Annotated in this window: 91 protein-coding genes, 1 pseudogene, 2 riboswitches and 1 other annotated feature; of the genes and pseudogenes, 8 read left to right on the top strand and 84 right to left on the bottom strand. The window is 30.1% G+C overall.

From position 1 onward, the window contains the following. On the bottom strand, positions 1-409 hold a 409-nt coding region (locus tag CLOBL_RS05165), incomplete at its 3' end, for a class I SAM-dependent methyltransferase (RefSeq protein ID WP_179117682.1). A gap of 335 nt (positions 410-744) precedes the next feature. On the opposite strand from CLOBL_RS05165, the pseudogene CLOBL_RS28460 reads away from it, so the two are divergent. Then, a pseudogene (locus CLOBL_RS28460) lies at positions 745-855 on the top strand (IS630 family transposase); the annotation flags it as partial. 145 nt (positions 856-1,000) lie between these two features. Next, on the top strand, positions 1,001-1,897 hold the full coding sequence (locus CLOBL_RS05155) for a LysR family transcriptional regulator (RefSeq protein ID WP_077858037.1): 897 nt from the start codon (positions 1,001-1,003) through the stop codon (positions 1,895-1,897). A gap of 205 nt (positions 1,898-2,102) precedes the next feature. On the opposite strand, the gene ade is transcribed toward CLOBL_RS05155, so the two are convergent. The 39 genes from ade to CLOBL_RS04960 all read right to left on the bottom strand — a co-directional run bounded on the left by ade (position 2,103) and on the right by CLOBL_RS04960 (position 44,082). Beyond that, positions 2,103-3,848 (bottom strand): adenine deaminase, encoded by a 1,746-nt coding sequence (gene ade / locus CLOBL_RS05150; RefSeq protein WP_077858036.1) that lies wholly within the window; start codon positions 3,846-3,848, stop codon positions 2,103-2,105. 67 nt (positions 3,849-3,915) lie between these two features. After that, positions 3,916-4,015, bottom strand: a riboswitch (purine riboswitch). A gap of 287 nt (positions 4,016-4,302) precedes the next feature. Continuing rightward, entirely contained in the window at positions 4,303-4,458 is a 156-nt protein-coding gene (locus CLOBL_RS05145; protein WP_009169078.1) for a zinc-ribbon domain-containing protein, read from the bottom strand. Positions 4,459-4,993: 535 nt separating this feature from the next. Continuing rightward, positions 4,994-5,656: a phosphate signaling complex protein PhoU gene (gene phoU, locus CLOBL_RS05140; RefSeq protein WP_077858035.1), complete on the bottom strand. Its 663-nt coding sequence runs from the start codon at positions 5,654-5,656 to the stop codon at positions 4,994-4,996. A gap of 255 nt (positions 5,657-5,911) precedes the next feature. Next, positions 5,912-6,574: a phosphate signaling complex protein PhoU gene (gene phoU / locus CLOBL_RS05135; RefSeq protein WP_009169070.1), complete on the bottom strand. Its 663-nt coding sequence runs from the start codon at positions 6,572-6,574 to the stop codon at positions 5,912-5,914. Positions 6,575-6,597: 23 nt separating this feature from the next. Continuing rightward, positions 6,598-7,347 (bottom strand): phosphate ABC transporter ATP-binding protein PstB, encoded by a 750-nt coding sequence (gene pstB / locus CLOBL_RS05130; protein ID WP_077858034.1) that lies wholly within the window; start codon positions 7,345-7,347, stop codon positions 6,598-6,600. A 9-nt stretch (positions 7,348-7,356) separates the two neighbouring features. After that, positions 7,357-8,241 (bottom strand): phosphate ABC transporter permease PstA, encoded by an 885-nt coding sequence (gene pstA, locus CLOBL_RS05125; RefSeq protein ID WP_077858033.1) that lies wholly within the window; start codon positions 8,239-8,241, stop codon positions 7,357-7,359. Next, positions 8,241-9,134, bottom strand: a complete 894-nt coding sequence (gene pstC, locus CLOBL_RS05120; protein WP_077858032.1) for a phosphate ABC transporter permease subunit PstC — start codon at positions 9,132-9,134, stop codon at positions 8,241-8,243. Before pstC ends, pstA begins: the two co-directional genes overlap by 1 nt. 24 nt (positions 9,135-9,158) lie before the next feature. Next, positions 9,159-10,076, bottom strand: a complete 918-nt coding sequence (locus CLOBL_RS05115; RefSeq protein ID WP_077858031.1) for a phosphate ABC transporter substrate-binding protein — start codon at positions 10,074-10,076, stop codon at positions 9,159-9,161. A 243-nt stretch (positions 10,077-10,319) separates the two neighbouring features. Beyond that, positions 10,320-12,029 carry an ATP-binding protein gene (locus CLOBL_RS05110; RefSeq protein ID WP_077858030.1) on the bottom strand — a complete coding sequence of 570 codons (1,710 nt, stop codon included), beginning with the start codon at positions 12,027-12,029 and terminating at the stop codon, positions 10,320-10,322. Between the two features lie 2 nt (positions 12,030-12,031). Then, positions 12,032-12,736, bottom strand: a complete 705-nt coding sequence (locus tag CLOBL_RS05105) for a response regulator transcription factor (RefSeq protein ID WP_077858029.1) — start codon at positions 12,734-12,736, stop codon at positions 12,032-12,034. Between the two features lie 4 nt (positions 12,737-12,740). Continuing rightward, complete coding sequence (gene pgeF, locus CLOBL_RS05100) at positions 12,741-13,487, bottom strand: peptidoglycan editing factor PgeF (protein WP_077858028.1); 747 nt, start codon at positions 13,485-13,487, stop codon at positions 12,741-12,743. A 262-nt stretch (positions 13,488-13,749) separates the two neighbouring features. Continuing rightward, on the bottom strand, positions 13,750-14,199 hold the full coding sequence (gene nrdR / locus CLOBL_RS05095) for a transcriptional regulator NrdR (protein WP_035301706.1): 450 nt from the start codon (positions 14,197-14,199) through the stop codon (positions 13,750-13,752). Positions 14,200-14,430: 231 nt separating this feature from the next. Then, positions 14,431-14,697, bottom strand: coding sequence for a YlmC/YmxH family sporulation protein (locus tag CLOBL_RS05090; RefSeq protein ID WP_009169061.1), 267 nt, complete (start codon positions 14,695-14,697; stop codon positions 14,431-14,433). A 41-nt stretch (positions 14,698-14,738) separates the two neighbouring features. Further along, on the bottom strand, positions 14,739-15,512 hold the full coding sequence (gene sigG / locus CLOBL_RS05085; RefSeq protein ID WP_009169060.1) for an RNA polymerase sporulation sigma factor SigG: 774 nt from the start codon (positions 15,510-15,512) through the stop codon (positions 14,739-14,741). An 82-nt stretch (positions 15,513-15,594) separates the two neighbouring features. Next, the gene (gene sigE, locus CLOBL_RS05080; RefSeq protein WP_077858027.1) at positions 15,595-16,302 is read right to left on the bottom strand and encodes an RNA polymerase sporulation sigma factor SigE; all 708 of its coding nucleotides are present in this window, start codon (positions 16,300-16,302) and stop codon (positions 15,595-15,597) included. Further along, a complete protein-coding gene (locus tag CLOBL_RS05075; RefSeq protein ID WP_077858026.1) occupies positions 16,274-17,116 on the bottom strand; it encodes a sigma-E processing peptidase SpoIIGA in 843 nt (280 codons plus the stop codon). Before CLOBL_RS05075 ends, sigE begins: the two co-directional genes overlap by 29 nt. 415 nt (positions 17,117-17,531) lie before the next feature. Beyond that, positions 17,532-18,665: a cell division protein FtsZ gene (ftsZ, locus tag CLOBL_RS05070; protein WP_009169057.1), complete on the bottom strand. Its 1,134-nt coding sequence runs from the start codon at positions 18,663-18,665 to the stop codon at positions 17,532-17,534. A gap of 14 nt (positions 18,666-18,679) precedes the next feature. Beyond that, on the bottom strand, positions 18,680-19,936 hold the full coding sequence (locus tag CLOBL_RS05065) for a cell division FtsA domain-containing protein (RefSeq protein ID WP_077858025.1): 1,257 nt from the start codon (positions 19,934-19,936) through the stop codon (positions 18,680-18,682). Positions 19,937-20,375: 439 nt separating this feature from the next. Continuing rightward, entirely contained in the window at positions 20,376-21,074 is a 699-nt protein-coding gene (sigK, locus tag CLOBL_RS05060; protein ID WP_077858024.1) for an RNA polymerase sporulation sigma factor SigK, read from the bottom strand. Between the two features lie 176 nt (positions 21,075-21,250). Continuing rightward, entirely contained in the window at positions 21,251-22,825 is a 1,575-nt protein-coding gene (locus CLOBL_RS05055; protein ID WP_077858023.1) for a penicillin-binding transpeptidase domain-containing protein, read from the bottom strand. 419 nt (positions 22,826-23,244) lie between these two features. Beyond that, positions 23,245-24,465 carry a U32 family peptidase gene (locus CLOBL_RS05050; protein ID WP_077858022.1) on the bottom strand — a complete coding sequence of 407 codons (1,221 nt, stop codon included), beginning with the start codon at positions 24,463-24,465 and terminating at the stop codon, positions 23,245-23,247. Between the two features lie 6 nt (positions 24,466-24,471). Continuing rightward, a complete protein-coding gene (locus CLOBL_RS05045; protein ID WP_077858021.1) occupies positions 24,472-25,116 on the bottom strand; it encodes an O-methyltransferase in 645 nt (214 codons plus the stop codon). A 181-nt stretch (positions 25,117-25,297) separates the two neighbouring features. Beyond that, a complete protein-coding gene (mltG, locus tag CLOBL_RS05040) occupies positions 25,298-26,323 on the bottom strand; it encodes an endolytic transglycosylase MltG (RefSeq protein ID WP_077858041.1) in 1,026 nt (341 codons plus the stop codon). A gap of 124 nt (positions 26,324-26,447) precedes the next feature. Continuing rightward, positions 26,448-28,274: a translational GTPase TypA gene (gene typA, locus CLOBL_RS05035; RefSeq protein WP_077858020.1), complete on the bottom strand. Its 1,827-nt coding sequence runs from the start codon at positions 28,272-28,274 to the stop codon at positions 26,448-26,450. A gap of 316 nt (positions 28,275-28,590) precedes the next feature. Next, positions 28,591-30,258, bottom strand: coding sequence for a ribonuclease J (locus tag CLOBL_RS05030; RefSeq protein ID WP_077858019.1), 1,668 nt, complete (start codon positions 30,256-30,258; stop codon positions 28,591-28,593). A gap of 312 nt (positions 30,259-30,570) precedes the next feature. Beyond that, the gene (locus CLOBL_RS05025) at positions 30,571-31,026 is read right to left on the bottom strand and encodes a Fur family transcriptional regulator (protein ID WP_009169048.1); all 456 of its coding nucleotides are present in this window, start codon (positions 31,024-31,026) and stop codon (positions 30,571-30,573) included. Between the two features lie 93 nt (positions 31,027-31,119). Continuing rightward, positions 31,120-31,398, bottom strand: a complete 279-nt coding sequence (locus CLOBL_RS05020; protein WP_077858018.1) for a DUF1292 domain-containing protein — start codon at positions 31,396-31,398, stop codon at positions 31,120-31,122. 188 nt (positions 31,399-31,586) lie between these two features. Further along, the gene (gene ruvX, locus CLOBL_RS05015; RefSeq protein WP_077858017.1) at positions 31,587-32,000 is read right to left on the bottom strand and encodes a Holliday junction resolvase RuvX; all 414 of its coding nucleotides are present in this window, start codon (positions 31,998-32,000) and stop codon (positions 31,587-31,589) included. Between the two features lie 108 nt (positions 32,001-32,108). Then, the gene (locus CLOBL_RS05010) at positions 32,109-32,366 is read right to left on the bottom strand and encodes an IreB family regulatory phosphoprotein (RefSeq protein ID WP_009169045.1); all 258 of its coding nucleotides are present in this window, start codon (positions 32,364-32,366) and stop codon (positions 32,109-32,111) included. A gap of 141 nt (positions 32,367-32,507) precedes the next feature. Then, positions 32,508-35,147 (bottom strand): alanine--tRNA ligase, encoded by a 2,640-nt coding sequence (alaS, locus tag CLOBL_RS05005; RefSeq protein ID WP_077858016.1) that lies wholly within the window; start codon positions 35,145-35,147, stop codon positions 32,508-32,510. Between the two features lie 178 nt (positions 35,148-35,325). After that, positions 35,326-35,502: a binding site (T-box leader), on the bottom strand. A gap of 207 nt (positions 35,503-35,709) precedes the next feature. Continuing rightward, a complete protein-coding gene (locus CLOBL_RS05000; RefSeq protein ID WP_077858015.1) occupies positions 35,710-36,738 on the bottom strand; it encodes an AI-2E family transporter in 1,029 nt (342 codons plus the stop codon). Further along, a complete protein-coding gene (locus CLOBL_RS04995) occupies positions 36,719-37,219 on the bottom strand; it encodes a PRC-barrel domain-containing protein (protein WP_077858014.1) in 501 nt (166 codons plus the stop codon). Before CLOBL_RS04995 ends, CLOBL_RS05000 begins: the two co-directional genes overlap by 20 nt. 344 nt (positions 37,220-37,563) lie before the next feature. Then, positions 37,564-38,640 (bottom strand): tRNA 2-thiouridine(34) synthase MnmA, encoded by a 1,077-nt coding sequence (gene mnmA / locus CLOBL_RS04990; RefSeq protein ID WP_077858013.1) that lies wholly within the window; start codon positions 38,638-38,640, stop codon positions 37,564-37,566. A gap of 10 nt (positions 38,641-38,650) precedes the next feature. After that, positions 38,651-39,088 carry a Fe-S cluster assembly scaffold protein NifU gene (gene nifU, locus CLOBL_RS04985; protein WP_009169040.1) on the bottom strand — a complete coding sequence of 146 codons (438 nt, stop codon included), beginning with the start codon at positions 39,086-39,088 and terminating at the stop codon, positions 38,651-38,653. A 1-nt stretch (position 39,089) separates the two neighbouring features. Further along, positions 39,090-40,271, bottom strand: a complete 1,182-nt coding sequence (gene nifS, locus CLOBL_RS04980; protein ID WP_077858012.1) for a cysteine desulfurase NifS — start codon at positions 40,269-40,271, stop codon at positions 39,090-39,092. After that, a complete protein-coding gene (locus CLOBL_RS04975) occupies positions 40,271-40,732 on the bottom strand; it encodes an Rrf2 family transcriptional regulator (RefSeq protein WP_077858011.1) in 462 nt (153 codons plus the stop codon). The genes nifS and CLOBL_RS04975 overlap by 1 nt, the downstream gene beginning before the upstream one ends. Positions 40,733-40,785: 53 nt before the next feature. Continuing rightward, a complete protein-coding gene (locus tag CLOBL_RS04970; RefSeq protein ID WP_077858010.1) occupies positions 40,786-42,051 on the bottom strand; it encodes a replication-associated recombination protein A in 1,266 nt (421 codons plus the stop codon). A gap of 270 nt (positions 42,052-42,321) precedes the next feature. Next, entirely contained in the window at positions 42,322-43,398 is a 1,077-nt protein-coding gene (locus tag CLOBL_RS04965) for an N-acetylmuramoyl-L-alanine amidase family protein (RefSeq protein ID WP_077858009.1), read from the bottom strand. A gap of 48 nt (positions 43,399-43,446) precedes the next feature. Continuing rightward, complete coding sequence (locus CLOBL_RS04960; protein WP_077858008.1) at positions 43,447-44,082, bottom strand: hypothetical protein; 636 nt, start codon at positions 44,080-44,082, stop codon at positions 43,447-43,449. A 309-nt stretch (positions 44,083-44,391) separates the two neighbouring features. Here CLOBL_RS04960 and CLOBL_RS04955 point away from each other — a divergent pair, with 309 nt between their 5' ends. Then, complete coding sequence (locus CLOBL_RS04955; protein WP_077858007.1) at positions 44,392-45,459, top strand: N-acetylmuramoyl-L-alanine amidase family protein; 1,068 nt, start codon at positions 44,392-44,394, stop codon at positions 45,457-45,459. Positions 45,460-45,733: 274 nt separating this feature from the next. Here the strand turns inward: CLOBL_RS04955 and CLOBL_RS04950 are convergent, their stop codons facing one another. The 7 genes from CLOBL_RS04950 to CLOBL_RS04920 all read right to left on the bottom strand — a co-directional run bounded on the left by CLOBL_RS04950 (position 45,734) and on the right by CLOBL_RS04920 (position 53,327). Beyond that, positions 45,734-46,309 (bottom strand): Uma2 family endonuclease, encoded by a 576-nt coding sequence (locus CLOBL_RS04950; protein ID WP_077858006.1) that lies wholly within the window; start codon positions 46,307-46,309, stop codon positions 45,734-45,736. Positions 46,310-46,419: 110 nt separating this feature from the next. Further along, entirely contained in the window at positions 46,420-46,992 is a 573-nt protein-coding gene (locus tag CLOBL_RS04945) for a VanZ family protein (protein ID WP_077858005.1), read from the bottom strand. 466 nt (positions 46,993-47,458) lie between these two features. Beyond that, a complete protein-coding gene (locus CLOBL_RS04940; protein WP_077858004.1) occupies positions 47,459-48,253 on the bottom strand; it encodes an ATP-binding cassette domain-containing protein in 795 nt (264 codons plus the stop codon). Then, positions 48,219-49,121, bottom strand: a complete 903-nt coding sequence (locus tag CLOBL_RS04935) for an ABC transporter permease (protein WP_077858003.1) — start codon at positions 49,119-49,121, stop codon at positions 48,219-48,221. Before CLOBL_RS04935 ends, CLOBL_RS04940 begins: the two co-directional genes overlap by 35 nt. Further along, positions 49,121-50,137 (bottom strand): ABC transporter substrate-binding protein, encoded by a 1,017-nt coding sequence (locus CLOBL_RS04930; RefSeq protein WP_077858002.1) that lies wholly within the window; start codon positions 50,135-50,137, stop codon positions 49,121-49,123. Before CLOBL_RS04930 ends, CLOBL_RS04935 begins: the two co-directional genes overlap by 1 nt. Positions 50,138-50,498: 361 nt before the next feature. After that, entirely contained in the window at positions 50,499-51,902 is a 1,404-nt protein-coding gene (locus CLOBL_RS04925) for an N-acetylmuramoyl-L-alanine amidase family protein (protein WP_077858001.1), read from the bottom strand. A gap of 72 nt (positions 51,903-51,974) precedes the next feature. Next, positions 51,975-53,327, bottom strand: coding sequence for a hypothetical protein (locus CLOBL_RS04920; RefSeq protein ID WP_077858000.1), 1,353 nt, complete (start codon positions 53,325-53,327; stop codon positions 51,975-51,977). Between the two features lie 515 nt (positions 53,328-53,842). On the opposite strand from CLOBL_RS04920, the gene CLOBL_RS04915 reads away from it, so the two are divergent. After that, on the top strand, positions 53,843-54,898 hold the full coding sequence (locus CLOBL_RS04915; RefSeq protein WP_077857999.1) for an N-acetylmuramoyl-L-alanine amidase family protein: 1,056 nt from the start codon (positions 53,843-53,845) through the stop codon (positions 54,896-54,898). Between the two features lie 155 nt (positions 54,899-55,053). Here CLOBL_RS04915 and CLOBL_RS04910 read toward each other — a convergent pair whose 3' ends face one another. Continuing rightward, positions 55,054-57,036 carry an ABC transporter ATP-binding protein/permease gene (locus tag CLOBL_RS04910; protein WP_077857998.1) on the bottom strand — a complete coding sequence of 661 codons (1,983 nt, stop codon included), beginning with the start codon at positions 57,034-57,036 and terminating at the stop codon, positions 55,054-55,056. Positions 57,037-57,135: 99 nt separating this feature from the next. Further along, a complete protein-coding gene (locus CLOBL_RS04905; RefSeq protein WP_077857997.1) occupies positions 57,136-57,720 on the bottom strand; it encodes a VanZ family protein in 585 nt (194 codons plus the stop codon). Between the two features lie 308 nt (positions 57,721-58,028). On the opposite strand from CLOBL_RS04905, the gene CLOBL_RS04900 reads away from it, so the two are divergent. Then, entirely contained in the window at positions 58,029-58,337 is a 309-nt protein-coding gene (locus CLOBL_RS04900; RefSeq protein WP_077857996.1) for a hypothetical protein, read from the top strand. A gap of 171 nt (positions 58,338-58,508) precedes the next feature. Here the strand turns inward: CLOBL_RS04900 and CLOBL_RS04895 are convergent, their stop codons facing one another. The 3 genes from CLOBL_RS04895 to CLOBL_RS04885 all read right to left on the bottom strand — a co-directional run bounded on the left by CLOBL_RS04895 (position 58,509) and on the right by CLOBL_RS04885 (position 60,779). Beyond that, positions 58,509-59,174, bottom strand: a complete 666-nt coding sequence (locus tag CLOBL_RS04895; protein ID WP_077857995.1) for a sugar transferase — start codon at positions 59,172-59,174, stop codon at positions 58,509-58,511. 98 nt (positions 59,175-59,272) lie between these two features. Next, a riboswitch (cyclic di-GMP riboswitch) is annotated at positions 59,273-59,357 on the bottom strand. 243 nt (positions 59,358-59,600) lie between these two features. After that, entirely contained in the window at positions 59,601-60,461 is an 861-nt protein-coding gene (locus tag CLOBL_RS04890; RefSeq protein ID WP_077857994.1) for an Rpn family recombination-promoting nuclease/putative transposase, read from the bottom strand. A 54-nt stretch (positions 60,462-60,515) separates the two neighbouring features. Continuing rightward, positions 60,516-60,779, bottom strand: a complete 264-nt coding sequence (locus tag CLOBL_RS04885; protein WP_077857993.1) for an ATP-binding cassette domain-containing protein — start codon at positions 60,777-60,779, stop codon at positions 60,516-60,518. A gap of 534 nt (positions 60,780-61,313) precedes the next feature. Here CLOBL_RS04885 and CLOBL_RS28455 point away from each other — a divergent pair. After that, positions 61,314-62,693, top strand: a complete 1,380-nt coding sequence (locus tag CLOBL_RS28455) for a polysaccharide biosynthesis tyrosine autokinase (protein WP_077857992.1) — start codon at positions 61,314-61,316, stop codon at positions 62,691-62,693. Between the two features lie 234 nt (positions 62,694-62,927). Next, positions 62,928-63,380, top strand: a complete 453-nt coding sequence (locus CLOBL_RS04875) for a hypothetical protein (RefSeq protein WP_077857991.1) — start codon at positions 62,928-62,930, stop codon at positions 63,378-63,380. Between the two features lie 232 nt (positions 63,381-63,612). Here the strand turns inward: CLOBL_RS04875 and rfbB are convergent, their stop codons facing one another. The 31 genes from rfbB to CLOBL_RS04720 all read right to left on the bottom strand — a co-directional run bounded on the left by rfbB (position 63,613) and on the right by CLOBL_RS04720 (position 95,282). Then, positions 63,613-64,662 (bottom strand): dTDP-glucose 4,6-dehydratase, encoded by a 1,050-nt coding sequence (gene rfbB / locus CLOBL_RS04870; RefSeq protein ID WP_077857990.1) that lies wholly within the window; start codon positions 64,660-64,662, stop codon positions 63,613-63,615. A gap of 18 nt (positions 64,663-64,680) precedes the next feature. Beyond that, positions 64,681-65,562 (bottom strand): dTDP-4-dehydrorhamnose reductase, encoded by an 882-nt coding sequence (gene rfbD, locus CLOBL_RS04865; protein WP_077857989.1) that lies wholly within the window; start codon positions 65,560-65,562, stop codon positions 64,681-64,683. Between the two features lie 21 nt (positions 65,563-65,583). Beyond that, entirely contained in the window at positions 65,584-66,159 is a 576-nt protein-coding gene (rfbC, locus tag CLOBL_RS04860) for a dTDP-4-dehydrorhamnose 3,5-epimerase (RefSeq protein WP_077857988.1), read from the bottom strand. A 52-nt stretch (positions 66,160-66,211) separates the two neighbouring features. After that, on the bottom strand, positions 66,212-67,087 hold the full coding sequence (gene rfbA, locus CLOBL_RS04855) for a glucose-1-phosphate thymidylyltransferase RfbA (protein ID WP_077857987.1): 876 nt from the start codon (positions 67,085-67,087) through the stop codon (positions 66,212-66,214). A gap of 876 nt (positions 67,088-67,963) precedes the next feature. Further along, entirely contained in the window at positions 67,964-68,824 is an 861-nt protein-coding gene (locus tag CLOBL_RS04850; protein ID WP_077857986.1) for a hypothetical protein, read from the bottom strand. Positions 68,825-69,925: 1,101 nt separating this feature from the next. After that, entirely contained in the window at positions 69,926-71,374 is a 1,449-nt protein-coding gene (locus tag CLOBL_RS04845; protein WP_077857985.1) for a flippase, read from the bottom strand. A 2-nt stretch (positions 71,375-71,376) separates the two neighbouring features. Then, on the bottom strand, positions 71,377-72,474 hold the full coding sequence (gene glf / locus CLOBL_RS04840) for a UDP-galactopyranose mutase (protein WP_077857984.1): 1,098 nt from the start codon (positions 72,472-72,474) through the stop codon (positions 71,377-71,379). Continuing rightward, positions 72,471-73,442, bottom strand: coding sequence for a hypothetical protein (locus CLOBL_RS04835; RefSeq protein ID WP_077857983.1), 972 nt, complete (start codon positions 73,440-73,442; stop codon positions 72,471-72,473). The genes glf and CLOBL_RS04835 overlap by 4 nt, the downstream gene beginning before the upstream one ends. A 21-nt stretch (positions 73,443-73,463) precedes the next feature. Next, positions 73,464-74,567, bottom strand: coding sequence for an EpsG family protein (locus CLOBL_RS04830; protein ID WP_077857982.1), 1,104 nt, complete (start codon positions 74,565-74,567; stop codon positions 73,464-73,466). Positions 74,568-74,692: 125 nt separating this feature from the next. Further along, positions 74,693-75,679 carry a hypothetical protein gene (locus CLOBL_RS04825; protein WP_077857981.1) on the bottom strand — a complete coding sequence of 329 codons (987 nt, stop codon included), beginning with the start codon at positions 75,677-75,679 and terminating at the stop codon, positions 74,693-74,695. A 122-nt stretch (positions 75,680-75,801) separates the two neighbouring features. After that, entirely contained in the window at positions 75,802-76,860 is a 1,059-nt protein-coding gene (locus tag CLOBL_RS04820; RefSeq protein ID WP_077857980.1) for an NAD-dependent epimerase/dehydratase family protein, read from the bottom strand. A 64-nt stretch (positions 76,861-76,924) separates the two neighbouring features. After that, entirely contained in the window at positions 76,925-77,641 is a 717-nt protein-coding gene (locus tag CLOBL_RS04815) for an IspD/TarI family cytidylyltransferase (protein WP_077857979.1), read from the bottom strand. A 24-nt stretch (positions 77,642-77,665) separates the two neighbouring features. Next, complete coding sequence (locus tag CLOBL_RS04810) at positions 77,666-78,697, bottom strand: sulfotransferase (RefSeq protein ID WP_179117681.1); 1,032 nt, start codon at positions 78,695-78,697, stop codon at positions 77,666-77,668. Between the two features lie 41 nt (positions 78,698-78,738). Continuing rightward, positions 78,739-79,971: a glycosyltransferase family 4 protein gene (locus CLOBL_RS04805; RefSeq protein WP_077857977.1), complete on the bottom strand. Its 1,233-nt coding sequence runs from the start codon at positions 79,969-79,971 to the stop codon at positions 78,739-78,741. Then, entirely contained in the window at positions 79,919-81,103 is a 1,185-nt protein-coding gene (locus tag CLOBL_RS04800; RefSeq protein ID WP_242953787.1) for a glycosyltransferase, read from the bottom strand. Before CLOBL_RS04800 ends, CLOBL_RS04805 begins: the two co-directional genes overlap by 53 nt. Then, positions 81,093-81,758 carry a sugar transferase gene (locus CLOBL_RS04795; protein ID WP_077857976.1) on the bottom strand — a complete coding sequence of 222 codons (666 nt, stop codon included), beginning with the start codon at positions 81,756-81,758 and terminating at the stop codon, positions 81,093-81,095. Before CLOBL_RS04795 ends, CLOBL_RS04800 begins: the two co-directional genes overlap by 11 nt. 222 nt (positions 81,759-81,980) lie before the next feature. Further along, a complete protein-coding gene (locus CLOBL_RS04790) occupies positions 81,981-82,739 on the bottom strand; it encodes a CpsB/CapC family capsule biosynthesis tyrosine phosphatase (protein ID WP_077858039.1) in 759 nt (252 codons plus the stop codon). Positions 82,740-82,830: 91 nt separating this feature from the next. Next, positions 82,831-83,556, bottom strand: a complete 726-nt coding sequence (locus CLOBL_RS04785) for a CpsD/CapB family tyrosine-protein kinase (RefSeq protein WP_077857975.1) — start codon at positions 83,554-83,556, stop codon at positions 82,831-82,833. Positions 83,557-83,566: 10 nt separating this feature from the next. Beyond that, positions 83,567-84,268 carry a Wzz/FepE/Etk N-terminal domain-containing protein gene (locus tag CLOBL_RS04780; RefSeq protein ID WP_077857974.1) on the bottom strand — a complete coding sequence of 234 codons (702 nt, stop codon included), beginning with the start codon at positions 84,266-84,268 and terminating at the stop codon, positions 83,567-83,569. A 471-nt stretch (positions 84,269-84,739) separates the two neighbouring features. Beyond that, positions 84,740-85,153, bottom strand: coding sequence for a HutP family protein (locus CLOBL_RS04775; protein ID WP_009168993.1), 414 nt, complete (start codon positions 85,151-85,153; stop codon positions 84,740-84,742). Positions 85,154-85,327: 174 nt separating this feature from the next. Beyond that, entirely contained in the window at positions 85,328-86,146 is an 819-nt protein-coding gene (locus CLOBL_RS04770; RefSeq protein ID WP_077857973.1) for an acetyl-CoA carboxylase carboxyltransferase subunit alpha, read from the bottom strand. Further along, positions 86,139-87,014 (bottom strand): acetyl-CoA carboxylase, carboxyltransferase subunit beta, encoded by an 876-nt coding sequence (gene accD, locus CLOBL_RS04765; protein WP_077857972.1) that lies wholly within the window; start codon positions 87,012-87,014, stop codon positions 86,139-86,141. The genes CLOBL_RS04770 and accD overlap by 8 nt, the downstream gene beginning before the upstream one ends. Then, positions 87,004-88,359: an acetyl-CoA carboxylase biotin carboxylase subunit gene (locus CLOBL_RS04760; protein WP_077857971.1), complete on the bottom strand. Its 1,356-nt coding sequence runs from the start codon at positions 88,357-88,359 to the stop codon at positions 87,004-87,006. Before CLOBL_RS04760 ends, accD begins: the two co-directional genes overlap by 11 nt. Before the next feature lie 9 nt (positions 88,360-88,368). Then, positions 88,369-88,797 carry a 3-hydroxyacyl-ACP dehydratase FabZ gene (fabZ, locus tag CLOBL_RS04755; protein ID WP_077857970.1) on the bottom strand — a complete coding sequence of 143 codons (429 nt, stop codon included), beginning with the start codon at positions 88,795-88,797 and terminating at the stop codon, positions 88,369-88,371. A 3-nt stretch (positions 88,798-88,800) separates the two neighbouring features. Then, positions 88,801-89,292 (bottom strand): acetyl-CoA carboxylase biotin carboxyl carrier protein, encoded by a 492-nt coding sequence (gene accB, locus CLOBL_RS04750; protein ID WP_077857969.1) that lies wholly within the window; start codon positions 89,290-89,292, stop codon positions 88,801-88,803. Positions 89,293-89,557: 265 nt separating this feature from the next. Continuing rightward, a complete protein-coding gene (gene fabF, locus CLOBL_RS04745) occupies positions 89,558-90,793 on the bottom strand; it encodes a beta-ketoacyl-ACP synthase II (protein WP_077857968.1) in 1,236 nt (411 codons plus the stop codon). An 18-nt stretch (positions 90,794-90,811) separates the two neighbouring features. Continuing rightward, on the bottom strand, positions 90,812-91,552 hold the full coding sequence (gene fabG / locus CLOBL_RS04740) for a 3-oxoacyl-[acyl-carrier-protein] reductase (RefSeq protein WP_077857967.1): 741 nt from the start codon (positions 91,550-91,552) through the stop codon (positions 90,812-90,814). 126 nt (positions 91,553-91,678) lie between these two features. After that, a complete protein-coding gene (fabD, locus tag CLOBL_RS04735; RefSeq protein ID WP_077857966.1) occupies positions 91,679-92,617 on the bottom strand; it encodes an ACP S-malonyltransferase in 939 nt (312 codons plus the stop codon). Continuing rightward, positions 92,610-93,548, bottom strand: coding sequence for an enoyl-[acyl-carrier-protein] reductase FabK (fabK, locus tag CLOBL_RS04730; RefSeq protein ID WP_077857965.1), 939 nt, complete (start codon positions 93,546-93,548; stop codon positions 92,610-92,612). The genes fabD and fabK overlap by 8 nt, the downstream gene beginning before the upstream one ends. A 292-nt stretch (positions 93,549-93,840) precedes the next feature. Then, positions 93,841-94,818 carry a beta-ketoacyl-ACP synthase III gene (locus tag CLOBL_RS04725; protein ID WP_077857964.1) on the bottom strand — a complete coding sequence of 326 codons (978 nt, stop codon included), beginning with the start codon at positions 94,816-94,818 and terminating at the stop codon, positions 93,841-93,843. 14 nt (positions 94,819-94,832) lie between these two features. After that, entirely contained in the window at positions 94,833-95,282 is a 450-nt protein-coding gene (locus CLOBL_RS04720; RefSeq protein WP_009168982.1) for a MarR family transcriptional regulator, read from the bottom strand. A gap of 394 nt (positions 95,283-95,676) precedes the next feature. On the opposite strand from CLOBL_RS04720, the gene CLOBL_RS04715 reads away from it, so the two are divergent. Further along, positions 95,677-96,279, top strand: a complete 603-nt coding sequence (locus tag CLOBL_RS04715; RefSeq protein WP_077857963.1) for a hypothetical protein — start codon at positions 95,677-95,679, stop codon at positions 96,277-96,279. 119 nt (positions 96,280-96,398) lie between these two features. Here CLOBL_RS04715 and CLOBL_RS04710 read toward each other — a convergent pair whose 3' ends face one another. Beyond that, positions 96,399-97,328, bottom strand: coding sequence for a tetratricopeptide repeat protein (locus CLOBL_RS04710; RefSeq protein WP_077857962.1), 930 nt, complete (start codon positions 97,326-97,328; stop codon positions 96,399-96,401). Between the last annotated feature and the right edge of the window lie 519 nt (positions 97,329-97,847).

Below are 97,847 nucleotides of genomic sequence, written 5' to 3'. Positions count from 1 at the left end.
AAGAATAAGTCATAGTATCATCTAACCATAGCTTGTAAAAATCATTTCCTATATCATAATGAAATTCTATGTTCTTCTTACTGTTTTTAATGTTATTTGTAGCTATCTTTAACAAACTTGAATATTTATCACTATTACTTAAAAAGCTTTCTTTATTGTTATATAAAGACTCAATAACCTTTTGAACACTTCCTTCAATATCTATCTTATTGGTCATATAAGCTTCACCAAAAGTCAAAGAAGGGTCCTTAATAATATCTGCTTTAGGTATAGGTTCATTAAAAATTATTTTAAATTGAACTTCTCCTTTTCCATAAATTTCTGAGCTACCATCCCAAAGTTTCAGTTCAAATGTATCTGAAAATAAATTTTTGAACAATGTTTTGTAAAATACTTTGTCAATTATCATGACATTCATCTCCTTTTTCCGTGTTTAAATATTATTATCAAATCTATATAAATTTTACTAATAATCTTATGTAAAAAATTAATATATATTGCAATTAAAAATTCTTATTTGGATTATATTCACCTATTCAAAAATAGCAATATTATTGAATATACTCCAAATAACATTCATAATTGAAGATATGAACTTTGTTTGTCTAATTCAGTATATATGATTACATTATGTGTTGCTTGGACTATGTTCACAGAGTTGCACAATATTCATAATATCAAAAGAATAATATGAATGGCGATTTACTGAAATCTCTAGATGGTAAGCTATTCCCTATTTCTGTTATCAAATACCATTATGAAAAGAATGAACCGTTATTGTTTTTACCGCCATATAGTCCAGAAATGAATTTAATAGAGGAGTTATGGGGATCTAAAATAATTTATGATGTTTTTAAACCTTCTAATAGTTAAACTTAAGTATAAAATTATTGTGACAACCCTATATTTAAGTTTAACTATTAGTTTTATAAATGTAAAACAGTTATTACTTATGTTAATATAAGTATAGATTATATTAAACTATACAAGGAGATTTATTATGAACTTTGAACAAATGGAATATATTAAAGAAATTGTTAATACAAAATCAATCTCTCTCGCAGCGCAAAATCTTCATATTTCTCAATCAGCTATAAGCCAATCGCTATTCCAATTAGAAAAAGAATTAGAAGTAAAATTATTTAAAAGATCTCGAATGGGAACTATACCTACCGAGGACGGTAGAAATATTATTAGAAAAGCTCTAGAAATTGTAAGAAAAGTGGAAGAAATAAAAACAGAATCTCAGATTATAAATTCTTCATTAAAAGGAGAATTAAAAATTGCCTTTTCTCCAAGTGCATTAGCAGGATTTCTGCCATATGCTCTATCATCATTTAAACGAGACTTTCCTCAAATTAAGATAAATCTTATTGAAACTTATCGTAATACAATTATTGAGAAAATTAATAATAATATTATTGATTTAGGATTTATACCTGTTAATAAACATGCAAAAAAAGAAGCGTTAGCTAATGTTAATTTTAAATACTTAGACTATGGAGGCGAAATGAAAATCATACTTTCTAAAAATTCTCCATTAGCTTATGGTGACGCAGTAAGCATTGAAGATTTATTAAATTATCCAATTGTCATATACTCTAGTGAATTTTGTGAAAAGCTGCTTAAGCCTTTAAAAAAGAAGAATATGTCTATAAATGTTTTGTTCACAACCACAAACTCTGAGCTTATAAAAAAAACTGTAGCTGAAGGATTAGCATTTAGCATACTTCCTAGTTCAATGCTAAGAGATGATCCTTATGTAGAAAGTCAAAGAATTATCCCTATTTCATTAATTGATCGCGAATTTGATTCTGACTTTAAATTTGCTTGTATATATTCTAAAAAAAGCGGTAATAAAAGAATAGTAGATAACTTTTTAAATTATCTATTATAAATTACATAAAGACATATATAAATTTGCCACCATTCTGACACAATTGCTCACTATAATAAACTTATAAGATTGATAAAACTTTTTTTCATAAATATTTACCCTATAAATATAAAAAAGCAACATTCATATTCCCCTATGAATGTTGCTTTTTCTTTAATTTTTCAAATTTAGTATTGTAGCTAATCTGAGGAAAATCACTAATATTTTATGCCTGAATTTTTATATGAGAAAATGTCTTAAATTCAAACAAACCTTTATCAGTTAATTTAATTTCCGGAATAACCGGAAGAGTTAAAAAAGATAGAGTTAAAAATGGATTAAACTCCTTTTCAAATCCTATTTTATTTAAAGCTTTATTCAAATCATAAAGCTCCTCTTGAACTTTTAAATAACCATTTTCAGACATTAATCCTCCTATTGCAAGGGGTAATGATGCTACAACTTCTTTACCTGAAACAATTGCAATTCCTCCATTCATCTTTTTTATATGATCTACTGCTAATAGCATTTCTTCATCAGAGTTTCCAATAACAACAATGTTATGAGAGTCGTGAGCTACTGTTGTTGCAATGGCTCCACTTTTTATACCGAACCCTTTAACAATACCTAGCCCAATATTTCCTGTTGAATGATGTCTTTCTACTACAGCTATTTTTAACTGATCCTTTGAAATAGACGTACTAAAATATCCATTATTTATATCCGCTTTTTCGATTTTATGATATGTCATCAGACTATTAGGAACAATTTCTATTACATTACATAATTCTGAAGATATTGGTATTTCCAAATCGCTTTTTCTAAGTTCTTTCATATTTATCATAGGTAATTTTGAAGCTAATTCTATATTATTTTCACTTCCTTTAATTATTTCATTATTTACTTCTCCATTCTCTACAATACATTTCCCTCTCTTTATAACTTTATTAACTAGAATACTATGCAAATCATCTAATATTAATAAGTCAGCCTGATATCCAGGTGCAATTGCTCCTAAACTACGAAGTCCGAAAAACTCCGCTGCATTAATAGTTGCCATTTGAATTGCTGTAATAGGATCAAGTCCTTCTTTTATAGCAAGTCTTACATTATGATCCACACTTCCTTCATTAATCAAATCATCAAGTAATTTATCATCTGTAACCAACATACATCGCCTTGAATTTATGGGAGTAATAACTGGCAGAAGTGACTTTAAATCCTTAGCAGCTGTACCTTCTCTAATCATTAAATACATACCTAATTCCAAACGATCTTTTGCATCTTGTACATTAGCACATTCATGATCTGCATAAATTCCTGCCGATGCGTATATATTTAATTCTTCTTTACTAAGTCCAGCAGCATGTCCATCTACAATGCCTCCATTTATATTAGCATTAATAAGCTTTTTAAGCATTTCTTCATTTAGGTTAGCTACAGATGGAAAATCCATAACTTCTGCAAGACCTAATACCCTTGAATGTGAGTAAAAAGGCTCTAAATCCTCTGCATCTAATCTTGCTCCACTACTTTCAAATGAAGTTACCGGAACACAAGAAGGAAGCATAATAAACACATCGATAGGTAACTTTTCTGATGAGTTTAACATAAAATTAATCCCTTCTGTCCCCGCAACATTAGCAATTTCATGTGGATCTGCCATTACTGTAGTAACTCCATGCTTAATTAATACCTTTGACAATTCATTTGGTGTAAGCATTGTACTTTCAATATGCATATGACCGTCAATAAATCCAGGAACTATAAACTTACCATGTGCTTCTATAACTTCTTCGCCCTCATACTCTCCAATACCTGCTATATACCCATCTACAATAGCCACATCACCTTCTGTAATGCTGCCAGTAAAAACATTCACTATCTTTCCATTTTTTATAACAACCTCTGCTTTTATTTCCTTCTTTGCTACCTTAATTCTTTTCTTTAAAAAAGACATATTATTTTTCATAAACTACACTCCTTGCTACAAATACAAATTTATTTTTTAATAAAAAAATCCTGATTACGAAGAAAAATGAATAACCAATTTTCTTCGTAATCAGGATTTTGTGGTTCCTGGTAGAGACCTTCAAACCATATTATTGAAGTTATACGAACAACTTTTCTATTAATTTTATATCATTATAGCTTAGTATAAACGTCCTGTCAATTTAAATTAACAAATTTAAATCTAATTAATTATTTAAAAAAACAAATCTTTGGAAAGTAGCTTTTAGGGATTAACCACTCAAGAACCCTCACATTATTAATATCCTTATAGAAAAATTTATTTACTATAGAATTCAAAATGCAGTAACTATTTTATCATTTTTATCACCTATTTTTTATATGTTTCAATATTTTCAGATTAATATCAAAAAAGAGTTATAAGAAAATCTTATAACTCTCAAAATAATCACAAACTATCTTCTATTATTTTGTTGTTTTCTAGCTCTTCTACAATCAGGACATCTTACTGGTTCGTTGTCAAATCCTTTTTCTTTGTAGAATTCTTGTTCTCCAGTTGTGAAAACAAATTCATTTCCGCAATCTTTACATACTAAAGTCTTATCTTCCATATTAACTTCCTCCTTCTAAATTAAAGATTAATATATCGATTCATATAATTCTCTAAAAGGAGAAATGCATAATATCTATAAAAAACCTTTTTTATTACAAAACTTATTATAACAGCTTTTCTTTTAAATATCAATCTTTTATTTTAATTTTTATTAATATTTATATTTCTGCTAATTAGCTTTTTAATATTTATAATTTATGAATGGTTAAATCATAAAAAAAGGCTGTAAGATAACTCTTAATATAATACATAATAAATAGTATTTTAAACATTCATAAATTTATTGTAGTATACACTATATTGAGCCTAAAGTATAGTGTTTTTATATGGAAATGCTACAAACTAGCGTTATAAATAAATTTCAAAGATATTATAGCAAAACATAATACTTAAAATTCATTCAGTATTCCTTGCTCATTCTCAATTAATTTTTTTGTGTATATTTACATAACAAAAGGGTGCTCCTTTATGCATTATTACATTAGAGCACCCTTTTAGTAGATCACTACATATTTTAAACATAGCACCAAAACTTATTCATTTAAATCAGTATAAACTCCACTTTTAGAGTAAATAGTCCATTCGCAGATATTTGTCACATGGTCTCCTATTCTCTCCAGATACTTTATTACGAATAGAAGGTTTATTCCTTTTTCAGTTAAGCTTTCATCTAGTTTTATATCGTTAACAAAGCCTGTGAATAAAGATTTATAGCAAGCATCTATCTCATCATCTTTTTCGCAGATTTTATAGGCCATTTCATCATCATTCTCAATATATGCATTTATGGCTAACTCTATCATCATTCTCACTTTTTTCTCCATTTCCCATAGAGTTTCTAAGTTCTTTGAAAAATTATTAACCTTGCCGCCCATCCTTTTGGTTATTTTGCATATATCAACTGCATGATCAGCCATTCTTTCTAAATCCGTAACTATCTTTGATGCAGTCATAACTTTTCTTAAATCCGTTGCAAGCGGCTGCTCTGCTGCAATAAATTTGATGCATAGCTCTTCTATTGTCTTTTGCAATTCATCAACCTTATCATCACTTTTAATTATATTATTAGCTATTTTTATATCATAGTTCTTTAAACTTAACATGCTTTCATATATTTGTTTCTCTACCAGGTTAGCCATAATTACCAATTGCCTATTGATATTCTTTACCCTAATATCCTGTGATCCTCTCGTCATTGTTTTTCTCTCCTCTTTTTACCACTTATTATGTACTGTATTTATTTTTTAGAAATTCAACCTATATTTCCACTTTCACTTTATATTCTTGTATTTAAACCGCTTTTATATTCCTATTTCATGTATATATATTGTAATTTGCACTATATATTTTTCTTATCTTACATTATTGTCATCGCGCAGTCAAGAACTATATAAAAACAAAAGATGCCCTTTATAAAAGGACATCTTCGTTTATTACAAGAAATTTATGTTTTACTCGTTTAAATCCACATAAACTCCAGTCTTTGAAAAAATAGTCCATTCGCATATATTAGTTACATGATCTCCTATTCTTTCTAGATATTTTATTACAAATAACAATTGTGTTCCTTTTTGAATTAAATTTTCATCTACTTTAATTGCATTTATTAAACTTGTAAATAATGATTTATAGAATGCATCTATCTCATCATCACTCTCACAAATCTTATAGGCCAGTTCATTATCTTCATTAATGTATGCCTCTATAGCAGATTTAGTCATCATTCGTACTTTCTTATCCATTTCCCATAATTCTGATGAACTTCCTTCTAATGACTCTATCTCTCCACCTATTCTCTTTGTTATCTTACAAATATCAACTGCATGATCTGCCATTCTTTCTAGATCTGTAACTATCTTTGAAGCAGTGAATACTCTTCGTAAATCTGTTGCAAGCGGCTGCTCTGTTGCAATAAACTTAATGCATTCTTCTTCTATTCTTTTTTGCATTTCATCAACTTTATCATCATCTTTGATGATTTGATCAGCTTTTTCTAAGTCATAATTCTTTAAAGTAAGCAGACTTTCACATATTTGCTTTTCTACTAAACTGGCCATTTCTATTAATTCTTTGTTTATATTTCTTACTCTAATATCTTGTGATCCTCTTGTCATAATTCCAATGCCCCTTTCTCATCTTAGCCAAATCTACCTGTAATATAATCTTCTGTTCTTTTATCTCTTGGATTATAAAAGATATCTTCTGTTTTTCCATATTCTATTACTTCACCGCTTAAAAAGAAGGCAGTTTTATCAGCTATTCTTCCTGCTTGCTGCATATTATGCGTTACAATTATAACAGTATAATTCTTTTTAAGTTCATCCATAAGTTCTTCCATCTTACCTGTAGATATAGGATCCAATGCTGAGGTTGGTTCATCCATTAAAATTACTTCTGGTGAAACTGCAAGAGTTCTAGCTATGCATAACCTTTGCTGCTGACCACCTGATAATCCAAGAGCACTTGATTTAAGCCTGTCTTTAGTTTCATCCCAAAGTGCTGCTCCTCTTAAGCTCTTCTCCACGATTTCATCTAATATCTTTTTGTTCTTTGTCCCATGTATTCTAGGTCCATATGCAATATTATCGTAAATGGACATTGGGAATGGATTAGGTCTTTGGAACACCATCCCAACTCTTTTCCTTAAATATATATCATCGCAATCTTTATATATGTCTTTACCTTCAAATAAAACTTCACCTGTTATCTTTACAATTTCAATTAAATCATTCATTCTATTTAAAGTTCTTAAAAATGTCGACTTCCCACATCCTGATGGCCCAATAAGTGCTGTAACTTCATTTTTATTTATTGACATATTTATACTCTTTAAAGCCTGATTTTCTCCATAATACAAGCATAAGTCTTTAGTTTCTATAATATTCATAACTATCTCCTACTTCCCACTATAAGCTTTCATTAATCTATTTCCTAATAGTCTCGCTCCAACATTAAACAAAAGAACTACAAGTATAAGCACTGCTGCTGTCCCATTTGCAATTTGTGATGCATCTGGTACAGTTCCTTCTGAATTTAACTTCCATATGTGAACTGCTAAAGTTTCTGCAGGTCTAAAAAGTGAAAACGCAGAACGGCTTCCTGACAAATCTATTGTGCTGAAGTCTAAATTTCTCGAACTTAATCCGGAAGTATATAAAAATGCTGCTGCTTCTCCAAATATCCTTCCTGCCGCTAAGATAATACCTGTTAATATTTCTCCCATAGCTGTTGGTACTGTAATTTTAGCTAGGGTCTGCCATTTAGTTGCGCCAAGTCCAAGAGATGCTTCCTTTACTCTTTTGCTTGCAGATGTTATAGCATTTTCTGAAATTCTAGTCATTGCTGGTATATTTAATATACTTACAGATAAAGCCCCTGCAAGAAGTGAATATCCAAATCCACCCATATTAACAAAAACTAACAATCCAAACATACCTATAACTATAGATGGAAGTGATGACATAGTTTCAAGAGACATTCTTATGAATCTAAGAATCGGCCCTTCTTTTGCATATTCAGCCAAATAAATCCCTGCTCCAATTCCAATTGGAATTGTAATTATTAGAGATACAATTAACATATAAAACGAATTAAAAAGCTGAGGGAAAATTCCGCCTCCAGGTCCTGTTAATTTAGGATTCCCAAACAAAAATGAAGGCTTTAACATACTTCCGCCTTTATATAAGATATATACGATAAATGCACCAAGTAAACACACAATAAACATACTTATCATGTAGAATATAATTGTTGCAATCTTGTCAACTTTTTTTGCATCCATTATACTGCACTCCTTTTTTCAATCATTCTAACTATAACAATAAATATAAAAGAGATCACAAGTAAAATTAATGCCAATGTCCATAATGCATCATTTTCAGGAGTTCCGCCAACACTATTAGCCATCTCCATTGTTATAATACTAGTTAATGTTGCCATTGATCCAAAAAGGCTATCTGGTATTTTTACAGTATTACCAATTACCATTTGAACTGCTAATGCTTCTCCAAAAGCTCTTGCTATTCCAAGTACTACTCCTGTAAGTATCCCTGTTCTTGCACCTGGAACTATTACTTTATAAATAGTCTGCCATCTTGTAGCTCCAAGCCCATATGAAGCTTCAATATGATCCTGAGGTATGGTTGTTATAGCATCTATAGATAACGTTGCTATAGTAGGTAATATCATTAATGATAGAACTATAATTCCTGCAAGCAAAGAAAATCCCATCCCACCAAAATGATTTTTAATAATTGGAACTAACACTGAAATACCAACCCATCCATAAACAACTGAAGGTATTCCAACTAATATTTCTAATGAAGGTTTAATTATCTTCTTTCCAAACTTACTTGATATAACATTCACAAAAATTGCCAAAGCAATAGCAATAGGTGCACTTAAAATAACTGCACCTATTGATACTGCGGTTGAACCTAAGATGAATGCGAGAGCTCCAAAGGAAGGCTCTCCTCCTTTATTTGGCTTCCAATCACTTTTGAATAAAAAATCTGTGACACTATATCCATCAGCTGTAAATATTCTTATTCCTTTTGATGCTATGAATATTATTATTGATATTGTTATAAGTATTATTAATATTCCGCATACTCCTGCAAAGCCTTGGCCTAAATATTCATTGATAAGCCTTTCCTTAAAACTTCTTTTCTCCATCTTTACTCATCCTTTAATTTGAAATTATTTTACTTTCATGTCACTTCCTGCAACAAATCCTAAATCATCTAGTACTGATTTGTCGATTTTATTTGTACAATAATCTATAAAGTCTTTAGCTACACCTGTTGCTTCTCCTTTAGTGTACATATGACCCCAAGACCAGAATTTATATTTACCAGTACTTATGTTGTCTTTGTTAGCTTCAACGCCATCAAGTTTTACTAATTTTAAAGTATTCTTAGCATCTTGATCGTTCATGTATGCAAGTCCTATATAACTTATTGCTCCATCATTTTCCTTCATTGCACTTAATACTGATCCATTTGCATCTTGAGTTACGCCTAAAGAATCATTTTCTAGAGATTTATCTCCACCAAGTACTACTGTTGTAAATGTTGCTCTTGTTCCTGAATTAGAAGGTCTATGAACTACTAGTATTGCTTTATCAGGGCCTCCAACATCTTTCCAGTTTGTAACTTTTCCTGAGAATATATCCTTAAGTTGATCTGAAGTTAAGTTGTCTATTCCTAGGTCTTTTCCTACTACAATACCAAAACCTTCAGCACAAACCTTATGATCAACTAATTCTTTTGCTTTATCTGCGCTTAATTTTTCTTCTGCAAATATGTCTGAATTTCCTACATCTACTGATCCATCCGATACTTGTGTAAGTCCTGTACCTGATCCTCCACCTTGAGCATTAATTTGTGCATCTGGATTTGCCTTAGTATATGGATCTATTGCTTTTTCCATTAATGGTAATAATGCTGTTGATCCACTTAAAGTTATAGATCCTGATACTTTATCAGTTGATTCAGTCTTTGCTCCATTATCTGATTTTGCTCCACCATTTGATGAGCTTCCACATCCCACCATAGCGCCACCTAAAACTGTTACTAGTAAAGCGCCTATAACAAATTTCAATGTTCTCTTTTTCATGATAATTTCCCTCCATAAATAAATTCAACTTCATTTATTTTCATATTTTTTCTATCTACATATACTATAATATAACCAGTTAGTTAATCTATTATTATAGGTATGTTAAGTTATATTAGAGGAATGTTAAAAAAATTTAACATTGAAACATGTAAATTGTCATAAATTAAACTATATTAGTGTTGTAATGCAGGTTCAGCGTTCTCAAATTGACATAAAAAAAGACTGCATGTTACATGCAGCCTACTGTACATATGGAATTTTAACCTCAAAAACCGTTCCTTCTCCAAGCTCACTTTTAACATTAATTTCTCCATTAAATAGTTTAGCAATATGTTTTACAATTGCTAGACCTAGGCCAGTACCGCCCTTCTTTCTTGACTTATCGACTCTATAAAAGCGTTCAAATACTCTTGATATATCTTCTTTAGGTATTCCTATTCCATTATCTTTTACTATTAGACAATAGAATCTATCTTTATTATAGCTTGATATTTCTACTTTTCCCGATCCGTCTTTTGAATACTTTATAGCATTTTCCACTAAATTTAAGACTAACTGATAGAACTTATCTTTATCTCCTATGATATTTCCTGCATAATCATCTTTAAATTCTAATTTTATATTTTTGTTAACTGCAATTTTTCTCATAATGTTAAGTACTTCTTCAATCACTGAATTTGGTTTAAATTCATTCATGTCAAAAGTTAAATTACTTTCAATACTTGATAGTACTAATATATCGTTTATTAATCTTGACAATCTATCTGCTTCTTTATCTATAATATCCAAAAACTTTTCTCTTGTTTCATCATCTTTAACCAGCTTTAATGTTTCAGCAAAGCCCTTTATAGAAGTTAATGGAGTCTTTAGTTCATGTGATACATTAGCAACAAACTGACTTCTCATAAGCTCTACTCTATTTATATCTGTAATATCTTGAAAAGTTATAACCTTCCCTATGTTTTCCTCACCATCAAACATATCTGATTTCTTGATCTTAAAATCTCTCTCCACTGGATGCAGCATTTTTATTTCCTTATCACTGTCTTCTTCCTGCTGCAAAAAATCACTTATATCATAATCATTTACGTAATCCAATAAATACTCGCCGACAATGTTTTTCTTAATTCCTAATAACAGTTCTGCACACGGATTAATTGAAATAACTTTATCTTGATTATCAACTGCCACAACACCGCTATTCATGCTTTTTAATATTGATTCTATTCTATTTTGTTTATCTATTACTTCATGAATTTTAATCTGCAATTGTTCAGCCATATTGTTAAAACTATTTCCCAAAGTTCCAAGCTCGTCATTAGTCTTAATATTAGCCCTTATTTTATAATCTCCGTGAGTCATTTTAAGAGTTACACTTTCCAATTCTTTTACTGGATCAACAATTTTTTTCACTAACCTTAGTGATAAAATTATTGAAAATGGCATAACCAGAGCTAATATTCCTAAACAATATACAATATTTTCTTTTTGAAGCATAGTTATTGTATAAACACTAACAGAGCTTCTTATTACATAATTATTGCTTAATTTAGTTGCATAATAAATTAAGTTAGCTTTAATTGTAGCACTATATCTCTTAGAATGACCTTCCCCAGTTTCAAATGCAGCCTTAACTTCTTCTCTCTCTTTATGGTTTTCCGGACTTAACTGTTCATTATCATACAAGACAACACCATTATTATCTATAAGTGTAAAACGCACATTTATACCATTTATTTTGGTATCATTTAATGCTCTAAGAGCCTCATAATCATTTTTGCTAATATCTGTAGCATTATTAAGTTCAGAAATTAAATAATTTATGTTTTTAAGTTCTTCATCTGTATTTTTAATTTGTTCCATATTTATTATTAAAATAAAAGATGAAGCCACAATTATTATTGCAAATAACACCGTTATAATAACTGAAGTCAATATTTTATTTTTCATTTTTATTCTGCCGGGTTAAATCGATAACCCACTCCCCTTATAGTCTCAATAAATCTTGGATTCTTATCATCCTCTTCTATCTTCTTTCTTAGGTATCTTATATGAACATCTACAGTTCTTGTTTCACCAATATATTCATATCCCCAGATTTTATCCAATAAAGTTTCTCTTTTGAGTATCTTACCTCTGTTTTTTATTAATATTTGAAGAAGTTCAAATTCTTTTAAGGTTAAATCCACCTTTTTTTCATTAACATATACTTCATGTCTCTCAAAATCCACCCTAAGATTTTGTGAATCATAAACATCGCTTTCTTCTATTTCATTAAATGTATTTGTCCTTCTTAATACAGCTTTTACTCTTGCAAGCAGCTCTCTTACAGAAAAAGGCTTTGTTATATAATCGTCAGCTCCAAGCTCAAGTCCGAGTATCTTATCTAATTCCTCCCCTTTTGCTGTAAGCATTATTATTGATGTCTTTTTCATTTCATTATCTCGTTTTATTTCCTTGCAGACATCAAAGCCATCGATTCCTGGCAACATTAAATCAAGCAGCAATAAATTTGGTTTTTCTGCCTTAGCTATTTTTACTGCTTCTATACCATCGTTTGCTGTAAAAACCTCATATCCTGCATTGAGTAAGTTAAATCTTATTAACTCAACTATATGTTCTTCGTCATCCACTATTAGTATTTTTTCCTTAGCCATATTTTTATTTCCCCCTTAACATAATAAAAGCAAACATTCTCCCATAAGAACCTTGTGATTTTCTATATGAATGTAATTTTATAGTATCAGTGCAATAAGTACATAAATTTATGCTGTTGATATTACATTCTTTTACACCAGCACATCTTAAATCATCGATTATACACGCTTCAAGATTAAGTTTTCTTCCAGCAAATAACTCAGCTTCGCTTATATTTTTCTTTTTCTCTATGAAATTTGATTTTAGCTCTTCTGAAACTTCATAGCAGCACTTTCGAATATGAGGCCCAATATATGCTCTTATATTTGCTTCATCTATATTAAATTCATCCTTCATTTTTTTTATTGTTTTCAGAGTTATGGATTCAAAGGTTCCTCTCCATCCACTATGAATTGCTGCTATTACTCCATTTTTTTCATCTACTAATATTATCGGAACACAATCAGCTGTAAAGACACCAATAATAACATTTTTCTCGTTAGTTATTATTGCATCACCTTCCTCATCTTTAATGCTTTTTTTATCTTTTTCATATCTTAAAATTTTATCACTATGAATTTGCTTAAGATATATAATATCATCTGCATTAAGATCTCTCTTTAATGAGTTTAATTCCATTACTCCTTCTTCTGTATTTCTATTAAAACTTCTTCCTTTTTCAGCATTTGTAAAAACAATCCTTGATCTTTCATTATCTATAATTAAGAAATCTTCTTCTTTTCTTAATGAATTAAGCTCTATATTATTCACTTCAATCCTCCAAATTTTCACAATATAACTTGCTATAGATATTCATTAAATGTTTATTTGCTATTTACTTAATATTAACATTCTCTTGCTTACTTATCATCTTTATTAACTAAACTTTAACTTATATATAACATTTTTTATAATGCTTATGCCAGCTCTATTAAGCAAAAAGCTATATTCTTCTCATTTATGAATTTCAATCTTATATTTTTACATCATAAAAAGGACATTGAAATTATATTCAACATCCTTAACATGAAAATTATGTTACAAGATTCTTTATTTCTTCTAAGAAAGTATTTATATCCTTAAATTGTCTATATACTGATGCAAATCTTACATATGATATTTCGTCTAATTCTTTTAGTCTAGCCATAACCATTTCACCTATATGCTCTGATTGAACTTCCGTAACCATACTATTAGATATTGCTTTTTCAATATCATATGCTATCTCTTCAATCTGCTTTCTTGATACAGGTCTTTTTTGGCATGCAATAATTAATCCATTAATTATCTTCTCTTTATTAAAATTTTCCCGGGTTAAATCTTTTTTAATAACTAAAATTGGAAAGTCCTCTATCTTTTCATAAGTAGTATAACGCTTAGTACATTTTAGGCATTCTCTTCTTCTTCTAATTGTTGAATTATCCTCAGTTGATCTTGAATCAACAACCTTACTTTCCTCAAAACCGCAAAATGGACATTTCATACTTTCATTCACCTCTTTGCTTTTGTTTATTAGGTATATAAAAAATAACAAGCAAACCCAATAGTCTATTTTGCATCATCTTTCATATGTATCTTTACCTAATAGTCCACTATGAGACAAATCATAGCTCTTTTTTTGAATGAAAAATGTACGCACGACCTCTTAAACCAGTTACTTTATTCCATATACCTTAAACCTTATACTTATTATACATACTTTTTCTCAATATGGCTATATATTGTTTGTGCTAACTTTTTCTTCTTTTGCATTTACCAATATAACATCTTTACCTATCCTAACTATGTCTTTCCACAAAATTTCTTTTTCATCCTCTTTTGTGAACCACGACTTTAATTCCCCAGGTAATATTAACGAAACTATTTTATTAGTATCACAATCTATTTTAAAATCTCTTATGAATCCTATTTTAGTTCCAGTTAATATGTCGATTACTTCCATATTTCTCATAGCATTCAGTGAATGTAGTTCTAGTTCCATATTTTTCACCCCATAATTAATATATTACTAGTATTTTATTTCTATACATGCTTTCTCATATGCTTTAAAGCTGTCTTTTCTAATCTTGAAACCTGCGCTTGCGAAATTCCAATTTCATCTGCAACTTCCATTTGAGTTCTTCCATTAAAAAATCTTAAGTTTAATATCAACTTTTCTCTATCGGTAAGTTTTTTCATAGCTTCTTTTATTGAAATATTTTCAAGCCAATGTTCATCAGTATTTTTACAATCACTTATTTGATCCATCACATAGATAGCATCTCCTCCATCATGATAAATAGGTTCAAATAATGATACCGGATCCTGTATTGCGTCTAATGCAAATACTACTTCTTCTCTTGGTAATTCTAGTTCCTTTGCGATTTGCGATATAGTAGGTTCTTTATTATTATCTTTTATAAATTTTTCTCTCATAATTAATGCTTTATAAGCAATATCCCTTAATGACCTGCTTACCCTAATAGAATTATTATCTCTTAGGTACCGTCTAATTTCGCCAATTATCATTGGCACTGCATAAGTTGAAAATTTAACATTTTGAGATAAGTCAAAATTATCTATAGATTTCATAAGGCCTATGCAGCCTACTTGAAATAAATCATCAATATTTTCACCTCTATTATTAAACCTTTGGATTACACTAAGCACTAATCTTAAGTTTCCTTTTATAAAAGTCTCTCTAGCAGTCTTATCTCCCTCTTTCATCTGCAAAAAAAGCTGTTTCTTCTCTTTCTCTTTAAGTACAGGGAGTTTTGAAGTATTAACGCCACATATTTCTACTTTGTTAATTATCACAAGTATTCACCCCTTCGAAAGTAATAATCCATTGCATTAAACATTATTTCCGCTAGGCAATACTTTTATACTCGAAGACAAGCTAAATCATTCTACTTATTTCTTTTTTTAATCTTTTAATTATTTTCTTTTCCAATCTTGATATATATGATTGAGAGATTCCAAGCATGTCAGCAACCTCTTTTTGTGTCTTTTCTCTAGTTCCATTTAATCCAAATCTTAGTCTAACTATTTCCTTTTCCCTATCATTTAAACTTTTCAATGCCATAATCAGTAACTGCTTATCAACTTCATCTTCTATCAAATTGTAAACAGTATCATTTTCGGTTCCTAGTATATCTGAAAGCAAAAGTTCATTTCCATCCCAATCAATATTTAAAGGTTCATAAAATGAAATTTCAGCTTTTATTTTACTATTTCTTCTTAAATACATTAATATTTCATTTTCTATACATCTTGATGCATAAGTAGCAAGCTTTATTTTTTTTTCAGGATTAAATGTATTAACTGCTTTTATTAATCCTATAGTTCCAACTGATATTAAATCTTCAACATATACACCTGTGTTTTCAAATTTTCTTGCTATATAAACTACTAGTCTTAAATTTCTTTCTATTAGTATACTTCTAGTATTCTCATCTCCATTATTTAATTTATTCACTAAATCTTCTTCTTCATCCTTCGAAAGCGGCGGAGGCAGTGCATCATTACCTCCAACATAATATAATTTTCTCCTAAACAGCTTAAATTGACTTATTAATTTATTGAATAGCAGAATTAACCTTTCCATTAATACCCTCCTTATATACTACTCCCCTTGATAGTAATGCATTGAATTCAGATTCCTTGTTTAACTTTTCTTTACATGGACATATTACTGCATCAATCTCTTCATACGGAAGATTTTTATTTCTTATTTTTATATTATTAACCCTTATTCCTTTAAGATCTCCACCATATCCAATAGAACTATAGAGTATATGGTACGTATCTTTATTAAAATTAATATCACTTATCAGATTTTCTTCAACCAATATACAGGGAAGATTTGTAATAGGCTCTCTAAGTTCATTTCCAGTATCTAAAAAACTTTTAAACTTATATTTCTTATCTTTCACTTTAAATTCAATTTCAAAAATAAAATTATTTGTAAATAATTTATCTCTTATATATTCTATAAATCTATCACAAGCAATATATATAAGCATTATCGCTAAAATAATATACTTAACTGAATATTTTTCAATTTTGAATGAACTTCCAATAATATATACATTTTGCTTTAGTGATAACAAAAAGCATACTCCGCTTAAAGTAAATGATATCATCAAAAATATAGCTAATAACTTCATTATATTAAAAATACTTGTCCTTCCATATGCTAATCTAAGCATTATACAAGCTACAATTAATTCAAAAGGCAGATAAGATAGAATTTTCAGTCCTGGAATTACAAGCACTAAGGTATATACGCCACCTATAAAACTCGAGCTTATTAATGCAATTACTTTACACTTATGTTTTATACACCTCATGGTCAAAGTTAATAAAAAGAAATTTACTATACAATTTTCTAAAACCAAGACATCTGCATAAACCTCCATGTTAACTCCCCCCGCCTGTATGAAGTTTATTATATACTTATTTATTTTAAAAATTTGTCACAATCACATTAGATAATTCTGTTTTTTTAATTGAACTTTTTACATATATTTACACTATGTTTTTTTGTTTACTTTTTTATATTTAAAACTAACTTATTGTGTAAAAATAAATTCTTCTATCTTATATAAATTTGCTAGAAATAAGCATAACAAAACATTATGCAACACATATATACATATAAAAATAGAACAGAAATTTATTGCAAGCTATGAAACTTATATATGAATCTTAAACTATAAATCTGGCTAATATCTCTAATTAGCGCAACTTATTTAAATCATATATATTTCTTAGTCTAAAATAAATTTCTGTTCTATTTCATCAAATTAATAACAATACAATTTTATGTGTATATTAGTGTCTCTTTTGTCTTCTCAAGAAAACAGGTATATCTAAATCATCAGGTTCGTAACTATTATGACCAATTTCTGGTCCTTTTGCATCAATAGCAGCTTCAGGTTCTTCTTTTACTGCCTCTTGAACCTTAGGTCTTTTTGATTCTTCTATTATCGAATTTAATTCAACTTTGCTATTTTCATTTTCAAAACCTGTTGCTATAACAGTTATTCTTATTTCTTCAGTAAGCGTTTCATCAATAACTGCTCCAACGATTATGTTTGCATCTGGATCTACAGCTTCACGTACAACGTCTGCTGCATCATAAACCTCTAATGCTCCAAGGTCTGCACCACCAGTGAAGTTTATGATTACATCTGTAGCTCCATCTATTGATGTTTCTAAAAGAGGAGAAGATATAGCCTGCTTAACAGCATCTTGAGTTCTGGTCTCGCCTTTTCCAAATCCAACACCCATATGAGCTAAGCCTTTATTTAACATTACTGCCTTTATGTCTGCAAAATCGGCGTTAATTACACCCGTTATTGTGATCAAATCTGAAATCGCTTGTACACCTTGTCTTAAAACTTCATCTGCTAGTTTAAATGAATCTAATAATGTTGTTTTCTTATCTGCCATACTAAGTAATCTCTCATTAGGAATTATAACTAATGTATCAACTTTTTCCTTTAAAGTTGCTATTCCCATTTCAGCATGTCTCATTCTTCTTTTGCCCTCAAAAGGGAATGGTTTTGTAACTACCCCTACAGTTAGTATATCCATAGACTTAGCTATCTCAGCAACAATAGGAGCGGCTCCAGTTCCTGTTCCACCACCCATACCGGCAGTAATAAACACCATATTAGCTCCCTTTATTGACGCTGTGATTTCTTCTCTGCTTTCCTCAGCTGCTTTCTTTCCTATTTCAGGATTTGCACCAGCACCTAAGCCTTTAGTTAATTTTTCCCCTATTTGAATCTTTACATTTGCATTAGAAAGCATCAATGCTTGCTTATCTGTATTTATCGCAATAAACTCAACATTCTTTAACCCTTCAACAATCATTCTATTTACGGCATTACTTCCACCGCCACCACAACCAATTACTTTTATATTGGTTAATTCTTGTATATCTGTCTCAAAATCTAACAAAATAATTCCTCCCCTTAAAAAATCTTACTAAAAAAAACTTTAACTTTTTTAAAGATATGATTTTCATCTTCATTATTGTGTAAATGTTCTTTCTCATTAATTGCCTTAACTTCATTATTGTTATTAATCAGAACCACATTTCTATCTTCTAATAAATTTAATCTATCATATACTTCCTTAGCTATTGCCATTGAAGTTATATTTTCCGAATTCTTTATTCCTAAATCATTTCTTCTTATGATTTTAGTTTTTATTTTTAAATTCTTACGAACGATTTCACTAATATCTTCAAAATAGTTAATACCATCCCCATATAGAATTATACTACAAATTCTATCATAATGACCAGTATTTTTTATTTTTATATCAATATGACTTAATGTTTCTTCAATTCTAGCTTCCACGACTTCATAAAATAACTTTTTAGGTACTTTTATAGTTCCTACTTCAATTTCCTCTGAAATCGAATCATCTACATATAAAGACTTATAATTGCTAGAATAAATCTTTTTCATATTATCAGCTTCTAAAAACGAAAACTTTCCACAAATAGATAAGTCATTTGTTATATTGTTTCCTCCAACTAGAATATTATCTATATTCTTAGGAATGCCATTATTAAACAATGCTATATCTGTAATACCAGCTCCAATATCTACTAAAGCACTATATCCCATAGAATTATTTTCAGTTAGAAATATTTCTTTCCCTGATAATATATTTAATTTAAAAAATTGAATATTATACTTCGTTCCTTTAAACAAATCATGGTATTTCTCTATTTCACTTGTTTTTGCTATTACTAAAGTAAGGTTTACTTCAAGGTCATTTCCCTTCCAATGTAATATATCTTTATATATTACATTACCATCTAATATATAAAAGTTTATGATTATATCTATTACTGATTCATCATCATTTACAGAAATGCTATTTTTGCCTTTTTTTAATGCTTTCATCAAATCTTTACTAGTAACCTTATTCTCGTCTATTCTAACACTTACTGTTTTCTCAGTAATCCTAACTTTGTTTGAAGAAATTCCAATCGCTAAATTTTTTATTTCTTTTTTTACATCTCTCTCTACTTCACTTAGTAATGTTATTACATTATCCCTACATTTTTCAAGATCTATTAGTAGCCCCTTCTCTATACCTACTGATTTACAAGATTTAACCCCTAATATTTCTAATTCATTGTCTTCTTCAGCCGCTACTGTTACAGACATCTTCTTGGTGCCAAAATCTATAGCTGTAATTATCTCTTGTTGCATAACTAATTCTTTCCCTTCTTTGCAGAAAAAAATCTACTAATTGCATTATATTCAACATGTTTTTTTAAAATCCTCTTTTATTTGATTGAATCTGCACCTCCTACTTCAAATATTTTTAAAGATTTTCTCATTTTTGATTTTAATTCCTATCATGCTTCAAAAATTATATCACAAGGATAATCTTTATACGAGTTACTAAGCCTAGTGATTTCTTTCTATTATTGCTTATTAAAAGTTATCGAAATATTAAATTTTCTATATAAATATATTATCGAAATATTTATCCTTATCATAAGCCTTTCCTTAATAGTATATTATGGTATTTTAAAGTTAATTTTTAGCATACTTATAAAAATAAGGTACTATATTAAAAATAGCACCCTCTTTCTAAGTATGTCAATATTTCTTTCTATAATTAATTCTTATTCTTTTAATTAATTTAAGTTTTTGTAAATAACTCCTTTTTTAATTTTTTCAAGGCCTTTTTTTCTATTCTTGATACATACGAACGAGAAATCCCTAAACTTATTGCTATTTCCCTTTGAGTTTTACATTTTCCATCTATTAGACCATATCTCATAATCAGAATAGCACTTTCTCTTTTAGTTAAGGATTCCACTAACTTTTTATATAAAGCTCTAACCTGTAAATTATTTTCAACTTTTTCTAAAACACAATCTTTTTCACTGCTTAATATGTCCATTAAACAAAATTCATTTCCTTCTTTATCAACTCCAATTGGATCTTGAAGATAAATTTCACTTTTTTGCTTTTTATTATTTCTAAACAACATTAAAATTTCATTTTCAATACACCTTGAAGCATAAGTAGCAAGTCTAGTCCCTTTACTAGAATCAAAAGAATCAATCGCTTTTATTAATCCAACAGTACCAATAGAAATTAATTCATCTACATCTTTATTAGGAAATGAGTATTTTTTCACTATATGCGCTACTAATCTCAGATTTCTTTCAATCAAAATACCTTTTGCACTTTTATCTCCCTCTCTAAATTTTTTCAAATACATTTGCTCTTCTGTTTCATCTAATGGCAACGGAAACGTATTATTATTTGTTACATATCCTGTCAAAAAAAACGAATTGCATATTAACTCTATAACGCTATTTAATATAAACACCTTTTTCCTCCACAGCAGTGCTTGATATTATAATATGTTTAAGTTTTAAAAAAGTTGCTTAGGCACACGAAAAAAATAATATACCAAATATACAAGCATACTGGTATATTATTTTTTAATTGTTCCATGATGACTCTCTATTTCTTCTCTATGCAATTATCATGATTTCTAAATTCTTATTCCATTCCATTTAACTTCTTAACTATATCCTTAAATACTGGTGCTGCAGTATCCCCTCCACCTAATTCTTCGTTATCTGCTGCCTTTGAAGAATTAATATCAGGTGTAAAGACTACCATGGTATATTTCTTATCTCCTATGCTAAAGAAACCTGCAAACCATCCATGAGTTTTGCCTTCACTTCCAGTTGAAGAACCCGTCTTTCCTCCGATGTCCAAATTTCCTATATATGCTTTTATTCCAGTACCATTTTTAACAACCTGTCTCATTGCATTTTGAATGATTTTAGAGGTAGTATCACTAAATACTCTCTTTGAATCTGTTTTGAACGTTTTTATAGCATTATCATCCTTATCTAAAATACTATCAACTATATATGGCTTTTCATATACTCCATTATTTACTACTGAATTTATAGCTCCCAGCATTTGTATTGGTGTTACATTCATACACTGACCTATTGATATATTATTTATTCCTGAGTCTTTGTCTGGCTTAACACCTTTAGCTTCATTTCTGTTATCACCTTCTAAGTTCAGTACTCTATTATATAACCCTAATTCCTCTGAATAGCTCATTAATTTTTCATATCCTACCTTGCTTCCTATTTCTGCAAATATATCATTACACGATTTTTCAAAGGCTTCTTCAACTGTTAATCTTCCAAATGCCTTCCTATCTATTTTTCCTGTCCCAACAAATGTGTCATTAATATTTATAAGCCCCATATCTAAAGCTGCTCCAAGAGTTATAACCTTATAGATTGACCCCGGTTCATATCCTATCTGCTCAATTCCTAAGTTTATATTGGCTGCACTTTCATCCTTCTGAACCATAGCTCTTATCTTTCCAGTATCAGCTTCCATTATGGTTACTCCTATGTTACTTAGTGATGAAAATTTCTCATCACTTAATACTTCTCGCACCTTATCTTCAATCTCTTTATCTATAGTGAGCTTTAAATTTTTATTATTATCACTTATACTCACAGACTTCTTTGAATAAACTGCTCTATTGTCTAAATAAAATTCACTTTGTGGTTTCTCATTATCCTTTAGATAATCATACATTTGCCCTTCAAGTGAATCTTCTTCTTGATTGTCATCTAATATTTTTGATAACATATTTGCAGTGCTCCACGCCTTTTTGTTATCTACTTCGTCATATGTATAAGTGTATATTCCTTTAATATTTTTAAGACTATTTACTTTATTATAAGTATCTTCTGATATATTGAAATACATTTTTCCACTTTGTTTCATTATATCTGTATAGTTGAATTCCGGATTTTCTGACTTCATTATAAAGTTCAAAGCCATTAAATCTTTTAGTGTTTCTTCATAATTATTCAAACTAAATGGTCTAGTATCAATTACAAGTACATATTTCTTATTATATTGCATTAAGTCTTTTCCATTAGTGTCTAAAATCATATAATTCATATTACTGATATTTTCTTGCTGGTGATTTTGATATGAACCAACAACCTTATCAGATGGATATACTTGCAATATTGATAAACGTGTCGTCAATATTAATATAACTGTCATAAAAATAGCTAGAATTTGCATCAGCCTTTTATTTCTTTCAAATCTCTCAGTAAAAATAAAAAAACACCTCCCTCTAGCTTAAATTCTAGCCTTAAAGAAAGTGTTTTATTCAGTATAGTAAAAGTTATGTGGTTACTTACCGAAATCACATACATTTTTGTTCCACAGGACTTATGAAATTTTCGCTGGAAGATTCTAAGTGCAAGGTTGTGCCAATTTCCGCATGCTCCTAAAGCAAGTTTAGGACAAGCAGTAAATTTAACAACCTTGCACTAATAATCTTCAACAACTCAATTTCAAATGCCTGCTACACAAAAATGTATGTGCTTTCTGGTTTAGTACTACACAAAAGTTTAACAAATTATATATATCTTATATATAAAACAAATTTTCATTATAAATAAAAGACTTCTTGTTGCGAATTATAGGTTTTCTCTTTATTATTCTTTATCTTTAACAATTAAATCTTTTTCTTTTAGAGGTACGTCTACTCTTACTTTATATATCATTTTAGCTCTATTTGCCGATTCTATTGGAGTTCCGTTTTCTTCTGTCATATCATGAAGAACAACTTCGAAATTATCTCCTTCTGGTCTTAAAACTTCTACTGTATCACCATTTAATACTTTATTTTTTTGTTCGATAGTTGCTATTTTTGTTTCTTCATCATATGCTCTTACTATTCCTATTATATCTGCATGTCTTATATACGCTGAATCTTCGTATACCTGCTCTCCAGTCTGACCATAGTAAAAACCTGTATGATAAACTCTATGACTTACTTTATTTAGATTTTCCATCCATTTTGGATCGAACTTATAATTATCTGGATCCTTCATATATGCATCCACAGCCTGCCTATATGATTTAACTACTGCTGCAACGTAATATAAACTCTTCATTCGTCCTTCAATTTTAAGAGAGTATACTCCAGCCTTTATAACATCATCTATATGTTCAATCATACATAAATCTTTTGAATTCATTATATATGTTCCATTTTCATCTTCAACTACTGGATAAAATTCATTTGGTCTTTTTTCTTCAACTAGATGATATTTAAATCTGCATGCTTGAGCACATGCTCCTCTATTTGCATCTCTTCCAACCATATAGTTAGAAATTAAGCATCTTCCTGAATAGCTTATACACATTGAGCCATGAACAAATGCTTCTATTTCGCATTCTTCTGGAAGATTATCTCTCATTTCTTTTATCTCAGTTAAGCTAAGCTCTCTAGCCATTACTATCCTTTTTACGCCTTGCGCATACCAGAATTTAGCTGCTCTCCAGTTGACATTATTGGCTTGAGTACTTAAGTGAATTTCTAAATTTGGTGCGACTTCTCTAGCTGCTGAAATTATTGCAGGATCTGATGCTATTATTGCATCAACACCTGTTTCATATAGCTCTTTTATATAATCTTCAACGCCGCTTAAATCTGCATTATGAGGGAAAACGTTCATTGTTACATAAACTTTTCTATTTCTATCATGTGCATACTGTACGCCTTCTTTTAACTGTTCATTTGTAAAATTATCAGCAAATGCTCTTAAATTTAATTTGCTTCCGCCAAGATAAACAGCATCAGCTCCAAAATCTATTGCTATTTTAAGTTTATCTAAATTTCCTGCTGGTGCCAAAATTTCTGGTCTTATCATTTTAATTTACCTCCTCTTTGTAACTGCAATCCCATCACCCATTGGTATGACTGATGTTATTAAGTTTTCATCATGAGTAACCAATTCCAAATAAGTTCTCATTCTCTTTACTATTGTAATTTTTCTTCTTTTAACTAATTCCTGAGATGCCACCATGCCTCTAAATAAAACATTATCAGCAACTATTACCCCATCCTTATTAAGCAACCTTAAACAATGTGGCAAAAAGTGATTATAGTGGCCTTTACCTGCATCCATAAAAATTAAATCAAAAGGTTCATTTAGTTTTTCTAAAATCTCTAAGCAATCGCCCTCTTCAATTTTGATCTTATGATCCAAATTAAATTTCTTTAAGTTAATGTTTGCAAGTTCAATCATTCTTTCATCACGTTCTATTGTAACAATTTCCGGTTCTGTTCCCGCAGCTTGATACATCAGTATTGATGAAAAACCTATTGCTGTTCCAAGTTCTAATATTCTTTTTGGTTTCTTCATACTAGTCATGAATTCTAGAAATACACCTGTTTCTTTTTGAACAATAGGTACTCCATTTTCTCTTGCAAAAGCTTCTATCTCTTTTAATGTACCCTCTCTCTCAGGAATTAAACTTCTAATATATTCTTCCATATAGTCATATGTGATCTCGCTCATGAATTTCCTCCAAATTTCAACTCTAAATATAAGGCACATGAAAATAGGCTGGCAAATGGACTTATTATTTATTTGATTGTGCCTAAATCCATTGTAAACTATTTAATAAATTTAATCTTACTATTCTTTAAACTCTAAAAGAGTTTGTTCCAAAACTTCTAAATCATAACTCTTAACTGAATTAGTATCCTAATTCCTTTTTCTTATTCAGAAAATCATTATAGTCATTAGTAAAATAGTGCGATCCATCTTTTTGTAATATGTAATATAAGTAATCCGTTTTCTCTGGCGTCAATGCAGCTTTAATACAGTCTATTCCTGGATTTGCTATAGGCCCTATTGGCAGGCCGCTATATTTATATACATTATAAGGTGAATCTATCTCCAAATCCTTATTTGATACTACATCTACATGATGTCCTAATGCATAAATTACTGCTGCATCTATTTGAAGCTTCATATTTTTTTCTAATCTATTGTAAATAACTGATGAAATTAATGGTCGATCCTTTGGAACTCTAGCTTCTTTCTCAATCATAGACGCTATGGTAATTGTTTTTTCTACATCTTCATCTTTTATATCAACTTTAGTTTCTGCCTTAACCTGTTTCATTATTTCATTAAATCTATCTAACATAAGTTTTATTATATCTTTTGCATTAGCGCCTTTTTCAATTAAATATGTATCAGGATACAAAAATCCTTCTAAATTATATCTTTTGCTACTATCAGCTTTTATATAATCTGGCAATTCGCAATTTTTAACTGCATTTAAAAACTCATCCTTTGAGCAAATCCCTTTTTCATCTACCGTTTTTGCAATATCATCTATTGAGTATCCTTCTGGAATCGTCAGCTTAACTAAATCTTTATCTCCATCTTTATTTTCTAAAGATTTTATTAAATTCTCTAATGTCGTATCTGTATTTACTTCATATATTCCTTCTGTTATATTAACTTTTACTTTATCTATAGACAAATTTAACTTAATGAACAGCTTACTAGATAATTTATTCTCTTTATCTAAATCATTTAATACATCATAAAAGCCTTCACCCGGCTTTACTTCTATAATAATTTTATCTTCATTAGATTTCAATGGTTTTGTTACAGCTTTATTATATAAAATTGTAAAAATTAACATTATCATCACAACAAAAAATATAATTAATTGTATCGTTCTCTTTAAAGTTATATATTTTTTTATAAAAGATATATACTTATCCATAAACTTTCTCCTAGATATAATTAAAAGTAAATAGCCGTATAGTTAAGACCATTTACTTTAATTATATTTGTTTTAATAACTATTTAAAGTATTTTTAGCTAAATTATTTTTTATTTCTGCTAATCATTCTTCTTCTTTCAGCACTATCTAAAATTCTTTTTCTCATTCTTATATTTTGTGGTGTAACTTCCACTAATTCATCAGCATTTATAAATTCCAAACATTGCTCTAAAGACATTTCAACTGGTGGAGTTAATTTTAATGCATCATCAGCACCTGATGATCTTGTATTAGTAAGTTTCTTCATTTTACATACATTAATTTCAAGATCCTCTGCTCTTGCAGAAACCCCAACAATCATACCACCATATACAGGAACACCAGCACCTATGAATAATTGGCCTCTTTCTTGAGCACTATATAATCCATATGCTATTGAATCTCCTGCTTCAAATGAAACTATTGATCCTCTGCTTCTTCCTGGAATATCACCTTTGTATTTTTCATACGAATGGAATACGTGATTCATAATTCCATTACCTTTTGTATCAGTCATTAATTCACTTCTAAATCCAATAAGGCCTCTAGCTGGAACTGTGAATTCTAATCTTGTATATCCATTTACTGCAGATGTCATATTAACCATTTCTGCTTTTCTTGGTCCAAGCTTTTCCATAACAGGTCCCATAAATTCTTCTGGAACATCAATTGTTAAGTACTCAATTGGTTCTTCCTTGTGGCCATCTACTTCTCTAAATATAACATTTGCCTTTGAAACTTGGAATTCATATCCTTCTCTTCTCATTGTTTCAATAAGAACTGAGAGGTGAAGTTCTCCTCTTCCTGAAACTTCAAAGCAATCTGGAGTAAGTTCTTTAACTCTTAAACTTACATTTGTTTCAAGTTCTTTCATTAATCTATCTCTTAAATGTCTTGATGTTACAAACTCACCTTCTTGACCTGCAAATGGTGAATCATTAACCATAAAGTTCATATTTAATGTTGGTTCATCTATTTCAAGAAATGGTAATGCTTCTGGCATTGCTGAATCTGCTATAGTATCACCTATATTAGCATCAATAACACCACTTACCGCAACTATATCTCCCATTGAAGCTTCTTCTGCTTCTTCTCTCTTTAATCCTTTGTACGTAAATATACTAGTTATTTTGTAATTAGAACATGATCCATCATTCTTTAACAAAGCGACTGTTTGATTTCTCTTTACTGTACCTCGATGTATCTTACCAATTGCAATTTTCCCAACAAATGCATTTGTATCTAGTGTACTAACAAGCATTTGAAGTGGTTCATCAATATATCCTTCTGGTGGTGCAACATATTTTAATATTGTTTCAAATATAGGAGTCATATCATTATTGTCATCTTCTACGTTATATTTTGCAAAACCTTCTCTCGCTGATGCATAAATAATTTGGAAATCTAATTGTTCATCATTAGCTCCAAGTTCTACGAATAGATCAAATACTTCATCAATAACCTCTGTTGGTCTAGCATTTGGTTTATCTATTTTGTTGATTATAACTATTGGCTTTAATCCTAATTCTAATGATTTCTTTAAAACGAATTTAGTTTGTGGCATTGGTCCTTCATAAGAGTCAACAACAAGTAAAACTGAATCAACCATCTTAAGTACACGTTCAACTTCCCCTCCGAAGTCAGCATGCCCTGGTGTATCTACTATATTTATTTTTATATCATTATAAATTACTGCAGTATTCTTTGAAAGAATTGTAATTCCTCTTTCTTTTTCTAAGTCATTAGAATCCATTACTCTTTCTTCTACTTTTTCATTAGCTCTAAATGTATGGCTTTGTTTTAATAAAGCATCTACTAAAGTTGTCTTACCATGGTCAACGTGGGCTATGATAGCAATATTTCTTATGTCTTCTCTTTTAATTAATTCCATTATTATTCCTCCAAACAGTTTTTAAACTGCGAATTTTTTTATTAGTTTTTCTATAAATAAAATATAAATTAGTTAAAATTTAAGTATATGTTGTAAATTTTTTCTTATATCATTGTAATATAATGACTAACTTAAATTCATTATTACTTCATGTAAACCTATAACTATTTTTCTCCAAAAGAAAATTGGACACTTAAAGCATCCAATTTCCTACACAACTATTTTAAATTCTACTCTTTTCATCAAGAAAAGTCAAGTCCATTACAAACTAATTACGGAATTTACAACTAGTGACCAAATATTAATTTAATAATCCTTAAAATTCCATAATTATCGGTAATATCATAGGCTTTCTCTTAGTTTTTTCGTATAAGAATTCTCTAAGTTCATCTCTCATTTTAGACTTTAATGTTGCCCAATCAGTGATTTGTCTTTCTTCACAATTCTTAAGCACTGATTTCACAATATCTCTCGCTTCATCCATAAGTCCTTCGGATTCCCTTACATATACAAATCCTCTTGAAATTATATCTGGTCCAGATACAACTTTACCAGTTTGCTTTTCTATTGTAATTACTATTGTTAAAATACCATCCTGTGAAAGATGCTTTCTATCTCTTAAGACAATATTTCCCACATCTCCAACACCAAGTCCATCAACAAATACTTGACCAGAAACAACAGTACCAGTTTTCTTTATATAATTTCGTGCAACTTCTATTACGTCACCATTTTCAGGTATAAGTAAATTTTTCTCTGAAAGGCCGACTTCCATTGCTACTTCACCATGTTTCTTTAAATGTCTATACTCTCCATGAACTGGTATGAAAAACTTTGGTTTTACTAGTGCTTGCATTAGCTTAAGCTCTTCTTGACAGGCATGACCCGAAACATGAATCTTTTGCTCGGAACCGTATATAACTTGAGCACCCTTCTTAAAAAGTTGATTTACAACCTTTGAAACAAGCTTCTCATTTCCAGGTATTGGTGTTGCAGAAAGTATAACTGTATCTCCTGGCACAATATTGATCTTTCTATGTTCTGACGCTGCCATTCTTGCAAGCGCAGACATTGGTTCCCCTTGGCTTCCAGTTGTTATTACTACAACCTTCTCATTTGGGTATTTCGAAATTTGATCCACAGGAATAAGAACATCTTCACTTACATTTAGGTATCCAAGTTCTATTGCCACCTGAACAATATTCTCCATACTTCTTCCAGAGACAGCCACCCTTTTTCCATAAACTTCTGCTGCTGTAATAATTTGTTGGATTCTATGAACATTAGATGCAAATGTAGCAACTATTATTCTTCCATTTGCTTTGCTAAAAAGCTGTAAGAAAGTTTCTCCAACAACTTTTTCAGTCATTGTATATCCTGGCCTTTCAACATTTGTTGAATCTGCCATCATAACTAAGACACCTTTTTTACCTAACTCCGCTAATCTTCCAAAATCCATCATTTCCCCGTCTATTGGGGTATAATCAATTTTGAAATCTCCTGTGTGAAGTACCACTCCAAGTGGCGTATGAACCGCGATTGCAACTGAATCTGCAATTGAGTGATTCGTTTTTATAAATTCCACTGAAACGCTGTCTAATTTTATTATATCTTTTGGCTTAACTCTTATTAGTTCTGTTGATGATAACAAACCGTGTTCTTTTAATTTTGTCTCAACTATTCCAAGAGTAAGCTTAGTACCATAAACCGGAACATTTAATTGTCTTAATACATAAGGCAATGCTCCTATATGGTCTTCATGACCGTGAGTTAAAAATATTCCCTTGATCTTTTCTGAATTTTTAATGAGATATGAAACATCAGGTATTACAATATCAATTCCAAACATATCATCATCTGGGAACTTTAATCCACAATCTATTATAATAATATCTTCCTTATATTCAATAGCTGTTATATTCTTCCCAATTTCGTTGATACCACCAAGAGGAATTATTTTTATCTTCGCTCTTTCATTTTTCATACTTCCCCTCCTTTTTCCTATATTATTTATAAACAAAGGTTCTTTCTCTAAGTACCTTTAAAGAATAATAAGTTAACGCTGTTTTAATTTTAGTATTAAGTTCCCACTAAGATCCTCTATGTTAAGCTAAATTCTTCTTAAATATAAATCACGCATGAAAAGTTTTCCTTTATTTTATCAGACATCAACACAATAACCCAATGTAGTTTCAATTAGGCTTATTCATCGTAATCTGATACATCATATTTAAAAACAGGTTTCGACTTTTTATTTTCTTTCAGATACCTTATTAAAATTCCTTTTATTCATCATTTAGTTTTCTTTCTGACATTCATCACATATTCCATAAAATTTTACACTATGATCTAAAATCTTAAATTTATATCGGTTTTGAATATCCACCTCAAGATCTTCTAATAAATCATCTTGTACTTCTAATACTTTATGGCAAATATTGCAAATCAAATGATGATGTCTATGTGTTTCATTAGAATGTAATATTTCATATCTACTACATCCATCATTTAGTTCTAATCTAGATATAACTCCCAATTCTTCTAACAAAAGAATAGTTCTATATACCGTTGCAAGCCCTATTTCCGGGCAGCTTTTCTTTACTTTATCATATATTTCTTCCGCCGTTAAGTGTTGACCTTCATTGTCAATAATTGTATCAACAATTGATCTCCTTTGCGGCGTTAATTTATAACCCTTCTTTTTTAAATCTTCCTTTAAGGCATCCATATCAATTAAATTTGATACATCCATATCTAACACCTCACTTAATTATATTAACTTAAGTCATGACAAACATATTTTAATCACGTTACTTCTAAAATTAATGAGTACTTATTTTCACGCCTATTCTTCAAATAAACCTTCTTCATTCATAAGCGTTTCATAAGTATCTAATACCATTTCAAATTCTTCATCATCATCTTCTAAAGCTATAAATATTTCACTACCATCTTCATCTTTAAAAATCTTAAAAGCGTAAGCTTCATCAGTTTCTTCAAATGTAGGTGTTGCAATGATATATTGCCCTTTTAATTTTTCTATTTCAAAGTATATAATAACCTCAAATTTCACATCATTTCCATCTGCATCAGGTATATATACATATTTTGCATCTTTATCCATAAAACATATCCCTTCTGTTTTAATTTTTCTGTTCTATAATTCTATAAAAACTTTTAAACTTTTTTAATACTCTGATAATTTATTATGCTTAAACTCATTTAACATTTATTATGCTACTAGTCATATTTACTCAATTTAAATCCATCCATAAAAATACAGTATACCATTTCACTTTAAATAGACATTAATTATTTTGAAATCCTATCTAAATATCCTTGTAATATATAAGTAGATGCTACTTTATCTACTATTTTCTTTCTTTTATTTCTTGACAAATCCGCTTCAAGCATGGCTTTATGGGCTGCAACAGTAGTTAGACGTTCATCCCAGAACTCAACTCGAACTCCAAGTTCTTCTTCCACTGTCTTACCAAACGCCATAGTTATTTCTCCTGACGGTCCTATAGTTCCGTTCATATTTTTAGGCAATCCAACAACAATCACTTCTGCCTTATATTCATCACAAAACTTCTTTATTTCCTTTATATCTTGCTCTCTATTAGTTCTTCTTATAGTAGTAAGACCTTGAGCTGTGAACCCTAACGGATCACTTACCGCCACTCCTATTGTCTTCGAACCTACATCTAATCCAATTATTCTCAAACTATAACACCTTTCTGGCATATTTGTAAAATAATAATTCAACTTTTGCTAGTCTATTTTATTTTATATGCCTAAAAAAATAAAAGTGCCCGTATAAACGGGCACTCTCTACTTTATCTCTAAATAAGATTTTATAACTTCTTCTAGTATATCATCTCTTTCGAGTTTTCTTACTAAAGCTCTTGCTCCGTTGTAATTAGTGATGTAAGTAGGGTCTCCTGAAAGCAAATATCCAACTAACTGATTTATAGGATTATATCCCTTCTCTTTTAATGAATTATAAACCTCAGTTAATATTGTTTTTGTAAGAGTTTCTTTATTCTTACTTAAATCAAATTGCATTGTATGTTCAATATTGTTACTCATAAAATTGTTGCAGTAAGCAACCCACCCCCTTAATCATGGTATAAGGAAACGACATCCATATATATTTATTATTAACTTTATATTTAATATTTATTCACTAATCTATACTTTGATTATACTCTATATTTCATAAAAAGTATACTACTTTACTAAAGTTCCCACTTTTTTATAAGATTCATCAATAGCTTCCTTTATTTTTTCTGGCATTTTTCCACCTGCTTGAGCCATGTCCGGTCTTCCACCACCGCCACCGCCAAGTATAGATGCTATATCTTTAATTAATTTTCCACAATGAGCACCTTTAGCTACTGCTTCTTTGCTTGCCATAGCGCAGATTGCAACTTTTCCTGAGCCGGCACTCATAAGTAAAACTATACTATTTTGAACCTTATCTCTTACCTTTTCGCAAACATCTCTTAACGCATCACTATCAACATCTTTTAATTCATATGCTATTACATTAACGCCATTTACATTTTTTGCTGCTGCAATTATATCATCTAGACCCATTGTTGCAAATTTTGATTTTAATGCTGCTATTTCTTTTTCTTTTTCTTTTAATTCTTTAGCTTGCTGATCAAGTTTAGTTAACACTTCTCTTTCTGAACATTTAAGTCTACTAGAAATTTCTTTTAATAGATCCTTCTTCTCATTAACTAGTTTATAAGCTTCATTTCCAATTACAGCTTCTATTCTTCTAGTTCCAGCAGCAATACCACTTTCGGATACAATCTTAAATAATCCAATCTTTCCTGTATTATCTATATGTGTTCCACCACATAATTCTTTAGAATATTCTCCAGCCATTACAACTCTGACTTTATCAGAATATTTATCATCAAATATACCTATAGCTCCAGTATTTTTTGCATCCTCAAGATCCATAACTTCTGTAACAACTGGTGTAACACTGGTTATTGCTTCATTTACTAATTCTTCAACCTTAGCTATTTCTTCTTCTTTCATAGCTTCAAAGTGAGAGAAGTCAAATCTAAGTCTATCATCGCTTACATATGATCCTGCTTGATGAACATGTGATCCAAGCACTGTAACTAACGCTTTATCCAAAAGATGCGTTGCTGTATGGTTCTTTTTAATACTTTCGCGTCTAGCTTTATCTACTTCTAAAGTAACCTTCTCGCCTACCTTAAGCTCTCCTGATAAAACTTCTACAAAATGAACTATTTTTCCACCAATATTCTTTTTAGTGTCAACAACTTTTGCTTTGAATCTATCATTAAATATAACACCTGTATCACCTATTTGTCCACCCATTTCTGCGTATAAAGGTGTAACATCAGTAACTATAATAGCTTTATTTCCTTCAGTTATGCTCTCTGCAAAATCTTCGCCTTCTATTAATACCTTAACCTCTGCATCTAAAGCATCATTGTCGTATCCATCAAAAACTGTTTCAATATCCGCTGGAATTACATCTAAAGTTTTTACATCTGCTCCCATATAATTTGAAGTTTTTCTTGCACTTCTAGCTCTATCTCTTTGAACTTTCATTTCTTCATGGAAAGCATCTTCATCTAAAGATAAACCTTCATCTTCTAATATTTCTTTTGTAAGCTCCATAGGGAAACCAAAAGTATCATATAATTTAAATCCATCAGCACCCTTAAGTACTTTTTCATTACTTTCTTTTAATTCACTTACAAATCCATTTAATATTTCCATTCCTGAATCTAAAGTTTCTCTAAATTTATCTTCTTCTATTTTAATAACTTTTTTAATATATTCTTTTTTAGCTTCTAATTCTGGGTAAGCAGCCTTTGAATCTCTAATAACAATATCACATAAATTGCAAAGGAAAGCATCTTTGATTCCTAAAGTTTTTCCATGTCTTGCTGCTCTTCTAAGAAGTCTTCTTAAAACATATCCTCTTCCTTCATTTGATGGCATTACATCATCAGAAATTAGGAATGTTATTGATCTTATATGATCAGTTATGATTCTTAAAGAAATATCTTTTTTACTGTCTTCACCATATTTAATATTTGCAAGCTTAGATACTTCATTTAAGATATTTTCCAATGTATCAATTTCAAATACGCTATTCTTATTTTGCATTACAACTGAAAGTCTTTCAAGCCCCATACCTGTATCTATATTAGTGCTTGCAAGCTTCTCATAGTTGCCTTTTCCGTCTCCATCAAATTGTGTAAATACAAGGTTCCATACTTCAATTATTTTATCCGCATCAGATAATACTTCAAATTCTTCTGAATTAGTTGGAACTTCATCTGTTCTACTAAAGTGAATTTCTGTACAAGGACCACAAGGACCTGCACCATGTTCCCAGAAATTATCTTTCTTCCCTAATCTAAATATATGATTCTTATCTACATCTGTAAGTGTAGTCCAATATTCATAAGCTTCATCATCATCTAAATATATTGTTACATATAATTTTTCCTTTGGCATTTCTAAAACTTCAGTTAAGAATTCCCATGCCCATGGAATTATTTCCTTTTTAAAATAATCACCAAAAGAGAAGTTTCCAAGCATTTCAAAGAAAGTACAGTGTCTGCTTGTGATTCCTACGTTTTCAATATCACCAGTTCTAACGCATTTTTGACATGTTGTGATTCTTCTTCTAGGTGGTTCTTGTAGCCCCGTAAAATATGGTTTTAATGGAGCCATACCTGCATTTATTAATAATAAACTCTTATCGTTCTTTGGCACCAAAGAAAAACTTTCTAATCTTAAATGTTCTTTACTTTCAAAAAATTTTAAATAAGCTTCTCTTAAATCATTGGTTTTCATAAACTTCATAAATTATTCCTCCACTTTTTCAGTTAACAATTAGCTATTAACAGTTGATGATGATATTCCTATGAAATATCATTTTATTTTGTTTTTTAAATCTTCTAATGAAGATATTATAATTATTTTAAATTTATTTAATTGTGCCTTATTAAAGAATAAAAAAAAGCCTTCTCCCTACACAGAGCAAAGGGACGAAAGCTAAAATTCCGCGGTACCACCCTAATTATGTATGAATTTCATACATCACTTAGTAATTTATAGCTCCTAGGCAGCTTCAAAATATATAGCAAAAAGTTTTCACCATCCACTTTCTCTCTAAAATATCTATAATAAATTTACTCATCCTATTCATCGCTTAATATTTAATTATTTCACCAAAAATTATATTTCATATAGATAATTATGTCAACATTAAGAATCTTCAACAGCTTATTTTCAAATGCCGACTGCACAAAAATATTTATGATTTCTGATAGACATATGCATTTAAAGACTCACAAATATATAGCTATATCCAATTTTGTCTTAAATTTAATATATACTTTAATCCAAAGAGATTAATATTTAGTTAAAATAAATAATAATTTATGTCATCATACAGTACCTTGATAATAACAGCAACCGGAACCACTAAAACCATTCCTATAAACCCGCCTATTTTGTCTCCAATAAGTAACAGAATTATAACTACAAAAGGATGCATGTCAGTGCTTTCTCCTGTTATCTTTGGAGATAAAATATCTCCTTCTAATTGCTGAATGAAAAACATTCCAAGCGTTACCCAAAGTGCTTTTACAGGAGAATCTAAAAGTGCAACTATAATTGCCGGCACTGCACCAAATATTGGTCCAAAATAAGGTATTATATTAAATACAGCATTTAGAATAGAAATCCATATAGGAAATTTCACTTTTAACGCAAGTAATATAATAAATGTTAATATTCCAATTAATCCAGAAAGCAATAACTGACTTGTTATATATCTTGTTAATACTCTATCTATATTAGATAAAATTTTCTTTGTTATCTCTCTTTTTTCAGTTGGTAATAATAATAACATCTTATTATAAATCTTATTTCCATCACAAAGGAAATAATAAATCATAATTGGTACAATTGCAAATAGCATTATATCATCACCAATATTCATCAATCTTTCTACAACACTTTCTGAAAAATTCATCCAAAAAGCATTTCCTTTTTCTAAGATTTCATTGTATATTGCACTATTTGTAATAACGCCATTCTTATCAAATTTTTTTAATGTTTCTTCTAAGAAACTCCTTATATTTTCAAATACATTGCTGATATTTAATAATTCATTGAAAAGCGTAGGAACTATTACTATTACACACGTAACAATAATCCCAAGCACTATTAATATAACTAATACAGAGGCAGCTTTTTTACTTACTTTAAATTTTCCTTCTATTGCATCTCTGATAGGAGTTAATGTGTAAGCTAAAATAAAAGATATTAAAATAATATTTATTATAGCATTTACAGACTCATTGAAAAGGTAAGCTAATATTAAAGTTATGCAGAGCAGCAAAGTAATTAATAATAATATTGATTTCTTATGCTTTCTTAACTGCATTATATCTCTCCATATTATGAGGCATTGATTTAAACGAAACCCAATCCTTTCCAGTGTATAATATATATTTTTCTCCAAGTATGCATCTGCTTAAAAGAACTATCTGCTTACCTTTTATCATCTTATCTACTAATCCTGATGTCATCACTATTGCCTTTATTGAATAATCTTTTATATCTATTATCAAATCCTCTAAAACACCTTTTACATTACCCTTTGTATCAATTATCTCCATATATTTAATTTCCTTAAATGTTAATCCATTACCTTTTCTTATTAAATTTATTATCATATCTTCACCTATATCAATAACATCTTCCATATCAACATAATCATTCTTAGAAAACAAGCTGCTGTTTGAGACCCTAAAGCCCATAATCTTTCCAAGGTGAAAATCTATATATAAATCTTCTATAATACCAATTTTTTTGCCTTTAATATTGTAAACATTTTTAAAAAAGAAATCTCTAGTCTTAAACATATATCCCTCCAGCTAATAAAATTACACAGTCATTATCTATACAATGCCCAGCTATTAGGAAAATTATTCATAATTAACTTATATATAGATCATATTCCACTACAATAGCATACTTTTCACTTGTAATTTATCACTAATTTAGACATATATATGCTGCAATTGATTTCCTGCATTTTATATTCAGGCATTCGCTTAACTTACAAGTATCATAAATGCAACTTTATTATTGCTAGCAACATATATACCAAATTACTTTTTTCATCGTATCATATAAGTTTACAAAAAAATTATAGCTGAGAGTATCTACCTTTATACTCTCAGCTATAACAAAAAATAAATTTCTATTAAATTATTTTTTCAATTATTCCGCCACCAACAACTATTTCATCATCATAAAATACAACTGATTGGCCCTTAGTTATTGCTCTTTGTTTTTCAGTAAAAGTAACCTTTACTCTGCCATTTTCCATTGGAGATAAAACCGCACTTGCTGGTTTCGCTGAATATCTAATTTTAGCTTTAACCTCTATTTCTTTTTCAAGTTTATCAAATGCAATAAAATTCACATCTGTCGCAATTAAACCATTCTTAAATATATCCTCTTCAGCGCCTAATATAACTTCATTTGTCTTAGCATTTATTCCTGTTACAAAAACTGGTCTTCCAAGTGAAAGCCCAAGACCTTTTCTCTGACCTATGGTATAATACACAATTCCTTTGTGTTTTCCAAGTATATTACCATTCTTATCAACAAAGTTTCCAGGCTTAACCCTGTCTGGTTTTGCTTCTAAAATATATTTTCCATGATCATTATCAGAAATAAAACAAATCTCTTCACTGTCTTTTTTATTATGAACAGCAAGACCTATTTCTTTTGCTATTTCTCTTATTTTAGTTTTTTCGTACTCTCCACATGGCATCAATGTATGTGCTAATTGATCTTGTGTAAAATTATATAAAGCATAAGTTTGATCTTTTCTGTCATCATCGGATCTTATTAGAAGATATCTATCATCACGCTTTTCAATTTTAGCATAATGACCTGTAGCTACGTAATCTGCTCCTATACCTTTTGCTCTTCTTAAAAGTTCATCAAATTTTAAGTGTTTATTGCATTCAATACAAGGATTAGGTGTATTTCCATCTATGTATTCCTGAACAAACGGTTCTATAACTTTTTCTTTAAAATAATCTCTAAAATTTAAAACATAAAATGGTATATCTAGTTTGTCACAAACTCTTCTTGCATCATCAACAGCAGAAAGGGAGCAGCAGCCCCCTTCCCTTTCTTCAAATTCATTATCATGTTGCCAAATTTGCATTGTAGCACCAATAACTTCATATCCCTGCTGTTTTAATAAATATGCGGCAACAGAACTATCTACACCACCACTCATACCTACTAAAACTTTTTTCTTCATAAATCACCTATTATTCTTCTCCATGTACAGCAGCATGTAAATCTTCATCACTATGCTCTTCCATTGGTATTACTTCTAATCCGTTTTTCGCTCTATAATCATTGATTGCTTTATGAATTGCTTCTTCTGCAAGCACTGAACAGTGCATCTTTACTGGTGGAAGTCCATCTAAAGCTTCTGCAACAGCTTTATTAGTTAATTCCCATGCTTCATCTAAAGTTTTTCCTTTAATTAATTCAGTTGCCATTGATGATGAAGCAATTGCAGATCCACATCCAAAAGTCTTAAATTTAACATCTTGTATTATGTTATCTTCAACCTTTAAATAAATTTTCATTATATCCCCGCATTTAGCGTTTCCAACTTCACCTACACCATTTGCATCCTCTATTTCTCCTACATTTCTTGGATTTTGGAAATGTTCCATAACTTTTTCACTGTATATCATATTATTTATCTCCCTTCTTTAAAAAGTCATCCCATAACGGTGACATATTTCTTAATCTTTCTATTATTGGTGGTACAACTTCTAAAACATAATCTACATCTTCTTCAGTTGATCCTTCGCCCATTGTCAGTCTTAATGAACCATGAGCGATTTCATGAGGAAGACCTATTGCAAGCAATACATGTGAAGGGTCTAAAGATCCTGATGTACAGGCACTACCGCTTGATGCACAAACTCCCTTAAAATCTAATGATAATAGGATAGATTCACCTTCTATAAATCTAAAACAAACATTAACATTTCCAGGTAATCTCTTATCTCCTTTTGGTCCATTTAATCTTGTATATGGAATTTTTAAAAGTCCATCTATTAACTTGTCTCTTAGGGCTGTTAGCTTCTTCATATGTTCTTCCAAACCATTATGTGCAAGTTCCATAGCCTTTCCAAGACCTACAATAGCCGCTATATTTTCAGTTCCAGCTCTTCTATTTCTTTCTTGAGCTCCACCATGAATTAAGTTATCAATCTTAATTCCTTTCTTTATATATAAAACACCGATACCTTTTGGTCCATAGATCTTATGACCTGCAAGTGATAACATATCAATGTTCATATCTTTAACATCTACTGGCACATTTCCAACCGCTTGAACTGCATCTGTGTGGAAGAAAATATTTTTTTCTTTACAAATTTCTCCAATTTCCTTTATCGGTTGAATTGTTCCTATTTCATTATTTGCAAACATTATACTTACTAAAATAGTTTTGTCTGTTATTGCATTTTTTAAATCTTCTAAATTAATAAAACCTTCTTCATTAACATCTAAATATGTAACTTCAAAACCATTCTTCTCTAAATATGCACAAGTATGAAGAACTGCATGATGTTCTATCTTAGTTGTTATAATGTGATTTCCTTTGTTTTTATGTGCTGATGCAATTCCTTTTATTGCCCAGTTATCAGCCTCTGATCCACCTCCTGTAAAATATACTTCATCAGGTAAGCAGTTTAATGCTTCTGCAACTTGTTCTCTAGCTTTATCTATAGATCTTTTTGTTTCTCTTGATATTCCATAAAATGAAGATGGATTTCCGAACTTTTCAGTAAAATAAGGAAGCATTTCTTCTAATACTTCTGGTTTTACATAAGTCGTTGCTGAATAGTCCATATATACATTTTTCATTATTCTTCACTCCTATCTGCTTCTGCTATCTTAATACTACTTTTTTTATTTTTAATGACTTCATAATCATCAAGTATATCTTGTAATGTAATTGAATTCACAACACTGTCTATGCTATTTTTAATTTTTTCCCATACTGCCTTTGTAGCACAACAATCTGCACTGTCACATTCTACTCCATCTATACAATCAGCTATTTCGATAGGTCCTTCTAAAATAGTCATTATATCCCCTACCGTTATTTCACTTGGTGGCTTGCATAAAACATATCCGCCTTGTGCTCCTCTTATACTTCTTATAACATTTGCACGTCTAAGTGGACTAAATAATTGTTCTAAATAGTATTCAGAAAGATTTTCTCTTTTTGATATAGTCTTTATAGAAACCGGAGCGCCTCCATAGCTAGATGCTAAATCTACCATTGCCCTAACTCCATATCTTCCTTTAGTTGAAAGCTTCATTCTTTCACCTCTTTGTTTCATTAATATAATAATTTCGCTTATATCTTACCAAATTACTCGGCTTTTGTCAAACCATAATTTTTTATTTTCTCCCAATACTTCCTTATGCTTTCTTCATACTTATTATTTTGTTTACAATAATATATTTTTCCTTCTAGTTCTTTTGGCATATAATTTTGTTTTACATAATGATTTTCATAGTCATGAGGATATTTATATCCAGCAACTCCAAGTTTAGCTGCCCCCATATAATGGGCATCTTTTAAATGCATAGGAACATCTCCAAAATTAATGCTTTCCAAATCATTCATTGCTGCATCTATAGCTAGACATGCACTATTTGACTTTGGCAAAGTTGCTAGGTATATAACTATTTCTGATAAAATAATTCTTGCTTCTGGAAATCCAACTTTTAAAGCAAGCTCTATGCCTGAATTAACAACAGATAATGCATTTGGAAAAGCGAGTCCTATGTCTTCAGCTGCAATAACAGAAAGCCTTCGCACAATAGCAGTTAAGTTTCCACCCTTAATAAGCCTTGCCAAATAATGAATAGCAGCATCTGGATCACTTCCTCTAATGCTCTTTTGAAGTGCACTTAATAAATTATAAAATTCATCACCACTAGAATCTGCTCTCATGTTAGACTGGCCCAAACTCTCAATATACTCAGCAGAAATGGTTCTAATATTTTTCACTTGTGAATTTATAGCAAGTTCCAATATATTATAAGCCTTTCTGTAATCACCTTGAGATATTTCCGCAATATAATTTAGTGCTTCATTGGAATATTCTATTTTTACGCCCTCAGCAGTTAACTTATTTATGGAATTTTCTAAGCCAATTATAATATCAGAAGTTTCTAACGGTTTAAAAGAAAATATATTACATCTACTTATAATTGCTTTATGTATTACGAAATAAGGATTTTCAGTAGTACTTGCAATCAAAGTTATTCTTCCATCTTCTATAAATTCTAATAAAGCCTGCTGCTGTTTCTTATTAAAATGCTGAATTTCATCTATATATAAGACTACTCCATTATAATTTAATAAGTTATTCATATTATCAGTTATATCCTGAATATCTTTTACAGATGCAGTTGTCGCGTTTAACTTATAGAATTTCTTATCTACATAATTGGCCATTATGTTAGCCAAGGTAGTCTTTCCTGTTCCAGGAGGTCCATAGAATATACAATTACATATGTTCCTACTTCCTATCAAATTATATAATGGCTTTCCTTCACTTAAAATATGCTTCTGTCCTACAAAATGCTCTAATTTATCAGGCCTCATCAAATCTGCCAATGGTCTCATTGTTTCACCTCTTTGTGCCATTATATATAAAAGTATTAATACATTTTATATACCTATTCTATCTATAATTTATTCCTGAACATCCAACAAAAAATATTATAGCATAGAAAACATACTATTCCAGTAACTTTAATAAATTTTCCAATTAATTAAGACAAAAATGCGGATAATCTTTAATTTCGACCATCCGCATTATCTTTAAAACACTCAAACTAGTTTAATATTCATATTATAGCACATATTGATTGAAAAGTATAACTTTTTTTTATTTTACTTAATCATAATTTCCTCTGGCTTTGAAGATGAAACATAATATAATTTACCACTACCACTATCCATCATCGAGATATTAGCAGATATTTCAACTGTTCCACTTGCACCCTTATCAAGTTTATATCCATTTGTATAATCTCCAGTTATATATGCATCCTTTCCATTTAAAGTTATATAAACATCTTTTGTAACAGTATAGGTTTTACCAGTTGCATATATATATTCATTATATGTCCCTGGTGTAAAGCTAGCTGCAGGCTTTATAGTAGTTGTTCCATCTGCATTTTTGTCTATTTCAGCTTCTTTAGTAATTTCTGTAGAGGCTTTATATTGATTTTCAAAAACTTGTTGACTTAACTGACTATATCCTGAGCTCCCCCCCTTATCATTATGATGTTCAGAACTATTGTTATCTGTTTCCTCACCTGTATCTGCCGGATTACTTGGATTGGTTATTGAAACTGGTACCCCGGCAGATGTGAATGCTAAAACTGGAGCTGGCATCTTGTCACCTATAGCTTCTCCTGTTGCTGCAAAAGTATAAACTACACCATTAATTGTTACTTGACCTTTTTGCATTGCTCCGTTTGGGGCAAAGTAATATATTTTATTATCAATCTTGATTACACCAGTCTGCATTGCTCCAGAAACTGAAGCAAAATACATTACTCCATTATCATTTATCCATCCTGTTTTCATAGCACCTGATGGCTGCATATAATACCATACTCCTCCATCATTTACCCAGCCTGTCCTCATTTCACCTGATGACTGCATATAGTACCATGTACCCTTATCATTTAGCCATCCTGTCTTCATGTCACCTGATGGCTGCATATAATACCATATACCTCCATCATTTACCCAGCCTGTTTTCATATATCCGTCCGAACCAAAGTAATACCATACACCATCTATACTCTCCCATCCAACAGAATATGAGCTTCCTTCTGTATTCCACCATCCACTATTATCATGTTTCCATTCTGCCGAAGCACTTATTGGCGATAGAGCTGCTATTGTTAATGCTGCTGCTATTGCCGCTAATATTTTTCTTATTTTTAAGCTTTTCATTATTATTATTATACCCTCCTTGTATTCTTCCAAAAGAAACTCTTTTTTCTAATATTTAAGTAAAGCCTTTGCGTACGAAACTTCTTCCCACGATATACCATTAACTCTATCTATAATTGTTTGTAAATTATCAGAGTTAAGTTGAATTATCACGTTTCCACTCTTTGTTATAGATGCAGTTGTCTTCCCTTGACTATCCTTCCCAAATGTAACATCAAAACTTTTATCATACGCCTTTGTAATATCAATGACCTTTTGCTCTGCATTTATTCTATCTGTTCCAACTTTAGAATCCATTGCCTGCACTTTTTGTGCAATCTCTACAAATTTATTCTTAAATTTATTAAACGTATCCTCATCTTTTGTTGCTTTACCTAAAACACTTGCTACTGTATTGTTTTTATTATTCTGAATTTTAGTTATGAGCTTATCTATAGATGCATTGCTTGAAAGCTGGGAGTCAATTTCATTTAGGACATCTTCACTTAAGATGTCTCCAATCTTAGCATCTTTGTCAACTCCAGAAAATACACCTGTTGGATTGGTACCATTTTCATATTGATTCACGGCTATTTTTATTAAGTCAGCATTACTAGGTATAGTAACTGCTGATGCTCCAATAGATGTAGAACAAGATAGCACAAGTCCAACTGTCCCTATTGCTAATACTTTTTTGACCTTCATTTTATTCTATCCCCTTTCATTATTGTGACTACGTAATTATAAGTTAATTATAGCTATTTGCATCAGCCTATTGTAAATTTTTACCATATAATTTATATTATATCATTTTCCTTTTAATTACAATATATATTAACTTTACTTTGTAATTTATATATCTCGTTAAACACGTCTATGATGAATTTTATATTCATCTTGCTATTTTTTAAAATTATGTTTAATTTTTCCATTTAGCATGGTAAATTATATATAAAGTCTATCTTATGGTCTTTTAAATACAGACTTTAAATCAAATGTATAAGAGGTGTTAAAATGAGAAATTTAAAATTAAAGACATTACTAATCATTATGGCTGCAACACTTTCAGTTTCGGTAGTTATAATTCCAACTAAAGCCTCAGCTGCTTGGATACAAACTGATAGCGGTAATTGGAACTACAGTAATGGAAATAGCTTAGTTTCTGGATGGAAATCTATTGACGGACAATGGTATTTCTTTGATTCTAACGAAAATATGAAAACTGGATGGTTAAATAACGAAGGTACATGGTATTATCTTTCCACTTCTGGAGAGATGAAAAACGGCTGGATAAACGATAGGGGCACATGGTACTATACTAATTCATCTGGTGCTATGCAAACTGGATGGCTGCTTTATAATGGTTCCTGGTATTATCTAAATCCATCAGGCACTATGCAGACTGGATTTGCTAGCGTAAATGGTAAAACTTATTACTTAAGCGAATCTGGAGCAATGAAGACAGGAAACGTTACTATTAACGGAGTAAATTATACTTTTGCTGCTACCGGAGAAAAAATCAGCTCATCTCCTGTAAATGCGACAGCAGCTGCTAATGCAGGAACAACTACTAGTACTAGCTCTAGTTCGTCAGCTTCAGGAGGAACCTCTGGCGGATCTAGTTCTGGCGGGTCAGGAGGATCCTCTGGTGGTTCATCCGGAAGTTCTAGCTCAAGCTCATATTCTAAAAGCCTATATGGAACTTGGGATGTATCAAGTATAGTAACACCTAAACTTAAGAATGCTGTTTCTAATGAAAATAAAGATAATTTCGTAAAACTAGCTGTAGGACTAGATTTTACAATAAGCAGCACCAGAATAACTTTAAATGGATTTGGACAAGTTAATAATCCTTCTATTAGTGAAGGAACTATAACTTCTTCAGCTTTTTATAGCAAATACGGAAATACCTTTAAGGAATTAGGAATATATGGTGATCAAGTTAAATATGTTTCCAGCAATATAACTGCAACTTATAATTCTAAAGATTATAACATCCCAGTAACTGTTCTTATTGCAGATGACGGAAACGTATATGCCTTAGTAGACAACTACGCACTTTATAAATTAGCAAAACAATAATCACTTTACTTATTTAATTTTAAGTAAAATTAAAGTATGCTGTTATAGTTTTTATAATTGAGACAAACTGTAACAACATACTTTATATTTTTTTATTAACCTAATCTGTTCTATTTATTCCATATATGATTCTTATACTTGTCTGCGAAAAGTTTTAAATTTTCTAGGTGCTTGTACGGAACTTGTGCCTCACTTACTAATTTACGTATCTTTCTAAACATTTTTTATAGAATAACATTTCCCTTAGCACGCCTTTAACTGTTTCCAAAATAATTTAATCTTCTTCTATTAGTTCCACTTCTGATAAATCTATCTCTAAATCTTTAAACCTTATAGCATTAAATTTCTCGTTTAATGTACAACTATGCTTTAATTCATATTTATTATTTACTAATGAATAAATCCATATTTTTTTACTCATTGGTGATACAATCCAATATTCTGGTACACCATATTCTTCATATAGGTCCTTTTTAGAAATAAGATCATCATCCGGATTTGATGGACTTAAAACTTCTATAATTAATTGTGGAATTCCTATATAACCTCTATAAAAAATTTGATTTTTATCACAATACACTGCAACATCTGGAGCCACTTCAGCTTTTTTCGATTTTATTAAATTATCAATACTATTTTTATCAGACTTAATAATAGTTGGATCTTCTTTAGTTAGAAATAAAGCAGCTTCAATTGAAACATTACAAGACTTCTTGAAATAATTTTTTAATTGCAAATATAATTCTCCTTGTAACTCTATATGGTTATATCTAGGTCTTGGCGACATATATTTTATATTATTAATCCATTCTTCTTTTAATAATGAGTTTTCTAATTTATTAGGTTCCATACTATCATCTCCTCTATACAATAACTATATCATAAAATCACCTAATAATTTAATATAACCTACATCTAATCTTCTTAAAGATTCTACACAGTTAATATTTATAATAGTGCTTAACATCTTTTTTTAGAAGTATATATCTTATAATAAATGAAATAAAAAACTGCTAAGCCTATTATTGAGCCAGAAAAATCTACTAATACATCACTAACCATAGCTGTTCTTCCTGGTATGAAAGACTGATGGAATTCATCAGTTACTGCATAAAGCAAGCAAATAAATAATATGTAAATTACTGCATCCTTTCCTTTTTTGTTATATACGAACAGTATGCCGCTTACAAAAATAGCTAATGTCATATATAAAAATCCATGGGCATTTTTTCTGATTATGTGATCTAATTGACTTAATCTTGCTGACTGTAAATTAGATGTATTTTTATTTGCTTGTGTCTCATAGTTTACTTCTGCATTTTGATTTACTTTTTCATCACTATTAGTGGACTTATCTAGTTTCGACTGACTTATTGTATTATCTGGCAGTTCATTTTGTAATTTTGATTTAGCTTCCTCAATTATGTTAACTACTTTAATACTTTCGCTATGAGAAACCTGCCCATTGCTGCTTGACATGAAAAATATAAATCCCATCCAAAATAAACATAAAAGTATAATAACTTTCCTCACTTAAGTACCTCTTTTCTTTATTAATTTAAATCTTTATAAAGATAAACGTGAATATTTAATTATTTACCTATATTTCATATATTAAACAATCATAAACACTTCAAAATAAAAAAACAGATAAGATTTTTGAATTAATTCATCTTATCTGTTATATTTAATTTCCATATTATTTAAAATTATACTTAACAATTTTGTGATTTTATTAAAATAACCTCTTTTTCACTTATATTTTATCTCAATTCTACTTTTCTTAAGCAAAAAGCTACATTAAATAATCCTTTAGTGTAATCATTACAATTGATAATTTTTTACAAAGATCTGACCCCTTTGTGAGCGCATCATGACCGAACTTACTAATACATTTTTTAAAAATATAACCCTATAAATTACTTTAATAAAATTTTATAAAAAAATAAGCAGTAAGAATTCAACACTCTTACCACTTACCTTTGCCTACTTTTCACTTTTATCCAAATAAAGTTCTATCACTTAATGCTTCTGCTCCATTAGCTTTTTCAAAAAGCCCAAGAAGTTTATTATTATCTAACTTTTCTTTTTCTTCATCTTTAACATCTACTAGTATTTTACCCCTATGCATCATGAAAAGTCTGTTACCATTTTCAAGAGCATGTTTTAGATTATGTGTAACCATAAGGGTTGTTATTCCGCTTTCCTTAACAATCTTTCTAGTAATGTCCATTATTATCTCTGATGTTTTTGGATCTAAGGCAGCGGTATGCTCATCTAAGAGCAATAATTTCGGTTTAGACATTACTGACATAAGCAGCGTCAAGGCTTGTCTCTGTCCTCCAGATAAAAGCAATACTTTATTATAAAGTTTATCTTCCAAGCCTAAATTAAGCTCTCTTACCATCTCTTTATAATAGTCTATTCTCTTCTTATTTATACCAAATCCAAGTCCAAATGTTTTTCCCTTATTATCTGCAAGGGATATATTTTCTAATATGGTCATATTAGGCGCAACACCTTTAGATGGATCTTGAAATACTCGTCCTATAGACTTTGACCTCATATACTCCGGCTTATCAATAACTTCATCTCCATCCAATAATATTGACCCTGCATCGGCTTCTAATGTTCCCGATATCATATTCAATAATGTTGACTTACCAGCTCCATTAGAACCAATTACACTTATAAAATCACCTTGTTTAACTTCTAAGGACAATTTATCAAACACCCTGTTTTCATTTATTGTATTTGGATTAAATACCTTGGATAGTTGTCTCACCTTTAGCATTTTTTGCACCACCTTCCACAATAGTTTTTTTCTTTTTAAATTTAAGAACCCCACTGTTAGAACATAATGCTATAACTACAATTATTGCAGTCATTAATTTTAAATCATTAGCATTTAAACCTAATTTTAAGACAATTGCTATTGCTGCTTTATATATGACTGCACCAAATATTGATAATGTAGTCACTTTAACAAATGATATTCTTTCAAATAATGATGTACCAATTATTACAGCTGCAAGTCCCATTACTACTGTACCTGTTCCCATTCCAACATCACTAAAACCTTGGTATTGTGCTGTTAGCGCTCCAGCAAGTGCAACTAATGCATTACTTATCATAAGTCCTAAAACCTTAACTAAATCTTTATTTACCCCAAGAGATGAAACTACCTGTTCATTATCTCCTACAGCTCTAAGTAAAAATCCAGATTTTGTTTTCAAATATAAATCTAATAATATTTTTACAATAATAACTATTACTAAAATCAATACTAGGGCCGGAATAGATAATTTAAATAAATTCGGTGTATTAAACAATGGAATATTAGCTTTTCCCATTATTCTTAAGTTTATTGAATACAAACCTATCATAACTAATATTCCAGCCATTAAGTTTGTTATCTTAAGCTTTACGTGTAAAAATGCTGTTACTCCTCCAGCTATTGCCCCACCTATAGTTGCCACTATTATTGTGATCCAAGGATTAACTCCTTTTACCAGCAATGCTGCAGAAATTGCAGCACCAAGTGGGAATGTTGAATCTACAGATAGATCAGGAAAATCTAAAATTTTGTAAGTTATATATACTCCAATGGAAACTAGTGAAAATAGTAGTCCTTGTTCTAAAATATTTATTAAAACTCCCACTATTCAACGCCTCCAGTTACCTTCTTACAACTTTCTTCTATATCTGATGGAATTGTTACATTTAACTTTTTAGCAACATCAGTATTTATAGTATACGACATATCACTTAATGTACTTATTTCAACATCTGATGGTTTCTTTCCATCTAAAACTTCTGCCGCTTTGTATCCTGCCTCTTTACCTAATTTATAATAATCTATACCTATTGATGCAAGACCGCCTTTTTCTACAACCGCCTCTTCTGCACCTATTATAGGAACGTTTTTATCTAAACAAAGTTTGCCAACTAATGCATAACCAGATGCAACTGTATTATCTGTTGGAGTATATAATGCATCTATTTGATCTAATGCACTTGTTAAATTTTGATTTATTTCATTTACATTAGTAACTCCAACTTCTTTCACTGCTAGTCCTTCTTTTTCAGCTGCTTCTTTAAGTTCATCAACTTGAACTACTGAATTTGTTTCTGAAGTATTATAAATTACACCTATTGTCTTTGCATTTGGAAGTAATTTTTTAAGAAGTTCTATTTGCTTGTCAACCGGAACCTTATCCGATGTTCCAGTAACATTTGTCCCTGAACTTTTCCAATCTTTTGCTACTTCAGCCTTTACAGGATCTGTTACTGCTGTAAATACTATCGGAATATCTTTAGTAGAATTATATGCCGCTTGAACTGCTGGTGTAGCAATTGCAAAAATCAAATCTTTCTTTGAATCTACAAATTGCTTAGCAATTGTTTGTGCGTTAGCTTGTTCACCCTGAGCATTTTGCTGTTCAATCTTAATATTTTTTCCTTCTTCATATCCTTTTTCTTTTAGTCCGTCAACAAACCCCTTATTAGATGCATCTAAAGCATCATGTTGAACCAATTGAATTACTCCAATATTTTTTACTGCTGATGAAGTTCCCCATTGGTTATTTGAATCTGTCGCACCTTTCCCACATCCTGCAAGAATTCCTCCAACCAAAACTGTGCATAATAGCATCGCTGCTTTCTTTTTTCCTACCATATTTCTATCCTCCTACTATTTGGATATTATCAATTTCCTACTATACTACTTTGTTTAATCCTACAATTAATGTCGCAATTATATAACTATATTTATGCTAATCCATTAAATAAATTGATAATATTTTATAAATCTTTTAAGTTATGATACCATAATTTAATATTCTTGTAAAGACAGGCCACACAAGCCTTAATCTTCTTCTAATCCATTTGTCTAGTTCTGTTAGATTACGCCCAAGCTGGGCACACCAAAAAAGCAGCAAGATTATAAATATTCTTGCTGCTTTCCTTAAATGATAAGATTAATTATATTATTATTTTTGAATCTTTAAAGGTCAAATTTAAAGTTTACAATTAATTTGCTAACCTAAAGATCTTGAAACATTCACTGTAACATAGCTAGATCCAAAGTGTATTTTATAAGTTCCTGTAGTTGTATCGCCTAAGCTAACTAAACCTTTTATATTTGTCTCTATTGGCAAACTTGCGTCATATAATGTTTTTCCATCCACTTCCATTTTGGTTACAGTTTCTTTTATACTTCCAGCTGAAATGGTAACTGTTGGAGGATTATTAGTTTTATCAACCACTTCGCCAATTCTATCCTGTAAGTTTTGTTTAAATTGATCATATGTTAATGTACTATTCTTTATTTTTTCTGCTATTGCAGGTGTATTAAAACTTCCATCAACGAAATAATCAGAATTTCCACCATTAGCTACATAATTAGCGTCTGCTTTTGCAAGATAGTCTGTAAGTGATAATCCATCTATACTTAACATTGCAGAATTTGCAACCATCACTTCTTCCGCTTTAGTTAATCTCGCTTCTATTACACTTAAATCTTCATTTTTAGAAGTCTCAAATACAGTTTGTAGAGAATCCAAGTTTGAATTTTTAAGTGTTACCTGTATAGGATTAGCTGTAAGATCTACACTAATATCATTCTTTAATGTAGGATGATTTTCAAAAATACTATTTATTTTATCAGCATAGAGTCCTGAAACTATAGGTGTTATGTCAACATCATTTGTTGAACCGCCGCCTGAATGATGGCCGCCGCCACCGCCGCCACCGCCATTTGATCCACTTCCACTGCTTGATGTATCTGTTCCTGTACTTGTTCCTGTACCAGTTGTAGTATCTACTGGTGCTGAAACTCCAGCAGATGTGAATGACAATGTTGGAGTTGGTAATACATTTCCAATTGCTTCTCCACTAGCTGCAAAAGTATAAGTTACACCATTAATAGTAACACTTCCTGTTTGCATTGCTCCACTTGCTGCTAAATAGTATATCTTTCCATCAACTTGAACTACACCAGTTTGCATTGCTCCTGATGATGCTGCAAAATACCATACTCCATTATCATTTATCCAGCCTGTCTTCATAGCTCCTGATGATTGTAAATAATACCATGTGCTTCCATCTTTAACCCAGCCAGTTTGCATAGCTCCTGATGATTGTAGATAATACCATGTACTTCCATCTTTAACCCAGCCTGTTTTCATTGCTCCTGATGATTCTAAGTAGTACCATGTACCTCCATCATTTACCCAGCCTGTCTTCATATATCCATCTGCATCAAAGTAATACCAAGTATTACCGATACTACTCCAGCCAACAGAATAAGAATTTCCTTCTGTATTCCACCATCCATTAGAATCTTGTCTCCATTCAGCTGATGCGCCTATTGGAGATAATGCTAATACTGAAGCTGCAACTGTTGCTGCTGCAACTACTTTTCTTAATTTTAAACTTAACATTATTATATTGCCCTCCTTAATAATTTTTGCTTTTAGTTATTATGTTAATCTTGATAGCTTATTTTAATGAAACTATTTTACCTGCAATAACTTAGGCCCTATTTTTCTTATTTTCATTCTAGTAAAAATAAACACAAGCATTCCTACAATAAATGTTATAAGACCATATGCTGCTAGAAGTTCTAATAAATATTTTATTGCATAAGAAATAATTTCTTTGAAATAAATTGGCCCAATATTAATCTTTTCATAAAGTTTAAAGATATAAGAACCTGCAAATATTGAAAATAATATCAGTCCTGCTATAAAAAAAGACCTGCTAATCTGCTTTAATGAGTATATAATTTTTTCCTTATTCATTTTAATTAAAATAATAATAAAGATTATAGGTAAAATCATAAACACCCAAAACATTTTATAAACTATTGAGGTAACCTTCGCAATTTTTTCAATTCTGCTATCATTGAACGCTTTGCTTAAGTCTAGTTTTTCAACTTCTTTTTCAATATCATTATCAGCTTCATCAATTAACTTATTTTCTATAATGTCTAATTGGCTTCCAACAGTTTTAGCAGTACTATTTGCACTATTCGTACCATTCTGAGAACCTGACTGGACACTTTCTTCATTATTTTGATCTGCTGAACTGCTCTTACTATCTGATGAGTCACTATTTCCATTTGCTTTACTTTGATTTTCTCCAGAGCTTCCTTTATTACTATTGTTTTCGTCTTTTGCGGTGTCTCCATCAATTGTTATGCCATATCCCGCTAATATTTTTAAAGCCTGCTCTTCAGTTATTCCCTTTTCTTTTGCTTTTTGAATTGCCTGTTCTTCAGTAAGGCCTTTTTGCTTTAACAGTTCTCTTACCTTAGCTTCAGCTTCATCCTTTGACATTAACCTTTCTACTTTTAATGGATCTTGTCCAACTTGAGCTTTAGTTTTAACAACCATCATTTCATCTGCTTTGTATTTATCTATAGCATTTGATGTATTTTGAATATCTATATGACTGTTATAAGACAAATCTCCAGTTGGTTTTATTACACTATTCATTGTAGAATGTATAACGTCTGCAACTCTTTGCTTATATACCTCTGTATCTACTGGCTGTATATTGTTTTTCCCAGTTTTCAGATAATCTATAATTTCTGGAATTGCTGCATCTGATTCTCTTTTTATATCATCTTCTGTTATTATTGATTCTTTAATGTCATAATTAATATTCTTAGCACTTAATGCTGAATCTATTTTACTGTATATTGATTCTTTAACTTGTTCATACGCATTACTTTTTTCAAGTATCTTTGTATATGTATTTCTATTTAATATAACTGCTTGAAAAAATATGCACAATACTGCAAACATTATACTAAGCATTAGCAACACTTCAATAATACATATGCTTTTTTTAGTTGTATTCATGCTAATATATTAATCCTCCTTGATGTTCTAGGAATCTATGTAATTCCTAATTTGCACTAAATAGCTTTTTTAGCATCAGCCTTATCTAAAGTTAAATCCCTTACTTCATCAGTAGACACTGATCAAGTTAAAACTAATGCAAATGCTCCCCTATTGATAATAATCTTTTCATTATTATTCTGACCCCCTTAAATATTCAAAATATCATATAATTAAAGATATCATAATAGATGTATTTTCCTATACAGGAAATTACATCTATATAGTACATACATATACATATAATATAGCATTTTTCCCCTAATTACAATACATTTTCCACCATATTTTGAATTAATACCACATTTTAAACTAAAACAAATTACCTTATATTTATTAATAAATCCGATAATATTCAATAATTTCTTTGAATTTTGTCAAATATAATGGTAAATTATATATATGATTTTAAATTTTATAATATTAGTCCTTAAGTTGGAAACAACTAAATAATACATAACATAGGGAGTGTTAAAATGAAAAGAAATAAACTAAAAAATTTATTTGCTATAATGGCAATCACGCTTGTAACTTCAGTGGCAGTCTTACCAGCAGCTAAGGCTTCAGCCGCATGGCTTCAAGCTGATAATGGTAATTGGAGTTATTCAGAAGGAGATAATTCAGTTTATGGCTGGAAGTCAATTGATGAAAACTGGTACTTCTTCGATACAAATGGATTTATGAAAACTGGCTGGTTAAATGACAATGGCAGCTGGTATTATCTAGCTTCTTCAGGAGCTATGAAAACTGGCTGGATCAATGATGGAGCCTCATGGTACTATTTACAATCATCTGGTGTAATGAAAACTGGCTGGCTTAATGATAACGGAAGCTGGTATTATTTAAATTCAGCTGGTACTATGCAGACTGGATTAACAGCCATCGATGGTAAGACTTATTATTTAAGTGAATCCGGTGCTATGAAAACTGGAAACATTACAATAAATGGTGTAAATTACACTTTTGCTGCAAGTGGAGAAGAAGTAACTTCAACAAATGCTAGCCAAAATTCTACTGCTACAACAACAACTGCTGACTCAACTACTGCTTCAACTACTGACTCTTCAACAACTACTAGCGGAGGCGGCTCTTCAGCAGGAGGATCTGGTGGATCTGGCGGAGCTTCAGGAGGTTCTAATTCAGGTACAAGTACATCATATTATAAGAGCTTATATGGAACTTGGTCTTTAGGTGATTGTGTTTCTTCAAGCATGACTTCAACCACTAAATTCACACCTTCAGATGTAGATAAGGCTACACAGATATACGGTAATGAAGTAACAATCAGCAGTACGGGTGTAAGCATTCCATTATATTCTATTTCTGATATCCAAACTAAAGAAGGAACTATGACTGCCTCAGAATTTAAAAGTAATTACAATAATGTTTCTTTAAGCGATATAGGAATTTCAGGAGACAGTATCAAATACATTAAGGTAACTGGTTCAGGAAAAAATGCAACTATCTTCATAAGTAACAGTAATGATGTATATGTTTTATTCAGCAACTTGCTTTATGAGCTAGAAAAATAGTATCAATATTTTTATTCACATAACTAAAAAATATGCTATTACTGAAAAGTCTCAAAAACTAGGACAAACAGTAATAGCATATTTTTTCTCATACCAACATATATGTTGCAATTAAAAATTTTCAATGTATAAACTACTTATTTTAAAAACATTTGTTATTCCCTTCTTAAAGAATCTACCGGATCTAATTTAGCTGCCTTGTTAGCTGGGAATAATCCAGCCACCATACTTATTGCAACGCTTAATGCAATCCCGAAAATTTTGTAAGAATTCTTTATTAACACCAAATCAATATGAAATAACTTATTGGACATTATATTTATTCCTTTCATAGCAGCTACTGAAAATGCAACTCCAATAACTCCCCCAAAAAGACCAATTAAAAAAGCTTCACAAATAAAAATTCTTCTTACATCCTTACTTCTTGCTCCAATAGCTTTAATTATTCCTATTTCCTTAGTTCTTTCAACTACACTTATGTACATAATAATTATTATCATGATTGCAGAAACCATTAAAGACACCCCGGAAATTCCAGATAGCACATATGTTAAAATGCTTATCATCTCATTAAACATATTTACCATCTCTTCCTCTGATGAGCCCGAATATCCAAGCTCCTTAACTTTGTCCTTAATTGAAGCAGTATATTTATCATTAGTTGTTTTTAGATACATAACATTAGGATTTAATTTATAATTATTAGCTGAATATAAATTCTCCAAATCCGAATAATTCAATAAAACAGATTTCATTATTGCCGTAAGATCTCCGCCTGCAGTAGTATAAATTCCACTTATTACGAAATCCTTAGTCAATACTTTCTGATTCACGAAAATATGTAATGTTGCTGTTTTCCCTATAACGTCTCCTCCAAGCTTATCACTAACAGCCTTATTTACCAATATCTCTCCAGCCTCTGGCAGCTCTCCATCATGAAGATTTGATTTTGTTATGTCTGATGATATAGTCGAAAGTCTCATAATGTTACTTCCACTGCCATTGCAGCTTATAGAATTAGCTCCCATTGAGATTTCAGTAAATCCCTTTTCTGCAGACGCTACATTTTCTATTTCCGATAACTTTTGAATATCCTCGTCTTTAAATGGACTTTGCTTATTTATGTTAGGTTTTTGTATCGTGCCAATATCAAAATCTACTGTTTCTGAATCATCACTAGGCATATTAACTTCTATTACCATTGGATTAACATAGCTGTTCATAGTGTTATTAAAATAAGCCTTAATTCCATTCCCAAAAGAAAGCATTAAAATAAGGCTCATTATTCCTATGCTTGACCCTATAGAAATAAATATATTACGTATTGCTTTTTCCTTCATATTATTAAGAGCTAACTTTACGGAATCTAAAATACTAAGATTTTGTCCTCTTCTTCTAAAATGCTTTTTATCACTGCTTTTAACTTCATCATAACTAATTTCATTTTCTAATTTAAATAAATCCTTATCATCAATAATTTCACCATCTGCTATCTTAATTACTCTACTGGAGCAGGCTGCTATCTTTTCAGAATGGGTAACCATTATTACAAGCTTTCCTCTTTCTGCAATTATCCTCATTATTTCAAGAACCTGCATTGAAGTTTTTGAATCCAAACTGCCTGTTGGTTCATCTGCAATAATTATTTCCGGATCATTAATTAAGGCTCTTGCAATAGCAACTCTTTGCTTTTGCCCTCCAGACAGCTGATTTGGTTTCTTGTAAATATGATCTTTTAAGCCAAGCTCATCTAACATCTTCTCTGCACGCTTAATACGCTCTTTCTTTCTGACATTTGATAAAGTCATAGCCATAGTTACATTATCCAGAATAGATAAATGAGGTATTAAATTAAAACTTTGAAATACAAATCCTATTTTATTTTTCCTATATGTATCCAGTTCTTTCTTTCTTAATTTTTTAATATTTTCTCCATTAACAAACAATTCCCCCCTATAGTTAGAGTCTAGTCCACCTATTATATTCATTAATGTAGATTTTCCACTACCAGATTCTCCAACAATAGATACTAATTCGTTCTTATTAAAATATAAATTTATATTTTTTAACACATGGATCTTTTCATTCCCTTTTGATTTATAATATTTATTAATATCTTTTAGCTCTAATAAGTTCATCTATACTCCCCTTTTGTATATCTTTATTATTAAAATTCAGCATTTAATTTATGCTCTTCTTATAATCACAGCATTCCCCTCAATGCCAGATTATTTTAATTACGTTCTAAGCTTTTTAGAAGCGTATATAGTGTATATTTTATAATAAACAAAATAAAATATTAATAATCCTATTATAGCTCCACTAAAATCAACTAATATATCACTTACCATAGAAGTCCTTCCAGGTACAAAAGACTGATGGAACTCATCGGTAACTGCATAAAACAAACATGTAAATAGTATATAAATCACAGCACCCTTCCCTTTCTTGTTGAAAGAAAATATTGCACTGCTTACAAAAACAGCTAATGTCATGTATAAAAATCCATGAGCATTCTTTCTAACTATATGATCTAATTCACCTAACTTTGCTGATTGTAAATTAGTTGTATTTTTATTAGCTTGTACCACGCTTCCTGTTTCTGTACCTCCATTTGCCTTTTGATCATTATTAGTACTTTTATCTGCCTTTATCTCACTTGTATTCTTATCTTGAGTTTCAGTTTCTATTTTTGATTTTGCATTCTCAATTATTTTAACTACTTTAATGCTCTCCCCATGAGAAACCTGTCCATTATTACTTGACATATAAAATATAAATCCCATCCAAAACAAACATAAAATTATAGTAATTTTCTTCATTCTAATTACCTCTCTAATTTATTTAAATCATAATTTTTTCAATTTTATCTTTTACATTTACTACAAAATAGATTTGTATACTATTATACCCTATGAACTTATCACTTAAAACCAAAAATCATGTTAAAAACATTAATTTAATAAAATTGTCATACTCAGTTAATCAATATGAATATTTTCTTTATTTTTATAAATAAAATTAATATCTAAATTAAGGAATTTTTTTATTATTTTTAAAATATGTATTAATATGGAAAAATTTTCTGGTATAATTTAGTTATTACCTTGAATAATTAGGAGGTGGCTTTATGCACTTTTTTAACATATTAAAAAAGAAGTATGATGAATATGGGTTTGATTCAAAAGGATTTCATAAAAACGGTACACTATATGATGAACGTGGTTTTAATAAGAATGGGCTTCACAAAAACGGCACATTTTTCAATAGCGAAGGGTACAGCAGAGAAGGATATGATAAAAACGGATATGACAAAGATGGCTTTAACAGTGCCGGCTTTGATAAAGATGGATATGATAGAAATGGATTTAACATACTTGGCTATGATAGAAATGGAGACTATCTAGAAATGAGCTACGAATGGAAAAAATCAAGATAATAAAATACAAAAACTTATGCAAATTAGGCGCTATCAAATAAATAACAACTCCACTTGCAATGATATTTATTTTCATGTGCCTTATAAAAATCATCTTCATCTGAATAACTAGAAAAACCATAGAGATTTAAGTTTCTCTATGGTTTTTCTGTTACAAAGCATTATTCTATTCTATCGTGCATGCTCATCGCCAAAAAGCACACTAAATGTCTTTATGATTAAAATTACGTCAATCAAAATATTTCTTTCCCTAACATATTTAATGTCTAATCTCATCCAATCTTCAAAGTCAATATCACTTCGTCCTGATACCTGCCAATAACAGGTTAAACCTGGTTTAACTTTTAATCTTTTAAGCATCCAATCTTCAAAGCACATAACTTCTTTTGGAAGAGATGGCCTCGGCCCTACTAAACTCATGTCTCCTTTTAATATATTAAATAACTGTGGCAGCTCATCTATACTTGTTTTTCTTATAAACTTGCCCACTTTTGTAACTCTAGGATCATCTTTAAGCTTAAACATCGGTCCACTCATCTCATTCTTTTCTTTCAGCTTGTCCTTTAATTCTTCTGCATTTGTTATCATTGACCGAAATTTATACATCTTAAAACTTTTCCCATCCTTCCCAACTCTCTCTTGAGAAAAGATAGAACTGCCTGATGATTCAGCTTTAATCAAAATAGCTACAATTAAAAATATTGGGCTTAAAATTATAAGTCCAATTGCTGAACATATGACATCCATTATTCTCTTAACAAAATCATATAAAATCCAGCTGTTTTCCAGCTGTTCTTCTAGTAAAATCTCCTCCCTATTAACTTGTAGTTGCTGCATATTATTCTCCCCCTTATGAAAGCATTATTAAATGATTATAATAAAAGCTAATACCATAGAACTTTTTTTACATGCAAAAAAACCAACCTTTATATATAAATCATAAAGGTCGGTTGCACTGATAACTCACCATATATAAAGTGCCCAAAATAAAATATATGGATCATAGTTTCCTTAATAAAAAGTCATATTAGATTTTTGCTTATATAAATAATCATTCCATACATAAAATTTACAATTTGTTTATCTATATGATTATAACCTGTAAAATCATACTTAATATTAATTATTTACCAAGGCTATTTTACCATATATATACTCACATGTTAATATATTCAGCACTACAAAAAAATATTAATTTTTTTTTTACTTCTAAAATATCTTTTTAAATACCCGTCAGAAGCTTGTTACTAACCTGCTAAAAATTTATCTTAACTTTTCTATTTCATCAATAGACAATCCAGTTTTACTTGCTATAGTTTCGTTATCTAATACATCTAATAAATTTTCAGCTATTTCAAAAGCTTTTTTCTTTTCTCCATCCTGCATACCTTGCTCTATACCTTTTTGCATTCCTTTTTCTTCAGCTGTTTTCATTTCCGCTATGTAATCTCTAAGTCTTTTCAAATCATTTTCATATATTTCTCTTTCTTCTCTATCTAAGTACATAACATCAAGTTTTTCAACAGCTTTCTTTACGGCTTCATCTACTGCTAATTCTTCTGGAATTCTATTTTTTTCAAGTTCGTATGCTCTATTCAAAAAAACAATCCATCTATCTAATGCCGTTTTTACGTCTTTATAATCCTTTTTAAATTTATTTAATTCTACAAAATGCATTTCAAATACAGTTGATAACTCTTTTTTACTTTTTTCATTGTAAACTTTGTATACATTATGAAATTCCTCTTCATCTAAATAATCAAAATCCAGAATATTTATAGATATAGTTTTTCTCAGCTTATCATAATTATATCCGCCTTCTAACTGATCTGAATATACCTTTGCCCAGTAATAAAATGCTCTCTTCTCATAAAAGAGCTGCTCTGAAAGCTGCATCTCTATATCATACCAAATTCCTCTTTCATCTACTGCTTTTATATCTAGTATGCTCATTTTATCTTTCTTATAATTTGCTATATTATAAGGGTTTTTAAGGTATACATCTTTTATCTGCTGATCTTCTGACAGCATTGAGTTTATAAATGAAATTAAAATGTCTTTATTTTCTTCACTTCCAAATAGCTTTTTAAATGCAAAATCAACCTTTGGATTCAATCTACACACAAGCTTCACTCCCTTTCTAATACATATTCATATTTAACATCGCTTCTATTAATATTATAGCCTATAAATTATTTCATTAAAACAAAATTGCACTAAACTTTCATTTAGTGGGACACCCCCATAATATGCTATTTCACTTTTATCATCAAGGCTGTTCTTTAATTCTTCTGCAAATGTAGATTTTCCACTACCGGATTCTCCAACAATGGATACTAATTCATTTTTTAAATATAAATTTATATTTTTTAACACATGAATATTTTCATTTTCTCTTGATTTGTAATATTTATTAATATCTTTTAACTCTAATAAATTCATCTATACTGCACTTTTGTATACCATATCATTAATATTAATATTTAATTTATAATCTCCTGCTAGTCAATTACATTCTCTTAATTATAAATTGCCCCTAATTACACGCTGCACTCTTTTATTAAGCATCCTAAGCACTCAACTTATTTTTGTAAAAAAAATTTATGGTTTAACTAAACTATTTTTTTGCTATTTTTATTTAACAAAATATTCATTTAGTGCAACGCTTATACTTTGTAAATTCTCACAAGAGTCTGACCCTTTATAAGAAAATCATGTCCCAACCTGCTAACGATAAGATTTTTGTAAAAACAATTTGAATTTTTGGTTATTTGATGGTAATATGGTATTTAGCGAATAATATGTAATTATTTGTATTAAACATTAAGTTATGCATAAAATTACATTTACTATATTCAGTTAATTCTATTAAATTATTGTGGAAAGATATCATGATGTTTTGCACAATTTCTTTTTCTTTTAAATTATACTCTATTTTTGCTTTATCTGCGTATATTACTCACAGGGGGAAACTAAATGGATTCAGAAACAACATCTATTGAAGAAATTTTTCAAATACTTAAAAAGAAATGGAAATTAGTAATTATTTTGCCACTTATAACAACAGCAATATCTATTTTTTATAGTTTTTATATAGTTAAACCACAATATGAAGCTTGCACTAAAGTCTTTGTAGGTAAGGAAACTGCGGACAAAGAAAAGTATGATAATAATGATGTAGAAATGTATCAAAAATTATTAAAAACTTATTCTGAATTAGCAAAAACTAACACTTTAGTTTCAAAAGCGCTAAAAGAACATAACATAGATTTACAATCATCAGCTGTACTTAATACTCTTACAACAATTCCAACGGCAAATACTCAAATACTAGAAATAAGATATATAAATTTAAATAAATCATTAGCTAAAGATACAGTTTCTGCAATAACTGATGAATTTATTAAAGAAACACAGGAGCTTATCCCTGATAGCACCGTGAAAGTAATAGAAGATGTTGTAATATCTGAAACATTGACTAGTTCAAAGAAAAGAATGTATGTAGCTATAGGATTCATAATCGGTCTTATGTTAAGCCTCGGAATTATTTTTTTAATAGAATTTCTTGATTATACATTTAAAGACAAAGAGAAATTAGAAAGAATTGTTCAGCTGCCGACTTTCGGCATAATCCCTGATGACACTAAGGTACGAAAAATAAAAAATCATATAGCGCTTATAGTAGAAAAAAAGCCAAAATCTATTGTGGCAGAAGCTTACAGGACACTAATAACCAATATCCTATATTCTGAATCAGAAAAAACTATCAAAACCATATTAGTTACAAGTTCAAAATTGCAAGAAGGGAAATCAACAGTAGCTGGAAATTTAGCTTTATCTTTTGCTGAAAACGACAAAAAAGTAATAATAGTAGACTGTGATCTTAGAAAGCCTTCTTTACATGAAAAATTTAATATATCTAATACTTCTGGTTTATCTGATGTTATACTAAAAAGAGACTCCTTAGATAATGTAATTCAAAAGCATAACAAAAACCTTTATGTAATCTCTTCTGGGAAATTTACCGAAAAACCAGCAAGTATGTTAGCATCTCAAACAATGGATGATATACTAACTGAATTAAAGCAAAAATACGATATAATCCTGCTAGACAGCCCGCCTGCCCAAGCAGTTACTGATGCCCAAATTCTATCATCAAAAGTAGACTGTACTTTAATTGTAATACGTTCAGGCCTAACAAATGCTAAATCAGTATTAGAAACCAAAAACCTATTAATAAAGGTCAACGGCTTAGTAATTGGAACTGTGTTACATAGAACTGAGTATAATAAGGATACATATTATTATAGAAGTCATGGTTCCAGCAATAAGATTACTAGAAGTCTGCTTGGTTGAATTTCGTGCTTCTGGATCTAAAGAGAATAGCTGTATGAATATAACATTATATTCATACAGCTATTTACTTAAAACAAAAATTGCACTAAATAATTCTTTAGTACAATGCTTGTACTTGTAAAATTTTAGGTCTCTTAGGTGCTGTTGAGGAACTTGTAACTCACTTGAGCCGGTATAAAAAAACTAAATTAGTTTAAAATACTAGATACTAAACAATAATAAGGAGTATTTTGAATGATAAAGAAACAAAAACATAATTTTATGTTAATATTACTTTTCTTATGTATACTAATATTCATCTTCCTCCCTATAAATCTCTGTCTTCCATTGTTAAAATATGCTAGTATTTTCTCAATTTCAGACTCAAGTTCAAATGATAACTCAAACGAAAGTAATTCTACTGAAAAAAGAGCTACTCCATCATATGATAAAATAATAGGCAAAGAAGGATTGTATCATTATAGAGTACTTTTTTGGGTTCCTAAAGAAGCTACAAAATTTATCCCTTATGCTGATACTGGAGTGATAACAGATGTTTCTTCTCATGGATCTATAGAAAAGTGGTCAGTAGAGGAAACTAACACAACTAGCGCTAATGAAAAGCTGATCTTTATTTTTGTTCCTAAAACTTTTGTTTATTTATATGGAAAGGGATTCGAAAAAGTCATTCACTTAAAATACATGTGATTAAAAATAACTTCAAGTTCCTCTTTCAACATTACATAAGATTTAAAGTTCCTTATTTTTAAGTACATCCTCTTAGTTTAATCGTAAACGGTAGACAATAAGTACCTCGCACCAGGTTTAAATTTTTGAGATAATTAATCAAAGCTTTAAAAAACTACAAGTTTTTCAAAGTAACTAAACTAGTTTTTTGGAGGTACTAATGGATAAAACAACTCATGAAATGCGATTAATGTTATTTGTACATATTATCATAGTATTTTTGATAATCACAAGATGTAACATTATTCATCCATTCTTTATTATCTAAATACCATTTAATAGTTTTCTTTATTCCAACTTCAAATGTAGTTTCAGGATACCAGCCTAGCTCTGCTTTTATCTTATCAGGGGCTATTCCATATCTTCTATCATGGCCTTTTCTATCGTCTACATACTTAATTAAATTCTCAGTTACGTTTTTATCAATATTTTCATTTATATATGATATAACTGTTTTTACTATTTGAATATTAGTTCTTTCATTATGCCCGCCGACATTATAAACTTCTCCAAGTCTGCCGCCATTAATAACCATATCAATTGCTTTTGCATGATCTTCTACAAAAAGCCAGTCTCTTATATTCATTCCATCACCATATACAGGTAAATCCTTATGATGCAGACAGTTATTTATTAATAATGGAATTAGCTTTTCAGGAAATTGAAATGGCCCATAGTTATTTGAGCATCTAGTAATGTTTATAGGCATTTTATAAGTATCATAGTAAGCTTTAACCATGAAATCAGAACTTGCTTTACTCGATGAATATGGACTATGAGGATCTAATGGTGTTGTTTCCATAAAGAATCCTTCATCTCCTAAAGAGCCATAAACCTCATCAGTTGATACATGAAGAAACTTAACTCCTTCTTTAAATCCATCTTCTGTTTCCCATGCATTTTTAGCACAATTAAGCATATTAACTGTTCCAAGTACATTAGTACTCACAAATACTTCTGGTTCCTTTATACTTCTATCAACATGAGATTCTGCTGCAAAGTGAACAACATAATCTATATCATTATTTTCAAATAGACTTAAAACCAATTCTTTATCACAAATATCCCCTTGAACAAAGGTATATCTTTCATCATTCTCGATTGATTTAAGATTTTCTAAATTTCCCGCATAAGTTAGTTTATCTAAATTTATTATCTTAATGTCCTTATATTTATTTAACATGTATAAAACAAAGTTTGAGCCTATAAATCCAGCTCCACCTGTAACTAAATATGTTTTCATTATTACAACCCCTTTATTTTACTTATCTAATTTACTTATAAATGATTTTATAGCATCCTTCCAGTCTCTCATTTCATCACCTATAGTATTTCTAAGCATCATATTATCAAGAGATGAATACTCTGGTCTTTTTGCTGGAGTTTTATACTCCTCTGAAGTACAAGGTTTAACTTCACATTTTTCGCCAGATAATTCAATTATCATTTTAGCAAAGTCATACCAGGTGCATTCTCCTTTACCTGTACAATGATATATGCCATACTCTTCTGTTTCTATAAGCTTTAATATATGATAAGCTAAATCATTAGCATGAGTAGGATTACCCCTTTGATCATTAACCACTGTAATCATGTCTTTCTCTTTTCCAAGTCTTCTCATGGTATAAACAAAGTTATGTCCTACATAACCATAAAGCCAAGCTGTTCTTACTATAAAGTACCTTGATGAAAATTCTCTCACATAATTTTCACCTAAAAGCTTAGTCTTTCCGTATACACTATATGGAGCTGTTAAATCATATTCAGTTAATGGTTTATTTCCTACTCCACTAAATACATAATCAGTTGATACCTGCACTAATTTAGCTCCAACTTCCTCTGATGCTATAGCCAAATTTCTAGGACCAATTGAATTAACCTTAAATGCAAAATCTTCATTACTTTCACAGCCATCAACATTTGTTGCTGCTGCACAATTAATTACTACATCAGGTTTTAAATTATTTATTTTATCTTTAACTTGCCCTAAATCAGTTATATCTAATTCATCTACGTCTAATGCTATGACTTCAGATTTTTTTATAGCCTCTGAGACTTCACCTATTTCAGCTTTTCCACTTTTTATTATATCTATAAGTTCATTACCTAATTGACCTTTTGAGCCTGTTATTAATATCTTCATAAATTCATACTCCTTGAAATTTTACAATCTAAAATCTTCATAATCACTTAAATCTAATTCTTTAAGGCTTGGATGATTTTTATCCTTTTCAGATAAAATTATATTTTCTATTCCATCCATTGGCCACTCTATATTAATATCTGAATCATTCCACATAACTCCACCATCATATTCTGGAGCGTAAAAATCCGTACATTTGTAATTAAATACAGCTTCATCTGAAAGAACTAAAAATCCATGAGCAAAACCTTCTGGAATGTAAAATTGTTTTTTATTTTCTTCACTTAAAACAACACCTTCCCACTTACCATAAGTGGGAGATCCTGTTCTTAAATCTACTGCTACATCAAAAACTTGACCTTTAGTCACTCTGACAAGTTTGCCCTGGCTATGTTTTCTTTGAAAATGAAGCCCTCTAAGTACACCTTTGCTAGATCTAGATTCATTATCTTGAACAAAATTCATATTAAGGCCAGCCCCTGAAAAATCCTCCCTATTATAAGTTTCCATAAAATAACCTCTGTTATCTCCGAAAACTTTAGGTTCTATTATATAAACTCCATCTATGCTAGTCTTATTAAAATTAAAATTCCCCATTTTTCTTAACTCCTTATATAATTTTAGTTGATGCAATCTCTGATTTAACCTTTTAAAGTTCCATTTCTTCTACTATATCCATTAAATACTTACCATATCCAGTTTTCATTAATGGTTTAGCAAGTTCAATGACTGCTTCTGAACTTATCCATCCTTTTCTGTAAGAGATTTCTTCAAGGCAAGCTATATATGTTCCCTGAGTATTTTGTACTGCCTCAACAAAATTAGAAGCTTGAAGCATAGATGAATGAGTTCCTGTATCAAGCCATGCCATTCCTCTGCCTAATAATTGAACCTTTAATGTTCCTTCTTCCATATAAACTTTATTTAAATCAGTTATCTCTAACTCACCTCTTGGTGAAGGCACTAACTCTTTAGCTTTTTTAACCACTGAATTATCATAAAAATAAAGGCCTGGCACTGCATATTTTGATTTTGGATTTTCTGGTTTTTCTTCTAAAGATATAACTTTTCCATTATCATCAAATTCAACTACACCAAAAGCCTTTGGGTTCTGAACATAATATCCAAATATACATGCACCACTTTCTAAACTAGCTGCTTTTCTTAAATGTTCTGTAAAGCTTTGTCCATAAAAAATATTATCCCCAAGAACCATTGCTACATTATCATTTCCTATAAACTCTTCCCCAATAATAAATGCTTCCGCAAGACCATTAGGATTTTCCTGAACTGCATATTCAACATTTAAGCCTAATTCTTGTCCATCTTTAAATAGCTCTTTAAAATTAATAATATCTCTTGGTGTAGATATTATTAAAATGTCCCTAATTCCTGCAAGCATCAATACTGACATTGGATAATAAATCATTGGTTTATCATATATTGGAACCATTTGTTTTGACATTGCTTTGGTTACTGGATATAGCCGAGTTCCTGAGCCGCCTGCTAGAATAATACCTTTCACTTTTAAATCCCACCTTCACATCTTTAATCAGAATATTATCATTTTTATTAAATTATTAATACTTATATATGAATTTATCTAAATAGAAGATTCACTATATGTATAGAACTTACTAAATTACAAGGATAAATTCCCAGCATATAAGATATCAATAAAATGTATCTTGCTACTAGTAGCGAAGCTATCTATCAAAAGCACTGTCTGCACCATGTAGCATACGTTCCCAAAGCCATAACATACAACTTTTTCCCACTTACAAGCAATTTGCAATATAAAGTAAAACCCATCATCTTCTGACGCTGATTTGGTAACGAAAATGCAAGCGATAAATTTTAATCGTCTCTAATAGTTTTTACTGAAATTTTATACGATAAATGTAATTATAGCAAATTTATAGATGACAGCAAATAGTATAACCATAACTTCTAAAGTTCTAGCAACGAAATGCCTCACAAGTATATAGATAACTACTGTAAATTATATTAAATGAATTATTGTTTTCGTTATACTTTCCATATATATTTCGACAGTAACATTCACCATTTCGAAAAATAAATTGAATTGTATCCAATAAAAACACACCTATTAAATAGATTTTTTACAATTATTATACTTTCGCTTTCTCCTTTTTTCTAATATATCATACTTTTTTATTATATTTTCTTTGCAATCTAATACAGTAACCTTATTATTAGTATAATAATAAGTAATTTTTATCATAAACTAAATCTTGTGGTACACCTTGACTTTCTCTGGTAAATAGCGCTACAATACTTACATACATTAAAAGTCGGATTGCTAGTATCATTTTCAGCTGTATGCACTATAATCAAATTTCTGTCATTATCAATTGCAATCTGTTGAGAATTAAAATAATTAATCTTTATTATTTTTTTGTAGTATTTTTTTTACTAGAAATTTTGAATCATGATAAAAATCCTCTAAACTAACTTTTGTTCTGCTTAAAATATATACTCTATTTGGTGTATTATACCCAACAGCAATAAATGGTATATTATTTTTTATTCCTATAGTCATCCCCTCACTTTCACCACTCTCATTTACATTAACTACCTTTGTAATATTGCCATTTAGATCCATAACAGTAATCTTATTGTTTGTAAATAGATAAAGTTGGTTCTGATAATAGTCTAAACCTTGAGGAACACCTTGATTGTGTACAGTAAATTGTTTAATAATCGTTCCATCAAATTTACAAATACTAAACGTTGGATCTGCTGTATCGCTGGAAGCAGTATGAAGTATTAATTGATCATTGTCATTATCTATTGCAATCAAAGCAGAATTTCCTAAACTATTATAGTTTAAAGTATTTACTATACTTGGAGTTGTCGCAGTCATATCTATTTCATATATAAAAGTAGGATTTGTACCACCACCATTACAAGCATAAATGTGACCATTAGATTTCCTATAGGCTAAACCTGCGCTATGACCAATTCCTATCTTTTGAGTTTCCTTTATAAAATTTCCATTAGAATCATATTCTCTAATTATTCCTTGTCCCCGCCCCATATCGAAACCAGCATAGAAAACATCATCATTATAAGTTATAGCTTGAAAATTATCTTTTTGCATAATATTAAATGCTAGTTCAAACTTATGGTTACTATTTAAATTTAAATCCAAAGATTTTAATTTTTCTTTTTTGTAGAAATGATAGCCACAACCAAAAACTATTAATAATAAAGTTACAAAAATAAGTATTTTTTTCATTTTATTAATCTCCTTAAAAAATATATTGTATAAATTTTTAAATATAAGCTCATTTGTATCTCTTTATTATTTTAGCTGAGTTTCCACCAAACACAACGCAATCTTCATCAAATGATTTTGTAACAATAACTCCAGCTGCAACTATAATACCTTTTCCTTTTAATTTTACACCAAGTAGAATAGTAACTGATGATCCGACCCATGTATGGTACCCTAAAAGTACTTCACTTTCAACATGATTTTTTTCTGTATTCTTTGTGCTACATGCATTATGACACCATCATTCATGCAATATTTATCGCACTATTCACATTATCAGGACGTATGCAATTATCCTACCTTTTAATATTAAACTATCAGTTTTCCAGTAAATTTAGTTTCATAGTACCAATGTTTTAATCTATTTTTAAATTTATGTAGAAATATATATATTTCCACCAATAATCTTAAGTAATCATTTTAATTTAAAAATATATCACATATTATAAATCTCCCTTGCTAAATAAAATCAATCATACCATAATTCAGCAAAATCGTGTTATTATGCATCAATTTGTTCTTCATCTAATAAATCAATTTTTATAATCACCCAAAGCTTTTAACTATTAATAACCATGTTCAATAAAATTGACTGAACTGTCTATAACAAATGGAACAAATTTATCTTCTTTAGCATTGTTATTATAAAACTTCACTTGCATAACTATATTATCATTATTACCAGTTAAATTACTTATTTTGTGAAACACTGTGTTAAAAGTAAGAATTTGTCCATATGTATTCTTATTATAGCTTTTTTTGCAAAACCTCTTTTATTCATCTCCTTAATATTATTAATTAACTATATATTCTAACTCTACCTATTATCATAATTTTTATCATACAACCCCATCGGATATAGTAGAAATATTTACTACCATGCCCTCTGATGTTTTATTAAATTGTATTGTTATAGCTAATCCATTTGCGGCAAAATTCGCTGTTAGTTACAATTCCAAATTCGAATAATTTTCAATCAAGCGAAATGAAATACCTCCAATATTACCGAACAATATCTTGTTTAGCAAAATATTTATTGATATTTTCTTTTTCCACGCCTTATTATTTTATAATATTCTTTAACTTACCTTTAGACATAATAAATTTAAGTGCCATTAAATTTGTTTCTTCTTTGAGCACACCTAAAATTATTACATATATGATTGATCCAGTTATTCCTTGTGTTACAGTTGTTATAATTTTTGCACCCATATAAATTCCTATAATTTTAACTATAATATACATTATTGTTGATGATATAATATATTTTATTACACTAAAAAAAAACGCCTTTTCATCAATGTTATTCCTTAAAGTAATATATTGAATTAAAGTAACGCTAAATTCAGCAATTACTGTCGATATGCATGTTCCAACTGCTTTGTACTTTGGTATTAATATAAAATTTAATATTACATTTACTATTGCTCCAATAGTTACAGATATAGTGAACTCATTTGTTCTATTTGATGGCAACAGATATTGAGTACCTAAAACATTACTTATTGCTATAAAAAATAAAATTGGTGTTAAAATAATCATCAAATATGAAACAACTCCAAAATCAGGACCAAAAAACCACGGTACAAATTCACTTGATACAGCTGCTAATCCTACTGCCATAGGAATAGATACATATGCAATGCCATTTAAACTTTTGTTCAAATATCTATTCATTTTCTCATTATCACCATTAGCAAATGTATTGCTCATTCTTGGTATCATTACTACTCCAAGTGCAGTTACTAATCCCAATAATAACTTTATTATTTTTTCAGATTGTTCATAAAGTCCAACTTCTCCAGTGTTAGCTAAAATTCCAAGCATTGTTTTATCTAATGCTAAATATATTTGAATTGCTATTTGAGGTATAAATAATTGCAAGGATGGAACAATATGCTTAATTATATCTGAGAATTTTATCCTTATCTTTGAAACTGTTTTAGGAACATACATCCACATTGCTAAATTTCCAAGCAATGTCATAAGTGCATTTATAGTCACATATTTATCTAAATCATCATAACTTTTTACAAATACAAAAATACACGCTACCCCTATTATCTTTACAGCTAAATTCCTCATAACAGTTTTCTTAAAATCCTCCAACCCCATATATAACCAAGATATATCAATAATGGCTGCTATAATGTTCATAGATTGAATTAAATAAATTGATCCATATGTTCTGTTTAATCCAAAAAACACCATGTAACTTAACAGAGCAATACTTGTTGTTATTAGTTTAAGAAGAGTTATAGACCAAAATGTTCTAGACATTTCTTCTTTATCATCTCTTACATAAGCAATCTGCCTATTTCCATATATAGACATTCCAAGTGTACCAAAGATCACAAAATATTGAACGATCGAAAAAGTATAACTATATACTCCTATACCTTGTTTTCCTAACACTCTTGATATATATGGAACTGTTATTAATGGCATAAATAAAGTTACTATTTGAAGTAATAAATTGTACATGAAGTTCTTTGCTATACTTTTGCTCATCTTTAAAGTTCCTTTTCAACACATTTTAAAGCCTGCTCTATGATATTGTGCATATCATAATACTTATACTCAGCTAATCTTCCCCCAAAAATCACATAATTCTCTTTGTTAGCTAATTCTTTGTACTTATTATATATTTCATTGTTTCTTTCATTATTTATAGGATAATATGGTTCATCACCTTTATTCCATTTAGCTGGATATTCTTTAGTTATTACAGTTTTAGGTTGAGTACCATATTCAAAATGTTTATGTTCTATTATTCTTGTATACGGTACTTCGTACTCAGTGTAATTAACTACTGCATTTCCTTGATAATTTTCCTCGTTTAAGATTTCATGTTCAAACTCTAAACTTCTATATTCTAAAGCCCCAAACCTATACTCATAAAATTCATCTATCATACCAGTAAATACTATTTTATTAGCTATACCTTCTAATTCCTCTCTATTTTCAAAGAAATCCGTATTAATCTTTACTTCAATTCCATTAAGCATCTTCTCAATAATCTGTGTATATCCTCCAATTGGAATTCCTTGGTATCTATCGTTAAAATAATTATTATCGTATGTGAAACGTATAGGTAGACGCTTTATAATAAAAGATGGTAACTCCGTCGCTCTCCTTCCCCACTGCTTTTCAGTATAGCCTTTTACAAGCTTCTCATAAATATCTCGGCCTACTAAAGAAATGGCCTGTTCTTCAAGATTCCTTGGTTCTGAAACACCAAATTTTGCTATCTGTTCCCGAATTTTAGTCTTAGCTTCTTCCGGAGTAATAGTCCCCCACATTTTACTGAAGGTGTTCATATTGAACGGCATGTTATACAACTCATTCTTATATCTTGCTACTGGGCTATTTGTATACCTATTAAACTCTGCAAACTGCTTGATATAGTCCCATACTTCCTTATTATTAGTATGAAAAATATGTGCACCATACTGATGGACTTGTATACCTTCTACTTCTTTGCTATAGATATTTCCACAAATATGAGATCGCCTATCAATAACTAGGCACTTCTTACCTTTTTTCTTTGCTTCAAATGCAAAAATAGACCCAAATAGTCCAGATCCTACTATTAAATAATCAAACTTCATGCCCTCACCCCTAATAAATTCTCTTTTATATCACTAACAAATATACTCTCTTCATTATTAATTTTTTCTCTATACTCAGTAAAATCTTCACTACACTCAGTAAACTTCAACATACATTCCAGTATACAATTTTTTATCCTTAAAATATTTTTCTGGGTATCTTCAAATTTATACTTTGAAGGAATTGGAATATCTATATCATTTTTTGCCGCTCCCCGCAACCCAGTAATTATACAACATCCACATATAGCTGCTTCTCTTGGTATTCTATCCTTTCCGGGATGATTGCCAAAGTCAATATACACCTTACTTCTTAACATAACCATTTTCATTTCATCTGCCGTAAAATTCACAAGTGGTATCCAGTTTGCATTAGGCAACGCATCCATAAGCAACTTTGTAAACTCAAAACCTTTCTTAGGATTATACAAAATATTATTATCACGCACTAATACTTTAGATCTTGCAGTAGTGATAAAAGTATTATTTAAGTAATCCGATAAATAGAAAATATTTTCTTTACCAATTTTTCTTTTATTAATAAGATATTGTTTTGCATATTCAGATTGGACAAAATGTTTCCACTTTTTATCAAAAATGCTATTTTTAAAATCTTTAAGTTTTCTATATAATGTATGTAATATTGTCTTTTTTATCTTATTTGCTCCAGGATAATTGTCAACACTTAACCACCAAACAGCTTTGGTAATTTTGCTATATCCATATAATACATCCATTTTTGTTTCTGGAACAATGAGCATATTTTCGCACGAATCATCAATAGAATTAGCAATATTCACGTTGTAATTTTCAAAACTTCTTTTGACAGGGGACCCTTCATACTCTCCTAAGTAATAAATATAGTTTTCAACACCTAATTTCGTAAGATGATAACACAGCTGATGAAGTAACTCCGTACCTCCAGTAGCCGTAGTGGTAGGACATACAATATAATATTTTCTAAACATACTTTAATCTCCTTTAATTAGTTATCTAAAAACATATGGTAAAGTTTCAAATGAATTATTAATCGCAAAAATATATATCCAAAATACAAATAACCATGTAATAAATAACCCGTTTATAAGTACCTTTTGCCAAGGACTTTTTATTAAAAGTGAACCATATAAACCAGGTACAGTAATTAAGTAAAAATATATAAAATAATATGAAATTCTAATTAAGTAGCTAGATACCATTCCTCCTAGCGATGTTATAAATCCTAAAATAGGCAAAAAAGTACTTAAATTCAACTCTAAATTCTTTTTTTGCTTTTTATATGTAAAAATTGATGGAATGAACGATAATAATACCAGCAAAACAGTTTTAATAATACCTATTCCCGCTTCTGAAGTTCTTGCATCTAATCTTAAATAATACTTTTCAGGCAAAAAGTTTGCTGAATACACTAACCACTTAACTACCGAGTCTGCATTAAGCATTACAACAAGTATAGTAAAAGCAACTAATATTTTCATTATAGAAGAACGAAATAACACTTGATATTTTTTTAAAATTAGTAATATTATTACTGGGAAAATTGCAATTGAATGAAATAGACTAGCAATTATTCCCCAAATTATATACTTTTTATATTTTTTATTCTGGAGATACCAGAAAGCAAATAATATCAATGAACATGCAACAAATTGACGCATTAGGCTCAGCGAATAATTATAAAATAGGCAATAATATGACCACATTACTAACCACATTGGTGCATATTTTCTATATCTAAATGCGGTTATATATGTAGGCAATACTACTAATAATTGAAGCACAAATAATACTGTACCAATGTCTGAAGTCATTTTTGACAGAATGTAAACCAATGTCAAATATATTGGTTCTATTCCAATTCCATTTATAAATTCCACTAAAGAATTAGTTTGTTTTGCAATATTATAATATGGTGTTACATACCATGATACATCTGTACCAATTGAATCAGCCCGCAATCCAGCTAGAACACATGGAAACATTATTGCAATAAATGAGCATATAACCATTATTGTCTTGAGGTTTCTTCGTGCTGCACATTCAGCACAATATGTAAAAATCACTGATAATGTAAACATTAAAATATATATCATCTATTTTTTCCTCTTCTTTATTATTAATCATTCACTTTTAACTAATTAGTAAAATGCTGAAAATTAAAATTTTAATCTTTCTACTGTAGATAGTAGCTAATAAATTAAACAAATTATCATTCCGTTTAGTTGTTTACCAATTTTTCAATCATATTCAATAGCGCTTTAGGTGAAAACTCACCAGAATAACCATAATCTACTTTTTCCCGTTTACTTATCCATTCCTTATCTATTTCATCAATATTTGTAAACATTCTTATATAATTTTCATTGTAATACTTAGAATTAATAACATTTTTATTAGTTGTTAATAATTTCTTGTTATAGCAAATTGCTTCTTTAAATCTAAGTGTATTACCAATCTGATTTTCATTAACCAATTCTAATATGCAATTTGAACTTAAAATTTTATTTATGACTGTATTATATGGTAAATATTTATTATATCTAATCTTGTTTGAATATTTCTGTTGCTGCAAATCAACCCCAAATAAATATAATTCACTATTGACATAATTTCTACAAGCTTCAAAAACATTAAGTAATATATTTAATCGATTTTTATTTCTACAATTTCCAACATAAAATAAATCATTTCTCACAATATTATCACAATCATATACTACTTTAGAATAAATATCAAAAAAAATTAAATCAAATTTTTGGCAATCCTTTGGATCAAATGAAAAGCATAAATCAATACAATTCTTTCTAACATACCGGCTAAATTGGTCAACATTTTTAGCAATTCCTAATTTCTCTACTGTATCTGGTAAATATAAAATAACCTTACATCCATATTTTCCTTTGAGATACTTTAAATACTTTGGTGGAAACTTTACATTACTTTGAAAAATAATATATGTATTATCAAATTCGGCAATATCTGATTCTTGAATTGGTAATAACCTTTTCCACACATTTTTAAATGGAAGATTTATTATTGAGTTAATTTTATTACTAAAATGCAATTTATTAAGCATCTTTAATAGTCTATTACTAGTTATAATATTATCAAGGTAAATTATAGCCTCATCGCTAATGTCACTCCATATATTTGAAGACCATGTATCACCTTTTCCGCCATTAATAATAACAAAAAACTTGTTCATTTTACACTTCACCTTTGCGCACATTTTTTATTATCGGTTGATTATTTATAATCTAAACTTTCTTCAAAATTTAAGCAATTCCATTTATAAACTTACACTCTGTTCATTATTCTTGAAATGATTTAGCTTTCTGATAATAAATCTATAGTTCTCTCAATCCCTTGTTTTATGCTATATTTGGCTTTCCAGCCAATCTTCTGGAGTTTTCCGCTATTAAGAACAGCCTTGGTAGCTTTTGAATAACCAGCTCTTTCAGTAGTATCCGGCATTTCAAATACAACTTTCTTTCCAACATAATCAGCAATAAGCTGTGCTAAATCACAAAGTGAAATATCAGATCCTTTATCGGAAATGTTATAAGCCTCACCACGCTTTCCATTAAACAAAGCTGCTAGTATTCCAGACACCGCATCTGCTACATAGCTATACGAATAAAATTGTGTCCCTTCGCTCTTAAGTACAATATCTTCTTTGGCAATACCCTTTTTAATAAACTGCGAAATTGCTTTAGTATCCGATTTCAACATCGTAGGACCATAAGTCCTAGAAAGTCTAGATATGACAATATCTAATTCATGTTGCTTAATAAATGCTTGACAAAGAGCTTCACCAGCCCTTTTACTTTCAGAATAACCAGCACGGAGTGTATTACAGTCAATATATCCGCAATAATCCTCTGTAAACCTCTCGACATCTCCACGATTCTCACCATATACCTCCACAGAAGAAGTAAATATAAATCGTTCAGTTCTATGCGTTGATGCAAACTTCAAAAGATTATATGTTCCAATAATATTTGTTGTAACTGTTCCAATTGGATCGGTAGCATACGCCACAGGATGCGTGTTACTTGCAGCGTGAATAATAAAATCAATATCTTCTAAGTTTTCATTCTTAAAATGCTTATTAATATCCTGTACGATAAAAGAAAATTTATCATCATTCCAGCAATAACCAAACCTATCTTTTGCCTTATCCATATCTCTACCTAAAGCAACAATTGAGCAATTATCACAATATTCTTTATTACGATACATAAGTACATCTATCAAGAAGCTACCAATCATTCCATTTGCTCCTGAAACCATAATAATCTTATTCTTAATCATTTCCCATGGATATGATAATGTAGCTACATACTTAATATCCTCATTATATAAACCATTATCTATTAATTTCATACCGCATCCTCCAAATACTTAACAAATTTTCTTAATCACACTAATACTAGTTAAAATCATTTTACTATTTCAACCAATTATCTTTTTCAGACTTTAAGTACGCTTTAAATAACTCTAAATCATCTTTAGTTGTTAATTTAATATTTTTATCAGAACCAGCCGCAAAATACAAAGTTTCTCCCAAATCCACCATCATTGTATTAGTATATGACGATCCATAAATTCCATTTTTTTCCTCAAACGCCTTCTTATATGCCCATTCTAGTTTTCCAAACTTATAGGCTTGAGGTGTAGATACTCTTCTCAGAGTTTCTCTTGGAATATATTTTTTTGTAGAAATATCATCCTTCATTACAAAAATTTGTTCATTATAAGGAAGCGAAGTCACTGCATTTCCATATTGTCTGCACTTAACAATAACATCAGATAGAACACTCGGCTCAACAAGCGGTCTTATTCCATCATGAATAACTATAATATCTTCATCTCTACACTCATTTTCTAAATTATACACACCATTTCTTATGGATTCCTGTCCAGTACTTCCTCCAGAAACTACCCACTTCAATTTAGTGATATTAAACTGCTTTGCATAAGCCCATAGTATATCGTGCCATCCATCAATACAAACTACTTCAATTGCATCAATCTCTGGATGCTTTTGAAATCCTTCTAAAGTATAAATAATTACGGGCTTATCATATACATTAATAAATTGTTTTGGGATATCTTGTCCCATTCGACTTCCAGAACCCCCAGCTATAATTATCGCTATATTCATAATCGTATCCTCTCTAATTTAATTCTAAAAAGTTTTACCAAACTTCGTAATTTTTTTATAATTTTCATATGGAAATAAATATTCTGATAGTTCTTTTTCTATATATTCAACTTCATCTTTGCATTCCATATATTTGTTATGTAACTGGGTATTTGAAATAGATATTTCTGGTTTAAAGTATTCTTTAGGCATATTATGTGTACCTAAATTCAAAAATGTTGCTATTCTTTTAACAGTATGTTCATAGTTATAGATCAAATCTTCAAACCTAACAAAAATAATATTTTCATTATCAACCCGTTTTTGATGAATTCTTAACTGTCTATAATATTCAACAAACTTTTTGACATCAGTTCTAGGCATAAATCTGGCTTCACCTTTAGCACGTACTGCATATTTTGACACTAAAAATAAATCTCTCGGATCTCTATCCACAACTATTGCTTTTGGGTTATCAAAAAAAGAAAAACTATTTTGAGGAGCATTTCCTTCAAATGGCTGATCCAATACTATAGGCTTGCTTAAATCCGCTCCCATTGCTAATAATAAATTTCTTATGTAGTCTTTTGTTTTCTTATAAAAATCCTCTGGTTCAATGGAAAGATATAATTCACGAGCCGGCCACATATCATAAGTTTTTTTAAAGATTCTTTCATAATTAGGAAATATAATTTTTTTAAATCCTAAATTACACATACTCTTTGGCAAAAATCCCACCTCATAGTCAGCACTCTCAATGCCTTTCCATTTAGCTTGTATCAAACTATCTGCATATTTACGTGATAACTCAATAAACGCCTTTTTAGGCACTGATTTCTTAACAAATGGTGTATATGCATAATTTATTGAATATAAAAATCTTTTAATAGCCATGTCCCCAGAAACGTGTCTTGAATATTGTTTTACTAAATGATACTCCAAATCTTGAAGCCCATCCACTTTATAAGCATACTTAAACTCAGCATCATCATATACTTGCAATCCACTGAACTCCTTTAACAATCCAACTACAGCACTTGAACCAGTAGCTCCATAACCACATACTCCAATAATCATTTTCCCCTCCAAAATCGCTTTATCAATAATAGTAAGCATTTCTAATTTTTATTGTTAGATACTAGCTTAATAAAATTATTGAAATATTTATCTTTATCAAATTGAATGCTAAGTTCATTTCCGACTCTTATCATGTCATTCATTCTTTTTTTATCAGAAAGCAGAACCTCAATATTAACAGCCAACTCATTATCAAGTTTTTCGTCCTTATTTAATATGATTGCACAGTCATTATTAACGTATTCAGGTATTCCTCCTGAATTTGTTGTAATAACAGGCACCCCACAAGCAATCGCTTCCAGAATTGTAAGTCCTGCTGGTTCATCCCACACAGAAGGCAATACCGCAATGTCAGCAGAATTATAATATATGGCAAGTTGATCATTAGGAATATATCCGGTAAAAATAACTTTTCTACCTAATGGTTTTGCTATCTTAAATAATTCTGTTTCGAATGAACTAACCATATCAGTACCAAAATAATAATTTCCAACTATAATTAGTCTCAACTTATCAATATTAATTTTTGTAAATGCCAACAATAGTTCTTTAACCCCCTTTTCCTTGCATAATCTTCCTGCAAATATAATTATTTTCTCATTGTCGTGTATTCCATACTTTTCTCTAATGTTAATATCTTTTCCCCTATTTCTAAATTTGCTGAGATTAATACAGTTTTTTAGCACACGACATCTAATCGGATCATATTCCGGAAATAATTTGCAAAATGAATTATTTATAAATTGACTAATCCCCCATACTTCATCAGTTGCAAGAACTTGCTTTCTACATCCAAATGTACTAGAAACTTCATTGTGAAGATGATACACATATCTTCCTCTATATTTTTTCCAATTTCCGAATAACTTTAGTGTCCAAAATAAAGTAGCTGTATTCTCTATTACTACTTTATCATAGTCATTTGTTTTAAGCTTTTTTGCTACTGCATATATATAGTATATTCTTTGGGCAATAAACCTAAAAGACATATGTTTTCTAAATTTCAAAACTCTGTATGAAATAAAATAAATAAGTTCATCCAATTTTTCTATAATTTTGGGTACTTTAACAAACAAATATCGAGTACATCTATACTTTTTTGATATACTACATGCCTCAATATCATCCATACAATATACATCAATATTAAGTTTATGCAATTGCTGAGTGTATTCATTTTCATCAATAATTGTTTGTATCAAAGTTTCAACTGCTCCACCTTTAACCGGAGGTACCGGAAAATATCCTGATGAAATAATTGCGATTTTTTTCATTATCTCCACTCATTCCTTGTTCATAAATTAAGCTGTATTTTTTACTCATAACATTAGTATTATATTCTTTCATTATATCATCGTAGGCATATTTAATTAAATTTGAATTATAACCGTTCTTAATATCATTTAATGCTTCCACAAACTCTATAATATTATTGCATACAAAACCGTTCATACCATTTTTAATCACATCTCTATTTCCAATTACATTACTAACAACACAAACCTTTTTCATATACATGGACTCTAATAGTGAAATGGGCAACCCCTCCCACAATGATGTTAATATAAATACATCACCCTGCATTGAATATTGCAAAGCCGTCTCTCGATCAACCCATCCAGTAACATCAATATTAGGGCTAGTTAATTTATCTCTTAATTCACCATCACCAATCCATAAAAACCTAATATCAGGTAACTTTTTAGCAATAGAATTAAACTCTTCTGGATTTTTCTGAGAACAAATTCTTCCTAATGTATATACTGTAAATTTACGATTAGTATTATTTATTTTTTGCTTTTCAATTAAACCTTGAAGCACATCAACATTGATTCCATTACTTACATATCTTGCATTTTTAGTTAGTTTTAATGTTTCTTTATGCTCTCCATAACTACAAGAAATAGTCGTACAATATCTTTTCCCTGATAAGATTTCAATAATCTTATATACAGTTCTTTTTAACATTCCACAGTTTTGCATTAAAAAACTATAACCATGAGGAGTATAAAAAATTGGAGTTTTATGTCCATTGAAAGCAAATCGCCCAAGTATACCAGCCTTTGAAGAATGAAGATGTATTATATCAGGTTTAACTTTCTTTGCTATACTTCTAATCTCAAGAAACGCTTTAAAATCTCTGCTAAAATTAATAGTTCTAGTAAAGTTCTTTACTTCAATTAAGTTGATATTTTTATCAAAATACTCTCTATAATCTTCTGGTGTCTGAGGTCGTACAGCGTAAGCTATGTAAACATCATATTCATCACAAAGCTGGTTTGCCAAATCTACTATATAAGTAAATACGCCTCCTCCCATTGCCTCTACAATGTGAAGAATTTTCTTTTTGGGAATATTACTTTCTATTCTATGATGTATATTCATTCTAATTTCCCTATCTTGCATGTTCATCACCAAAAAACACTTTAAATGTCTTTATTATCAACTTCAGATCAAGCAAAGTATTTCTTTCCTTTACATATTTAACGTCCAATTTCATCCATTCTTCAAATCCTATATCACTTCGTCCCAATACCTGCCAGTAACAAGTAAGTCCCGGCTTTACACTAAGCCTCTCAATCATCCATTCTTCGAATTCCAGCACTTCTTTAGGCAGTGATGGCCTCGGACCTACAAGACTCATTTCTCCTTTTAAAACGTTTATTAATTGAGGAAGTTCATCTATGCTTGTCTTTCTAATAAATCTACCAACTTTTGTTACTCTCGGATCTTCTTTCATCTTGAACATGGGTCCATTCATTTCATTTCTGTCATATAGCTCGTCCTTTAAATCATCTGCATTAGCCACCATTGATCTGAACTTATACATAATAAATTTTTTTCCGTTTAACCCTATTCTTTCCTGAGAAAAAATGCAGTTACCTTTCGACTCAAATTTAATTAAAATGGCTGTTACTAAAATTATAGGACTTAAAATTATAAGTCCTATAATCGAACAGATTATATCTATAGTTCTTTTAAAAAAGTAATATCCCGTTCCTATATCTTCACTGCTCTCCTCAAATAAGACTTCATCGCTATCCACTTCCAGTTGCTGCACCTTACTGTCCTCCTTACAAAATACAATACTCTGCACAATTTATATAATAATTCTTATGCAAAAAATATTCATGTATTCCTATTTTTTACTCATATAGGATAAGTAATATTTTATCACCAAATTATTCTTATTGTAGCATATTATTTACATTTTGTTAAGATTTCCTTAAGGTTTCTTTAATAATGTAATCGTTTGTATAGCCTTTAAATAATAAATTTCTTTTTATTTCCTAAGAAATGAGAATATGGATTTTCTTTTTTTAATCTTCTCTCCCTTAAAATCTATCATTTCATTATTTAATAATTTAGCTGAACTGCTTTCAATTATATTTTTATTAACTTCTCCTATGAAAGTTAAAGCTTCCTTAATTCCTGTATTTCTAGTTTCTGCATTATGTGCATCTGAACCAATGAAGTTATAGATATTTTTATCTAAAAATACCTTAGCTGTTTTTCTTGCACTCTCTCCATATTTTCCTTCTATGCTTCCAGCATTCATTTGAAATAAGTAACCTTGATCAATAAAAGCATTAATAAATGCTGGCTTTTCCTTAAAAAATTTATACCTTTCAGGATGTGCTATTATAGGAATTATATCTCTAACTTGAAGTTCATAAAGTATATCAAATGTATTTTCTTCTAACTTATGCATGTCAAATTCAATTAACATATATCTTGAATCATTTATTGTCCCGATATTTCCTTTAACATAATCTTCTATTATTCTTTCAGTAAAATATACTTCCTGTCCGCTATATACTTTTATGTCTATTTCATTATTTTCTAAAATTCCATTAATTTCTTTTACATAACCCTTTACTTCATCAATTCTAGCTTCTCCATACTCAAGGAGATAATGGGGCGTTGCTATGATCTCTTTAGTTCCATTTTCTCTTGCATTTTTTAACATCTTGAGTGTCATTTCCATGTTTTTAGAGCCATCATCAATTGATGGAATTATATGAGAATGAATATCTACTATCATAATTACTCCTTTTTTAAGAATATGCCCAATACATCCTTATGAAGATATATTGAGCATATAATTATATTTGTATATTTAAATTATTTTATTACTTAGTCTTCTTTTCATCATCTTTAGTTCCATAATAGTAATAATACTTTCCTCTTGTATTCTCTACTGCATGCAACACAGTCCCCAATATATTTGCGCCCACTTTATCTAAAAGTCTCTTAGCATCAATTACAGATTCTCTACTTGTTCTTTTTGCTCTTACAACCAGAATAGTTCCATCAGATTTTGTTGAAAGAATTTGTGCATCTGTTACAGCTTGAAGTGGAGCGCTGTCTAGAATAACTATGTCGTATCGTTGTCTTAACGCTTCTATTAATTTAGTCATGCTGCTTGATGATAACATTTCCGATGGATTTGGAGGAATTTTACCTGATGTAAGTATGTCTAGATTATCATTACGCTTTAATACAACATTATCTAATTCTTCTTTTCCTATAAGTACTTCTGATAATCCCTTTAAATTAGATACTTTAAAATTCTTATGTACTGAAGGTTTTCTTAGGTCACAGTCTACTATTATTACTTTTTTCTCATTTTGAGCAAATGATAATGCTAAATTTCCTGAAACTGTTGACTTTCCTTCTGCTGCTTCCGCACTTGTTACAACTATAGTCTTTATCTGTCTATCAAATGATGAATATTGAATATTAGTTCTTAAAGTTCTATATGCTTCAGAAACTATTGATTTAGGCTTCTTTTCAACTACGAATCCCCTATATTGTTGACTTGCTACTGCCTTTTCTAACTTTCTCGCCTTAAACATCTATATCCCCCTAATCTAAATCATCTGGAATTGCACCAATAACAGGCACCTCTAAAATTTGTTCTAACTGTTCCTTTGTTTTAAATGTATTGTCCATAAATTCTAGTAAAAACGCTAGGCCTACACTTACCATTAAGCCAAGTAAAAAAGCAATAGCTATATTTAATTTTTTGTTAGGACTAACTGGCTGCTCAGGCAATTTCACTTGTTCTACTACTTTAACATTACCATTTGGTATAAGCTCTGTAGCTGTCTTTATGAACTGATCAGAAATGGCCTGTAATATCTCTTCACTTTGATTTTTATTTTTACTTACATATTTTATTTCTAATATTTGAGTATTAGCTGTTGGCGTAACTGTCAAATTATCTAAAACATCTTGCGAATTTATGTCCGCTCCTGTTTTTTCTATTGCTTTTTCAACTAAATCATTTGTTTTTACAACCTCTGCATAAGTCTTTAGCAATTGTTGATACATTTGAACATCACTGTTATTATAGCTTTCATCTTTAGAATTTGTATTTTCTTTTCCTATAAAAACTTTTGTATTTGCTTCATATTTTGGTGCAATTATAAAAAAGCTTACAAGTCCAGCTAAGATAGTAGCTGCTAATGTTATAGATATTATCATCTTCCATCTTTTCATTAATATATCTATTATTTCTTCAATTTTAATACTCTCTTCATTTTTTATAATCTCTTCGCTATTCATTCGTCAAACTCTCTCCATATTTATTATATTTTAGATTCACATTTGCCTTCATTAAATATTATTTACAATAATATGATTAGCTGATATATACTTCTAAATTAATTTCCTTCCTCATACTTATCCCCCTAAATTTTAATAACTTGTCTATTTTTTTACCAATTAACATTATATCATAAAACATTTATCTTTTGACAAAAACTCTTGAATTTTAATAAACTTTTTCTACAATTTAATTTCCACAATTTAAATAGTATTGTAGTTCTCCTTTTTCAATCATTCCCTATCTTTACCCACATTTTATATCATAAATACAGTAAAAAAAATTCAGCAGCAAGATTGTTTCTCACTGCTGAATTTTTATTTCATTTTAATTTATCAATAATATTTTCAAATTTTATCCAATTTGTGTTCTATGATTCAATATTTCTCTACTATTTTTTCTACAATTTAAAAAGAAAAATATATTTAAACTCATAATGGTAATGCTCTATGTCCTATTCCTATAACTATTTCATCCAGATGTAATAATCCAATATTTAAAAATATGCATACTGATATATGCTCCCCGCCTCTTGCTATTCCAATCTTACCTCCGACATTCAAGCCATTAGCTCTCTCTGAAATTTGAATTATTGCATCTCTAGTTGCGCCAATGACAGCTCCTTCATGAAGATGTTCTTCTCTTATGAGCTCATTTCTTTTTGCTGCAACTAATGCGCTTTCAAGAATTTTGGATACTGATGAATTAATATTTCCACCTATATTTACGGCCGTTACCTTTATTCCTTTTTCACTATAAAACTTTTTTAAATGTTCTTCTTCATGTCTATCACATATAGCCATTCTAGTAGCAATCTTTGCAACCTTTGTACTATTACTTTCCATAAGCTTTAAGCACCTCCAATTTATTCTTTAAGTATAACACATAAGTTCTCTCTTTATTAATCAATATTATATGCTTCTAATTGTATATATAAAATAAAATTTAGGCACATGAAAATAAAAATAAGGCACACACATAATTAGTGCATACCTTCATATATAACATATTAGTTCTTATTAATAAAAATTTCCCATTTTTCTAAATTTATCATATCTATCTTCTATTAAAGTATTTAAATCTTTTTCTCTTAATTCCTGAAGCGAACTTGCAATTGTCTTCTTAATTGCTTCTGCTGTTTTAATCTGATTTTTATGAGCGCCGCCTCTAGGTTCTTTTATTATATCATCTATTATTCCAAAATCTTTTAAATCTTTAGCTGTAATTTTCATAACTGATGCTGCTTCTTTTGCACGGCTTGCGTCTTTCCATAAAATAGATGCAAATCCTTCTGGTGATAGAACTGAATATATTGAGTGTTCCAACATAAATATTTTATCAGCAACTGCTAAAGCTAGTGCTCCGCCGCTTCCACCTTCACCTGCTAAAATAGATATTATTGGAATCTTTAATCTGCTTAATTCAAAAAGATTATTTGCTATAGCTTGACCTTGCCCTCTTTCTTCTGCCCCAAGCCCAGGAAATGCGCCTGGCGTATCTACAAAACAGATGACAGGTCTCTTAAATTTTTCAGCCTGCTTCATAAGTCTTAATGCTTTTCTATATCCTTCTGGATTTGGCATTCCAAAGTTTCTCTCTATATTTTCAGCTGTGTTGTTTCCTTTTGTAATTGCTATAACTGTAACACTTATATCATTAAATGATGCAATTCCGCCAATTACAGCTTTATCATCTCCAAAGCTTCTATCGCCATGAAATTCAATAAAATCCTTGAAAATAGTTTCAATGTAGAATTTTCCTGTTGGTCTGTCTTTGTGTCTTGCTATTTCAACACTTTCCCATGGTGTTACACTTATTTTTATAAATTCTTTATCCATAACTTCTCACTCCATGTAAAATAAGAATTTTATATATGCATGCTCTCATATTCTTTCTTTCAACAATGCTATCTACAAAACCTTTTTCAAGTAAAAATTCAGCAGTTTGAAAATTATCTGGCAGGCTTTCTTTAATTGTATTTTCAATTACTCTTCTTCCTGCAAATCCAACCAAGGCATTAGGTTCACTTAAAATAATATCGCCTTCCATTGCAAAACTTGCTGTTACACCGCCAGTAGTAGGATCTGTTAATACAGAAATATATAAAAGACCCGCTTCATCATGTTTTGCAAGAGCTGCACTTATTTTAGCCATCTGCATAAGTGAAAAAATTCCTTCCTGCATTCTAGCACCGCCTGAGGTTGTAAAAATTATAACTGGAAGTTTATTTTCTGTAGCATATTCTACAAGTCTTGTAATTTTTTCTCCAACTACAGTACCCATGCTTCCCATCATAAAGAAACTATCCATAATTGCACATGCAACTTCTATTCCATTTACTTTTCCAACTCCAGTAACAACTGCTTCTGTACTGTCTGTCTTAGTGCTTTTTAATTTTTCTTCATAACCTTTGAATTCCAATGGATTAGTAGTTTTTAAATCTTTCAAAAATTCCTTAAAAGTATCCTTATCAAAGAATATCTTTATTCTTTCTTTTGCATTCATTCTAAAATGATGGCCACAATTAGTACAAACATGCTTAGAGTTTTCTAAGTCCTCAGCATAAATCATAGTATTACATTTATCACATTTTATCCACATTCCTGATGGTATATTCGGTTTTTCTTGTTGTATGTCATTCCTAATAACTGAGCTTTTGATGGTTGCATATTGTGGTTTTTTTATAAATAAATCTTTAAGAGACATCCTTCTTCACCATCTTTTCCGCTAAAAATGAGGTATCATAATCACCTTCTAAGAATTCTTTAGTTTCAAGTATTGATAATTCAAAATTAATATTGGTCTTTACTCCGCCTACTGCAAATTCTGATAATGCTCTGTTCATTTTAACTATTGCTTCATCTCTATTATTGCCAAAAGTTATTAATTTAGCTATCATCGAATCATAACAATGTGGAATTTTATATCCGCAGAATATTGCTGAATCAATTCTTACTCCCATACCACCTGGAACACAAAGTTCATTTATTACTCCTGGACATGGTCTAAAATCGTGTTCTGGATCTTCTGCATTAACTCTACATTCTATTGCATGACCTTTAATTTTTATATCTTCTTGAGTAAAATTCAACTTTTCTCCTGATGCTATTTTTAATTGTTCTTTTACTAAATCTATTCCTGTAATCATTTCAGTAATTGGATGTTCTACTTGAATTCTTGTATTCATCTCCATAAAATAGAAGTTATTATCTCTATCAAATAGAAATTCTATAGTTCCTGCATTTTTGTAGTTTACTGCACTAGCTGCTTTCTTTGCAATCTCACCCATCTTGGCTCTTAACTCTTCTGTTAATACATTTGATGGTGCTTCCTCTAAAACTTTTTGGTTCTTTCTCTGCATTGAACATTCTCTCTCACATAAATGTACCACATTTCCGTGTTCATCAGCTAATATTTGGAATTCAATATGCTTTGGCTTTTGAACGAATTTCTCTATATATAAAGAATCATCTCCAAAGCAGGCTCTTGCTTCTGCTTTAGCAGTCTTGAAGCCCATTAAAAATTCTTCATCATTGGTTGCGATTCTTATTCCCTTTCCACCGCCCCCTGCTGATGCTTTTATCATTATTGGATAACCAATACCTTTAGCAATTTCTAAAGCATGATCTTCATTTATTATTTCACCTTCGTAACCAGGAACTACTGGTACTCCTGAAGCTTTCATAATCTCTCTTGCTTTAGCCTTGTTTCCCATGAGCTCAATTGTTTCATAGTCAGGTCCTATAAATTTAATATTGCATTGCTTACACATCTTTGCAAACTTTGGATTTTCTGATAAAAAACCAAAACCAGGATGTATGGCATCAGCACCTGTTAAAACACAAGCGCTTAAAATGTTTGTTATGTTTAAATAACTATCCTTTGGCATTGCAGACCCAATACATACAGCTTCATCTGCTAGCTGAGTATGAAGCGCTTCTTTATCTATTTCAGAATAAACAGCAACTGTGCTTATCCCCATTTCTCTACATGCTCTTATTATTCTAACTGCGATTTCGCCTCTATTTGCAATTAGCACTTTCTTTAACATTCCTATCACCTACCCTATAGCGAAAAGTATTTCTGCTTCGCAAACTGTCTTCCCATCAACTGATGCTACTCCATGACCTATTCCTATAGAACCTTTAATCTTTATAATTTCGCAGTATAAATCCAGCTTATCTCCTGGTACTACCTTATTCTTAAATCTTACTTTATTGGTTCCTGCAAATAATGGAGTCTTACCTTTAAATTGTTCCATAGAAAGAAGTGCAACCGCACCAGCTTGAGCTAACGCTTCAACTTGAAGTACTCCCGGCATAATTGGCTCTTCAGGATAATGGCCTTGAAAGAACGCTTCATTAGCAGATACATTTTTGTATCCTCTTACAAATTTTTTTTCATTTACATCCATTTCTGTTACTCTATCTATTAATAACATAGGATATCTATGAGGTATAATTTTTTTTATCTCATTTATATCAAGCACTTCCTATACCTCCTTAATCTTGAATAATGGCTGACCATATTCTACCATATCCCCGTCATTAACTAAACGCTCAACAATTGTTCCGTTAAATTCGCTTTCTATTTCATTCATAAGTTTCATTGCTTCAATAATACAAATAACCTTTCCCTTAGAAACTGTACCTCCAATTTCTACGAAAGGTTTGCTTTCTGGTGAAGCTGAAGAATAAAATGTTCCTACCATAGGAGCAGTTATAACGCTTATGTCTTTATCATCTATAACTGTTTCTTTTTCAGTAACCACAATTTCTTCTTTTTCTACAACTGTATTTTCTACTTTTTCTTTTGAAATAACAGGACTGCTTGATGTACCTACTAAACTACTTGTATTATCAGTCACTCCTCTTACTAATGATTTATCCATCTTAATATGATCATTACCACTTTGAAGCTCAAAAAATGCTAAGCTTGAAGAATCCACCAACTTAATAAGCTCTTTAATCTTTTCAAATTCCATAAAAATATCCTCCTCTAAATAATTACCTAAAGCAATAAATATGCCAAATAATTTCATGCCATATTATGGAGATAATATTTCATAAATAAATACTATCTCCTTTCTGGCATAAAATTTATGTAACATTTTAATAAGTAATAATTATTAATTTTATAATTTCTAAAAGAAAATTTCAAATTTTGCATTTTGTCCTTAAAATTTCCTCCTTGAAATTTCCCCATTAACTTATTATAAACTGTTAACTATAATTTGTTAACTAAATAAACTATTTCCACTTCTTTAAAAGTAAAGTTGCATTATGTCCGCCAAACCCTAATGAATTAGAAAGTGTATATTCTAACTCCTGCTTTCTTCCAACATTAGGAACATAATCTAAATCTAATTCTTCATCTTTTGTTTCATACCCAATCGTAGGCGGAATAAATCCTTCCTGAAGAGCCTTAGCACATGCTATTGCTTCAATTGCTCCAGCAGCTCCAAGTAAATGTCCTGTCATAGATTTTGTTGACGATATAGGAACATTATAAGCCTCTTCTTTAAAAACTTTCTTAATTGCAAATGTTTCAAACTTATCATTTAATTCTGTTGAAGTTCCATGAGCATTAATATATGAAACATCTGAAGGTTTAATTCCTGCTTCTTCTATAGCATCCTTCATAGCTCTTGCAGCACCTTCTCCTTCTGGATCTGGTGAAGTAATGTGATATGCATCACAAGTCGAACCATAACCAACTACTTCTGCTATTATATTTGCACCTCTTGCCTCTGCATGTTCTAAAGATTCAAGTATTACAACACCTGCACCTTCTGCAATGACAAAGCCTCCTCTGTTTTTATCAAAAGGTGTGGAAGCCTTTGAAGGATCATTACTAGTATTTAAAGCTTTCATGCTGTTAAAGCCTGTAACTCCAAGTCTAGTTATAGGGGCTTCTGCTCCACCTGCAAGCATTACATCCGCATAACCATGTTTTATAGTTCTAAATGCATCACCAATATTATTTGTTCCTGTTGCACATGCAGTTACTGCTGATGTACATGGCCCTTTAAGTCCGTATTTAATCGCAACATTTCCTGCTCCAAGGTTTACTATTGCCATTGGAACAAAAAATGGAGATACTCTCCTTGACTTTCCAGTTGCAAGTTTGCTGCATTCATCTTCTATTGTCTGGAACCCACCGATTCCTGATCCTAACATTACACCAAATCTATCTAGATTTTCTTTTTCTAAATCTATTCCTGAATCTTTTATTGCCTCATCTGATGCTACTAATGCAAATTGTGCAAATCTATCTAATCTCTTTGACTCTTTTTTACCTATTAAAGTCTCAGGATCAAACCCCTTTACTTCTGCAGCAATCTTCACATCTACTAAGTCTTGATCTATTAAAGTTATAAAATCTATTCCTGATTTTCCATTTCTTGCATTATTCCAAAATGAATTAACATCATTTCCTATAGGAGTTAAAGCTCCCATCCCCGTTATAACAACTCTTCTTTCCATAAATTAATTCTTCCTCCGTTACATTAACATTCCGCCATCAACTTGAATCACTTGGCCTGTAACATAATTTGCACCTTCGCTGGCTAAAAATGCTACAGCTTCCGCCACATCATTTGCTGTTCCAAGTCTTTTAAGCGGTATGTTTTTCTTCATTTCTTCTTTATATTTTTCTCCTAAAGCTTCTGTCATATCTGTTTCAATATATCCTGGCGCAACTGCATTTACAGTAATCCCTCTAGAACCAACTTCTTTTGCAAGAGATTTAGTCATTCCAATTACTCCTGCTTTTGATGCAGCATAATTAACTTGCCCTGCATTACCTGTAATTCCAACTACTGAAGAAAGATTTATTATCTTTCCTTGTTTTTGTTTTATCATAATTGGAGTTATTGCCTTTAAACAATTAAATACACCTTTTAAATTTACATCAATAACGCTATCGAAATCTTCTTCCTTCATTCTAAGTAGCAATCCATCTTTTGTAATTCCTGCATTATTTACCATGATATCTATTGTTCCAAATTTTTCTTTAGCAGACGCTACAATGTTTTCTACTTCTTCTGACTTAGAAATATCTCCTTTTATACATAAGGTTTCAACGCCCATGCCTTTTATTTCATTTTCAACGTCTAAAGCTTCTTTTTCATTACTTCTATAATTTATAACGATATTAGCTCCAAGAGAAGCAAGTTTTAAAGCTATTGCTCTTCCTATTCCTCTTGATGCACCTGTAATAATAGCACATTTTCCTTTTAACATAAAAATCCCCTTTCGACAGTTTACAGTTTACAATGATTAGTTCACAGTTTCGGAACAAATCCCAAAGGAATTTGAAAAATGTATTTTAGAACTCCGCCACTGTGTTCTTCCTTCAACTGTAAATTATTAACTGTTAACTGAATTAATTGTGTTTTTTAATGATTCCATATCTTCTACATTTAAAAGTGCTGCATCCTTATCTATTTTCTTAACGAAGCCTCTAAGTGCTTTTCCTGGACCTACTTCAATAAATGTATCTACGCCTTTATCTATCATGTCTCTTATAGTCTTTTCAAAAAGTACAGACGTTCTTATATGTCTCTTTAATAATTCCTTAATATCGTCGCCTTCTTCATAAGGTAATCCCTTAACATTTGAATATACTACCTTATTAAACTTCTTAATGTCAACTGTCTTTATAGTATTATAGAATTCTTCACTTGCAGATTCAAGAAGTGAGCTGTGGAATGGTCCACTGACTTTAAGCGCTTTTCCAAGGCCTCCTAATTCTTTTGCAATTTTAACTGCTTCATCTATCGCATTATTTTCACCTGAAATAACTACTTGCCCTGGGCAATTATAATTAGCACCTTCTACTACACCAAAAGCGCTGGCTCTATTTAATAGTTCCTTTAGTTTTTCATCATCTAATTTTAATATAGCTGCCATTTTACCTAGTCCCTTTGGTAAAGCGCTGCCCATGATTCTTCCTCTTTCTTTTATAAGTAATAATCCTTCTTCTAATGAAAGAGCTCCTCCATAAATTAGCGACCCATATTCTCCTAAGCTAAGACCTGCAGTATAATCTGCTTCAATTCCGTTTATCTCTAAGGCTTTTAATGCAATAAGAGATGCTACAAGAATAGTTGGCTGAGCATTTTCAGTTGCTGTTAGCAGTTCCTCTGGCCCCTCAAACATCATTTTTTTGATAGGCATATTTAAGATTTGTTCACTGCGCTCTAAAAGCTCGTTACATTCTGGTATATTTTCACAAAGTTCTTTTGCCATTCCAATAGTTTGAGCCCCTTGGCCTGGAAAAAGAAATGCGGTTTTCTTACTATTCATGTTTCCCTCCAAATTTTCCAAATAATCCTTCTGCTTCACTAAATAGTTCTTCAATTATTTCTTTACATGTTTGCTCTTTACAAATAAGTCCTGCAATTTGTCCTGACATAAGTGATCCATTATCTACATCACCTTCAACTGCTTTTCTTAATGCACCTACACCGATTTTTTCTATTTCTTCAATTGGTGCTCCATCTTTTTCTAATTGTAAATAAGTTCTTGCAAGCTTATTTCTAAGTACTCTAACTGGATGTCCTGTGCCTCTTCCTGTCACTTCTGTATCTCTATCTTTTGCTGCTAATACTTTATCTTTATAATTTTGATGTATTGTACATTCTTTAGCAACTAAGAATCTTGTTCCAATCTGAATACCTTCAGCTCCTAGCATGAATGACGCTGCAACTCCTCTTCCATCACCAATTCCGCCTGCAGCTATCACTGGTATTTCAACTGCATCAACTACTTGTGGAACTAATGCCATTGTAGTCACTTCTCCTACATGTCCGCCTGATTCAGTTCCTTCTGCTATAATTGCATCTGCGCCTGCTTTTTCCATTCTCTTAGCTAAAGCAACTGAAGCAACTACTGGTATAACTTTTATGCCATGAGATTTCCACTTTTCCATGTACTTTCCTGGGCTGCCTGCACCTGTTGTAACAACTGGTACGCCTTCTTCACATACAAGTTCTGCTATTTCTTCAGCATTTTCTGACATTAGCATTATGTTTACTCCAAATGGTTTATCCGTCATCTTTTTAGTTTTTTGTATTTGCTCTCTTACCCACTCAGTTGGTGCTGCTCCTGTTATTATTCCAAGGCCGCCTGCCTCACTTACTGCTGAAGCCAAAGAAGCATCTGCAATTCTTGCCATAGCTCCTTGAAATATTGGATATTTTATCTTTAACAGTTCACACACTCTATTTTTTTCCACAATAAATTCCTCCTGCCATTATCAGCTCAAAATTATTTTTTATTATGCCTCTTAATATAATAAATGGGATAATTTCTTTATTTGCATTAACTTTGAATACATTATAAACAAAATAGCCTAGATAAATAATTTTACTACATATATCATATAATTATCAATTACATTAAAAAAAATTAAAAATAAGTTCACATCTATAAATTGCTTTGTTTTACCTATTTCCTATAATATTTATCTATGTATTACTAAACTTCAATCTTGAAATTTTTGTCTTCCCATCAAATCAAACAAGTTCTTACCACTCAATTAAAGTGGAAGCATATGTTAATCCTCCGCCAAATGCAACTAAAATAATTTTATCACCTTTATTAATCAAATTCTTTTCATACATTTCATTTAATACAATAGGTACTGATCCTGCTGAAGTATTCCCAACTCTATCTAGATTTAAATAAAACTTTTCTTCATCTAGTCCTAATTTCCCAGCTGCTGATTTTATAATTCTGTAATTAGCTTGATGTGGTACTATATATTTAATTTCATCTAATGAAAAATCTGTATCTTTTAATATTTCATTGACTGCTTCTACTATTACTGTAGTTGCAAACTTAAATACTTCCCTTCCATTCATTTTAATTATTCTTTCTTTTATTTTTCCTTCCTTAGTAAAAGGCGTATTAAAATCAGCTCCACCTATAGTTAATGATTCTCCCTTTGCTCCATTAGCTCTTAAATATGATTTTATAATTCCTTGTGATCCATCTTCTTCCTGCTTAAGTACAGCAGCACCGCCACCATCACCAAAAAGAATACATGTACCCCTATCTGACCAGTCCATTACCTTTGAAAGAACTTCTGCTCCAACTACAAGTGCATTTTTATAATTCATAGATTTCATCATTGACTTTGCTATTTCAAGCCCATACAAAAAGCCAGAACAAGCAACATTTATATCAAAACAAGCTGCTCTATCTGCTTTTAATTTACTTTGAATTATACATGCAACAGATGGTATGAATGCATCCGGTGAAACTGTCGCTACTATTATAAGGTCTATGTCTTCAGCTTTTAAACCAGCTCTTTCAAGAGCTATTTTTGATGATTCAAATGCAATATCTGATGTGTCTTCCCCCTCTGATATTCTTCTCTCTCTAATTCCTGTTCTTTCAATTATCCATTCATTATTTGTTTCAACAAACTCACTTATTTTATCATTTGTAACTACTAGAGATGGTAAATATGCGCCAATTCCTGCGATTTTAATATTACTCATATTGTTCTCCTTTATTATTCCAGTTTATATTTTTCTTTAAAAAAGTCATTTAATTTATTTAAAGAAGAAATTAAGATTTTTTCCTCCTCTAAGCTTAAGCCTTCTATTGCATTATTTATCATTTTTTTGTGAAATCTCTGATGAAGTTTATAAGCCATTATACCTTTCTCAGTTAATTTAACCAAGACAACTCTTTTGTCTTCTTCTATTCTTTTCCTTTCAACATAGCCTTTTTTAATTAATTTATTTATAGCAGTTGTTAAGGTACTTACAGTAATTTTTAACTTTTGAGCTACCTCTGACATTGTGCTTTCGTTATACATCCCAATAACCTCCATTGTATGAACTTCTGTTATTGAAATATCTGAAAGTATACCATTTTTTAAGCTTTGTTCTTCAATTTGTAAGACATCATTAAATAACTGCACCAAAATCTCATTGATCATTGTAGTTGATTTGTTCATTCACTTACACTCTCCACTTTGGTATCTAAGAATCATTTTAAAATTGAAAATTATATCATACATCTATAAAAATGAAAAAATTGTTAATTTCTACCCATTTAAAACCTTATTAAAAGGCTATACAAAATGCATAGCATCAATAAATATTTTTTAATATGTTTTAGTATTCTATAAACAAAATAATGTGGCTATTTATTCTTCAAAAGTCTGATAATTCAAAAACTTTCGGCATCAAATAGTTTGATAATCAAAATATACTATACTAAAAATTCATTGTCAAATAATTCTCATTTTTTTCCACATTATGTAGATGCTTTAATTTTAACATTTTATATGCTATAATTAATTAATTATATCTAAATATTAATTTTTAACATAGGAGGTGTATAACATCATGACTAGAAAACTAATTTTAGCTGCAGTTATAGCATTAAGTATCGTAATGGTTTCATGCAGCACAAAGCCTAAAGATGCTGTGAGCTCCAACAACAATCCTGATACTACTACTGTAGAACAAAACAAAGACAGCAGCAGTTCTTCTGAAACAGCAAATAATAAATCTAGTGAAGATGCAAAGGTAAATAAGATAAAGCTTTCTATATACAGTATAGATGAAAATTCTTTAGAACCTAACGAATCAAGTACTATTGAAGTAGATCAGAACTTAAGTTTAGAGGATAAATTAAAGCAATTATGCACAACATTGTCAGAAAAGAAATTTGACAACTTGTCACTTGAAGTTAAATCAATAGATACTGTTAATGGCAAAAAAGTAGCTACCATTAACTTAACTGATGCTAATAATAAAAAGTGGTCACAAAAATTCCAAGGTTCTACTGGCGGCGCAGTTACAACTAATACTTTAATTGAAAACTTTCTTCAGTCAAGCAACAAGTCCAGAGGTGAATGGATTGACGGCGTAAAATTCCTATATAACAATGAAAAAATAGAGTATGAACATGCATCAGATTTATCTGATATTCAATATAGAAATTAAGATTAGACAATGTGGTAACTTACGAAATCACATACATTTTTATTCCACAGGCTTTTCAAAAAACATATTTTAGAAATCCCCTTTAGGGGATTTCTTCTTTTATTCATAACTTATATAATTCATAACTCAAATATGTGCTCTATTTGCTTATACTCCTTAAGTTCTCTTATTGGATCTAATTCCTTATCTTTCTTCATATAATCTATAAAGAAGTCATTTAATTCTATGCTCTTTTCTACATCTTCCAATGCCTTTAGATTTTCTTTTATGTTTACATAAAAACAAGCCCTATTATAATACAGAAAGCTTTCTTCCTCATTTTCTTTTATTCCTTCACTTATTATTTCTATAGCCTTTCTAAAATCTCCATGTTCTTTATATATAATGGATAGATTTAAAAAACTATAGGGATACTTAGGATTTTCTTCAACGGACTTATTGTAATATTCTTTACTTTCCTCTATTTGCCCAAGCTTATTTAATATTACCCCTTTATTGAATAGAATCTTATAGTTTTTATCATCGATTTCTAAGGCCATATTTATATACTCCAAGGCTTCTGCATTTCTATTTAATTCTTCTAATATACAGGCTATGTTTGCATATGCCCAGACTTCCTTCGGGTTTATTTCTATAGCCTTTTTATAATAATTAATGGCTTCATCTTTCTCATCAAATTCATCATATATATTAGCTAAAAAGAAATAAGCTTTATCATAATTAGGGTTCTTTTCTATAGCTTTTTCATAGTATTTCTTTGCTTTCCCAAGTTCTTCATTATCATCATAAATTATTGCCAAGCCGTAATATGCTCTGGCCTCCTCCGCATCTTTCTTTAACACTTCAAAATACTTCTGCTTAGCTTCTGGTATTAAACCTATCTCATGATATATCAATGCCATATCTATTAACAATTCTATATCTTCTTTTCCGACATTAAGAGAATATGCTTTTTTATAGAATTTAAGAGCCTTTAATAAATTCTTTTCCGATCTCAAGATTCTTGCCATATTTAAATAATTATTATACAAATAATTTTTGCTTTCCATATTTAATCTTCATCCTTGTTATATTTTTTAATTTGCTTAATATGCTTATTCTATCATTATATCACCAATAGAGTAAAAGCGCTTAATTGTGAGAATATAGCTAATTATACAGCTACTTGAGAATACAATTTTTCATATTTCTTCATTACTATGTGAAATGTTAAAATTCATTATTAACTGTATAAAACGCATAATATTAATAATTAAAGATAAATTATATTCCAAATTTCTTTCATTCCTTATTTTATATGTTTTATACTATAGCTAAATATTTTTTACAATTTATTCACAGTTTATTTACACATAATTCAATAAATTTATGTAAAAATTAAAGTAATCATCTGTTAAAATTAACCTAATTTTAACAGATGATTACCTCAATAAATTATTTTAAAATATATACATTCAACCATAATTATCAAATATACATTGTAACTTTTCAATTGTAATGTATATTAGTAACCATCAAATAAATAACAAGTCCACTTGCAAGGCTATTTTGGACTCGTTATTTATTTT

Source organism: Clostridium sp. BL-8, assembly GCF_002006495.1.
GTDB lineage: Bacteria > Bacillota > Clostridia > Clostridiales > Clostridiaceae > Clostridium.
The sequence above is the reverse complement of the archived record's forward strand: the minus strand, read 5'-3'. Positions and strand labels throughout refer to the sequence as shown.

Coding starts and splice junctions, on each gene's coding strand:
- CLOBL_RS04820 (WP_077857980.1), bottom strand. CDS start 76,860: ATGAAATTAATAGATAATGGTTTATATAATGAGGATATTAAGTATGTA.
- CLOBL_RS04835 (WP_077857983.1), bottom strand. CDS start 73,442: ATGTTTAGAAAATATTATATTGTATGTCCTACCACTACGGCTACTGGA.
- CLOBL_RS04770 (WP_077857973.1), bottom strand. CDS start 86,146: ATGGATAAAGAATTTATAAAAATAAGTGTAACACCATGGGAAAGTGTT.
- pstB (WP_077858034.1), bottom strand. CDS start 7,347: ATGAATATTATAGAAACTAAAGACTTATGCTTGTATTATGGAGAAAAT.
- fabD (WP_077857966.1), bottom strand. CDS start 92,617: ATGAATAGTAAGAAAACCGCATTTCTTTTTCCAGGCCAAGGGGCTCAA.
- CLOBL_RS04930 (WP_077858002.1), bottom strand. CDS start 50,137: ATGGTAGGAAAAAAGAAAGCAGCGATGCTATTATGCACAGTTTTGGTT.
- ade (WP_077858036.1), bottom strand. CDS start 3,848: ATGAAAAATAATATGTCTTTTTTAAAGAAAAGAATTAAGGTAGCAAAG.
- nifU (WP_009169040.1), bottom strand. CDS start 39,088: ATGATATACAGTGAAAAAGTTATGGAACATTTCCAAAATCCAAGAAAT.
- CLOBL_RS04950 (WP_077858006.1), bottom strand. CDS start 46,309: ATGGAACCTAATAAATTAGAAAACTCATTATTAAAAGAAGAATGGATT.
- CLOBL_RS04895 (WP_077857995.1), bottom strand. CDS start 59,174: ATGCAGCAACTACAAGTTAATAGGGAGGAGATTTTACTAGAAGAACAG.
- CLOBL_RS05020 (WP_077858018.1), bottom strand. CDS start 31,398: ATGGATAAAGATGCAAAATATGTATATATACCTGATGCAGATGGAAAT.
- rfbD (WP_077857989.1), bottom strand. CDS start 65,562: ATGAAGATATTAATAACAGGCTCAAAAGGTCAATTAGGTAATGAACTT.
- CLOBL_RS04805 (WP_077857977.1), bottom strand. CDS start 79,971: ATGAAAAAAATCGCAATTATTTCATCAGGATATTTTCCGGTACCTCCG.
- CLOBL_RS04970 (WP_077858010.1), bottom strand. CDS start 42,051: ATGAGACCATTGGCAGATTTGATGAGGCCTGATAAATTAGAGCATTTT.
- fabG (WP_077857967.1), bottom strand. CDS start 91,552: ATGTTAAAAGGAAAATGTGCTATTATTACAGGTGCATCAAGAGGAATA.
- CLOBL_RS05115 (WP_077858031.1), bottom strand. CDS start 10,076: ATGAAAAAGAGAACATTGAAATTTGTTATAGGCGCTTTACTAGTAACA.
- CLOBL_RS04850 (WP_077857986.1), bottom strand. CDS start 68,824: ATGAAAAAAATACTTATTTTTGTAACTTTATTATTAATAGTTTTTGGT.
- pstA (WP_077858033.1), bottom strand. CDS start 8,241: ATGGATGCAAAAAAAGTTGACAAGATTGCAACAATTATATTCTACATG.
- CLOBL_RS05025 (WP_009169048.1), bottom strand. CDS start 31,026: ATGGATGTATCAAATTTAATTGATATGGATGCCTTAAAGGAAGATTTA.
- CLOBL_RS04940 (WP_077858004.1), bottom strand. CDS start 48,253: ATGCTAAAGGTGAGACAACTATCCAAGGTATTTAATCCAAATACAATA.
- CLOBL_RS05010 (WP_009169045.1), bottom strand. CDS start 32,366: ATGAGTAACAATATTGAACATACAATGCAATTTGATTTAAGTAAGAAT.
- fabF (WP_077857968.1), bottom strand. CDS start 90,793: ATGGAAAGAAGAGTTGTTATAACGGGGATGGGAGCTTTAACTCCTATA.
- CLOBL_RS04810 (WP_179117681.1), bottom strand. CDS start 78,697: ATGATTATTGGAGTATGTGGTTATGGAGCTACTGGTTCAAGTGCTGTA.
- CLOBL_RS05055 (WP_077858023.1), bottom strand. CDS start 22,825: ATGCAAATTCTAGCTATTTTTATGACAGTTATATTAATATTGACGACA.
- rfbB (WP_077857990.1), bottom strand. CDS start 64,662: ATGAAAACATATTTAGTTACAGGTGGAGCTGGATTTATAGGCTCAAAC.
- CLOBL_RS05075 (WP_077858026.1), bottom strand. CDS start 17,116: ATGGAGGTTTATGCAGATGTCTTGGTTTTAGAAAATTGTATAGTAAAT.
- CLOBL_RS05000 (WP_077858015.1), bottom strand. CDS start 36,738: ATGCAGTTAAGAAAGCATAAGAAATCAATATTATTATTAATTACTTTG.
- CLOBL_RS04920 (WP_077858000.1), bottom strand. CDS start 53,327: ATGAATACAACTAAAAAAAGCATATGTATTATTGAAGTGTTGCTAATG.
- CLOBL_RS05050 (WP_077858022.1), bottom strand. CDS start 24,465: ATGATAAGACCAGAAATTTTGGCACCAGCAGGAAATTTAGATAAACTT.
- CLOBL_RS04775 (WP_009168993.1), bottom strand. CDS start 85,153: ATGGAAAGTAATAGTACAAAGGTTGCAAAGATTGCTACTAGAATGGCT.
- phoU (WP_077858035.1), bottom strand. CDS start 5,656: ATGACGAGAGGATCACAGGATATTAGGGTAAAGAATATCAATAGGCAA.
- CLOBL_RS04710 (WP_077857962.1), bottom strand. CDS start 97,328: ATGGAAAGCAAAAATTATTTGTATAATAATTATTTAAATATGGCAAGA.
- CLOBL_RS05105 (WP_077858029.1), bottom strand. CDS start 12,736: ATGGCTAAGGAAAAAATACTAATAGTGGATGACGAAGAACATATAGTT.
- CLOBL_RS04785 (WP_077857975.1), bottom strand. CDS start 83,556: ATGTTTAAGGCGAGAAAGTTAGAAAAGGCAGTAGCAAGTCAACAATAT.
- alaS (WP_077858016.1), bottom strand. CDS start 35,147: ATGAAGTTTATGAAAACCAATGATTTAAGAGAAGCTTATTTAAAATTT.
- CLOBL_RS05045 (WP_077858021.1), bottom strand. CDS start 25,116: ATGAGCGAGATCACATATGACTATATGGAAGAATATATTAGAAGTTTA.
- CLOBL_RS04725 (WP_077857964.1), bottom strand. CDS start 94,818: ATGAGTAATATTAAAATCGCAGGAATTGGCGCATATTTACCATCTCTA.
- CLOBL_RS04975 (WP_077858011.1), bottom strand. CDS start 40,732: ATGAAGCTTTCAACTAAAGGAAGATATGGAGTTAGGGCAATGGTAGAT.
- CLOBL_RS04915 (WP_077857999.1), top strand. CDS start 53,843: ATGAAAAGAAATAAACTAAAAAATTTATTTGCTATAATGGCAATCACG.
- sigE (WP_077858027.1), bottom strand. CDS start 16,302: ATGGAAAGGTTAATTCTGCTATTCAATAAATTAATAAGTCAATTTAAG.
- CLOBL_RS04760 (WP_077857971.1), bottom strand. CDS start 88,359: ATGTTAAAGAAAGTGCTAATTGCAAATAGAGGCGAAATCGCAGTTAGA.
- CLOBL_RS04925 (WP_077858001.1), bottom strand. CDS start 51,902: ATGTTAAGTTTAAAATTAAGAAAAGTAGTTGCAGCAGCAACAGTTGCA.
- CLOBL_RS28455 (WP_077857992.1), top strand. CDS start 61,314: ATGGATTCAGAAACAACATCTATTGAAGAAATTTTTCAAATACTTAAA.
- accD (WP_077857972.1), bottom strand. CDS start 87,014: ATGTCTCTTAAAGATTTATTTATAAAAAAACCACAATATGCAACCATC.
- CLOBL_RS04960 (WP_077858008.1), bottom strand. CDS start 44,082: ATGAAGGTCAAAAAAGTATTAGCAATAGGGACAGTTGGACTTGTGCTA.
- CLOBL_RS04905 (WP_077857997.1), bottom strand. CDS start 57,720: ATGAAGAAAATTACTATAATTTTATGTTTGTTTTGGATGGGATTTATA.
- CLOBL_RS04875 (WP_077857991.1), top strand. CDS start 62,928: ATGATAAAGAAACAAAAACATAATTTTATGTTAATATTACTTTTCTTA.
- CLOBL_RS04720 (WP_009168982.1), bottom strand. CDS start 95,282: ATGAACAAATCAACTACAATGATCAATGAGATTTTGGTGCAGTTATTT.
- CLOBL_RS04965 (WP_077858009.1), bottom strand. CDS start 43,398: ATGAAAAGCTTAAAAATAAGAAAAATATTAGCGGCAATAGCAGCAGCA.
- CLOBL_RS05090 (WP_009169061.1), bottom strand. CDS start 14,697: ATGGAACTAGAACTACATTCACTGAATGCTATGAGAAATATGGAAGTA.
- nifS (WP_077858012.1), bottom strand. CDS start 40,271: ATGAAAAATGTATATATGGACTATTCAGCAACGACTTATGTAAAACCA.
- CLOBL_RS05155 (WP_077858037.1), top strand. CDS start 1,001: ATGAACTTTGAACAAATGGAATATATTAAAGAAATTGTTAATACAAAA.
- CLOBL_RS05030 (WP_077858019.1), bottom strand. CDS start 30,258: ATGAAAAATGAAAGAGCGAAGATAAAAATAATTCCTCTTGGTGGTATC.
- phoU (WP_009169070.1), bottom strand. CDS start 6,574: ATGACAAGAGGATCACAAGATATTAGAGTAAGAAATATAAACAAAGAA.
- CLOBL_RS05110 (WP_077858030.1), bottom strand. CDS start 12,029: ATGAAAAATAAAATATTGACTTCAGTTATTATAACGGTGTTATTTGCA.
- CLOBL_RS04845 (WP_077857985.1), bottom strand. CDS start 71,374: ATGAGCAAAAGTATAGCAAAGAACTTCATGTACAATTTATTACTTCAA.
- glf (WP_077857984.1), bottom strand. CDS start 72,474: ATGAAGTTTGATTATTTAATAGTAGGATCTGGACTATTTGGGTCTATT.
- rfbC (WP_077857988.1), bottom strand. CDS start 66,159: ATGGGGAATTTTAATTTTAATAAGACTAGCATAGATGGAGTTTATATA.
- CLOBL_RS04825 (WP_077857981.1), bottom strand. CDS start 75,679: ATGAACAAGTTTTTTGTTATTATTAATGGCGGAAAAGGTGATACATGG.
- CLOBL_RS04830 (WP_077857982.1), bottom strand. CDS start 74,567: ATGATATATATTTTAATGTTTACATTATCAGTGATTTTTACATATTGT.
- CLOBL_RS05065 (WP_077858025.1), bottom strand. CDS start 19,936: ATGCAACAAGAGATAATTACAGCTATAGATTTTGGCACCAAGAAGATG.
- CLOBL_RS04995 (WP_077858014.1), bottom strand. CDS start 37,219: ATGTTTAAGACTAGAGATTTCTTTTTTAAAAATGTTTACAATATTAAA.
- CLOBL_RS04885 (WP_077857993.1), bottom strand. CDS start 60,779: ATGAATTTATTAGAGTTAAAAGATATTAATAAATATTACAAATCAAGA.
- CLOBL_RS04815 (WP_077857979.1), bottom strand. CDS start 77,641: ATGAATATAGCGATAATTATAGCTGGGGGTTCTGGAAGTCGAATGGGA.
- mnmA (WP_077858013.1), bottom strand. CDS start 38,640: ATGAAGAAAAAAGTTTTAGTAGGTATGAGTGGTGGTGTAGATAGTTCT.
- CLOBL_RS04910 (WP_077857998.1), bottom strand. CDS start 57,036: ATGAACTTATTAGAGCTAAAAGATATTAATAAATATTATAAATCAAAA.
- CLOBL_RS04900 (WP_077857996.1), top strand. CDS start 58,029: ATGCACTTTTTTAACATATTAAAAAAGAAGTATGATGAATATGGGTTT.
- CLOBL_RS04800 (WP_242953787.1), bottom strand. CDS start 81,103: ATGCAAGATAGGGAAATTAGAATGAATATACATCATAGAATAGAAAGT.
- typA (WP_077858020.1), bottom strand. CDS start 28,274: ATGGAATTAATTAAAAGAGAAGACATAAGAAATATTGCTATCATAGCC.
- CLOBL_RS05145 (WP_009169078.1), bottom strand. CDS start 4,458: ATGGAAGATAAGACTTTAGTATGTAAAGATTGCGGAAATGAATTTGTT.
- CLOBL_RS04780 (WP_077857974.1), bottom strand. CDS start 84,268: ATGAATAGCGAAGAGATTATAAAAAATGAAGAGAGTATTAAAATTGAA.
- CLOBL_RS04715 (WP_077857963.1), top strand. CDS start 95,677: ATGACTAGAAAACTAATTTTAGCTGCAGTTATAGCATTAAGTATCGTA.
- CLOBL_RS04955 (WP_077858007.1), top strand. CDS start 44,392: ATGAGAAATTTAAAATTAAAGACATTACTAATCATTATGGCTGCAACA.
- accB (WP_077857969.1), bottom strand. CDS start 89,292: ATGGAATTTGAAAAGATTAAAGAGCTTATTAAGTTGGTGGATTCTTCA.
- nrdR (WP_035301706.1), bottom strand. CDS start 14,199: ATGAAATGTCCATTTTGCGGTTTTGAGGAAAGTAAGGTTGTTGATTCA.
- pstC (WP_077858032.1), bottom strand. CDS start 9,134: ATGGAGAAAAGAAGTTTTAAGGAAAGGCTTATCAATGAATATTTAGGC.